Source organism: Mycoplana sp. BE70 (assembly GCF_031455855.1).
In the GTDB taxonomy this organism is placed as follows: Bacteria; Pseudomonadota; Alphaproteobacteria; order Rhizobiales; family Rhizobiaceae; genus Mycoplana.
Map to the genome: position 1 here is coordinate 280,438 of NZ_JAVDTM010000006.1, position 99,182 is coordinate 379,619.

A 99,182-nucleotide genomic window follows, 5' to 3' on the forward strand; every position below is an offset into this window, starting at 1 on the left:
GGAATTTGAGATCCGCACCGAATTCGACGCGCTGACGAAGGAGAAGGCGGAGATCGAGGCGCTCCTCGGTTCGGAGCCGAAGCAATGGCAGACGGTCGCCTGGCAGATCGGCGAGGTGAAGAAGAAGTTCGCCAAGGCGACCGAGATCGGCAAGCGTCGCACCCAGTTCGCCAATGCGCCAGAGGCGGATGTGGAGGCGATCCAGCAGGCGATGATCGAGAAGGAGCCTGTGACCGTCGTCATCTCGGAAAAGGGCTGGATCCGCGCCCTCAAGGGCCACCTCGCCGATGTCTCCGGCCTCCAGTTCAAGGAGGGCGACGCGCTCAAGGTGGCGTTCCCGGCCCAGACGACCGACAAGATCCTTGTGGTCACGACCGGCGGCAAGGTCTACACGCTCGGCGCCGACAAGCTGCCGGGTGGCCGCGGCCATGGCGAACCCCTGCGCATCATGGTTGACATGGAGAATGACCAGGACGTGCTGACGGCGTTTGTCCATGATTCCGGCCGCAAGGTCGTCGTCGCCTCGCAGGCCGGCAATGGTTTCGTGATCGCCGAGACGGAAATGGTTGCCAATACCCGCAAGGGCAAGCAGATCATGAACGTGACGATGCCGGACGAGGCGAAGCTCGTCGTGCCAGTGCGCGGCGACCACGTCGCCGTCGTCGGCGAGAACCGCAAGATGCTGGTCTTCCCGCTGGTCCAGCTTCCGGAGATGTCGCGCGGCAAGGGCGTGCGCCTGCAGCGCTACAAGGATGGCGGCGTTTCCGATGTGCGCTGCTTCGCGATCGATGAGGGCCTGTCGTGGGACGACAGCGCCGGGCGTAACTTCGTGCGCACCAAGGATGAACTGGCCGAATGGATGGCTGATCGCGCCAGTGCCGGCCGAACCGTGCCGAAGGGCTTCCCGCGGAGCGGCAAGTTCAGCGGGTGAGGGGCTCCGGCTCTTTAGCCGGAGTACGGGACAGTAAAGTCGCACAGTAAGCGCTGCTTATTCGCCCGCAAAGGCCCTATCCCGCCTCCGTCACCATGCCGCTCTTCAGCACCGCTGCCTTTGCCTTGCTGCGCATCTGCCAGAGCGAATGGAGCAGCAGGGCGGCGATCAGGATCGAGCCGCCGACCAGCGTCTGGTTCGAGGGGCGCTCCGTGAAGATAATCCACACCCAGATCGGTGCCAGCACGGTTTCCAGGAGGTAGAACATGCCGACCTCTGGCGCGGAGAGGAACCGCGGACCGGTGGCCAGGCACCAGAAGGCGAGCGGCGCCATCACCAACCCATCGAAGAGAATGAAGCCCGGCCGTTCGAGTTGCAGGACGCCGCCCGGAAGCATGAAAAGCGCGGCAAGGCCCGGAATGACTGCCGCCACCAGTGGCACGAAACCCATGTCCGCGCCGCTCTTGCGGCTGATGGTGATGGCCGTTGCCAGCAGGAAGGCCGAACAGGTCGCCATGGCATCGCCGAAGAAATTGCCGCTCTCGAGTCCGTCGTGGACGATGAGCGCCACGCCGCAGACCATTGCGGCCATCGTGATAAGCGTGGCATTCGTCGGACGCTCGCCGAGGAAGATCCAGGAGAGGAGGGCCGCGAACATCGATGTGAAGGCGAGGATGAAGACGACGTTGGCGGTCGTCGTGTTGAAGACCGACAGCATGAAGGTCAGCGAATTGATGCCGTAGAGGATACCGACCACGAGCCCGGCCCGGCCGGGGATCAGCGCCATCGGCCGCTTCAACAGGAATCGAATGAACGACCAGGCCGCGATCGCGACGAGGAACGTCGACAGGCTGCGCACGGCGAGCACCGACCAGACGTCGCCCTGCGAGGACCTGATCAGGGGAATGTCGAAGGAGAGGGCAAGGCCGCCGATCGCGGTAATGAGGAGCCCCTTGCGATGCAAGGAGAGGTCTTGGGCTTGTGACACTCGAAAATCCGATTCTCAGGCTGAACTTTCGCCATCATAGCGTTCCCAGCCCTGGGACAGCAGGTGCTCCTGCGGCAAAAACTTTACCTTGTAATCCATTTTTTGCGAGCCCTTGACCCAGTAACCGAGGTAGACGTGCGGCAGCCCCAGCGCCTTGGCCCGCCGGATGTGGTCGAGAATCATGTGGGTCCCGAGCGAGCGCGGCGCGCGTTCGGGATCATAGAAGGAATAGACCATCGACAGGCCGTCCCCCATCTTGTCGGTCAGGGCGACGGCGACGAGTTCACCGCGCGGGCGCTCATCGAGACCCGAGCCTTCCTGGCGCAACCGATACTCGATGATCTTGGTATGGACATGGGTGTCCTCGACCATCATCGCATAGTCCAGCACCGACATGTCCGACATGCCGCCTTTCTGGTGGCGGTTGTCGAGATAGTGGCGGAACAGCGAATACTGCTCGCTCGACGGCTCGGCGGGGTACTCATAGGCGACGAGATCGGCGTTGGCCGCGAGCACGCGCCGCATCGACCGCGACGGGCGGAATTCGTTGACGAGGATGCGAACGGAGATGCAGGCGCGGCAGGTTTCGCACGCCGGCCGGTAGGCGATGTTCTGCGACCGGCGGAAGCCGCCCTGGGTCAGGAGATCATTGAGTTCGGGCGCGCGCTCGCCGACGAGGTGCGTGAACACCTTTCGCTCCATCTCGTGCGGCAGGTAGGGACACGCCGCCGGAGCCGTCAGATAGAATTGCGGAGCAGGGGTTGTCTGGGTGTTCATTTTTCGGCGCGCGACTCCAACCGGGCCTCACAAACAGTATTAGCATGGCGCAACTGAGGAAAAGGTCAACTCCGGCAAACGGGAGGTTTACGACCTGACGAAGGTGGCGGTGGATATCCCGAAGGATAGCCCACAGGCGCGAACGTTCACAGCCTTGATGGTCGAACGACAACGGTGCCGAGCAACAGGTCGTGCAGCAGGCGGCTGCGATCGGTGAAGAGGCCGATCAGCAGAATGAAGGGCGTCAGGATCGCGTTGCCGATCCAGAACAGCACGAGATAGACGACGGAGGTCAGGAAATCCATCGGCCGCCCGTCGACCCGCATAACGGCAAGGTCCATGACATTCATGCCGACGCTCGCCTGGTTCGGCCCGCCGATCGTCAGCCCGAAGTAGAGCATGGCGACGATGACAAAGAGCACCGGATAGAGCATCCAGCCCAATCCCAGCGTGATGATGCCGAGGAAGAACACGACAACGGCCGCCGGCACCCACAGCAGCGCGACGATCGCGTAGTCGATCAGGAAGGCAAAGACCCGCCGCGACAGCACGCCGCGATAGGCACGCCAGTCCGTGCTCGGCAGACGAACCTCGTCATAGTTGCTCATGAAAAAACTCCTGTGCTCCCTTACCGCACTGATATGGGAAACGCCGGCGCAAATGCAATGCACGGCACGAAATCGCGCGATGGTGGCGCACAGGAGTTTTTTGCGATCCGTCAGCCCCTTTTCGACAAGGCCCGGGCGACCTCGACGGCGAAATAGGTGAGAATGCCGTCGCAGCCCGCACGCTTGAAGGCGAGCAGCGTCTCCATCATCACGCGGTCGCCGTCGATCCAGCCGTTCATCGCGGCCGCCTTGATCTGCGAATACTCGCCGGAAACCTGGTAGGCGAAGACCGGCAGGCCGAAGGCCTCCTTCATCCGCCAACAGATGTCGAGGTAGGGCAGGCCCGGTTTGACCATCAGCATGTCGGCGCCTTCCTCGACGTCGAGGGCTGCGTCGCGGATCGCCTCGGTGCCGTTGGCCGGGTCGATATAATAAGTCTTCTTGTCGCCCTTCAGCAGCCCGCCGGTGCCGATTGCGTCGCGATAGGGGCCGTAGAAGGCGGAGGCGAACTTCGTCGCATAGGACATGATGCCGACGTTCTGGTAGCCGGCATCATCGAGCGCCTGGCGGATTACGCCAATACGCCCGTCCATCATCTCGGACGGGGCGATGATGTCGGAACCGGCATCCGCCTGGATCACCGCCGCTTTCGCGGCTTGCTCGACGGTTTCGTCGTTGACGATCTCACCCTCGCGCAGGATGCCATCGTGGCCGTGGCTGGTGAACGGGTCGAGCGCCACGTCGGTGATGACGCCGATCGAGGGCACATGTCTTTTCAAAGCCCGCGTTGCCTCATTGATGAGGTTGTCGCCGGCCAGACAGTTCGAACCGGTCTCGTCGCGCAAGCTCATTTCGATGTTCGGAAAGGTGGCTAGTGCCGGAATCCCGAGGTCGGCGGCTTCCTTCGCAGCCTCCACCAGACGGTCGATGCTCATACGGTTGACACCGGGCATGGCGGCGATTGGTTCGACGACGTTCGTGCCGGGCACGACGAAGACGGGCCAGATGAGATCGTCCACAGTCAGGCGATTCTCCTGGACAAGCCTGCGCGTCCAATCCGCCTTGCGGTTGCGGCGCATGCGCCGGTGGCCGGTGATCTGGTCGACGATGTTAGTCATGAATTTGCCCTTGCCGTTGTTGCGGCGCTCATAGCACGCCTCGCGCGGCTTGCCAAAACCGAAGGCGTGGCGCGAATGCGGCACAAGGCCGCTTGCGAAAACAATGCGGCTTTATGCCCGGCGGGGGGCTGCTATTGTCGGCCGATGGTTTCTGATTCTCCGAACATGCCGCGGCGGACGCTCACGGATACGCTGTTCATGCTGTTCTTGCGGCTGATGGCGGTGGTGTGCCTGTGGTTCGCGCTGCAGTATTGGGCGATGGTCACCGGTTTCTCGCTCGGGGGCAGGGGACGCTTCGATCTTCTGCCGCCCGCCTGGAAGGCAGCTGCAACCGCGCTTGCCGTGATGTTTCCGGTCGCCTCCGTCGGACTATGGATGCTTGCGCCCTGGGGGGCGGTCGTCTGGGTGCTTGCCGCGGCCACCGAAATTGCCATGCACGAATTCTATCCGTCGATTTTCGGCATCAACCGTTTGCTCGTCTTGACCCATGTCGCCGTGGCCGCCGTGTACCTCGTGTTTCAGGTCGCGCTCTTCTTCCAGCGCCGCAAGCAGGCGCGACAGGTAAGGACTGATTTACCCTGAGCCACGGTTGCGAAAGGGTAAGGTACTGTTAAGGCTGCGGTTTAAGTAGAATTTTAGACGCATTCGATAGGGTCTCACTCAAGGCGGGAAAAAGACACCGCCACCAAAACAGTGAGGCAGAAAACATGAACACGAAGCTGAAGCCGCAGGTCTCCGCCGTCGATGCGCAGGAAGACGCGATCCGTAACCTCTACCTGGAATCCCTCCACCTCGTCGAGCGCCTGCACCGTCGCCTGCTCGATGTCATCAAGGACGAATTCGACCGCGCCGGCCGTTCGGACGTCAACGCCGTCCAGGCGCTGCTCCTGTTCAACATCGGCAATTCCGAGCTGACCGCCGGCGAGCTGCGCTCGCGTGGCTACTACCTCGGCTCGAACGTGTCCTACAACGTCAAGAAGCTGGTCGACCTCGGCTTCATCAACCACCAGCGTTCGCGCGTCGACCGCCGCTCGGTCCGCATCAGCCTCACCGAGGCCGGCCAGGAGGTCGCCGAGACGGTCGCCCAGCTCTATGACCGCCACATCGGCTCGATCCAGAAGGTCGGCGGCATTGGCGAGAACGAGTTCAACGAGATGAACCGCCTGCTGCAGCGCCTCGACCGTTTCTGGAACGACTCGATCCTCTACCGTCTCTGAGCCGCATGGCTGACGCGTGCCGGCGCGGCGCGCATGACGATCTCCAGCGTCAAAATCAAAACCGGATGCGACCCTGCGCGTCCGGTTTTCTGCGTTCAGGCTCCGGCTGAGCCATCGACACGACCTGTGCATACGCTGCCCCGCAACACGAATCGGCCATATTGCTGTGACAGCGGACAATGGCCGTAGGCATGCGCCAGCCGCATGACCGGTGTCCGTTTGTTAACCCTGTTCGTGGTAGGCATCGTCGGATATGGCCTTTGATGGCCGCAGGACCCGTACGGGCCTTGGCCGCAATTTGCGGCCGGCAGAGAATGGTAGGATAGATGTCTCGCAAAATCGGAACTGATGCTTTTTCGCGCCGCGCCTTCCTGCGCTCCGCCGCAACCTTCGGCGCCGCCGCCGTTGCAGGCTCCGCTGCAGCCCAGACCGCGATCGACGACATCCTGAACGCACCCCGGCGCGGCAACTGGGACGACCAGTTCGACGCCAAGGCCTCGCGCACGGCAACCGCCGTCGTGTCGAACAGTCCGATTTTCGGGCCTGATTCCACCGGTCACATCCAGCAGGCGATCTTCGACTACCAGAACATCGTTTCGGGCGGCGGCTGGCCGATGGTCAACGCCTCGCAACGGCTGGAGCTCGGCGTCAGCGATCCCGCCGTCCAGACGCTCCGCCAACGCCTGATCATCTCCGGCGACCTGCCGCGTTCGGCCGGCATTTCCAACGCCTACGATTCCTATGTTGACGGCGCGGTGAAGCGGTTCCAGGCGCGCCATGGCCTGCCGGCCGACGGCGTTCTCGGTGAATACACGCTCAAGGCGATGAACGTGCCGGCCGACGTCCGTCTGGGCCAGTTGCAGACGAACCTTGTCCGCATCCAGGCCATGTCCGGCGACCTCGGCTATCGCTTTGTGATGGTGAACATCCCGGCAGCCTACATCGAGGCGGTGGAGAACAACCGCGTGGCGCTGCGCCACACCGCGATCGTCGGCAAGTTCGACCGTCAATCGCCGATCCTCAATTCCAAGATCTACGAGGTGATCATCAACCCGTACTGGACCGCGCCGCGTTCGATCGTCCAGAAGGACATCGTGCCGCTGATGCGCAAGGATCCGACCTATCTGACGCGCAACAACATCCGCCTGATCGATGGCAGCGGCAAGGAGGTCTCTCCGGAAACGATCGACTGGTTCGCCGACAAGGCGCCGAACCTGATGTTCCGCCAGGATCCAGGCAAGATCAACGCGATGTCGTCGACGAAGATCAACTTCCACAACGAGCATGCCGTCTACATGCACGACACGCCGCAGCAGGGCCTGTTCAACAAGCTGATGCGGTTCGAATCGTCCGGCTGCGTGCGCGTGCAGAACGTGCGCGACCTCTCCACGTGGTTGCTGAAGGATACGCCCGGCTGGTCGCGCGCGCAGATGGAGGCAACGATCAAGACGGGCGTCAACACGCCGATCAAGCTCGCCCAGGAAGTGCCGGTGTTCTTCGTCTATATCACCGCGTGGTCGGCCAAGGACCGCGTCGTCCAGTTCCGCGACGACATTTATCAGCGCGACGGCGTAGCCGAACTGGCGCTGCAGACCAGCTTCGGACAGGAAGGTTCCGTCGAGCAGGACTCGCTGCCGCAGTAACCACTGCCTTGCCATTCCGATGGGCCGTGCAGCCGCAGGGTTGCGCGGCCCGTTGCGTTTCAGGCCCTTCGGCGCCCCTGCGTCGTTTTTATCTCACAAGCCGTTCCGAAATGGCGCATTCGGCACAGCGGATATTGCCCTTGCCATGCGAGGACGATAAACACCGAGCCACTTGACCTTAAGGAGCCCCCGAGGATGAGCCAGTCTTCCGTCACCGACGTTTTCTTCACGCGTTCTCTTGCCGATACCGATCCGGATATCTTCGGCGCGATCGAGAAGGAACTCGGTCGCCAGCGTCATGAGATCGAACTGATCGCGTCCGAAAACATCGTGTCGCGCGCCGTGCTCGAGGCCCAGGGCTCGATCATGACCAACAAGTACGCGGAAGGCTATCCGGGCAAGCGCTACTATGGCGGCTGCCAGTTCGTCGACATCGCGGAAGAACTCGCCATCGAGCGCGCGAAAAAGCTGTTCGGCGTCAATTTCGTCAACGTCCAGCCGAACTCTGGCTCGCAGATGAACCAGGCCGTGTTCCTGGCGCTGCTGCAGCCGGGCGATACCTTCATGGGGCTCGACCTGAATTCGGGCGGGCACCTGACTCATGGCTCGCCGGTCAACATGTCCGGCAAGTGGTTCAACGTCGTCTCCTACGGCGTGCGCGAGGGCGATCACCTGCTCGACATGGACGCCGTCGCCGAGAAGGCCCGCACGCACAAGCCGAAGCTGATCATCGCCGGCGGCACCGCCTATTCCCGCATCTGGGACTGGAAGCGCTTCCGCGAGATCGCCGACGAAGTCGGCGCCTACCTGATGGTCGACATGGCCCACATTGCCGGCCTCGTCGCCGGTGGCCAGCATCCCTCGCCGTTCCCGCATTGCCATGTCGCCACCACCACGACGCACAAGTCGCTGCGCGGTCCGCGCGGCGGCGTCATCCTGACGAACGACGAGGACATCGCCAAGAAGGTCAACTCGGCCGTGTTCCCGGGCCTCCAGGGCGGCCCGCTGATGCACATCATCGCGGCCAAGGCAGTGGCCTTCGGCGAGGCGCTGCAGCCGGAGTTCAAGGACTACGCGGCTCAGATCGTCAAGAACGCCAAGGCACTCGCCGAGACGCTGATCGCCGGCGGCCTCGACATCGTCTCGGGCGGCACCGACAACCACCTGATGCTCGTCGACCTTCGCAAGAAGAACGCGACCGGCAAGCGTGCGGAAGCCGCTCTCGGCCGCGCCTACGTCACCTGCAACAAGAACGGCATCCCGTTCGACCCCGAAAAGCCCTTCGTCACCTCGGGCGTCCGTCTCGGTACGCCGGCCGGCACCACCCGCGGCTTCAAGGAAGCCGAGTTCAAGGAAATCGGCAACCTGATCGTCGAGGTGCTCGACGGTCTGAAGGTCGCCAATTCCGACGAGGGCAATGCGGCCGTTGAAGCCGCCGTGCGCGAAAAGGTCGTCAAGCTGACCGACCGCTTCCCCATGTATCCCTACATGTAAGGATAAGGTATGCGCTGCCCCTATTGCGCTTCGGAGGATAGCCAGGTGAAGGATTCCCGTCCTGCAGAGGACGGGACGGCCATCCGCCGCCGCCGCATCTGCCCGGACTGCGGCGGTCGCTTCACCACCTTCGAGAGGGTGCAGCTTCGCGAACTGATGGTGCTCAAGAAGACGGGCCGCAAGGCCCCCTTCGACCGCGACAAGCTTATGAAGTCCTTCGAGATTGCGCTGCGCAAACGGCCGGTCGACCGGGACCGGATTGAGCGCGCGGTCTCCGGCATCGTCCGACGCCTGGAGAGTTCCGGCGAAACGGAAATCTCCTCGGAGGAAATCGGCCTGCAGGTGCTTGAAGCGCTCAAGGCGCTCGATGACGTGGCCTTCGTCCGCTACGCCTCTGTTTACCGCGACTTCTCGCATGTCGACGACTTCGAGAAGATCTTGTCCGAGGTCGCCGCCAAGATCGCCCGCGATCCGGGCGGCGAGGGCTGAACCATGGCGAGCGCGGCGGAAGATAAACGCTTCATGGCCGCCGCGATCCGGCTGAGCCTGCGCAACCTGGGGCGAACCGGCACCAATCCCTCCGTCGGCTGTCTTCTCGTCAAGGATGAAATCGTGCTTGGCGCCGGTGTCACGGACGTCGGTGGTCGGCCGCACGCCGAGCGCATCGCGCTGGCGGAGGCCGGCGAAGGCGCCCGCGGCGCCACGGCCTATGTGACGCTCGAACCCTGCTCGCACCATGGCAAGACGCCGCCTTGCGCTGAGGCTTTGATCGCCGCCGGCGTTGCCCGCGTGGTCATTTCTGTCGTCGACCCCGATGAGCGTGTCGCGGGCAGGGGGATCGCCGCGCTCGAGGCCGCAGGGATTGAGGTGGAGACCGGGGTCCTGGAAGCCGAAGGGCGTCACGCTCTCGCCGCGTACTTGATGCGTCAAGTGAGCAAACGCGCATATGTGACTCTGAAACTTGCTGTTTCTTCGGATGGGATGCTCGGCCGGCTGGGTGCGGGGCAGGTCGCGGTGACGGGTCCCATCGCACGCGGCCAGGTGCACGTGCTGCGCGCCCAAAGTGATGCGATCCTGGTCGGCATCGGCACCGCCAGGGCGGACGATCCCGTGTTGACCTGCCGTCTGCCCGGGCTTGAAGACAGATCGCCGATACGCATCGTGCTCGATCACGATTTACGGCTTCCGCTCTACAGCAAGCTCGCCCTGACGGCGCGCGCAGTGCCTGTGATCGACGTTGCGCAGGAACCGCCGGAATTTGACGATGAAACCGACAAGTCCATTCTCAGTCGTCGCGCGGCGTTGGATTCGACCGGCGTCGAAGTGCTCCAGTGCAACCCGAGCCAACTGGACAGCCTGCTTGCGGGGCTTGCCTCGCGTGGCATTTCCTCGCTGCTGGTCGAGGGCGGCGCCACCGTGGCGCGCAGCTTCCTGGATGCCGGCCTCGTCGACCGCATCCACCTTTACACCGGTCCCAATCCGATTGGCGAAAGCGGGGTCGCGTCCCCATGTGTGTCCGGCGCCATGCCGCCGGGCTTCTCGCTCCGGCGGACGATGCGCTTAGGGGCAGACCTTTTTGAAGAATACGAAAGAGACGAAGCATGTTCACCGGCATTGTAACTGACATCGGCACTATCGAGCGTGTGGAGCCCATGAATGAAGGCGTGCGGTTGCGGGTGGGCACGGCCTACGATCCGGCGACGATCGACATGGGCGCGTCCATCTCGCACGCCGGCACCTGCCTCACCGTGACGGCACTTGCCCAACCGGGTTCAAACGATCGCTGGTTCGAGGTCGAGGCCTGGGAGGAGGCTTTGCGGCTGACGACGATCGGCAGTTGGCAAGCCGGTACCCGGATCAATCTCGAGCGCTCGCTCAAGATCGGCGACGAACTCGGCGGCCACCTGGTCTCGGGCCATGTCGACGGCAAGGCGGAAATCCTCTCCGTCGGGGCAGAGGGCGACGCGACGCGTTTCGTGCTGCGGGCGCCGGCTGGGCTGGAGCGTTTCGTTGCGGCGAAGGGTTCGGTCGCGCTGGACGGCACCTCGCTGACGGTCAATGCCGTCAAGGGCGACGTCTTCGACGTGCTCCTGATCCGGCACACGCTCGAGGTGACCACATGGGGTGACCGCCAGGCCGGCGACTTCGTCAACTTCGAGGTCGACACCATGGCCAGATATGCCGCACGGCTGTCGGAGTTCCCGACCCCGAAGGCCGACTGAAGCGCGTCACAATCTTTCAGGATTCGCTCGTCGCGCTTTAGTCTCTGTGCCGATTGGCTTGCGAGGCAAATTCACCCCGGTGCTCTCGTCATCTCCGATGAAATGGCGCCATCGCTCCATCCGACGCCGCAATCCGGTTTGACCGCGAAAAAGCGCTCCGGTAAACAGGCTGGACATGCGACGGTGTCCTTGGCGGGGCCGGAGAGGAGCCCGATGAGATCGGGAAGGGGATCAAGGTCGGGGCTGTCGAGACGGGAATGCCCGCACTCTCGCATGATCAGGAGGCGAGGAGAGGGCAGATGAAGCAATCGGCGCAAGCCACCAAGGGCGGAGGACCGGCCCTCGTGCTCGGCTTGGGTTGCGAGCGCGGGACCTGCGCGACGGAGGTCATGGCGCTTGCCGAGCAGGCGCTGCGCTCCTCCGGTCTCGATTCCGCCGCTCTGGCGATGGTCGTCTCCCTCGATACACGCGCCGACGAGCCGGCGATCCAGGCGGTTGCCCGCCACTTTTCCGTTCCGTTCCGCACCTTCGATCCGGAAACGCTGGAAGCGGAGACATCGCGGCTGGCCAATCCGTCCGAGATCGTGTTTCGCCACACCGGCTGTCATGGTGTCGCCGAGGCGTCGGCACTCGCGGCCGTCGGACTCGATGGTCGGCTTGTGGTGCCAAAGATCAAGTCGGCGCACGCGACCGCCGCGATCGCGGAAGCCTTTCAACCGTTCTTAGCTGCGTCTTTGCAAGCTGAGTCGGGCGTTTCACGCGTCGAGTTCTCCATCGGGAGGGTCGGTTGATGGACGCGCTGTTTTCGTCCCTTCCGGTCTTGGAACCGGGCAGCGTATGGCTGGTGGGGGCCGGACCAGGAGACCCGGGGCTCCTGACGCTGCTTGCCGTGCAGGCGCTGCGGCAGGCCGACGTTATTGTCCACGATGCACTCGTCAACGCGGAATGCCTCAAACTGGCAAAGATGGGGGCCGTGCTGGAGTTCGCCGGCAAGCGAGGCGGCAAGCCGTCATCGAAACAGCGCGACATTTCGCTGCGACTCGTGGAGCTTGCCCGCGCCGGCAAGCGCGTCTTGCGGCTGAAGGGCGGCGATCCGTTCGTCTTCGGCCGTGGTGGTGAAGAGGCTCTCACGCTTCTCGAGCACAATATCCCCTTTCGGGTGGTTCCAGGGATCACCGCCGGCATCGGCGGGCTCGCCTATGCCGGCATTCCCGTCACCCATCGCGAGGTCAACCACGCCGTCACCTTCCTGACGGGCCATGACTCATCGGGCGTCGTTCCCGACCGCATCAATTGGAAGGGCATCGCGGCCGGGTCCCCGGTCATCGTCATGTACATGGCGATGAAGCACATCGGCCAGATTGCCGAAAACCTGATCGGCGCCGGTCGGTCGCCGGATGAGCCGGTTGCATTCGTCTGCAATGCTGCGACGCCGGATCAGTCGGTTCTGGAAACCACCCTGTCGCGGGCCGCGGTAGATGCGGCCGAGTCGGGTCTCGAGCCCCCCGCGATTGTTGTCGTCGGCGATGTGGTCCGGCTTCGTGGATCGCTCGACTGGCTCGGGGCATTGCGGGACGGCAAGGCCCTGGCGCCCGACCCCTTCGGCTCGCGTACGCTGAAAGATCCCGCATGAGCGGGCTGATGATCGCGGCTCCGGCCTCCGGATCCGGCAAGACGACCGTGACCCTCGGCCTGCTTCGGGCCTTTGCGGATCAAGGAATGGCGCTGGCGCCGGGAAAGGCCGGCCCCGATTACATCGATCCGGCCTTTCATGCCGCCGCCAGCCGCGCCGACTGCATGAACTATGATCCCTGGGCGATGCGTCCGGAGTTGCTGGCGGGCCTTGCAGACAGACAGCGCGGCGGCGATCGGCTGCTTCTTGTCGAGGCGATGATGGGCCTTTTCGATGGTGCGGCGGACGGCAGCGGCACGCCTGCGGATCTTGCCGCGATGCTCGGGCTTCCAGTCGTCCTCGTGGTCGATTGCAGCAAGCTGTCCCATTCGGTTGCAGCACTCGTGCGCGGCTATGTCGATTTCCGCGCCGACGTGCGCGTCTGCGGGGTCATCCTCAACAAGGTCGGGAGCGCCCGCCACGAGGCGATGCTGCGCGACGCGCTGGAAAGGGCCGATGTCACGGTGTTTGGTGCGGTCGCCAGAGACCCCGGGCTCGTCCTCCCGGAGCGACATCTGGGACTCGTGCAAGCGGGCGAGCACGCCGCGCTGGAGGACTTCGTCAGCCGGGCAGCGGACGTGATGCGCCGGTGCATCGCCCTTGATCGAGTGGCGGACGCCAGCGTCTGCAAGACCCGGCCGGTGTCGGCGAACGTTTCGCGCCTGGAGCCCCTCGGCCAGCGGATCGCGATTGCCCGTGATCAGGCGTTTGCGTTCCTCTATGCGCATCTTCTCCAGGGCTGGAGGGACAATGGCGCCGAAATTTCTTTCTTCTCTCCACTTGCCGATGAGGCGCCGGCGGCGGATTGCGACGCGGTGTTCCTCCCCGGCGGCTACCCGGAGCTTCATGGCGAGACCCTTGCCAATGCGTCGAGATTCCGGGAAGGCATGGTTGCCACCACCCGTCGTGGCGCCCGCATCTATGGTGAATGCGGAGGCTACATGACCCTGGGGGAGGGCCTGGTGTCAGCGGACGGTACCCGGCACCCAATGCTTGGCCTGCTTCCGCTTGTGACCAGCTTCGCCGAGCGCCGCCGCCAGCTCGGCTACCGGCGTCTGACACCACTCGATGCGTCGGGGTTTTCACAGCCGATGACAGCACACGAGTTTCATTATTCGACCATCGCCCACGAGGGCGACGCCGACCGGCTCTTTTCCGCAGCCGATGCAACGGGGGCGGACCTCGGCAAGACCGGCTTGCGGCGGGGCAATGTTTCAGGTTCCTACATGCATCTCATCGACATAGCGGGGCAGCCATGAGCGAGGCGCCGATCCAGCACGGTGGCGGCATCTCGGCCGCCGCGGCGCGTCATGGCGGTCGCCCGGAAGAGTGGCTCGACCTGTCGACCGGCATCAATCCTTGTCCGGTGCGACTGCCGCCGGTCGATGCGGCCGCATGGCACCGGCTGCCGGACCAGAGCCGGCTCAGCAAGGCGCGTCTGGCCGCCGCGACCTATTATCGAAGCGGGAATTGCCTGCCGTTGCCGGTGCCGGGAACGCAGGCGGTGATCCAGCTTCTGCCCAGGATCGTGCCGCCTGGCCGCCGCGCCGCAGTCGTCTCGCCGACCTATGGCGAGTATGGTCGTGTGCTTCGGAATGCTGGGCTCGCGGTGGATGCGATCGATAGCCTGGAGGGCGTGCGCGACGAACACGCGCTGGTGGTTGTCGTCAATCCCAACAATCCCGACGGGCGCCTCTATCCCTCCGAGGAACTTCTGCGGTTGTGGCGAAGCCTTTCGGAGGCCGGCGGGACGCTGGTCGTGGACGAAGCTTTTGCCGATATCGAGCCGTCAGCCACGCTGGCGCCCCTTGCCGGTGCCGGCAAGGGGCTGGTCGTCTTCCGCTCGTTCGGCAAGTTCTTCGGCTTGGCCGGCCTGAGGCTGGGGTACGTCCTCGGCGAGGAAGCGCTGCTCGCGGATATTGCGGAGTGGCTTGGACCCTGGGCGGTTTCCGGTCCTGCGCTGACGATCTCCGCCGGTCTGATGACCGGCGATTGCGAACCGATCCGCCAGGCGATTCGCGAGCGTAAGGCGGCCCTCGACGCCGTCTTGCAAGCTGCGGGTCTCAGGATTGCTGGCGGGACACCGCTGTTTTCGCTCGTTGAGCATGAACAAGCGCAGAATTTGCAGGAATGGCTCTGCAGCCGCCATGTTCTCGTGCGCGCATTCGACTATGATCGGCGCTGGTTGCGCTTCGGTCTCGCGCCGGACGCTGCCGCCGACATGCGCCTTGCAGAAGCACTTGCCAGTTTTGGCTCCGATCCATGACCGCCACGCTCATCGTCCTTGCCGCTGCCCTCGTTCTGGACCGTATCGTCGGCGACCCGCCGAAGCTATGGAACCGTGTGCCGCATCCGGTGGTCGTGTTCGGCTGGGCGATTTCTGCATTCGATCATTTCTTCAATAGCAAGCGCATGCATGCCGAGACCCGCAGGTTCAACGGGGCGGTTGCCATCGGCGCACTTCTTGCCGTCAGCCTCCTTGCCGGCTACCTCGTCCACAGCCTGTTGATGACGCTCGGCTGGTTCGGTTTGGCGGTCGAAGCGGTGATCGTCGCGCTTTTCCTCGCCCAGAAGAGCCTTGCCGACCATGTCGGCGCGGTTGCGACCGGCTTGAAGCGTGGCGGCTTGGAGGGCGGGCGACAGGCGGTTTCGATGATCGTCGGCCGCGACCCGGCAACGCTCGACGAGCCCGCCGTGTGCCGTGCTGCGATTGAGAGCCTTTCCGAGAATTTCTCCGACGGGGTGGTTGCGCCGGCTCTCTGGTATGCCCTGCTCGGACTGCCGGGCCTGCTTGCCTACAAGATGCTCAACACGGCGGATTCGATGATCGGCCACAAGAACGCGAAGTATCTTGAGTTTGGCTGGGCATCCGCGCGGTTGGACGATCTTGCCAACTGGCCGGCGGCGCGTCTGTCGATCCTGCTGTTGGCTGCCGGCGCGTGGATGGCAAAGGGCGGCCGCGCGGCGCGTGCTGCGCTCGACCTCGCCCTACGCGACAACGGCCTCCACCGTTCTCCCAATGCCGGTTGGCCGGAAGCGGCGATGGCAGGCGCGCTCGACATCGGCCTTGCGGGGCCGCGGATCTATGGCGGCGTGCGGGTGGAGGAGCCGATGATCAACGCGGCCGGCCGGCCGATCGCGACGGCCACCGACATCGGTTTGGCACTGATGATCTTTGATCGTGCCTGCGATGCGCTGGTGCTGGCGGCTGTCGCCGGCGCATTCATTGCGGCGATCTGAGGACGGCGAGTCCGTTGTTCAGTCGATGCCGGCAATCTGCTGCAGACGTTCGAGGTCAGGCACTGTCACGTGACGATTGTTCTCGATCTGGATGACACCCTCCTTGCGCAGCTTGGTGAACTGGCGGCTGACGGTCTCGATCGTCAGGCCAAGGAAGTCTGCAACATCGGCTCGAGATAGCGGCAGGTCGAACGACGTACCCTCGACCGTTTCCGGATCGTAGTGTGTCGCGATCAGGTGCAGGAAGCTTGCAACCTTTTCCTGGGCATTCTTCCGTCCAAGCGTCAGCATCCAGTCACGTGCTTCATCAAGCTCCTTGAGGGTCTGCTGATGAAGCCGATGCTCCAGATCCGGCGAGCGGGCGACGAGGCGTTCAAGCATCTGCCGCGGGAAGGTGCAGATTTCCGTCTCTGTTGCCGTTTCGGCGCTATGCGGGCTTTCGGTGGCAAACGGGCGGCCGAGGAAGTCTGGCGCAAACTGCAGGCCGACGATCTGCTGGCGGCCGTCCGGCATCATCCGTGTCAGTTTGACAACACCACGCATGATGTTGGAGCAACTGCAGGTCTCTTCGCCTTGACCGACCACTTCGGTGCCGGCGTCGAGACGCTTGCGCGTCGAGTGCTTGCTAAGCTCCAAAAGCTGCTCGGCGGACAGCGCTCCGCAGACACCACCGTGACGTGCTTCGCAGGAGCGGCACATGACCGGGGTGTCTGAGTTGTGAATATCTTTGCGCTGCATGTCCATTGGTGCCGCCTCTCTTCGATTTGACGCCCGCCACCCTTGGAGGAGATCGCAGACGCATACAATGCGACATGGTTGCCGCAGCCCCCTATCGCGGCAATTTATCGCGACAGTCGTTTGAAGCCAGCCAATCGAACGCACAAGGTCGGCTTGACCAGAATCAGATGCAGGGTTTTAGTTGGCCAGCATTTTGCAACATTGCAAAGCTCTGGGACTAGGCGCGGGAGGCTGTGGGCGGCTTCAACTGATTCAAGCAACAGAGCTGTTGCCAAAATGCTGCAGCGTGGGATCTGCCCATTGGCATTTCCGCCGCATTTACTTATAGGATCGCCCGACCATAGAAATCATGAGGTACTGGCGTGACAGCTACATTTGACAAGGTTGCCGACATCATCGCGGAAACCAGCGAGATCGATCGTGAAACGATCAAGCCGGAGAGCCACACGATCGACGATCTCGGCATAGACAGCCTCGATTTCCTCGACATCGTGTTTGCGATCGACAAGGAATTCGGCATCAAGATTCCGCTCGAGCAATGGACGCAGGACGTCAATGAAGGCAAGGTTGCGACCGAAGAGTACTTCGTCCTGCGGAACCTTTGCGCCAAGATCGACGACCTGCGGGCTGCCAAAGCCTGATTCGCCTTCGAATTGACAAGCGGCGCGCCAGGTGCCGCTCCTTACCGATAGCAGGCTGGATGGCCTGTTATGTCCGACAGTCCATTCGATTTCCGGGGTGCCCGGAGGTATGGGTTCTCGATGCTGCTTGAATATTTCCAGATGATCGATCGCGTGGTGTCGGTGGACGCCAAGCGCACGACGCTCAAGGCGCGTTCCGTCGTGCCTGCGAAGAGTCCGGTCTTTGAAGGCCATTTTCCCGGCATGCCGCTCGTTCCGGGCGTGCTTTTGATCGAGACGATGGCGCAGGCCTCAGGCTTTCTCGTGCTCGCCGCGACCGATTTTGCCGCCATGCCCTTTCTCATGTCGGTCGACGGCGCGAAGATGCGGACCTTTGTCGAGCCCGACGCCGTCCTTGATATCGAGGCCTTTCTCGAACATGACGGGTCCGGCTTTGCGGTAACGAAGGCCAAGATCACATCCGACGGCAAGAAGGTCTGTGACGCGCAACTCAAGCTGCGGACCATGCCGTTCAACGAAGTGCCTCTGGGCGATATAGTGCGCAAGCGGGCCGAGGAACTCGGGCTGTTTGAAGCGCTTGCCGCCAGCGGCGAAAGGAACTGACGCATGACGAAGGCTGCAAACGACGTCGTCATCACCGGAATCGGAATCGTTACCTGTCAAGGTGTCGGGGTCGAGCCGCACATCGCTCACCTGAATTCCGAGAGCCTGCCGGAACTGAGGATCGAAACGGATCGCTTTGCGCCCTATCCGGTGCACCCTCTGCCGGAGATCGACTGGTCGCAGCAGATCGCCAAGCGCGGCGATCAGCGGCAGATGGAAAACTGGCAGCGCCTTGGCGTCTTTTCCGCGGGTCTCGCGCTCGACGATGCCGGACTGAAGGACGATGTCGAGGCCTGCGGCACGATGGATATGATCGTTTCCTGCGGGGGCGGCGAGCGTGACATCAATGTCGACTCGCTGATCGTCGACGAGGGGCTGAAGCGCAATGACCGCGAGCGGCTGCTGAATGAGAAGCTGACCACCGAACTGCGCCCGACTCTGTTCCTTGCCCAGCTGTCCAACCTCATGGCGGGCAACATCTCGATCGTTCACAAGGTCACGGGATCGTCGCGGACCTTCATGGGCGAGGAGGGGGCGGGCATCAGCGCGATCGAGACCGCGTTTGCCCGGATCCAGGCAGGGCAGTCGACGCATACGCTGGTCGGCGGTGCGTTTGTCGCGGAGCGGGCGGATGTCATTTTGCTCTACGAGGCGCTCGGTGCCCATGCGACGGGGGCCTGGACACCGCTCTGGTCGCGCGATCCGAATGCCGGCGGCGGTATCATGATCGGATCGGTCGGGGCGTTCCTGGTGCTGGAATCACGTGCGCACGCCGAGGCGCGCGGTGCACGCATCTATGCCACCATCACGACGATCGGCGGTGACCGTGGCCTGCGCGACGACGGGCGTCTGGAGCGCCGGCTTGATCTGCTGGCAGATGGCGTCGCGGCAGACGCCGATTCAACGGTCATCTTTTCCGGCGCTTCCGGCCTGCGCGACGTAACCGGTCGCGAAAAGACCTGGCTCGCGCACCGCTTCGCCGACGTACCGGTGCGGGGTTACAGCGGACTGGTCGGCCACGCGCTGGAAACGCAATTCCCGCTGGGGCTGGCACTTGCCGCACTTGCGGTTTCGAGCGAGGCGAAGGTTCCGCCTTTCGATCCTGCGGCGGAACGGGCGATGAGTGGACCCGCCTCGACGGCGATCGTCACGACCGTCGGCCACACGCGTGGCGAGGGCCTCGCCGTGCTGAGAGCAGAGAAGTGAGAACGGGCGCATGAGCAAGGCAGCCTACAGGGACCATCTTGGACGTCCGATCGTCGCCGTCACCGGCATGGGGGTGATCACCTCGCTTGGCCAGGGGCTCAAGGACAATTGGGCCGCCCTTTCCGGGGGCGTGTCCGGAATCCACGGCATCACCCGGTTTCCGGTGGACGGGCTTAACACCCGCATCGCCGGCACGGTCGATTTCGTCAAATTGCCGGCGGAAAATCCGGTGGAACGCTCCTATTTCTACGCGCGCGAGACGACCGAGGAAGCGCTGGCTCAGGCGGGACTTTCCGGTGATTTCGGCGGGCCGCTGTTTCTGGCTGCACCGCCGATCGAGCCGGAATGGAGCCAGCGGTTTGCGCTGGCCGAACGCGCCCCGCCGATGCAGCAGCCGGGCGATGCCTATGACCGGTTCATGTCGGTTCTGCGTGAGAAGCCCGATCCGGCTCTGTACGAGACCTGGCTCTTCGGCGCGATCTCCGAGCGGCTCGCCGATCGCTTTGGCACGCGCGGCTTGCCGGTGACGCTTTCGACAGCCTGCGCGTCCGGCGCCACCGCGATCCAGCTCGGTGTGGAGGCAATTCGCCAGGGACGCACCGAACGCGCATTGACCGTCGGCACGGATGGATCTGTAACCGCCGAGGCCCTGATCCGTTTTGCCTTGCTGTCGGCTCTTTCGACACAGAACGATCCGCCGGAGAAGGCATCGAAACCCTTCACCAAGGATCGCGACGGCTTCGTGATCGCCGAAGGTGCGGCGACACTGGTGCTGGAGTCGCTGGAATCGGCTATCGCGCGCGGTGCCCGCGTGCTCGGCATCCTGAAGGGCTGCGGCGAAAAGGCCGATCACTTCCACCGCACCCGTTCCTCGCCGGATGGCGGACCTGCGATCGCCACCATCCGTGCAGCCCTCGAAGATGCGGGAATTGCCGAGGACGGGATCGGATACATCAATGCGCACGGCACCTCGACGCCCGAGAACGACAAGATGGAGTTTCTCTCCATGTCGACCGTGTTCGGGGAGGGATTGTCGAAGATCGCGGTTTCGTCGAACAAGTCGATGATCGGTCATACGCTGACGGCGGCGGGCGCGATCGAGGCGGTGTTCTCGATCCAGACCATGCTCACCGGCACGCTGCCGCCGACGATCAACTACCAGAACCCCGATCCGGGCATCGTGCTCGACGTGGTGCCGAACGTGAAGCGCGACAAGCAGGTTTCGGCCGTGCTTTCGAATTCCTTCGGCTTCGGCGGGCAGAATGCCAGCCTGGTCATGACGGCCGAGCCGGCCTGACGGCAACGCGGCCGGCGGGCAAGGAAGACGGGCAGGGGACCCCGACCATATTCGGGGTCCACACCACGCTGGCCCGCGCACGTGAATGTTCCTTGGCGCCACGGGATGCCGGGAACATTCTGAAATTGCGCAGGATCTTCTGCGAAAGCGGTTCCGGTTTTTCTGTCCATGCGCTAGAGCATCGGACCAGACGCAGCGCATCCTTCCTCTCGGGAAGCGATGCATCGGCGGTGTGCATCCCGATAACGGGTCGGCACGCCGCCTCCGACGAACACCATGCCGCCTTGGTGGCGAAGGACAAAAAACATGCGCGCACTGCAGCTTCTCGACGACCGCAAGCTCGAACTGACCGACATCCCCGAGCCGCCGCCCCCAGCGCCGGGCGAGGTAACGCTTCGCGTCAAGGCGGTTGCCCTCAACCACATCGACGTCTGGGGCTGGCGCGGCATGGCGTTTGCCAAGCGCAAGATGCCGCTTGTAATCGGGGCCGAGGCTGCCGGCGTCGTCGACCAGATCGGTCCGGGTGTCGGAAACGTCCTGCCCGGCCAACTCGTTTCGGTCTATGGCGCCCGCATCTGCGGTCTGTGCAAGCCCTGCCGCGAGGGACGTGACAACCTCTGCGAACACGTCGGCGGTGTCCACGGCTTCCACCTGGACGGGTTCGCGCAGGAGAAGATCAACATTCCGGCACGCCAGCTGGTGCCGGCACCGCCCGGCATCGATGCGGTGGCTGCAGCGCTCGCGCCCGTCACCTTCGGCACGGTCGAGCACATGCTGTTCGACAATGCCAAGCTCGAATCCGGCGAAACGATCCTTGTCCACGCCGGCGGATCGGGCATCGGCACGGCGGCGATCCAGCTCGCCAAGAAGATCGGCTGCACCGTGATCACCACCGTGGGCTCGAACGACAAGATCGAGAAGGCGAAGGCGCTGGGCGCCGATCACGTCATCAACTACCGCGAGGACCGCTTCGAAGGCGTGGTGCGCAAGCTGACCAAGAAGAAGGGCGTCGACGTCGTTTTCGAGCATGTCGGCAAGGATACCTGGGCTGGCTCGATGCTCTGCCTCAAGCGCGGCGGACGACTTGTCACCTGCGGCTCGACCTCGGGCGTGTCGACGGACATGAACCTGATGATGCTGTTCCAGCAGCAGCTGAAGCTGCTCGGCTCGTTCGGTTGCCGGATGGAGAACATGGCGAACGCCATGCAGAAGATGGCCCGCGGCATCGTTCATCCGGTCATAGACACTGAAATCACTTTTGATGGCATCGCCACCGCGCTGGAACGCATGGAATCACGCCAGATCTTCGGCAAGATCGTGCTGCGGCTGGACTGACCCCGTGCGTAAAGTCATCACCCGCATTGTGCTGGCGCTGCGCAATTTCGAGCAGTGGCTGGTCGCCCAATTCGTCTTCGGCCTCCTGAGCCTCATGAAGCTTTTTCCGGCCGACGGGGCGATGAATTTCGCCGACCGTATCGTGCGCTGGATCGGGCCGAAGACGCGCCGTCACGTGCTGATGATGACGAACTTGCGCAACGCGTTTCCGGAGAAATCCGAGGCCGAACTCGATGCGATCGCACTGGATAGCTGGGGAAACATGGGCCGCATGGCCGCCGAGTACGTCTTTCTCGACCGGCTCTTCGATTTCGACCCCTACAATCTGGAGGTCGGCCGCGTCGAGGTGTCAGGCATCCCGCTCTTCGTCGACCTGCGCTACAATCCGCGCCCCTTCATCGTGTTCACCGGCCACACCGGCAATTTCGAGATGCTGCCGGTCGCGGGCGCGGCCTTCGGGCTGGACGTAACGGTGCTGTTCCGGCCGCCGAACAATCCCTATGTCGCCGACAAGGTGTTCGAGTTCCGCAGGGCGCGCATGGGCAATCTGGTGCCGTCGCATGCGGGTTCTTCGTTCACGCTGGCGCGTAAGCTCGACAGTGGCAATCCGGTGGGCGTCCTCGTCGATCAGAAGTACAGGAAAGGGGTTCCCACGACCTTTTTCGGTCGCCCGGTCCACACCAATCCGCTACTGCCCAAACTGGTGCGCCAGTTTGGTTGCGAGGTCTTTCCGGCCCGCTGCATCCGATTGCCGGGCAACCGGTTCCGCCTCGAACTGGAGCCGGCCATGGAAATCCCGCGCCGTCCCGACGGCGCGGTGGACGTTGAGGCGACGGCGCAGAAATTGAACGACAAGGTCGAAGAGTGGGTGCGCGAGTACCCCGGTCAATGGTTGTGGTATCACGACCGCTGGGAAATCAAGCACGACTTGAAAAACGTCAAGGCGTGACGGGGAAGGTCCCGTCACGGTCTCAAGAGTGCCACAACCGGCCCAACAGGTGTTCGCGCTCGAATGCGATGTGGCGGCGAATCGTTTCAAAGAAGCCGCGCAGCATGTAGCCGGCCGCTTCGGCGTTGACGTCGTCGGCGCCGCTGCCAAGTTTCAGCAGCGTATCGATCAGTTCCTCCGCGAAGCACTCGTCCTCGCAATGCTCGAACTTCAGCCGGTTCAACGTCGCCTCGAGCGCCCCGGTGTGTCCGGCCTGCGCGACCAGGTGCGGGAAAATCACCTGTTCTTCGTAGCGATGCAGGTTGTGGATCAACGGACCGAGAACCTTCGCCGCATAGATGCATTTCTGCCGGTTGACGTTGGCAGGGAGGCTATCGGCGATCTCTTCGAGTGCGTCACACAGCAACAGCTGTTCCCTGTGAGCTCCTGCCAGCCAGTCGAGCGATATGGTGTTGCGCGGCATGGTGGAGAGAAGGTTATCCACTCTGTCTTGTTCCAGTTGTGCCAGCGTCATGGCGTCTGCTCCCCTTCCCAAATGTAACCAGACTGACTCTTGCTCCGGGAAAGGGCACCCGGCCTTGATCTGTATCAAGGCTGCCTCGTCGTGTATCTGCCAGCAGTGCTGTGATGCCGTAAAGGGATTCGGGTGAAGCCCGCACGGTGCGTAACGACGTTGAGTTGGGGATGCCAACGATGAAATATGGTTTTGAAACCGCGCTTTTGGCCGTGGGCACGTTCTTGGCGTTGCTCGGTACGGCTTTCGCGCATGACAATCTGTTCCAGGCCCACATGTGGGTGCTTTTCGCGGTGCTTCTGGGCGGCACCATCATCATGGTCCGGCGGGTTTCCTTCGCGCCCTACCACGTGCCCGGAAACGGCGCGAAGCAGGGTGAAGGTCCCTACTTCGATGAAGTGATCAAGTATGGCGTCATTGCCACCGTCCTCTGGGGTGTCGTCGGCTTCCTGGTCGGTGTCCTCATTGCTGCGCAGCTCGCCTTCCCGGACCTCAATCTGGAGCCCTGGCTCAATTTTGGCCGCCTGCGCCCGCTGCACACCTCGGCGGTGATTTTCGCCTTCGGCGGCAACGCGCTGATCGCGACCTCGTTCTACGTCGTCCAGCGCACGTCGCGCGCTCGCCTGTTCGGCGGCAATCTCGGCTGGTTCGTGTTCTGGGGCTATCAGCTTTTCATCGTCATGGCCGCAACCGGCTATCTGCTGGGCATCACCCAGAGCCGTGAGTATGCGGAGCCGGAGTGGTACGTCGACCTGTGGTTGACCATCGTCTGGGTCGCCTATCTCATCGTCTTCCTGGGCACGGTGATCAGGCGCAAGGAGCCGCATATCTATGTGGCGAACTGGTTCTACCTCTCCTTCATCGTCACCATTGCCATGTTGCACATCATCAACAACCTGGCGATTCCGGTGTCGTTCCTCGGCGTGAAGAGCTATTCCGCCTTCGCAGGCGTGCAGGACGCGGTGACGCAGTGGTGGTACGGTCACAATGCCGTCGCCTTCTTCCTCACCATCCCCTTCCTGGCGATGATGTACTATTTCGTGCCGAAGCAGGCAGAGCGGCCGGTCTATTCCTACCGCCTGTCCATCGTGCACTTCTGGTCGATCATCTTCCTCTACATCTGGGCCGGCCCGCACCACCTGCACTACACGGCAGTACCCGACTGGGCGCAGACGCTCGGCATGGTGTTCTCGATCGTCCTGTGGATGCCTTCCTGGGGCGGCATGATCAACGGCCTGATGACCCTTTCGGGCGCATGGGACAAGGTCCGCACCGATCCGATCATCCGCATGATGGTCGCGGCCATCGCCTTCTACGGCATGGCGACCTTCGAGGGTCCGATGCTGTCGATCAAGGCCGTCAACTCGCTGTCGCACTATACCGACTGGACCATCGGTCACGTCCATGCGGGCGCGCTCGGCTGGAACGGCATGATCTCGTTCGCTGCCGTCTACTATCTGGCGCCGAAGCTGTGGAACCGCGAGCGGCTCTATTCGGTCAACATGGTCAGCTGGCACTTCTGGCTCGCCACGCTCGGCATCGTGCTCTACGCCGCCGCGATGTGGGTTGCCGGCATCCAGCAGGGTCTGATGTGGCGCGAATATGATGACCAGGGATTCCTCGTTTACTCCTTCGCGGAAACCGTGCTCGCAATGTTCCCCTACTATGTCATCCGGACACTTGGCGGCGTGCTCTACCTGGCCGGTGGCTTGGTGATGGCCTGGAACGTTTACCAGACCATTCGTGGGCGCCTGCGCAACGAAGCCCCCGCGGGCACCCGGCCGGCTGCGGCCCTGCAACCTGCCGAATAAGGAGCGTGTGATCTATGTCTGTATTGAACCACCACTCCAAACTGGAGAGAAACGCAACGCTGCTGCTGGTCGCATCGCTCGCCGTGGTCACGGTCGGCGGCATCGTTGAAATCGCACCGCTCTTCTATCTCGACAACACGATCGAGAAGGTTGAGGGCATGCGCCCTTACTCGCCGCTGGAACTCGCTGGCCGTGACATCTATGTCCGGGAGGGCTGCTATGTCTGCCACAGCCAGATGATCCGGCCGTTCCGCGACGAAGTCGAGCGCTACGGGCACTACTCGCTCGCAGCCGAGAGCATGTACGACCATTCCTTTCAGTGGGGGTCGAAGCGCACCGGGCCGGACCTGGCCCGCGTCGGCGACCGCTACTCCAACGAATGGCACGTGCAGCATCTGATCGAGCCGCGTTCAGTGGTGCCGGAATCGGTTATGCCGAGCTACGCCTTCCTCAAGGAGACGCCGCTGAAGATCACCGATGTCACCATGAACCTGAAGGCCAACCGCGCCGTCGGTGTTCCCTACGATGATGTGATGCTCGAGAACGCGGTGGCCGACCTCAAGGCGCAGGCGGATCCGAACGCGGATACGTCCGGTCTCCTGGAGCGCTATCCGAAGGCCAAGATCGGCGACTTCGACGGTGACCCGCAGAAGCTCACCGAGATGGACGCGCTGGTCGCCTACCTGCAGATGCTCGGCACGCTGGTGGACTTCTCCACCTATGACGATGCCAGCGGCTACCGGTAAGGGAGACGAACCATGGAAACCTACACGGCCATGCGGCACTTCGCCGACGTCTGGGGTCTGCTCGCCATGACGATCTTCTTCGTCGGCGTCATCCTGTTCACCTTCCGGCCCAGCGGACGCAAGGCCGCAGAGAATGCCGCGCAAATCCCTCTCAAGGAGGACTGACACCATGGCTGACAAGCATGGGGCTGAAAAGCACATCGACGACATCACGGGCGTCGAGACCACCGGCCATGAATGGGACGGCATACGCGAACTGAACAACCCGATGCCGCGCTGGTGGATCTGGACATTCTACGCGACCATCGTCTGGGGGGTCGGCTACATGATCGCCTATCCCGCCTGGCCGATGCTGACGGAGGCGACGCGTGGCGTGCTCGGCTATTCCAGCCGCGCCGAGGTGGCGAAGGAGTTGCAGGCGGCCAAGGCTGCGCAGACGGTATTCGTGGATCGGATCGCTGCGACCCCGCTCGACGACATTGTCACCGATCCGGAGTTGTCCCAGTTCGCGATTGCCGGCGGTGCTGCGGCGTTCAAGGTCAACTGCGTGCAGTGCCACGGGTCCGGCGCTGCCGGTTCGGCCGGCTTCCCCAACCTGAACGACGATGACTGGATCTGGGGCGGCAGCCCCGACGAGATCTACAAGACGATCGCCCATGGCATCCGTTTTGAAGGCGACGCCGACACGCATGTTTCCGAAATGCCCGCATTTGGCGACATGCTGCAGACGGGCGAGATCAAGCAGGTGGCTGCCTATGTGGTCAGCCTCACCGGAACTCCGGCTGATACCGGCATGGTCGAGCCTGGCAAGCAGCTCTTTGCCGACAATTGCGCTTCCTGCCATGGCGAGGATGCAAAGGGCATTCGCGAGATGGGCGCGCCCAACCTTGCCGATGCCATCTGGCTGAAGGGGGAGGGCGAAGAGGCGATCGCCAACCAGATCCGCGCACCAAAGCACGGCGTGATGCCGGGCTGGGTGGCACGTCTCGGCGAGCCCACCGTCAAGCAGCTGGCCGTCTATGTGCACTCGCTGGGTGGAGGGGAATAACCTGCTGTCCGGTTACAAATGCTGGATTTCGATCCCGGCCGGGGCGCGAATGCCCCGGTCATTGCTGAGGAAGGCATCGCATCCCGCGACGATTGCGGTTGCGACATGGATCGCATCGGGAAGCTTCAACTTGAGTTCCGCGGCTATCTCCGCGGCCTGAACAATGACGTCATGCGGCGCGATCGTGCACTCCGCGATCGTGAGTTCTGATGCGATGAGCTTGGCTTCCTCGACCTCAGCCATCGGTTCCTGGCTGGTTCGTTACCCATTGAAATGGCTGGACAACACGCGAGATAAACTCCTCGACCGAGGCGGTCGCCAAGAACTCGCGGAATGGTTCGGCCAGTTCTTCGCGACCCGCCAAAAAGCTCTTGATCGCCATAGCGTCGGCGGTCGATATCGCATCGGTGGGCGCGCGTCGAATGTCTTCCCATGCTTCGATACCGTGCCTCGATGAGCCAGGTCCTCGCCGCGTTCCAGGCCGGCGCCGGATGTCGTCAAATAGCGAAACCTGATGACGGATTCCGGATTGCGAGAGCAATGCTGCCAGAAGTTACCAATCGCAGCGGTGGCGCTGCTCGCCCGCAAGGTCAGATTTCCAGAGCCGGACGTATCTTTCACCTGTTCGACAAGGGCGCCAGTGCCATCGATACGGTCCAGATCTTCCGCGCCTTCGAGAACGAGAATCTCATTGTCGGTCAATTCGAGCCATGTCTCGATGCTGTGCAATATCTGATAGGAGTAGCCCCGCATTGGCCCGACGGCTTCCCGGGCCGGGTTGTTTACAAGCGGGTTGAGACTAGCATCATTTTGCATTCGCTGATCTAGGATCAGGGTTCGGTCCATCAGCCCAGCTGTGCTCATGAGAGGTTTATCGCGATAGCTTCGTAAATCTTGCGATGTCGATGCCGAATTGGGACAGCGTTACAAAGTCTCCCCGATGACTTGCGGCCCTGATGTAGCTCCTCTTGGCGCCACAAACTCCGTATTTGGCCGCATCAAGTCGGCAATTGCCTGCAGGGATCTCTTAATATCGACCGCGTTGTCCCGGCGAAGCAGCGTGGTATCGTTAGGCATGCTGACCAGATTGTTGTGATTTCTGACATAGCTTTGAAGATGCATGAGGCTGGTCCGAAGGGCGTTGATTTCCGTCAGTCGTTCCTCGACCAGCAACTTTCGTTGCAAGGCATAGACGTTAATTGATGCCTTTCCTTTCTGGCTGGGCCCATCTTTCAGCATGGCAGGGTGAACGAGCCCTTGCTCGTCGAACGTCAATTGCTCCTCAGGGTCATCGATGCAAGGATGAAGCAGGAGGCGGACCTCTTCCTCAAGCGCAACGTCGTCATCGTGGCTGCGGACACGCTTGCTTTCGTCCGCCAGGGGAAACTGGGTGCCTTTCCCCACAGAGCCCCCTTTCGCTTGGCCAGGTTCCCGGTGCGCCCGGGGCGCGTTGCAATCGCGACACGAGACCAAAAGGTTCTTCCAATCTCCGGCAAGCCAGTAGTAGCCTGGGCGAGACACCAGGAAGAGCGCGCCTCAAGCGTCCGACGATTTGCATCTGCCATGCCGGGTGCAGATGGGCGTCGAGTTCGACGATCAGCACGATGCCTTTGGCGTTCTCAAACGACTTGTCGGTCGGCGTTCTTGATCAAGCAGTAACAAAGCTCGGCAACGTTTGTACGATCATCTGCAAATTCATTGGCAGTGCCGTCACAGCAGACCACTAGGTTCTTTGGCATCCAAACTCCAATTCATGGAAAGAACATTGTGTATAGGAGGTCAGAGCTCCATGATGGTATCGTGATAAAGCTCAGCTTTCAGGGCCTGCGTGGAGAAGAGGGTGCTCTCGCGATTGAGCGCCTGGACCAGTGGTTGGCGAGGAACCTCGGTTTTTCGATCCTCTGAACCGTGCTTGTGTGCCATGGTCGACATCAATGTTTGGAGCCTACCTTGGCTGGTGGCATCTTTCGACTTGTTTTCGAACAGGCTCCAAAGCGACTTTGGGGTCGCATTCATGCTGCCATGATGGCCTACCTTGTAAAGATCGACAGCTTTCAGTTTCTCACGGATGTCTTCCTGATTAAGAGCATACGACCAGTTTTCAATTTGGGCGTCTCCCGGGAAAAGTAGGCTCTTAGAGCCGGTTTTAAAGAGCAGGATCAGGCTCGTATTATTTAGGGCCTCGTCCAGAATGCGTACGATCTGAAGCATCTGGTCTGTCCGCAGCCGTTTTGCCTGGTTAATCAGCCATCTTGCATCGATTGGGAATTGGTCGCGACTTTTCTGGGCGAGATATGTTGGAAACAGCGGTTTGACTTTGCCACCTCTGGGCCGTCCCAAAGCTTTTTCTGCATGCGCCAAGAGGTGCCAGAACTCATCCTCATCCCGGCTACGCTGCTTTGTGATTGTGTTGGACTGATTTACCGTTGGTGGACCAAGCACGTCCACTGTTACGCCGGGAAGGAGTTCCTGCAGCGCCGTTGGCTGCTGGGCATGTGCGTACTCCCGCTTCTTTCCCATCGTCATTAGGTTCTTGATCGCGTCAAGATTCGCGAGGTTGTTTTCTCCCATGAACGACAATTCGTTCCGCAGATCTGTGGAGAGATAGCGGACGCGCCTAACTTCCGAAAGAACTTGAGCCGCTGCAAGTTGCATCTCGGCAAGGGAAGAGACGTGATGCGCAGCCAGAGACGGTTCGCGGCGTCGCGGCCCTGTCGCCTCAGGCGACAGATCGGGATCTTCGGTCCATGGTTGGAGCACGAGTTCAGGGGTGAGGCCAGCGATGATACTTCCTGAAGATGTCTTCTTGTTCCTCGTGGCGAAGCCAGAGATATGATCCCTATGTCGATGGGTCGCCACAACCGCAGTCAGCTTACCGTTTGAACGCTCAGCAATATCCTTTGCTATGAGATCAAGTTGGTTTTTCGGCACGCCCTCAGGCAATCCAGTGGAGCCGAAGTCGATTAATACATGACGCTCCTCCGCGTCATATTGGAAACTAAGGAGGAAGTAGTCGCCAAAGCCGACCTGATAGGAGCGGATAGTGACTCGGCTGGGGGTCATCGCACAGTCTCCTTCACACCGCTTCGTGAAAGATGAAGTGCAGCGAAACTGCCGGTGCGGTCGTGCTTGTCGAAGAACCCCTGTTCCCATAGATACTTCAGTCGTCGGCCCTGACGGGTGACATCTGCTTCGTTATTGAGAAGATGGTTGGCTATTTGATACTTGAGCTGTCCGTATTCGTTGAAGATCAGCGTGCCGCCGCCGAGAATTCGTACCGAACGCCAACCTTCCATCTCATCCGAAAGGGATACATTGAAGTCCTCTTCGAGTTCTTCTACTCTTAGCGTTAGAATCTGGACATGTTCGGCAATCGTCTCCCGTAAAACGAAACCATCCGGCGCGATGCGAACGCTGGGGCGTACCGACTGCACTTCAATGTAGCCAATGTCCCCAATTTCCAACGATCTGCGATTTTCCCAAACAAAACGGAAAACCTCCTCGCTGTCTCGGAGCATCGAGTCGAAATGCGTCCGGCTGTAAATCATTTCCTTGTTACAGCGGAGCCAGCTGCCATCCGCGTCAGCGTGAGTGCTTGGCCTAATCCCGAAATCCCCAAAATTGGCCAGCAGCGCGCTTCGATAGCCGTATTTGTCGTCGGGAACGACCTCGCGGTCCACAGTGAGAAGCGCGGACAAATAGTCCGAAAAAAGTAGATCTACGGGCGGGCAATAGTCGATTGCGCGGATTGCCATCGTCAACAAGTGATCTGCTGCCCGAGCGCCTTCCTCCACGACAAGCGAACGATCTTTCTTACCGTCAGCAATGGTTCCGATGCGGTTCAATCTACTAACCCAGATGTCTAGGAAGGACTTGAGCATCGCTGCAAGGAGAAGCTCGCCCCGGGCATGGACCTCCAAGTATTCCGGATCATCCATATAGTTTGTCCCAGGCTTGAGCTCGATCGAATGTCGAAGGGATTTTCCGCGAACCCCACTTAGCTCCTGCCCCATTTCCTTGGCCAGGCCGAATAGGACTGACTGAAATAGCCGCGCTTTGGTGAGAAGTTTCTGATCGATAAGCTGATGCTTTGGCTTGCCGTCAAGCACAGCCGCAACAACATCCGGAAGGGAGAAAACCGAAAGCAGGGCAATCACATCCGAGAAGCCCTCATGAAACGCACCTTGATCAGGCGAAGAGGGTTCGAGATACCGGGCACGCAGGCCGTCTAAGATTGCATGGGTCGTTTCGTGCGCAACGACATCGTGAGATAGGCTGGAGTAAATGGTTCTGGTCGCACCATTTTTGTCGGGCCGGCTTTCGAAATATCCAAAGAAGAGGGATCGATCTTCACGTGAATAGAAAGCGTTCGGTTCCGCGAAGGCATGCGGTAGAATATTGAGCTGATGCCCTTCGCAGCCCCATTTGATGCGCCTGCCGAGTGCAAACTCGAAGCGCGCAAGAATTCGCATCGCAATCGCATACGCGTTTTGAGCATGAAATCTTGGATCTGAAAGAAGCTTCGAATCCGGCGCTTTGTCGAACGGGTCGAGGTAATCGCCTTCCAGGCCGGACGGCAACTCCGCCGGCGCATAAAGTGCGTTCGCAGTAACGTCGTAGTCGACAACGGCGACACGGTAGCCGCGAGGACCGGGAAGAAGTTCTTCGGCGGGCAAATCGACTGATGCTCTGACGATCTTACCTTCGGCAGTAACAGACGGATCTTGGGCGATAATAGAAAGCTTTCGTGTGCTCCGAAGGCTGTGCCGAGTTCCTCTACGTTACGCATCAAATGGTCCCCCTGGTTATGTCAGTACTATGTTTGGAAACAGCAAGAATGCAACGATACGTGGAGAACGGGGCAGTATTTGTCGCTGACGTCTAAATTTGATCCGCTCAGGGTTCGGCCGGAAGGACGAGAAGCAGCCTTCCCAAAATCAGGCGCGGTCGCGATGTGAAAAAATCGGAATGGCGCCAGCCCGCGGACCCTATTGGCTGGCTTTGGGGATGGAAAATTGAATTTCGTTATGACTTATCGGGGGCGGAGAGGTGGTCTGAGCTCCGGCTAGCGGAAGCCAAAGTCGGGCCGGAACCGCGTTGCACTCGAGCATTTTGCCTTGCTGGCCGTGGACGATATCGTCTGAGCGCCACCGACCAGTCACCTGGTAACCGTTATCGTCGCTGCGAAAGATAGTCCCGACCGAGCGCCGCTATCGCCGTACTTTTGCAAGATGCCGCGGTTCGACTATGCTTGATGACCGAGCAACTTGAAGGCAATGCTCAACCAGGGGGAGCCTGTGGTAAGCCGATCCAGGCGAGGTAGCGGCCGACCGACGCTTGCGGATGTCGCAAGCCGTGCCGGCGTGGGCACGATCACGGTGTCCCGCGCATTGCGCGAGCCGGAGCGCGTCTCCAGCGCGCTGCGCGAGCGGATCGACGCCGCGATCGACGCCCTCGGCTACGTTCTCAATCCGAATGCGCGCGCCCTTGCCTCCGCTGGCGCCGACGTCATCGGTGTCCTCATTCCCTCGCTCACCAACAGCGTCTTTGCCGAGGTGCTGCGCGGTATCCATGACGGACTGGGCGACAGCACCATGCAGATCCAGTTCGGCAACACACACTATTCGGCGGACGAAGAGGAACGGCTGCTGAAGGTTTTTATCGGGCAACACCCCTCCGCCCTCATCGTTTCCGGCATCGACCAGTCGCCCGCCGCCCGACGCCTTCTCGAAACCGCAGGCTGCCCTATCGTTCAGATCATGGAAACCGGCCCCAACCCGATCGATATGATGGTCGGCTTTTCGCACTTCGAAGGCGGCCGCGCAGTGACGGACCACCTGCTTGGGGCCGGATGCCGACGCATCGGCTTTCTTGGCGCGCGCATGGATCCGCGTACGAAACGGCGCCTGGCGGGCTATCGGGCGCTGTTACAGGCAAATGGTGTATACGACGAGGCGCTCGTGACGATCACACCCTCGCCGTCGAGCGTGTCGATGGGTGCTTATCTGTTTTGCCAGGCGTTGAGCAAGACGCCAGACCTGGATGCGATCGTTTGCAATAACGATGACCTGGCGCTCGGCGTGTTGTTTGAGTGCCACCGGACAAAAATACCCGTACCCGAACGCATGTGCATCGCCGGATTCAATGATCTTGAGATGATGGCCATTGCCTATCCGTCGATCACCAGCGTTCGTACGCCACGTTATGAAATCGGACGGCGGGCGATCGCCATGGTCCGCGCAGCCCTTGACGGCGAGCGTCCCGAGCCTTCCGTTGTCGACCTTGGATTCGAACTGAAAATCCGCGAAAGCACCACCCGGGCACGAGCGACGAAGTGACCGGAGGCGACGCATCACGCCCGCTTTACAACTCAAATTGGTAGCGCTACCATCATTTGGTGGCGTCGAGGGAGGAGCTCCGAGCGCCACCGGAATAGCGCATCGCGATGAACTGTCGGGATGGTTCTGGAAGCAGGCCATTGACTGCTGAGCACGCTCGATCTTCTCCGGTTTGTCCATTTCGATTCCGCATCCCGCACCGCAACTACTGGGAGGGAATTCGATGCAAAAGTCTTTCCTCGGTGGCCTTCTCGCCACTGCTGCGATTGTCCTCGCTTCCACGACCGCACTCGCCGATCCGGAAGTCGTCAGCGGCCCCGCTGCCGAACCGGAGTGCTTCGCGCCATGGACTGCGGAGACGAAGTTCTTCAAATTCCCGAAAAAGGAAGGTCCTTATCGGATCGCGCTTGCGAACGGCTTCATCGCCAACACCTGGCGCATCCAGATGGTCCAGACGGCGAAGGCCTATGCGGCACAGCCTGACGTCGCCGCCAAGCTCAAGGAATTCAAGGTCGTCTCAACCGGCGAAGATGTCCCGGCGCAAATATCCGCCATCAACAACTTCATCGATTCCGGCTTTGACGCGATCGTTGTCAACGCACAAAACCCCACAGCCTTCGGCCCGGTGATCAAGCGCGCCAAGGAGGCCGGCGTCGTGCTCGTCGCCTTCGACAACATTCTCAACACCGAGGACGCCATCAACGTCAACGTCGACCAGAAGGGTCTCGGCATCCTCTGGGCCAACTGGCTGGCAAAGCACCTGCCGGATGGCGGCAAGCTCCTCGAGGTCCGCGGCGTCGCTGGCACATCTGTCGACACCGACCGTCACAACGGCCTTCATGAAACGCTTGATGCCACCGGCAAGAAATGGGACGTCGTCGAAGCCGTCGGCAAGTGGGACGACCCGACGGCACAGAAGGCAACGGCCGATGCGATTGCCGTGCACAAGAAGTTCGACGGCATCACCGCGCAGGGCGGCGACACCGGCGTCGTGCAGGCGATGATCGACGCGGGCCATCCCTTCGTGCCCTTCGGCGGTGAGACGGAAAACGGCTTCCGCAAGTTCTGCGCCAAGTATGCGGGCGAAGGCCTGAAATGCTCATCCGCCGGCACCGGCCCCGCCCAGGTGGCGGTCGCGATCAAGACGGCGATTGCAGCCCTTGAGGGCCAGGTGGTGCCGCAATCGATCAAGCTGCCGCTCGCCATTGTCGAGGACCCGAACTTCAAGGCAGGCCAGGACTTCTATCCCGACCAGTCCGATAACTTCTTCGTCGGCAATTCCTTCCCCTCGTGCGGGATCAACTTCAACGCGCAGGAAATCATGGGGCAGACGAAGGAAAACCAGTAAGGCGGTCCATGCTCTCCCTGGGCGATGTCGCGGCCAGTGCCCGCGGCATCCCGAAAAGCACGGCGCCGGGACCGTGAGTGGAGCGGTATCGGCCACGGTCCTCGAAACACTCCCGCGTGAAGCTGCCGGCTTGGCGGCGAGAGCGCGGATCGAGGGATACATGACGGCAACGCAGTTACAGGCCGCGAGTCCGCTTTTCCGGATGGAGGGCATCTGCAAGCGCTACGGCGGGGTCCGCGCCCTGGAGGACGCATCGCTTGCGGTCGAGGCCGGTCGCATTCACGCGATCCTCGGCGAAAATGGGGCGGGAAAGTCGACACTGATCAAGATCATGGCCGGCGTCGTCGCTCCGGACGAAGGCCGCATGCTTCTTGAGGATCGCGAGGTGGCGTTTCGGTCGCCCGCCCAGGCGGCCGGCGCCGGGATCGCCTGCGTGTTCCAGGAACTGTCGCTGATCCCCGACCTCAGCGTCGCCGACAACATCTCGATTTCCAACCCGCCGCATCGGTTTGGACTGATCGACCGCGCCGCGCAAAGGCGGCTGGCGGAAGAGGCGCTTGCGCGGGCCGGCGCCGAAGACATTCACCCCCGCGCGCTCGTGCGCGACCTGCCTTTGTCGCGCCGCCAGATGGTGGAGATCGCCAAGGCGCTCGCCTGGAAGCCGCGCATATTGATCCTCGACGAGGCCACGTCGGCGCTGACGGCCGGCGACGTGGCCAAGGTGTTCGCCGTGCTCAGGCGCCTGTGTTCCGAGGGGCTGGCGCTGCTCTACATCTCCCATCGCATGCACGAGATCACCGAGATTGCCGACGATTGCACCGTGTTTCGCAACGGCCGCAACGTCGCAAGCTTTGCTGCCGGAACCCGCTCTGGCAACGAGGTGGTTGAAATGATGATCGGCCGCGAGGTCAGCAGCGTTTTTCCGCCCAAGCCGCAACGGCGCCGCGAGGCCCGCCCGGTGCTCGCCTGCAACATGTTCAGTTGGTCCGACCGGTTGCATGACATCACCCTCGAGGTCTGCCCAGGTGAGGTCGTCGGGCTCGGCGGGCTGGACGGCCAGGGTCAGCGCGAATTGCTGCTCGGACTGTTCGGCGTCCTCAGGGGCACGACGGGCACAGTCAGCATCGATGGCGTGGCGGCATCGATCGCAGGTCCCGGGACCGCGCGCGCGGGCAGGATCGGGATGGCCTTGATCCCGGAGGATCGCAAAACAGAGGGGCTCATGCAGCCGATGACGGTGCGCGAGAATCTCTCCTTCGCGGCGCTCGACCGGCTGTCGGCGCGCGGCGTCATCAATCGCGACAAGGAGGAGCGTGACATTGACGAGATGGTCCGGCTGCTGGCCATCAAGACCGCTGGCCTCGACATCCCCGTCGGCTCGCTGTCCGGCGGCAACCAGCAGAAGGTCGTCATCGCCAAGTGGCTGATGCGCCGGCCGCGGATCATCCTGCTGAACGACCCGACGCGCGGCATCGACGTCGGCACTAAGCAGGAGATGTATCAGTTGCTGCGCCGGCTCGCTGACGCGGAAGCGGCCATCCTCTTCTATTCGACCGACTATGACGAGTTGGTCGGCTGTTGCAACCGGGTTCTGGTTCTCTATGACGGACGCATCGTGCGCGAACTCGAAGGCGCAGGCATCACCGAGCACGCCCTTGTCGCAAGTGCGCTCCACGTCGACGCGCAGCCGGAGGCCGTGGCATGAGCGAATGGCGCTATTGGCTGAACGAGCAGCGTGGCACTTTGATGGGCCTCGCCATCTTTCTCCTGATGTTCTGCGTCTACATCACCAACCACCCGGCGGGCCTGACCGTCAATGTCGCGCAGACGGCCGCCAACAAGGGCGTCTTGCTCGCCTTTATCGCCATGGCCCAGGCCATGGTGGTGATCACAGCCGGCATCGACCTGTCCGTCGGCATGATCTTCGTGCTGACGAACTGCATCGCCTCGTGGATCGTCGTCGGCACGCCGATGCAGACGGCGCTCGGCGTTGCAGGCGTGCTGCTCGCCGGAACGATTTGCGGCGCGATCAATGGCCTGCTCGTCGTCTACGGCCGGCTGCAGCCGATCGTGGCGACGATCGCGACTGGCGCGATCTATTTCGGCCTGGCGCTGCTGCTGCGGCCTTTTCCCGGCGGCTCGGTGAACGAGGACCTCGCCGACGCGCTGACCGGGCGGCTGTTCGGCACAATCCCCTCCAGCCTCGTTGCGCTCCTTGGCGTCGTCCTTCTTGTCTGGCTGCCCTTCCGGCGTTCCGAGATTGGGCGTGCCGCCTATGCCGCGGGCTCTTCCGAGGCGGCCGCATTCATGTCGGGCGTCCCCATTCGGCGCGCGAAGCTTGTCGCCTACACGCTCGCCGGCCTGCTTGCAGGCATGGGCGGGCTGTTCCTGACCTTTTTCACCTACACGGGAGAAGCGGCCTATGCGAGCGGCAGCGGCTACACGCTCTGGTCGATCGCTGCCGTCGTTCTGGGCGGCGTCTCGCTCTATGGTGGGCGCGGCAGCGCGGTCGGCGCGATCTTCGGCGCGTTTGCGGCGCGCACCACCGGCGACATGCTGTTCGTCTTCGACGTCGACCCGCTCTGGCAACCGCTCTTGCAGGGGATGGTGCTGCTGATCGCGATCAGCATCGGTGCCCTTGGGCTTCTGCGCGTACGCAACCGACTGGACTGGTTCCAATGACAGATGCAACGGAAAACAGAATGTCCTTCCGCACCCGGCTTACCGCCCCGTTCCGCCATGTCGATCGGCCGGTACTCACCGCCTTCGGCTGCATCCTGCTCCTGCTCCTTCTCGGCAGCCTCTATTCGAGCAATTTCCTCTCCCTTGAATACCTGCTGCAGCAATTGAAGGTCGCCTCATTCCTCGGCGTTATCGCAGCCGGTATGATGCTGGTAATCCTGCTCGGCCAGATCGACCTTTCTGTACCTTGGGTGATGACCATGGGTGCAATGATGGCCTGTGCGGCCGCAGGGTTCGGCACCAGCGGCACGATCCTCGCCATTCCCTTCGGAATTTTCTGCGGGACGGTCTTCGGCCTGCTCAACGGCTTCGGCGTCGCCTACATGCGCATCCCCTCGATGATCGTCACGCTCGCGACAAACGTCGTCGCCCAGGGGCTGATGGTCCTCTACACCGGCGGCTTCTCGCCTCAGGACTCGGCGCCGACGGCAATGCGCTGGCTCGCAACCGGCTTCATCATTCCGGGTGTGCCGAACGCCATCCTCGTCTGGGCGGCGGTCAGTGCCGCGATGGTGTTCCTGCTGACGCGCACGACCTTCGGACGCTCCGTCTACGGCATCGGCAATAGCGAGCGGGCCGCCTACCTCTCCGGGATCGATACCCGCCGCGTCATCATGATCGCCTTTGCGGTTTCCGGCGCACTGAGCGCATTCGGCGGCGTTCTCTTGGCGGGTTACGCCTCCAAGGCCGCACAGGCCATGGGCGATGCCTACCTGCTGCCCTCGATCGCAGCCGTGGTGCTCGGCGGCACCTCGATCCTGGGTGGCCGGGGCTCCTACCTCGGCACCGTAGCCGGCGTAATCCTGATCACGTTGCTGCAATCGATCCTGTCCGTGATGCAGATGCCAGAAGCCGGGCGCCAAATCGTCTATGGCATCGTCATCGTCGCCATGCTGCTGCTCTATGGCCGCGGTCCGGCAAACCAGTGATAGGTCGTAGCATCGGTGCCCATTAATCGATATTGCCCACTGACGCCGCCCGGGGAGGTTGAACAGAATCCCTGATGGTGACCGCGGAGAACAAGACCATGTCGCCGGCGGCGTTCCCGCCCCGCCGATGAAGCGGCTGACGGCGTTCGATCGCTTCAAGGCATGAATTTTTGGCTAGCTAAATGCATCCGATGAATGGCTGATCATCGGCGACTGTGCAAGGTCGCGGGCCGACGATCATTGCCGTTCATTAGATTGACCGCAACTTGAATGATTCCTCTCGTGAGACTATATTCAGCCTCACATGGATGGGAGATTGTCATGCTCGCGTTTTCAAATGTTGCCAATGTCCTCGGCCTTTCTGCCAAGGTAGCGCAGCAGTCGCCGATCGGCCTTGTAATGCAGATTGAGCATGGTTTGCCGGTAGGTGCGGTCGAGCGGATCGCTAGGCTTGTTGCGCCGAATGATACCCAGTTCAAGTACAGGCTGGTACCGAAAGCAACTTACGAGCGCAGAAAAAGCACGAAGACCCTGTCTCCTGAAGAGGGGACGCGGCTGGCGCGGCTGGCCCGCATCTGGAGCCTGGCCTTAGAGGTTTGGAAGGACGAGGAGGAAGCCCGGTCGTTCCTGTTCCGTGCGCATCCGATGATCGAGGACAAGCGGCCAGTCGACGTCATCATCCAGAGCGAGTTCGGTGCGGAAATGGTCGTGGACATCCTGAACAGCTTGAAATACGGCAGCGCCGCGTGACGGCACAAGTTCTGGACCGGACGCTCACCTGTTACCGGATCGGCGATCCGGCAGGCACATATCCGATTTTCGATGCGACCGGCTCGACGATTGCTCCTGGTCGGTGGAACACGCCCGCAAGCCCGGTCATCTATAGCTCGGAGCACTATTCGACAGCGCTGCTGGAAAAACTGGTGCATGGCAGTGGGCGATTGCCGCCGAACCAGCACTTTGTGGAGATTACTGTGCCACGGGGGACAAGCTACGAGGTGTTTTCGCAGCCGGCATTGCCCGGTTGGGACTCGATGCCGGCGGCGGTCAGCAAGGCCTTCGGGGAAGCCTGGTGCCTCGAGCGGCGTAGTGCCATCCTGCTGGTGCCCAGCGTCGTCGCCAGGCTGGACAACAATATTCTCATCAATCCTGCTCACCCCGAGTTCTCCGACATTGCACAGAGCCTGCACCAGCTGGTGTTCTGGGACCGCCGGCTGTTCGGGATCTGACGCGGACGCAAGCCGGCGAGAGGCGAGGGGGCTACAGCCCCGCCGCCTTGGTGAGGTTGACGCGGAAGCGATCGCGGCGGCGCTGGTAGCCGCGGGTCATCTCCGCCGAGGCATGGCCGAGCTGCTTCTGGACGTGGCGCTCGTCGACCTCCGCCGCGGAGGCGAGGCCGGCGCGCAGCAATGGCCGGCCAATTTCTGGCTGCGTTCCGCCTCGGACAGCTCGCCGCGGACGCCGGCGGCCAGCGCCGTCTTCTTGACGAGGCGGGCCACCTCCTGGTCATGCAAACGGTCGGGGCCGACATTTTTGCCCTGGCCCGTGACACGACGGAACAGCCACTGGCGAGCCTGGCGAAGCGGATCCGCCGTCTTGTGGAACGCCTGCGTCCCGATGAACTTGCATGCCTGATCTCCTGAGAGCTGCCAATTCGCGACGATCGCCGCCAGATCGATACTGTCGCCTTCGTAACTATTGAAATCTAGGTCGTGTCGCGACCTGTGGATGCGACCGTAGAGCCATCCGGATGCTCTGATCTTATGCAGGTGGTGACAATAATCTTGTGAAAGATCCCGTAGTAAGGCACAATTTGTGCATGCACCCTGAAGTGCGGAACTATCGCTAATTCGGCCATCTCGCGCCGAATGGCAGTTCGCGTGGGAGGGCGGCGTCGATGGACCAGGGGTTCTTCCTTCTGTTCGCTGCGGTGGCCGTGATCACGGCCCTGACGGTTGTTCTGGCGCGCAATCCGGTCCATAGCGCACTCGCGCTGATGGCGTGTTTTCTGCAGGTCTCCGCAATCTTCGTGCTGCTCGAGGCGCCGCTGCTCGCGGTCATCCAGATCTTCGTCTATGTCGGCGCGATTATGGTCCTGTTCCTGTTCGTGATCATGATGGTCGACGTGCGCGAGGCGGTGTTGCAGCGGTTCCTGCCGGGCGGCAACTTGCCGGCGCTGGTGGTTCTCGTGCTGCTCGGCGTCGAAATGGTCGTGCTGGTGTTCTGGAGCGAGCGCTTTTCGGTCGCCGAACCCGTAGTCGCGAGTGGCGGCGACCAGATCAGACAGCTCAGCACTACGCTTTTCGCCGACTACCTGCTGCCGTTCGAAGCGGCCTCCGTCATCCTGCTGGTGGCGTTGGTCGGTGCCATCGTGCTGGCGCGGAAGGAACCGGGATGATGGTTCCGCTCTCCTGGTATGTTCTGCTCGGGGTGGTCCTGTTTGTGATCGGGGCGGCCGGGGTCTTGCTCAGGCGCAATGTCCTGGTCGTGCTGATGTCGCTGGAGCTCCTGCTCAACTCCGTCAACATCAACTTCATCGCCTTCGGGCGTCAATATGACGATTTCCGCGGGCAGATCTTTGCGATCTTCGTCATCGCCATCACCGCCGCGGAAGTCGCCGTCGCCCTCGGCATCCTGGTCGCCCTCGTGAGGAACAAGCACACCCTCAAGGTCGACGACGTGACCATCATGAAAGGATAGCGGCTTGGACCCGGCGATCTCGATCCGGCCGCTGCTTGCCGTCGCCGTTCCCGGTCTGGCGGCGCTTGCCGTCCTCCTTCTGCACGACCGCGAGCGGCTGCGCGATCTCATCTCGCCGCTCGCCGCCGTCGTTCTGTTCGCGATCGTTGCCTCGATGGCCCCGACGGTGCTTTCCGGCGGCACCGTCGAGTTGCGCCTGTTCGAGATCCTGCCGGGGATCGACTTCGCCTTCCGAGCCGATGCGCTCGGCATGGTGTTCGCCACCGTTTCTTCGCTGCTGTGGATCCTCGCGGCGATCTATTCGATCGGCTACATGCGGCACCTCAACGAACACGCGCAGACCCGGTTCTTCGCCTGCTTCGCCACCAGCCTCGCGGCTGCCGTCGGCGGTGCCTTTTCCGCCAACCTGTTCACGCTGGTGATCTTCTACGAGGTGCTCAGCCTCGTGACCTACCCACTCGTCTATCACCATGAAGACGAGGAGGCGTGGAGGGGCAGCCGCAAGTACCTCGTCTATCTGATGGGCGCCTCGAAGAGCGCGCTCCTCGCCGCGCTGGCATTGACCTACCAGATCGCGGGATCGCTCGACTTCGTGCCGGGCGGGCTTCTGGCCAACGCCAATGCCGCGCCGGCGCTGCTGACGGTCGTTTATTTCTGCTACCTGTTCGGCTTCGCCAAGGCGGCGGTGATGCCGATGCACGCCTGGCTGCCGGCTGCCATGGTGGCGCCGACGCCGGTCAGCGCGCTGCTGCATGCGGTGGCCGTCGTCAAGATGGGCGTGTTCTGCGTCCTGCGGATGGTGTTCGACGTCTTCGGCGTCGCGCTGGTGGCGAAACTTGGACTGGGCATCGCCACGGCCTATCTGGTTTCGTTCACGATCCTGATGGCGTCGGTCTATGCGCTGACGCGGGACGACCTGAAGGCTAGGCTCGCCTATTCGACGGTCAGCCAGCTCTCCTACATCGTGCTCGGCGCGGTGCTGCTGTCGCCGGTCGCCATGGTCGGCGGGATCATCCACATCGCCGCGCACGCCTTCTCCAAGATCACGCTCTTCTTCTGCGCCGGCTCGATCTACTGCGCCTCGGGAAAACGCAACATCAGCGACATGGCCGGCATCGGCCGCAGGCTGCCCTGGACGATGGGCGCCTTTTTCGTCGCTTCGCTGAGCATGATCGGGATCCCGCCGACCGCGGGCTTCGTCAGCAAGTGGTACCTGGTGCAGGGCTCGGCGGAGGCGGGACAGATCGCATTCCTGGCCGTGCTGCTGGTGAGCTCGGTCCTGAACGCCGCCTATTTCCTGCCGGTCAGCTATACCGCCTTCTTCGTACCGGCGGCCGACGATGGCCAAGCGCCGGTCCGCGAGATCCCACTGGTCGCGGTCCCGCTGGTCGCGACCGCCGCCCTGTCGGTGCTGATGGGCATCTTCCCCGGCTATTTCCTTACCCTGGCGGACGGAGTGGTGCGATGATCCGGCGCGTCGTCGATTTCTTCGGGGACGAGACCTATGCCAGGCAGCGCCGGACGCTGCTCTACCTGGTGCTCGTGCTGATCGTCCTCGCCGACTTCGTGGTTCCCCGCGAACACGCCGAATACCTGTGGGAGCGGCTGCCGGGCTGGTCGGCCGCCTACGGCTTTTTTTCCTGCGTGGCTCTGATCTTCGTTTCCAAGTTTCTCGGCCATCGGGCCGGGCTGATGCGGCGCGAGGACTATTATGACTGACTTCGTCCATCCGGGCCTGCTCCTCATCCTCGGCGCCCTGCCGATCCCGTTCCTGAAGGGGGCGATCCGCAAGGCCTACCTGCTGCTGGTCCCGGCGCTGGCGATCGTCGCCGTGTTGGCCATGCAGCCGGGCAGCTACGGCGCGGCGAACATCCTCGGGCAGGACATCCTGATCGCCAAGATCGACAAGCTGAGCATCGTCTTCGCCACCGTCTTCACCCTCATGGCGCTGATCGGCATGGTCTATGCGCTGCACGTGACGGAGGCCGGCCAGCACGTGGCGGCGTTCGTCTATGTCGGCTGCGCGCTCGGCGTGGTGTTCGCCGGCGACTACCTGACCCTCTATCTGTTCTGGGAGGGCATGGCATTCGCCTCCGCTTACCTGGTCTTCGCGCAGGGCGGCGGGCCGGCGATCCGCGCCGGGTTCCGCTACCTGATGGTCCATGTCACCGGCGGGCTCGTGCTGTTCGGCGGCATCATCCTGCACGGGCTCGGCACCGGATCGATGCTGTTCGGCCCGATCGAGGCGCCGATGGGTGCCGGTGCCTACCTGATCCTGGCCGGCTTCCTGCTCAACGCGGCCGTGCCGCCGCTCAACGCCTGGCTGACCGACGCTTACCCCGAGGCGACCGTCACAGGCGCCGTTTTCATGAGCGCGTTTACCACCAAGACCGCCGTCTACGTGCTGGCGCGGGCGTATCCGGGCACCGAACTGCTGGTCTGGCTCGGTACGGTGATGGCGATCTATGGCGTCATCTATGCGGTGCTGGAAAACGACTGCCGGCGGCTGCTCGCCTACCACATCGTCAGCCAGGTGGGCTACATGGTGGCGGGCATCGGCATCGGCACCGAGCTGGCGGTGAACGGGGCCGCCAGCCACGCCTTTGCGCACATCCTCTACAAGGCGCTGCTGTTCATGGGGGCGGGGGCGGTGATCTACGTCACCGGCCGTCGCAAGCTCACAGAGCTCGGCGGGCTCTACAAGGCCATGCCGCTGACGGTGGCGCTCTACATGGTCGGCGCGCTTGCGATCTCGGCCTTTCCGTTCTTCTCCGGCTTCGTCACCAAGTCGATGGTGATCGCCGCCGCCGGGGCCGATCACCGGGCGCTGGTGATGCTGGCGCTGACGATGGCCTCGTCGGGGACGTTCCTGCACACCGGCCTCAAGCTTCCCTACTACATGTTCTTCGGCACCGACCGGAAAATTCAGGCGCGTGAGCCGCCGCGCAACATGCTGGTGGCGATGGGCATGGCGGCAGCGCTCTGCATCGCCATCGGCGTGTTCCCGCAGCCGCTCTATGCGCTTCTGCCCTATCCGGTCGACTTCCAGCCCTATACCGGCCAGCACGTCACCGAGAGTCTCGGCCTGCTGATGTTCACCGCGCTCGGGTTCGTGCTGTTCCTCAAGGCGCTCGACCCCGAGAACACCATCAGCCTCGACACCGACTGGTTCTACCGCAAGGGTGCCCGCGCCTTCATGTGGCTCGCCGAGCGGCCGCTGGCGCGCTACGAGCAGGCGGTGAGCAACGTCTCCGAGACCGTGGTGTTGCCCCTCATGCACGGGGCTGCACGCACCGGGCTGCGGATCGATCTGGCCGGCGTGGACGGCGTCGTCAACGGCGTCGCCCGCTCGATCCTGCGTAGCGGCGGGGCGCTGCGGCGGCTGCAGACCGGCGTCGTCACCCACTACGCGCTGGCGATGATCGCCGGCGTCATCACTGCCGTCGTCGTCTTCGCCGTGGTGTGGCGGTAGGGGGCGCGATGGGAGTCCCGCTGCTCAGCCTCATCGTCCTAACCCCCGCCGTCGGGGCGTTTCTCCTGATGTTCCTGCGCAGCGACGATGCGGTGCGATGGACGGCACTCGCTGTCACGGTCCTCGATCTCGCACTCTGCATCGCCATGCTCGCCGGCTTCGACACCACCACGCCCGCGATGCAGTTCGTCGAACGGCACCCCTGGGTGCCGGCGCTCGGGATCACCTTTTCGCTCGGCATCGACGGCATCAGCGCGCTCTTCGTGTTTTTGACGGCGCTGCTGGGCACGGTCTGTGTGCTCGCCTCCTGGGCCGCGATCGACCGCAGGGTGAAGGCGTTCATGATCAGCCTGCTCCTCATGCAGGCGCTGATGCTGGGGGTGTTCTGCGCGCTCGACCTGTTTTTGTTCTACGTCTGCTGGGAGGCGATGCTGATCCCGATGTACCTGATCATCGGCGTCTGGGGCGGCGAGGGCCGCGTCTATGCGGCCTTCAAGTTCTTCCTCTACACGCTGGCGGGCAGTCTCGTGTTCCTGGTCGGTGTCATCGTCCTCTATCTCCAGGGCGGCAAGACCTTCGACATCCTCGCCCTGACGGCGCAGCACCTGCCGTTCGCGGTGCAGTCCTGGCTGTTCTTCGCCTTCCTGATCGCCTTTGCCGTCAAGGTGCCGATGGTGCCGGTGCATACCTGGCTGCCGGACGCCCATGTGCAGGCGCCGACGGCCGGCAGCATCATCCTCGCCGGCGTGCTCCTGAAGATGGGCGCCTATGGGTTCCTGCGGTTCTCGCTGCCGATGCTGCCGGAGGCGTCGCTGCATTATCAGACGCTGATGCTGGCGCTGTCGGCGCTCGCGATCGTCTATGGCGGCTTGCTGGCGCTGGCGCAGGACGACCTGAAGAAGCTGGTGGCCTATTCCAGCATCAGCCACATGGGCTTCGTGACACTGGGGATCTTCGCGCTGAATCTTCGCGGGCTGCAGGGCGGCATACTGCAGATGTTCAATCATGGCATGACGACGGGCGCGCTGTTCCTGTTCGTCGGCCTGATCTACGAGCGGACGCATACGCGCAGCATCGCCGACTATGGCGGGCTGATGAAGCTGGCGCCGATCTATACTACGTTCCTCGCGCTGTTCACCCTATCGTCGATGGCGCTGCCGGGGACGAACTCGTTTATCGGCGAACTGCTGGTGCTGTCGGGCGGGTTTGCGGCCAACCTGGCGCTTGGCGCCGTGGCCGTCTTGGGGGCACTGCTGGGGGCTGCCTACCTGCTTGGCATGTATGGCAGGGTCGCGCTTGGCCCGGCGACCGCCCGCGCCGGGTACAAGATTTACGACGTGAACGCCCGCGAGATCGCGGCGATCCTGCCGCTGGCCGTCTTCGTGTTGTGGGTCGGGCTCTATCCGAAACCCTTTCTCGCCATCATCGATGCCTCGGTGAGGCACCTGCTGGTGCAGGTGCATGGTGAAGGGGGCGGCCAATGAACGCCGCGGCGCTGTACCAGTCGGCGCTCGCGAGCCTCCCGGAGATCGTCGTGGTAACCGGGGCCTGCATCCTCTTGATCCTCGGACAGCTGGTGCGAAAGGGCCGGGAGGATTTCCTGCTCTGGGCCTCCGTCGCGGTGGTGGCGATTGCCGCCCTTCTGACACTGATACCGGCGGGCGAGGTCCGGTCGGCCTATGCCGGCATGTTCGTTGCCGACCGCTTCTCGGTCTTCTTCAAGCTCATCTTCTACCTGGCCACCGTCCTGACGTTCCTGCTGTCGCGCAAATACGCCGACATCGAAGGGATCGGCAGCAGCGAATACTATGTCCTGCTGCTCTTCACCCTTTCGGGGATGATGATCATGGCCTCCGCGACCGACCTGCTGTCGATCTATGTGGGCCTCGAACTGACGGTGCTCTGTACCTATGTCCTGACCGGCTTCCTGCGGCGGGAGCGGCGCTCGAACGAGGCGGCACTGAAATATGTGATCCTCGGCGCCGTCTCGACCGGCATTTTCCTCTACGGCGTCTCGCTGGTCTACGGGCTCACCGGCACCACGCAACTGGATGCGATGGCTGCGGCAGCGACCGGCGAGCCGCTCGATCCCGGCCTGCTGCTGGCGGTGGTCTTCATCGTCGCCGGCCTGGTCTTCAAGGTCGGCGCGGTGCCGTTCCATATGTGGCTGCCGGATGTCTATGAAGGCGCGCCGACGACGATCACTGCCTTCATGTCTGTAGGACCGAAGGCCGCCGGCTTCGCGGTGATCCTGCGGGTGTTCCTCAACCCGCTGGTCGCGACCTCGAACGCCTGGATCGTCGTCGCCGTCATTGCCGTGGTGACGATGGCGCTCGGCAGTTTCGTGGCGCTGGTACAGGACAACTTCAAGCGCCTGCTGGCCTATTCCAGCATCGCCCATGCCGGCTTCGCCCTGTTCGGCGTCGTCGCCGGCGGCGCGGAGGGGATCGCCAGCGTCATGCTCTACCTCCTGATCTACGCCTTCATGAATCTCGGCATTTTCGGCGCTGTCATCATGATGCGCAGCGGCGATTTCTCGGGCGAGGTCATCGAGGACTATGCCGGCTTCTCCAGGCCGCATCCGGTGCTGGCGCTGCTGATGCTGCTCTACCTCTTTTCGCTGGCCGGCATTCCGCCGACGGCCGGGTTCTTCGCCAAGTTCTACGTGCTGGTGGCGCTTGTCGAGCGGGGCTTCGTCGTGCTGGCGGTGATCGCCGTGCTGCTCAGCGCCGTCGCCGCCTACTTCTACATCCGCATCGTCATGCTGATCTACATGCGCGAGCCGAAGCGGGCGTTCGAGCCGGCGCTGACGCCGATGGTCAGCGCCACGCTCGCGATCACCGCCGCCGGCACGTTCGGTATCGGCCTGTTTCCGGCCTGGTTCCTGCGGTTAGCTCAACAATCGGTGTTCGGCGGTTGATTTGCAATGATTCGCTCGACGGAATAGACTGCCAGTTCAAAGGATTACCCAAGTCGCTCCCCGGGGGCGACGGCGTTATGGCCCCGGTGGCGTTCGGCTTGAGCAAGCCCCTTTCGAGGGTGGCCGATATGACTGCGATGGAGTTCCTGCCGGTTCTTTTCATGGTTGCCGGAATCGTGCTGGTGGCCGCGGCGACGATGTTCGTCTCCTCGCTGCTGCGCCCGTCCAATCCCTACCGAGAAAAGAACGCGCCCTATGAATGCGGCATGGATGCCGCGGGCGAGGCCGCCGGCGGCCGCTTCCGGGTGCCGTTCTTCATCCTCGCGATCCTGCTGGTGGTGTTCGACGTCGAGGCGATGTTCCTCTTTCCCTGGGCCGTCGTCCTGAAGGAGATCGGGCCGGTCGGCTATGTCGAGATGTTCGTCTTCATGCTGCTGCTGCTCGTGGGCTTCGCCTACGCCTGGCTGAAGGGAGCGCTGGAATGGGAGGAGTAGGCAACACCATCCGCGACAGCGTCCTGTTCACCACGGCCGACAACGTCATCAACTGGAGCCGGAGTTCGGCCTTGTGGCCGGAAACCTTCGGCATTGCCTGCTGCGCCATCGAGATGATCTCGGCCGGTTGCGCGCGCTACGATCTCGACCGGTTCGGCGTGGTGTTCCGCCCGTCGCCGCGACAGTCCGATGTGATGATCATCGCCGGCACGGTGACGCGGAAATTCGCCCCCGTCGTGCGCCGGCTCTACGACCAGATGCCCGAGCCGCGCTGGGTGATCGCAATGGGCACCTGCGCGATTTCCGGCGGCGTCTACAACACCTACGCCGTGGTGCAGGGGTCGGAGACCTTCGTGCCCGTCGACGTGCATGTGCCCGGCTGCCCGCCGCGGCCAGAGGCGCTGATGCACGGCTTCCTGCTGCTTCAAGAGAAGATCAAGAGGTCCCGCGCACTGGCCGGGACGCCTCTGGATCGGATCGTCGCATCATGAGAGGGGGCCCGCCGCTTGACCGCACCCCGATCATGGAGCGCTTCGGTGCAGCGATCGAGGATCTCGGCGCCGCGCACGGCATCGATGTCTTTGCCGTTCCACCCGAAACGATCGTCGGGTTCTGCCGGTTCCTGAAGGAGCATCCGGCGTTGCGGTTCAATTTCCTCTCGGACATCTGCGGGGTCGATCACTATCCCGAAACGCCGCGGTTCGAGGCGGTCTACCACCTCTATTCGCTGCCGAACAAGTGGCGGGTCCGCATCAAGTGCCGGCTCGGCGATCCGCCGCAGGTTCCCTCGGTCACCGGGGTCTGGCGGACCGCCAACTGGCACGAGCGCGAGGCCTGGGACATGTACGGGATCTGCTTCGAGGGCCACCCAGACCTGCGCCGCATCTACATGTGGGAGGGCTTCGAAGGATTTCCGCAGCGCAAGGATTTTCCGTTGCGCGGCTACAGGGACAAGCTGAACCCCTTTGGCGCCGAGGGGCCGCCGCCGACGCAGCCCGACCTCGCCACCAGAGAGATTCCTGAAGGGAGCCAGTTGACGCCGGAGCGAGGAAAATGACCGAAGTCACCGAGTTCGAAAGGCCTGAAGGCGAAGCGCTCAATACCAGGGAAGTGCTTCTCAATCTCGGCCCGCAGCACCCCAGCACCCATGGGGTCCTCCGGCTCGTGCTCGAACTGGACGGCGAGTTTGTCGAGCGCGTCGACCCGCATATCGGCTACCTTCACCGCGGCACCGAGAAACTGGCGGAGAGTTTCACCTATACCCAGATCTTCCCGCTGACGGACCGGCTCGACTATCTCTGCCCGCCCTCGAACAACCTGGCGTTTGCGCTGGCGGTGGAAAAACTCCTCGGCATTGAGGCGCCGATCCGGGCGCAGTATATCCGCGTGCTGATGGCCGAGCTGGCGCGGATTTCCGGCCATCTGCTGATCACCGGCGCGCTGCCGATGGACCTCGGCGCCATGACCGCGCTGCTCTATGTCATGCGCGAGCGCGAGATGATCATGGACCTCCTGGAAATGATCACCGGCGCGCGCATGCACACCTCCTTCTGCAGGGTCGGCGGGGTGCGCGAGGACCTGCCCGACGGCTTCCTGCCCAAGATCCGGGAGTTCTGCGAGATCTTCCCGAACCGGATCCGCGACTATGAGCAATTGCTCGAAACCAACCGGGTGTTCCTGAAGCGCACGCGAGGCGTAGGCATCATCTCCGGCGAGGACGCCATCGACCTCGGCTTGAGCGGCCCGAACCTGCGTGCCTCCGGCGTCGACTGGGACATCCGCCGCGACGAGCCCTACGAAATCTACGACCGGCTCGATTTCAAGGTCATCACCCGCGACGAGGGCGATTGCTATGCGCGCTGGCGGTGCCGGGTCGACGAGATGCGCGAAAGCATCCGCATCATCGAGCAGTGCCTCTACCAGATGCCCGAAGGGCCTTTCCAGATCGACATGCCGACGATCGCGTTCCCGGTGGACAAGGAACGCGTGCACTGCTCGATGGAGGCGCTGATCCAGCACTTCGACCTGTCGGCCTACGGCTTCGACGTTCCCAAGGGCGAGGTCTATTCTGCGATCGAGGCGCCGAAGGGCGAACTGGGGTTCTACATCATCAGCGACGGCTCGCCGAAGCCGTTCCGCATGAAGGTGCGGGCCCCGTCCTTCGTGAATCTGCAGGGGCTGTTCGGGGTGAGCAATGCCCGCTACCTGGCCGACATGATCGCCGTGCTCGGCAGCCTCGACCCGGTGATGGCGGAGGTGGACAAGTAGAGGAGGCTTGGACGCGATGGGCATGCGCGAACAGATCGAGACGGCTGCGGCCCGGTATCCCGACCGGCGCTCGGCGATCATGCCGGCGCTGCTGATCGCGCAGAAGGAGCATGGCCATCTGCCCGGCCCGGTGCTGGAAGAGGTCGCCGACATCCTCGGCGTCGAGCGGATCTGGGTCTACGAACTGGCGACCTTCTACACGCTCTTCCATACCGAGCCGGTCGGCCGGTTCCACCTGCAACTCTGTGACAACATTTCGTGCATGCTGTGCGGCGCCGAGCGCCTGCTGCAGCACATGGAAACGGTGCTGGGGATCAGCAAGGGCGAGACCACCCCGGACGGGCTGTTCACGCTCTCGACCGTCGAATGCCTCGGGGCCTGCGAGATGGCGCCGGTGATGCAGGTCGGCGACGACTACCACGGCAACCTCGATGTCGCGCGGCTGGACGCGCTGCTGGACAGCCTTCGGGCTTCGGCGCGGCGGGTCGAGGCTGTCGCGCACGCCGCTGCGCCGTCGCCGGGAGAATAGCGCCATGTTCGAGCCGGTTCTCCTCAAGAACATCGACCTGCCGGACGGTCATCGGCTGTCGACCTACGAGGCCGGCGGCGGCTACCGGGCGCTGGCGAAGGTTTTGCGCGAATATACGCCCGACGCGGTCGTCGAGCTCGTCAAGCAATCCAACCTGCGCGGCCGCGGCGGCGCCGGCTTCCCGACCGGCATGAAGTGGAGCTTCGTGCCGAAGCGGGCCGACAAGGAAAAATACCTGTGCTGCAACGCCGACGAGGGCGAGCCCGGCACCTTCAAGGACCGGATCATCATGGAGCGCGACCCGCACCAGCTCGTCGAGGGGCTGGCGGTCAGCGCCTATGCGATCGGGGCGAGGACCGCCTATGTCTATGTCCGCGGCGAATATGTCACCGCGATCCGCCGCCTCGAGCAGGCGATCGCCGAGGCGCACGCGAAGGGCTATCTCGGAACAGGCATTCTCGGCACGGACTTCGATTTCACGATCCACATCCATTGCGGCGCCGGCGCCTATATCTGCGGCGAGGAGACGGCGATGCTGGAGTCGCTCGAGGGCAGACGGGCGCAGCCGCGGCTGAAGCCGCCGTTCCCGGCCGTCGCCGGCCTCTATGCCAGTCCGACGGTGATCAACAATGTCGAGACGCTCGCTTGCGTGCCGCATATCGTGATGCGGGGGGCGGAGTGGTTCCGCGACATCGGCCCGGACAAGAGCCCCGGCCCGAAGCTCTATTGTGTCAGCGGGCAGGTGCGCAGGCCCGGCCTGTATGAACTGCCGATGGGCATACCCTTGCGCGAGCTGGTGGAGGAGCACGCCGGCGGCGCGCTACCGGGGCGCAGAATCAAGGCGGTGATCCCGGGCGGGGTCTCGGCGCCGGTGATCCCGGCGAGCGGGCTGGAGGTCGGGATGGATTTCGACTCTCTGGTTGCCGTCGGCTCCATGCTCGGCTCGGCCGGCGTCGTCGTGATCGATGACACGACCTGCATGGTCAAGGTCGCCACCCGCATCGTCGAGTTCTTCCACCACGAGTCCTGCGGCAAGTGCACGCCGTGCCGGGAGGGCCTGAACTGGGCCGTGAAGGTGATGCGCCGGATCGAGGCCGGGGAGGGGGCGCCCGGCGATCTGGAGCAGCTGGAGATGCTCTGCAAGGGCATTTTCGGCAATACGTTCTGTGCCCTTGGCGACGGGGCGGCGATGGGTTTGCGGGCGGCGCTGAAGCATTTTCGCGAGGAATTCGTCGCCCATATCGAAGAACGGCGGTGCCCGTTCCACTGAAGGCGTGCTGATGCATGTCTCCCGAAAGTGTGCAGCGGTTTCGGGACAAAGACATGCACAAAAAATTGAAGCAGAAGACTGCGAGGAACCATGGCTAGCATCACGATCGATGGGCAGACGCTGGATGTCGAGGCCGGCTCCACGGTGCTGCAGGCCGCCGAGCGCCTGGGCATCGCGATTCCGACCTTCTGCTACATGAAGCGGCTGCCGGCGCTGGCCTCGTGCCGCATGTGCCTGGTGGAGATCGAGGGGCAGCGGCGGCTGCAGCCGGCCTGTGCGACGGTCGTCACGGACGGCATGGCGGTGCGGACCAACACGTCGCTGATCGAGGAGACGCGCTCGTCGATGCTCGACATGCTGCTCGCCAACCACCCGCTCGACTGCCCGATCTGCGACAAGGGCGGCGAGTGCGAGCTTCAGGACATGGTGATGGCCTACGGGCCGCGCGAAAGCCGCTTCCGCGACGCCAAGCGCGTGTTCCACTCGAAGGACATCCGCCTCAGCCCGGTCATCATCATGAACGTCAACCGCTGCATCCAGTGCCAGCGCTGCGTGCGGATGTGCGAGGAGGTTGTTGGCGCGGTTGCTCTTGGCACCGTCGAAAAGGGCATGGATACCGCCGTCACCGGCTTCGAAGGCAGCCTCGCCAGTTGCGACCAGTGCGGCAACTGCGTCGAGGTCTGCCCGGTCGGCGCGCTGATGAGCTTCCCCTATCGCTACAAGGCACGGCCCTGGGACCTCGCCGAGACCGACACGGTTTGCCCGCATTGCGGCACCGGCTGCCAGCTGACCGTCGGCGCGCGCAAGGGCGAGTTCATGCGGGTCCGCTCCAAGCAGGAGCACGGCGTCAACCGCGAAACGCTTTGCGTGCGCGGCCGCTTCGGCCTCGACTTCATCGAGAGTTCGGATCGCATCAAGCGGCCGATGATCCGCCGTGACGGTACACTGGTCCCGGTCTCCTGGGAGGAAGCCGGCGACTACCTTCGGCAGCGGCTCTCCGCGGTCGCGAGCAAGACCGCCGGCGGGCTGGCCTCGCCGCGCCTGCCCAACGAGGTGCTCTATCAGTTCCAGAAGCTGATGCGGACGGTGTTTTCCACCAACAGCATCGACTGCTCGTCGCGCTGGTCGACGCCGGTCGACGTTGTGGCTCCGCTGCTGGCCGGCACCTACACCCGCGCGCCGCTCGAAGAGGTGCTCGCCAACGACTGCGTACTGGTCGTCGGCAGCAACGTCACCGAGGAGAACCCGGTCACCGAATACCTGCTGCGCGACGCCGCGCGACGGCGAGGCACCCGGTTGCTGATGCTCTCGGCGCGGCCATCCCGCCTGGATGCCGACGCCGGCGCGGTCGTTCGCGCATCCCCCGGCGGCGAGGCGGCGAGCGTCGGCGCGGTGGTGGCCAGTCTCGTCGCGACGGCCGGTCAGGCATTGCCGGGCGACGTCCTCGCAGCCGTCGGCACGACTGCAGGCGGGCTGGCGGCCGCCGGCAGTGACGACACAGACCGCCTGGCCACGGCGCTAATGAAAAGCCAGAGCGTCACCCTACTCGTCAGCGTCGATCTGCTGAGATCGCCCGAAGCGCGCGTGACGCTGCAACAACTCAACAACCTGCTGCAGGTTCTCCGCCGGCTCGACAAGGCGCCGGCAATGCAGTTCCTCTTCGACCGCGCAAACCAGCTGGGCTCTTGGGACATGGGGGTTCTGCCGGCGGCGCTGCCGGGGCTGCGGCCGGTCGAGGATGCTGCGCCGCGCGCAGCCTTCGGCGTGGCCTGGGGCGCCGAGATCCCGTCCGAACCGGGTGCCGATTTCGGTGCGATGCTGGACCTTTGCGACAAAAGGCAAATGGGCACGTTCTACATCGTCGGCAGCGACCCGCTGATGTCCTATCCAGAACGAACTTTCGTGCAGCGGGCGCTCGGGTCCGCGGATTTGCTGATCGTGCAGGACGCCTTCCTCACGGAGACGGCCGGCCTGGCCGATGTCGTCCTGCCGGCGGCAGGTTACGGCGAGGAGGCCGGCACATTCACCAACAACGAGGGCCGGATCCAGACGGTGCGCAAGTTCCGCGAACTGCCCTTCGCGGCGCGGGACAATCTGGCGATCTTCGACTTCGTCGCGGCGGTCCGCGGTCAGGCGCTGCAACCCTCAGAGACCGGCGGAATCCTCGACGAGATTGCCCGGCTGGTGCCCGCCTACCAGGGGCTCGCACAGGACCAGCTTAACCCCGACGGCGCGTTTACCCGAGCGACCTCAACGCCGCCGCTCGGCACATTCTACCCCCCTCCGCCTGCGGCCGCGGCAACCGACCGGCTCATGCTGATCACCGGCAACGGCCTGTTCCACAACGGCTATCTTACCGAGCACTCGGAAATCCTGAACACGGTTGCCGACGATCCCTATGTCGAGATGGCTGTGCAAGACGTCGCGCACCGGCGCCTTTCGGAGGGCGACCAGGTGGTTGTGCGCTCCGCCCAGGGCGAACTGGCGGCGAAGCTCAAGGTCAACCGGCACTTCCCAAATGGCCTCGTGTTCATTCCTGAAAACTACCGGGCGCTGCGGCTGAACAGCCTGATGCGGCGAGGCGAGTATCCATGCCCGGTGGAGGTCGAAAGGGCTGCGTCCCTCGCCGTGGGGACTGCCCCGACCGCAGGCATCGGAGGGGATTCCGACAATTTCGGCCAGGGCACTGCCGCCGGCTCGCCTTGAAAGGTGCGCGCTCGTCAGTGGTAGTGGGTGCCGGAAATGTAATCGTGCAGGTCCTGCTCGGTGCGCGTGGCTTCCTCGAGCCTGTGCTTGACCACGTCGCCGACGCTGACAATGCCGGCAAGGGCGTCACCATCCATGACAAGCACGTGACGCGTGCGCCGCTCGGTCATGATGGCCATCGCTACCGGCAGCACATCATGTGCCGAACAGGTCGGTACGCTGAGGTTCATGATGTCGGCAATCCGCATCAAGGGCGCCTCGGTTCCGTATTTCGCGACGGCGTTGCAGCAGTCACGTTCCGATACCGTTCCCAAGCATTCTCCCGGGGAGCGGCCGACGATCACGAAGCCGATGTTGTTGTCCCGAAACAGCCGCAGGACCTCCAGCATCGTATGATCCGGCGTGACCGAGATGACCTCGGGCGACTTGCCCTTCAAGATCTGGTAGACCAGCATCTGAGCCTCCTGTCTGCGCGACGGCCCCGCGGCCGCGCTGTCATGTCCGTCTGATATTCCGCCACCAGTTGTAGCCGCGTGGCTCGCTCGCCTCGACCCGGACCTCCTGCTCAGTGTTCAGGCGTGCGGCGACCACGCCGCCGCCGGTCTCCGCCTTACCCGGCTTGGCGAGCAGGTCGTCGCGCCCGATGACGAGGTCACGGGAGGAGAAGCTGGAGAATTCGTACTGCTGGCCGAGCGCGATTGCGTCCGCCGGGCAGGCATCCTCGCAAAGCCCGCAGAACAGGCAGCGGGCCGTGTCGATCTCGAATTTTGCCGGATGACGCTTGCCGTTCTCGTCCTCGTAGGGGACGACCTCGATGCAGTCGCAGGGACAGATCTTCGCGCAGAGTTCGCAAGCCACGCACTTGATCTCGCCTTCTTCGTCCCGCTTCAGAAAGTGATGACCGCGATAGCGCGAATAGGGCAGCCATTTCTCCTTGTCCGGATACTGCATGGTCACCGGTTTTGAGAACATGTAGCCGAAGGTCAGGGCTAGGCCGCCCGCCAAGTCGGCGAAGAACGCCCAGCCGATCCAAGATCCAGCTCTGTCCAGTGCACGCGACATCGCCGCCCCGCTGTGGAGCCGCTGCGGCTCCTATGAGATGACAACACCTGTGATAATTATGTTCGCCAACGACAGGGGAAGCAAGACTTTCCAGCCGATCGCCATCAACTGGTCGTAGCGGTAGCGGGGGAAGGTGAAGCGAAACAACATGAACAGGTAGACGAAGAACGCAACTTTCAGCATGAACCACAGGAGTGGCGGCAACGGGATCAGCACGCCGTTCCAGCCGCCGAAGAACAGGATCACCACCAGGACCGATACCAGCACCATTATGACGTATTCGCTGACCATGAAGAAGGCAAAACGGATGCCGCTGTATTCGGTATGGAACCCCGCCCCCAGATCGCCTTCGGCCTCCGCCAGGTCGAAGGGGATGCGTTGCGCCTCGGCCAGCCCCGCCACGAAGAACACCAGGAAGCCGACCGGCTGGTAGACGATGTTCCAGACGCCGGCCTGCGCCCGCACGATCTCGAGCAGGCTCATCGACTGCGCCATCATCACCACACCGATGACCGCGAACCCCATCGGGATCTCGTAGCTGATCATCTGCGCGCAGGTCCTGAGGCTGCCGAGGACGGCATATTTGCTGTTGGCGGCCCAGCCGCCGAAGATCACGCCGTAGACCTCGATGCCGATCACCGCGAAGACGAAGAGCAGCGCCACGTTCATGTTCGAGGCGTAGAGCGAGATATCGTGGCCGAGCACAGAGATGTCTTCGCCGAACGGGATGGCAACGAACACCACGAAGGGCGGGGCGAGCGCCAGGATCGGCGCGAGCTTGAACAGGAAGCGGTCCGCCTCGGCCGGGATGTGGTCCTCCTTGGTCAGGAGCTTTATGCCGTCTGCCACCGGCTGTAGCAGCCCGTGCCAGCCCACCCGCATCGGCCCCATCCGCTGCTGGATATGCCCGGCGATCTTGCGTTCCAGCCAGGTCAGCGGCAACGGCAGCAGCAAAAGGATCGCGATCAGCAGCGCGACCTTGAAGGCGATCAGGCCAAGGGCGAGGGCAAGGTCCATGATCCCGGCTACTCGTGCAACGGGTTGAAACGTGAGACCTATCAGTACTGCACGGTACAACGGCGGTGCAGCACATGCAAATGCCATCACAACCATGTCTCGCTCGATGGGGCCTGCTGCAGCCACGTTCCTTCGAGCCTTGTCGGCTTCAGGACCTATCTTTCGCGCTCTCGGCGATGCAGAATCTGAGCGCGGAAACCGAGGTAGAGACCGCTTCCTCTGCATCAAGAGAATAGTCCTCGTTTTCGATCGAGATGACATCGTCGTAACCGACAGCGCGCAGCGCTCGAACGATTTCAAGCCAGGCCCTGACGGGAGTGCCGTGACCGAGCGAAACGTAGTTCCAGAAACGGACGCGGACAGGGATGACAGGCTTGGTGTCCAGCAATCCGTTGATGCGTGACTGTGGCTCTACCCGCGTATCCTTGCCGTGCACGTGGTAGATGCTGGATCCCAATTCACGGATGGCGGAAACCGGATCACCACCCATCCAGATGAGGTGCGACGGGTCGAAGTTCACGCCGATTGTGGGGCCGACGTCCTCGCGCAGTCGAAAGAAACTCTCTGAATTGTAGACGGCCTGCCGCCCATGTTGCTCGACGCAGATGCGTAGACCCTTTTTCGCGGCCGCGGGTGCAAATGCCCGCCACCATGGCAGGATTCGCTCCTTCCATTGCCATTCCAGGATCTCCATGGCCTCAGGCGGCCATGATGATGTGATCCAGTTGGGATGGTTGTCGCCGGGACCAGCAGGAAGGCCCGACATCATCACCACGCGCCCGACGCCGAGCAGTGCCGCAAGTTCCACCGTGTCGTAGGCCAGTTGGCTGTCGCTCGAGCCGGTTTCTCCGGGATGCAACTGGTTTCCCGAACAGTTCAACGCCGAGATTTCGAGGCCACGATCCCTCACCTTGCCGAGTAGTTGATCGCGCGCTGCAGCACTGGCGAGCAGTTCGGCGATGTTGACGTGTGGCGCGCTCGACCATCCGCCCATGCCGAACTCGACATTCGTGATGCCAAGCTCGGCGGTCTGGTCGAGGCATTCTTCGGTCAGAATGTGTCCGAAACCATCGGTATTGAAGCCGATTTTCATCTCGTTCCTCCCCTGTGGAAGCTGCTCAGGCTGGCGCGTGCTCGACGCGCGTCGCAGCACGCGTGTCGGCTGACCGCTGGATCGCGTCCAGAATTTCCGCCACGCGCACCCCATCGAGCAGCGTGCCGCTTGCGATCGGCTTTCCTTCCGCGATCGCGGTCAGAAAGTCGTGGATCATGAAACCGAAGATTTCGGCGTATCCGACACCGACGCCGTCAAAGGGGACGGGAAGCATGCGTCTGAGATTCGGTGAGGACGGCCGGTTCGCGACGATAGCGAATGGCGTCTGCCCCGAGCCGTCGAAGCGTGCGATTTCATACTGGTTGAGGAATTTCGTCGAGAATTTCGCGCTTGCCTTCGTCCCGAAGACTTCGAACGACAGCGTGTTGCCCATGCCGATCGCCACGCGGCTCGAGGAAAACAGACCCTGCGCGCCGCTGCGAAAGCGCAGAAGGGCGGACATCACATCGTCGTTGTCGACGGTCTTTTTCTCGGTACTCAGTTCCACTCTGTCATGCCCGACCGTCGGGCCGGCGGCGACGAAGCGCTCCTTGATCGAGATGTTCGAGATCGCGCCGACGATTTCGTCGACTTCGCCGCAGAGGTAGCGTGCCGTGTCGATCGCGTGGGTTCCGATGTCCACCAGTGCGCCCGATCCAGCCCGATCCCTTTCGTAGCGCCAGGAATGCGGCAGGTGTGGATCGGCGGCATATTCACACTGGAACTGCACGAGAATGCCGACTATCTCGCCCATCTCTCCGGCGACAATCCTGTTGCGGATCTCGGTCACGGCGGGAATGCGGCGATAATTGAAGACCGTTGCCGCGCAGACATCTGTTCCCTTTGCCGCCTCATAAAGACGACGCGCGTCGGCGGCATTCAAAGCCAGCGGCTTTTCGCAAAGAACGTGTTTTTCGGCCTGCAGCGCGGCTGCCATTGCGTCGACGTGAAGGAAGTTCGGAAGGGCTATGCTGACGATGCCGATGTCGGGGTTGTCCATGACCGCTTTCCAGTCGGTGGCGGTAGCCTCAAACCCGTAGGTTGCTGCGAGTGTCAGGGCAAGTTCCTCATTGGGGTCCGCCACGACGGCAAGACGTAGTCCCTGCAGCCGATCCGCGAACCGAGGACAATGAGTGCGGTAGCCGAAGGCGTGCGCTGCGCCGATCATGCCCGCACCAGCGATCCCGATTCCGTGCCGCTTCATGAAACCCTCCCATAAGCCGCTCGCGCACTCGCAGACTGAAGCCGGCGCTGTGCTGCGATGCTGCGCAGCTTGCGATATTACGCCATCTTTTGGGTTCGACCTCCCTGATCGTCACAGAGGCTCGATCAGAGGGCGCGCTGAGGACGTTGAGGGGCTCTTCGCTGCCGCCAGGCGATCCTTTTCTCGGCGACAAACGAAATTGGGTCGTCGCGGTGAGCGTCGTTTTCGATGGAGTTTCTTTTGAATGGAGCGCCGTCCACCGTCTATCCAAACTAATACAACCACTCTGTATAACCCTCCCGTTGTGGTAAGATTACTTTTACGAGCTAGGCCGGATCGAGGAGATGCCGGAAAACGTTTCGACTTGTCGCAGATTGGGTCGCATCGGTGTCGAGGTGGCGCCTCCGCCATGCCGGATAGGGTAAGGCCCTCTACGAAAAGGCCATTGGACAACAGCTCGGAACGGGAGGTGTGCAATGGTTCGCAGACTGCTTCTCACCTTGGCCATAACGGCATCCGCCATGGCAATCGGCGGCACGGCGTGGGCGGACATCACAATCCTCGTGCCGTCGGGCAGCGAGGGCGACGGGCTTAGAGCTGCCGCCACCGACTACTCGAAGATGAAGGGCTCGAAGGTCGAAATCGTACAGGCGCCCTACGCCAACGTTTTCGAGAAGGCAGCGAATGCCGGCCAGACAAAATCGGGAGCGTTCGACATCGTGCTGATGGACGATCCGTGGATCCCGTTCTTCGCCGAAAACGGCCATCTCGAGGACCTCAGTCCATATTTCGCCAAGCTCGGTGTGCCTGGTCCCGACAACGATTTCCTGGCGAAGTCGCTGGCGGTCTGCCGCAACCCGTACAACACTGGGCCATTCGTGTGCATTCCCTATGTCGGCAATGCACAGATGTTCTTCTATGACGGCGCCAAGTTCGCCGAGGCCGGCGTCTCCGGCGCGCCCGCAACGTGGGACGATGTCTACAAGGCAGCCAAGGCGATCACCGACGCCGGCGGAGGACGGTTCTACGGCTACGTGTTCCGCGGCGGGCAGGGCAACAATGTGGTCGCCGATTTCATGCCGATCCTTTGGTCGTACGGCGCCAATCTCTTCAATGCCGACCGTAGCAAGGTGACGCTTGACACCAAGGAAGCCAAGGACGCGATGACGATGTTCATGACACTCAAGGGGATCTCCCCGAAGGGCGTCGAGAGCTTCGGCCCCGAGGACGTCGGTCGCGCCATGACGTCGGGCATTGCTGCTTCATCGATCAACTGGCCAAACTGGGTTGCCACGTTCGAAGACCCAAGCCAGAGCCAGGTGGTCGGCAAGGTCTCCTACGCGCCGATGCCGGCCGGCACGCATGCCGGCTCATCGGAGATTGGCCACTGGACGATGGGCGTGATGTCGGCTTCGAAGAACAAGCAGGAAGCCTTCGATTTCATGGTCTGGGCGACATCGCCGGAGCAGATCAAGATTTCCGCCACGCGCGGCAATCCGCCGGTCCGCTTCTCCGTGTTCACCGATCCTGAACTCACGTCGCAGCCGCAGTTCCGGCACTATCCGACGCTGATGCAGGCGATCAACTTCTCGACACCGCGGCCGCGCCATCCCAAGTGGCCCGAGATCGAGAACGCTCTCGGCATCGAACTTTCCAAGGCGGTCGCCGGGACAGAGAGCCCGGACCAGGCGCTCGCCAACGCCCAGACAGCGATTCAGAAGATCACCGGCATCGGCCAATAGAGCGCTGTCAGGTTCCCGATCAACCGGGAAGCGGGTTGCTCCCGCTTCCCCGCTGATGGCGACGCGTCGAGGCGTCGCTGTGCTCACAGAGGGTATGGCCCGACATGCGAGACGGGAGGAATGATCTGAGGATGACCAGAACGCCCAGCGTTGGTGCGGCCCTTGAGCGCTGGCGCGAGCGACACTTGCGCATTCTCATGCTGGCGCCGACGCTCTTGATCCTCGCCGGGCTGACGCTCTTTCCGACCATCTACATGTTTACCGCAGCGGTGCAGAAGGTCAGTCCGGATCCGGATGTGCCGCGCGAGTTCATCGGGCTTGGCAATTTCACGCGCATGCTCTCCGACCCGGAACTCCACCTGGCGATCAAGAACACGGTGGTCTTCACCAGCGTGGCGGTGACGCTGGAATTCTTGCTGGGCCTTGGCCTGGCGTTGCTTTTCGACAAGTATATCCACCGGCTGACCTTCCTCAAGACGGTCCTGCTAGTGCCTATGATGATCCCGCCGATCGCCGTCGCGCTGACGTGGAAGCTCATCTACCAGCCGCAGTTTGGCGTCCTCAACGAATTGATGTTTCGCCTCGGATTGCCTTCCCAGGCCTGGGCGGGCGATGTCAGCCTCGCCATGGCAACCATCATCGCGGCAGACGTTTGGGAGTGGACACCATTCATCTTTCTGCTGATGTTGGCCGGCCTGGCAAGCCTGCCAAGCGAACCCTATGAGGCGGCACAGGTCGATGGCGCATCCGCCTGGCGGCAGTTCTGGGACCTCACCATTCCCTTCCTGAAGCCGGTCATCGCCATCGCGTTGCTTCTACGCATCATGGATGCGCTCCGGCTGTTCGATCTGGTGTTCATTCTCACCGTCGGCGGGCCGGCGGGGGCGACCGAAACACTCAGCCTCTACATCTTCAAGATCGCCTTCACATTCGTCGACATTGGCTATGCCGCAGCAGTGTCGCTGGTGGTGCTGTTCGTGACGGTCGGATTCAGCACTTGGTTCATAAAGCGCCTACGACTGGTCGATTGAGGAGACGCTGGATGGAAACGCGACCACGGTATCGCACCATTGGCGGGATACTCCCGATGCTGGCCTATTTGGCAATGGCCTTGGCGCTGTTCATCACCGTCTTCCCCGTCTATTGGCTTGCCCAGAACTCGATCAAGCTCGACATCGACATTTTCGCCGTGCCGCCGGTGTGGTTCAATTTTTCACCGACCCTCAAGCACTATGAGGCGGCCTTCATAGGGCAGCCATTTCTGATTTACGCATTCAACAGCCTGATCATCGCGATGGCGACGACGATCGTCTCGCTGATCTTCGGCACCATGGCCGGCTACGCCCTGGCTCGCTTCCAGTATCCTGGGCGCTGGCGCTACCAGATCTCGTTCTGGATGCTGTCGACACGCATGATGCCGCCGATCGTGACGATCATCCCGCTGTTCATCTTCTTCAATTTTTTCAACTTATTGAACACCAAGTTCGCCGTCGTCGTGGCCTACACTGCCTTCAACCTTCCTTTCGTGACCTGGATGATGAAGAGCTATTTTCAGGATCTTCCACCGGAACTGGAGGAGGCCGCGATGGTCGATGGAGACACGCGCTGGGGCGCCTTTCTTCGGATTGCCCTTCCGCTGGCGCGGCCGGGCATAGCTGCGACGGCGATCTTCAGCCTGATCCTTTCCTGGAACGAGTTCCTGCTTGCGCTGATCCTGACCCAGACGGAGCGATCGATGACGCTGCCGGTCGGCATTTCCGGCCGGGTGACCCAATACACCACGCATTGGGGCGAGATCAGCGCCGCCGGCTTCCTCGCCAGCGTCCCGATCATCGTCTTTGCGCTGCTCGTCCAGAAGCATCTCGTGCGGGGGCTGTCCCTCGGCGCGGTGAAGGGGTGACATCATGGCGTCCGTCACCTTCAAGAACGTCTACAAGAAATTCGGTGAATTCGTCGCGGTGGCTGACTTCAACGTCGAGATCAGGGACAAGGAGTTTCTCGTTCTGCTCGGACCTTCCGGTTGCGGCAAGACGACGACGATGCGGATGATCGCCGGTCTCGAGGAAGCCACCTCGGGCGACATCTACATCGGTACGGATCGCGTCAACGGCCTCCTGCCCAAGTATCGCGACGTCGCGATGGTCTTCCAGTCCTATGCCTTGTATCCGCACCTGACCGTAGAGGACAACATCGGCTACCCGCTCAAGATCCGCAAAATACCACTGGCTGAGCGCAAGCGACGCATAGCCGAGGTCGCACGGCGGGTGGAACTCGATTCGATGTTGTCCCGCCTGCCGAAGGAGCTCTCCGGCGGCCAGCGCCAGCGCGTGGCGCTGGCCCGCGCCATCGTCCGCACCCCGCGCGTGTTTCTCATGGACGAGCCGCTGTCCAACCTCGATGCCAAGCTCCGCACCCAGATGCGCGCGGAACTGAAGCACCTTCAACATGAACTGCAGGTCACGACGATCTATGTCACCCATGACCAGATCGAGGCGATGACGCTGGCCCACCGCGTGGCCGTGATGAACAAGGGAATGATCGAGCAACTGGGAACGCCGAGGGAAATCTACAACAATCCGCGTACGCTTTTCGTTGCTGGCTTCATCGGCTCGCCGCCGATGAACCTCATACCGGGGGAGGTGAGGGACGGGGTGTTCTCCAGTGGCGGCTTGCAAGTGGCGGGTGTCGGGCGCGCAAACATCTCCCCCGCCGTGCTCGGGGTCCGTCCGGAGGATGCCCATGCGGTCGAGGTCGACGAAGCCGACGTCAATCTGGTTGCGCCGATCTTTGCGGTCGAACTCACCGGCGAGAACACGCTTGTCAGCGTGCGGTTGGGCGGCCAACTCATGACCTTGCGCGCCGACAAGAACTTCGCCGGCCAGATCGACCAACAGATCGGGGTCAAGATCGCGACCGATCGCGTATTTCTGTTCGATGGAGAGACGCAGGATCGTGCTGACTTTTGACAAGTGGACGGCAGTGATGGTGGTCATGGTCGGCTTCGGCGCGACAGCTGCCGATGTCGGCCCGATTGCCGGCAATCCGTTGATCGAAATTCCGGCCGGTGCATTTGTCTTTGGACGTAACGATGGTCTTGAAAACGAACACCCGCGCCAACGGATCGAAGGGCAGGGGTTTGCAATCAACCGCACCGAGATCACCAATGGGCAATACCGACGCTTCGTCGGTGCGACGGGCCGCCGCCCGGCCTTCTACGCAAGCCACCCGCTCCTGGGGCTTGATAACCGCCCGGTCGTCGGTGTGAGTTGGGCGGATGCGAACGCCTTCTGCCGCTACTATGGTTTGGCGCTGCCGTCGGAGCAGCAATATGAGAGGGCCGCGCGGGGAACGGCAGGTGCCGCATTCCCGTGGGGCGCGGCCGCACCGGACGCTACGAAGGCAAACGCCGGCGCGAAAATCTGCTGCTCCGGCGACGAAAGCGACGGCTATTCGATGACGGCGCCGGCAGAGTCCTTTGCCGAGGGCGCAAGCGAGGAGGGGGTGCTCAATCTTGTCGGCAATGTCTGGGAATGGACCAGCGGTGTCTATGCGCCATATGGGTCGGCGGCAACAGCGACCAGCGCCGGGACATATCGCGTGCTGCGCGGCGGCTCCTGGAACAGCGATCCGAAACACCTGACGACGACCTATCGCCTGGCCTATGATCCAGAATTCCGTTTTTCCGCCAATGGTGGCTTCCGATGCGTCCGCTCCGCGCCCTGACAATCGTCACGGGATTTTTGCTTCTGGTCGCTGGCGCCGGCGCCGAGCCGAAAGTTGCTCCCGGCTATCGGTTCGAGACGGTCAGCGTGCCAGGCGCCGTCTTCGGCGGCTTGTCGCGCGACGGCGATGCGCTGCTCTTGACCGATCTCGCCAGCGGCCGGCTCTACCGACGCGGCCCGGACGGCGGGCTTGAGGCATTCGGACCTGTTCTTCCCCACGGCCTCGACGTGATCGGCGACCCGACCGGTCCCTATAGGGTTGTGCGCGCCGGCCGTTCTCTCATCGTTGCCCAGGGGTGGACGCCGGTCAATTCCGGCGAGAGCCCGCTTGACCATGCACTCATCGCGATCGACGCAGCGGATCAAGCCCGTGTCGTCAGTAGCGATTTCTGGAATCCGTTCGACCTCGTGGTCTCCGGTGAATCCTACTACGTGATCGACTCCGCAAAAAACAGCGTCGAACGCGTGTCGGCGGATGGCCGGAAAGAAACGCTCTTATCGTTCCGACGCATGGAAGCGGCGGCTACGACGCTGCGCAGCCTTTCACCGACCGAGTTTTCCAAGGACGAGAGCTATGAAGTCGACGCCGTTCCGACCGGAATTGCCCTTCGCGACGGCCGCCTATATGTGACACTGTTCGGCGGCTTTCCATTCCTTGCGGGCGCCGGGAAGGTCGTGTCGACACCCGAGGCCGGCGGGACGTCAAAGCCGCAGCTTGCAGTCGAAGGGCTCAATGCACCCGTGAGTATTGCTTTCGATAGTGATGGAGGGATGCTTGTTCTCGAACACGGGATCTATGACCAGAAAGAGGGATTCCAGAAGGGTAGCGGGCGATTGCTCAAGCTCGGTAAGACGCCGCTCCCCCGGGAGGTCATCCTCGACGGTCTGACGCGACCGGTGTCCGTCCTCGCCTGGGACGCGCGGCGGCTTGTGATTTCCGAGCTCGGCGGCAACCTTTACTTTCTGACACGTCTATTGGCTCGCTGATGCACTGACGCTGCGGCCGTTCAACGGTCCATTGGAATCTTGATCTTCCAAGAAATCATCATCCTGATGTCGTGGATCCTTACGATTTGCAATCGCTTTAGCGATTTATGGCGGGCCGGGAAGAGCCTTTTAAGCGGTAACCGATGCCACGCCCTCCAGTTCCATGGCATGAGTTATAGCGGTCCTTCCTATCGCTCGCCCTAGCCACCTTTCGTGAGCAATAAAAAACAATTCTATCGATCAGAAGCCTGGAGGTGTGCGGGTAGGACGCGAGCCGGTACTCTGTCGGTGTCGAAGCATTAAGACGAAGCGGGCGATTGGCCGGCACGTCGAGCGCAGACCGAGTCCACGCCTGCCTGCACCACAAGATAGACCGTAAAGCCGGTACGCCGGGCAAACTCCGTCATGCCGGGCCGAATTAACTGGGACTGCAGTTCCAGCCGCTCCTGCCGATCCTGCCGCTTGGCCAGCAGGGTCCCTACGGTATCTGCCGGCATCCGACCTCTAGCCCCGGGACTTGGGCGCCGGATGCCCTCTGGTGCCCTTCACGATGCGGCCAATGCGGGAGCGTTCTTCTGATGGCCATGATGTTCGTGCCTTCCAAGGGCGCGTCAGCCACAATTCTGTTGAAGACCCCGACAGTGCGGATCTGGCTCTGGGCGCTGAAGCGCTGGCTGAGGTCGTCGCCAGCTTGAAATCGAAAAGTCATCGGAGTCTTACGCGGCGAACCTGATGTCACCGGGATAACCCTTCTGGGTTTTCCGGACTGCTGATTGGCGTTCGCACGATCGTCGTCATGACTGTCGGGCAACCCGTCATGAAACTCAGGACACCGTCTCTAACGATCTGCTCGAGATCGGTGGGCGTCGGCGTTGCGTAGATGAAACGGCGGATCGCAAGGTAGAATATGCGGCCATGCAGGCCCCAGAAGAGCTCTGTTTCACGTTCTGACAAAGAGACTTCATCGCAGGACGGCAGACCAAGTTCGTGCCGCAGTTCCCGGCAGGCCGGTTCGACGATCTGCAGCCGGACGATGTCCAGGTAGCGGGTTGTGATGTCGAACGTCTTCAGGCCGGAGAAGACGAAGATCCGGACCCAGTCATAGTGAAAAACCCGTTCAACATATTGCAGGTAGAATTCCGTCAGCCGCGCCTCAAGTGATCGACTGCGGTCTGAGATGAGCCCTGCCCAGTTCGCGTCCCAGCGGCTGAGGTAGATATGTTCGTAGACACGCTCAATCAGGGCTTCCTTGCTGGGGAAATGGCGATAGATCGCCGAATGGGTGATGCCCATGCGCTTGGCGAGCTCCCGGGTCTGGCCCTCGAAGCCATGTTCAGCGAAGAAGCGGACAGCCTCTTCCAGAATGACCTGCTCACGCTCGTTCGCACGCATGTAGTGCTTGGGTCTGTTGGCCCCCGACTTCCTGCCGTCTTTTCCAGATGTCTGCTGTTTCGTCATCTGACCTGCCCAAAAACGTGCCGACCTACGAATGCAACCGCACGACTCTTTCTAACCCGGGCAATGTTCAACTGCAATTGAGACCATCTGGTAATTTTTCTTGACGCCTCAATGCGACGTGTGGTTATTGTAACCAACTGGTCACAAATTAGCGTGGTCATCGTGGGGGGGAAATTGAAGGCGAGGGCATTCGACTATGTGCGACCGCAATCCGTCGGGGATGCCATGAAGGCGTTCGCCGCGGCAGACGGTGATGCCGTGTTTGTCGCTGGCGGGCAAAGCCTTGTACCCGCGCTGGCTCTGCGCTTGCAGGGGCCGGCACTTCTTGTCGATATCGGTCGGCTCAAGGAGTTGGAGGGGCTCTCGCTTGAGCAGGGCTTTTTGCGTATCGGTGCGGCAACGAGGCATTGTGAAATCCTGACGTCTGACCTTGTGCGGACGCATGCGCCGCTGCTCGCGGAGGCTGCCCCTCACGTCGCCCATCCGGCTATCCGCAACAGGGGGACTTTTGGCGGCAGTCTGGCGCTCGCTGACCCTGCAGCGGAGTTTCCAGCAATGGTGCTTGCACTTGATGCGCTCATCGAGATCGCGTCACCTGAGGGCGTGCGCCGCGTGGCTGCGGAGAATTTCTTCATCGACCTCTATGAAACCGCCCTTCAGCCGGGTGAGGTGATCGTCGCGGTTCATATTCCGGTGTCGAGCGGCGACACGCGTGCAGTCTTCGACGAACTGGCGAGGCGCAGGGGCGACTATGCCATCGTCGGCGCCGGCGTGAACGCGCGCTTCGATGGCTCGACGGTCGAGCATATGCGTATCGCCTTCCTTGCAGTCGGCTCCACCCCGATACGCGCGCGTTCGGCGGAGCAGGCCTTGCTCGGCCGCTCCATTGATGCCGACACTATTTGCAAGGCTCAGGATGCCCTCGAGAGCGACCTGGATCCAGCCGACGACGACCAGATTCCGGCGTCGATGCGCCGGCATCTGGCGCGCGTGTTGCTCGGGCGCCTCCTGGATCGGTTGGAGGCAATCGGATGAAAGTTCCGGTCTCTCTCGAAATAAATGGGGAAACGGTCGAGCGCCTCGTCGCTCCGAGGATGACGCTTGCCGACTTCCTTCGGCAGGAGATCGAACTGACTGGTACCCATGCCGGTTGCGAAATGGGGGTTTGCGGCGCTTGCCTCGTCCTGCTGGACGATGTGCCGGTGCACGCCTGCCTGATGTTCGCCGTTCAGGCGGATGGAAGTGCGGTCGAGACGATCGAGGGGCTTACGACGCGCCAAGCGATCGCCGATCTCCAGGGGAATTTTCACGAACGAAACGCCCTCCAATGCGGCTTCTGCACGCCCGGAATGCTCATGAGCGCCTATGGACTTTTGTCAGCCGGAGGGGTGCCTAGCCGGGACGAGATTCGCGATGCCCTGTCCGGAAACTATTGTCGTTGCACCGGGTACGAGGCGATCGTCGATGCCATTGAGACGACGGCCAAGCAGCGATGCGCAACGCCGGCGGAGGAACGGTCATGAGCGCCCCCTTCTCCCTCGATCGGCCCAACTCCTATATTGGCCGATCCGTCTCGCGGCCCAACGCCAAGCGCCTGCTCGAAGGCAAGGGCCGCTATGTCACGGACTTGTCTCTTCCGCGCATGCTGCATGCGGCGTTTGTCCGCAGCCCCTACGCCCACGGACGTATCCTGTCGCTCGATACGGCGGAAGCGGCAACACTGGCAGGGGTCCGCGCCGTGCTGACGGGCGCAGACCTCGCGAAGATCTGTACCCCCTGGGTCGGTACGCTCGAGCACTTCAAGAATATGAAGTCGCTTCCCCAGCTTCCGCTCGCGGTTGAAAAGGTTCTCTGGTCGGGGCATCCCGTCGTCATCATCGTCGCAGATAGCCGCGCCATTGCCGAAGACGCAGCCGAACTGGTGATGATGGAAGTCGAGGAGTTGCCGGCGGTCTCCGATCCATTCGAGGCGCTTTCGAAATGCGCCGAACTGATTTCCCCGGAGCTCGGCGACAATCTTTGCTTCAGCAGCCAGATCGACAGCGGCGGCGTGGATGACGCGTTTGAAGCCGCGGCAGTTGAAGTCGGGCAGGACTTCATCTTTGGAAGGCATACGGCCGTCACGCTCGAACCGCGCGCGATCGTCGCCGACTACGACTCAAGCGAGAACAGGCTGACCGCCCATCATGCTACCCAGACGCCTTACCAGTTCCAGGACGTCTACGCCCGGCATTACGGCATTCCGGACGGCAACGTCCGTGTCATCGCCCCTGACATCGGCGGATCCTTCGGGATGAAGCTGCATGTTTATCACGAGGAAATGGCCGTCGTCGGAGCGTCCGTTCTGCTTGGTCGACCAGTGAAGTACGTCGCCGATCGGATGGAGGCCTTTACGTCGGACATCCATGCCCGCGACCATCGCGTGCATGCCCGGCTCGCCGTCGCCGCCGACGGGAAAATCACCGCCATGGACGTCGACGACATCACCGCCGTCGGCGCCTTTTCAAGCTATCCGCGCACCAGTGTCGTGGAGGGCAACCAGGTGGTCCGCCTCATGGGCGCCCCTTATGATTTTTCTTCCTACCGTGCTCAACTGTCCGTGGTCTTCCAGAACAAGGTGCAAACCAGTCAATACAGGGCCGTCGGCCATCCGATTGCCTGCGCGGTCACCGAGTGTCTTGTGGATTCGGCTGCGCGCCGGCTGGGACTGGATCCTTTCGACATTCGGGCGCGCAATCTCATTCCGGACGACAGCTATCCGCGTCAGTCGCCGACGGGCTACCAGTTCGAGCAGCTCTCGCACGAGGTCTGCCTGTCACGGCTGAAGACGCTCATGGACTACGACGAACTTCGCCGCGCCCAGGCGAAGCTGCGGGAACGGGGTGTTCTGCGCGGCATCGGGATTGCGCTCTTTGTCGAGATCACGAATCCGGGGCCGGCCTTCTATGGAGTGGGCGGTGCCAGAATCTCGGCGCAGGACGGCGCGATCATCAAGCTGACGCCTTCCGGTGACGTACATTGTGCGATCTCCGTGACGGAGCAAGGGCAGGGAACGGAAACGATCATCGGCCAGATCGTTGCCGATCAGCTCGGCGTTGCGCGGGAAACGGTGCGGGTGATGACCGGCGATACCGACACGACGCCGCATGGCGGCGCCACCTGGGCCTGTCGGGGAGCGGGCATTGGCGGTGAAACCGCGCTGCAAGCCGCACGCAGGCTCAAGGCCAATCTGCTTTCCATCGCAGCCATCATATTGCAGGGCAACGCTTTGAGCCTCGATATTCGCGACGGCTGGATCGTCAATGCGGACGACGGCCAACAACGGTTCAGCCTCCCGGAACTCGCGCGCATTGCTTTTTTCCGCTCCGATACATTGCCGGCTGGAACGCAGGCGCAGCTTTCCGTAGCGCATCATTTTGCACCGCAAGGCTATCCATTCGCCTTCACGAACGGTGCGCAGGGTTGCCTCGTGGAGGTGGATGCCGAGACCGGCTTCGTGAAGGTTCTCAAGCATTGGGTCGTCGAGGACTGTGGACGCATCATCAACCCCCTCCTCGTGGACGAACAGATCCGCGGTGGCGTGGTGCAGGGGCTCGGCGCGGCCTTCTTCGAGGAGTGTCTCTACAACCAGGACGGACAGCTGACCAATGGCTCGCTGGCCGACTATCTCGTGCCGATGGCCTGTGAAATGCCGGATATCGTGATTGCCCATGTGGAAACACCCACCAGAGACACGGAACTGGGCGCCAAGGGCTGTGGCGAGGCAGGCACCGCCGCCGCATCCGCAGCGGCCATGAATGCCGTTAACGACGCACTCGCGGGCCGCGGGGCAGAGATTGCGCAGATACCGATGACACCGGCGCGGGTTCTGAGGGCGCTTGGTGCAATCTGAATGAAATCCGAAGTCAGGGAGGAGAATAGGATGACGAAGGGTATTGAAAGGCTGGGGGCGTTGCCACTCACCCGCCGGGCGGCACTCGTTGGACTGGCAGGTGGTGTCAGCGCGCTTTCCATGCCATGGATAGCGCGGGCGCAGGAAGAGGCAATCCGTATCGGATTTCCCACGCCGCTCACCGGGCCATTCGCAGCGGAAGCTAACGATCAGGTTCGCAGCGCCGAGCTGGCGGTCAAGCTTGCCAACGAGAAGGGTGGCATTGCCGGCCGGAAGGTCGAGCTGCTCGTGCGCGACGACAAGCTCAACGCCGGCGAAGCCGCTACGCGCACGCTGGAGCTGATCGAGAAGGACAAGGTGCATGCGATCGTCGGTGCCTTGTCCAGCGCCGTGCAACTCGCGGTAAACGAGGTGACCCGCGCCCGCAACATGCTCTATATCTCGATTAGCCAGTCCGACACGATCAACGAGGTGAAGGACTTCAGTCCGTACACCTTCCATGAGGCGCTGAACCCGCACATGACGACCGCCGTCGTGGCAAAGCACACTTTCCAGAAAGGCTCCAAGGTCGCCTATCTGGTTGCGGACTACGCCTATGGACATGAGATGCTGCGTGGCTTCAAGCGTGCGGCAGAAGCCATCGGCGCTGAAACGGTCGGTGAAATCCTGCATCCGTTCGGCGCCCCCGACTACTCCACCTTCATTCCAAGCATCCTGTCGATGCGCCCGGACATCCTCTGCATCTGCAACTTCGGCCGCGACCAGGCGAACTCGCTCAAGCAGGCGGTTGATTTCGGCGTGAAGGATCAGATGAAGATCGTCGTGCCTGTCCTGCTGCACAATCAGCGGATTGCGGTCGACGCTGAGGTGTTCGAGGGCGTCGTCGGCGGTGCGAACTATTACTGGGGCCAGGAAGAGACCGTTCCGTCGGCGAAGGCTTTCAACGACGCGTTCCGAAACGCCTATGACGGAGCCGTGCCGACCGACTATGGCGCCTATGGCTACACAAGCGTCGCCTCGCTGTTGATGGCGATCGAGGCGGCGGGCGGGACCGACACCCAAAAGGTGATCGCCGCGTTGGAAGCGCTGAAATACGACGTTGCCAAGGGCGAGCAATACTATCGCCAGTGCGATCACCAGTCGGTCCAGTCGGTCCTCGTCCTCGAAGCCAAGGCCAAAGCCGACATGATGAGCGACGTTGACCTCTTCAAAATCGTGGCCAACGAGCCGGCTGCCGAGAGCATCCTTCGGAGCTGTTCCGAGCTCGGTTTTTCAAACTGACATCGAGAGGCGGATGAGGACATGACAGTCGAACTGATCGCCATGCAGCTGTTTTCGGGCCTTGCCCTTGGCGCGATCCTTATCATGGTTGCGCTGGGGCTCTCGATCATCTTCGGCATGCTGGGTATCGTGAACTTCGCGCACGGTGCCCTCTTCATGGTGGGGGCCTATGCCGGGCTCTATGTGGCGGGCCTGTCGGGGAGCTTCTGGTGGGGGCTCTTGATCGCACCCATTCTGATTGGCGCTTTCGGCATGCTCATCGAGCGCTTCCTCATCCGCCCGCTTTACGGCCGTTCGCCCGACGATCCACTGCTGTTGACCTTCGGGCTCGGCTACGTGCTGGTGGAGGCCGTGCGCATCTTCTTCGGCACGGACGGTATCCCGTTCTCGACGCCCGCCCAGCTTCGCGGCGTCGTGGATCTCGGCATCGGCTTTTTCCCGGTCTATCGCCTCTTCGTCGTTGGCGTCGTCGTGCTCGTGCTATTGCTGCTCTGGCTCGGTCTCGAAAAGACGAAATTCGGCCTGATCGTGCGTGCGGGCTCCGCCGATCCATTGATCATGCGTGTGCTGGGCGTCGATATCGGCAGGTTATGGCTGATCGTTTTCGGCATTGGCGTCGGCATCACCGCGTTAGGCGGGGTGCTTGCCGCGCCGATGCGCAACGTCAGCCCGGAAATGGGATCGCTCGTGCTGGCGGAAGCCTTCGTGGTGACGGTCATCGGGGGAATGGGATCGCTTGCGGGCGCCGTCATTGCGGGCCTCGTCGTCGGGGTTGCCGTCAGCATGACATCACTCTTCGCACCGGAAATGGCGACCATCGTGATGTTCGCGCTGATGGCGCTGGTCCTGCTCGTCAAGCCGAATGGCCTCTACGGCCGCGCCGCGCCCGGCCTTTGAGGAGAAATCGACATGACCGTCGCACAAAACACCACACCCGCATCCGATGGGACCGCGCGTCCCTCGATACAGACCTCGAACTTTTCTCGCTGGCGCGTGCCGCTTTCCATCCTGGCGTTATGCGTCCTGCCCTGGATCCTGCCGTCGCAAGCGCTGGCGGTCAACGTCCTCATCTATGGCCTCGTGGCCGTCGGTTATAACCTGCTCTTCGGCTATACCGGGCTTCTCTCTTTTGGCCATGCCGCCTTCTTCGGCGTCGGAGCCTACGTTACGGGCATCGCCATCGGCGCGTTCGGCATGCATTGGTTCGTCGCGATGGTGACGGGCGTTCTTGCCGCGGGCGTTCTCGCCATCGTGATGGGCGCGCTGGCAATCCGGACCCGGGGGATCTATTTCTCCATGGTAACGCTCGCTCTTTCGCAGCTCGTCTACTACACCGCGTTGCAGGCGTCTTCCTGGACGGGCGGAGAGAACGGATTGCGCGGCTTTACCGTCAGCACCCTGAATTTCGCCGGTCTCTCGGTCGATTTCCTCAATCCGATCACCAAGTACTATGCAATCATGGTCGTCGTGGCGCTGGCACTTTGGTTCGTGTCACGTGTGCTGAATTCCCCCTTCGGCGCCGTGATCGAGGCGATCCGCGAGAACGAGACGCGGGCGCGCGCCTGCGGCTACAACGTCGAGCGGGCAAAGCTTCTCTCCTTCGTCCTATCCGGACTGCTTTGCGGTCTCGCCGGTACACTGTCGGCCATGCACCTATCGATCGTGCCACTCGATTCGCTGCACTATCACACCTCTGGTCTGATCGTGATGATGACGCTGCTCGGCGGCGCCGGAAGCTTCTTCGGGCCCTTCGTCGGTGCCCTAGCCTTCCTGTCCATGGAAGATATCTTTTCCCTTTGGACCTCCCATTGGCAGATCATCGTCGGCATCATCTTTATCCTCTTCGTCCTCTATCTGCCGAAAGGCATCTGGGGAACCTTCGTCTCCTGGAGGGCAGGCCGATGACCACACCAATCATGAGCGTGACAGATATCGGCAAACACTTCGGGGGCCTGGTGGCACTCAAGGGTATAACGGCCGACTTCCGCGAAGGTCAGATCACCGCGATTATCGGTCCGAACGGTGCCGGCAAGAGTACCTTCTTCAACATACTCTCCGGTGCCCTGAAGCCGTCGACCGGAACGCTCAAGTTCCGTGGAACCGATATGGCTGGCGTTGCCCAGCATGACTATGTCCATCGCGGCATTGCGCGATCCTACCAGATCACCAACATTTTCCCGAACCTTTCCGTTCTGGAGAACGTTCGTGTTGCAGCACAGGCGTTCCGGTCGCGCTTCAACATCTGGACCGATCGCGGCACACTCCACGACGTCGAAGAAAGGGCGCAGAGGACGCTCGTGTCCGTCGGACTTTCTGCCAAGTCCGACACGCTCGCCAAGTTTCTTGCGCATGGGCAGCAGAGGGCGCTGGAGATCGCGATATCGCTGGTTGCCGAGCCAGCGCTTCTCCTCCTCGATGAGCCGACGGCTGGTATGGGACCGGAAGAAACCCGAGAGATGGTGACGCTAATCGAGAAGCTCGCCGCCGAACGGACAATCCTTCTCGTCGAGCACAAGATGAAGATGATCCTCGGTCTCAGCGACCGCGTGCTCGTGCTGCATCACGGCCAGCTGTTGGCCGACGGAACACCGAAGGAAATCCAGGCGAACGCCGAAGTTCGCCGCGTATACCTGGGACAGAACGATGGCTATGCTTGAACTCGACGGCCTCAACGGCTGGTATGGCGCAAGCCATGTACTCCACAACGTTTCGTTTTCGGTAGAGCAGGGCGAAATCGTCGCGCTTGTCGGGCGCAACGGCGCCGGAAAGACGAGCATCATACGGTCGATCATGGGATTGATGCCGCGTACGACCGGTACGGTGCGGTTTGATGGTAAGAATATCGAGGCGATGAAGGCGCACCAGCGCTATGCGATGGGTCTCGCCTATGTACCGGAGGAGCGTCGCATCGTCCGCGGCCTCACCGTTCTCGAGAATCTCCAGCTCGGCCTCGTCGCCGATCGCAAGGTGATCGACGAGGCGAGGGCGATCGAGGAGATCGCGCAAAGTTTCCCCCGCCTGCAGGAACGCCTCAACCAGGAGGGCGTCACGATGTCTGGTGGTGAACAGCAGATGCTGGCGATTGCGCGTGCGATGATCGCGCGGCCGAAGATGATCCTACTCGATGAACCCTCGGAAGGCATCATGCCCGTTCTCGTCGAGGAGATGGGTGCGTTGTTCCGCCGGTTGCGCGAACAGGGAACGACCCTGTTGCTGGTGGAGCAGAACGTTGAATGGGCGCTCAACCTGGCGGATCGAGCGGTGATCGTTGACCAAGGCGAAGTCGTCTACCGGAGCGATGCGGCGACGCTGCTGGCCGACAAGGATATTCAGGAGCGGTACTGCGCGGTCTAGCCGGAGCATTTTCGCTCCGGTCTCAATACGAAATGAAACAGTTTGCAAGCCCGCCGGTTTTCACCGTAACGGGCGGGAGGAAGCTATGGAAATTGCTGGCCAATATCATCTGGGTGCACCTCGTGCGCAGATCTGGGAAAGACTGTTCGATCCGGAGGTCCTTCGCGTGTGCATACCCGGTTGCAAAGAACTGACGCAAGCCGGGGAGAATAGCTTCGATGCGAAGGTGCAGCTGAAGATCGGCCCCGTATCGGCAACCTTTGCGGCGACCGTCGAGATCGTCGATATCGACGCCCCGATGAGCTGCCGGATCGTCGGCAAGGGAAATGGCGGCATTGCAGGGTTTGCCAAGGGCGACTGCGTCGTCAACCTCGAAGAGGTGGGCGCGGCCACTGTTCTTACCTATAAAGCCAACGCGGAGATCGGCGGCAAGCTTGCCGCGCTCGGTGGCCGACTGATCCAGGCAACCTCCCGCAAGCTTGCTGACCAGTTCTTCGAAACGTTTTCCAACGGTATCGTAGAGTTGTGAGCGCGCGCCGAGATCCCTGCTGATACGGCGCCCCCGCGGTCAAGGCTGATGCCGCGGGCGCGCGCCGCCCTCGGCAAACGGACGTCGATTGTCCATGCCAAGCCTTCCTTGGGGGTATCACACGCTGACGCTGTCATGAACCTGCCGAAAGGGGATATCTCAAAATCTGCATTGGGTAGATGCACGCAAGACCTCGTTCATTCAGATCTGCTACGTGGCTGGTGGTGTTGGTCCGGCGCTTATGTGACGTTGATTGATGCCAGATTAACTGGATCTGTTGGCTGGTAATCGGCAGTCATGATTCGACTGCAGTTAGTTGCAAGCGCCACCGCTCGAATGCAGGCACGTGCGCCAGTCATAAGCGCAGGCAGTTTGGCATCGCCTTCAATAATATTTGAGAATTGGCGATCTTGTTGCTGTCATGAACTCATGCTGGCAGGCTTCGTACAAGTGCAGAACGGCCGGATTGTCTTGCATGAAGTTTGCCATCCCGAAATATACTTGCACCGATGCCAGATCGTCGAGGTCAATGCTGCGGGCGCGGGTGTCTCCGGGGTGCACGCTCCATGCAGGGAGGATGCCGAAACCGAACTCCTCTTCGATGCAGCGCTTCACGCTCGTGCTGCTGGAAACCGAAATGGGTGAGGCAATATCTATGCCTTTGAGCTTGAGAAAATCAAGGGCAAGGTTACGTAGGGTCTGCCCGGGCTCATGCGTTACGAAAGGGCGCCCCCTGATCCATTCGACGACATCTTCCCGCGATGCTGGAGCACCCCAAGACGCCGGGTAAACCAAGCTGAGCTTGTAGCTGCCGAGAAGCCGCTGAGACAGGATGGGATCGCCGAAGTACCGCTCGGAGATGAGCACGTCGACATCGCCGTTTCTGACGAGGTCGGAGAGGGCGGTATCACGCTCGTAAAACGCCAGTTCGTAGTCCGGGTATTTTGTCCGGAACTGCGAAATTATGTTCGGAAACATATGGAGGAAGAACCCTTGGGGTACACCGATCCGGATGACTGCGCGTTGCTTGTCGATCAAGGTCTTGATCCGCTCGAGCATGACATCGAGCTCCGGATTTAGTATATTAAATAATATAGTTCCCTTCGGCGTTAGTGTAATTCGCTTCGCGCCTTGTTCGGAAACAATAAGCTTACTTTTAAGTATTTGTTCAAGCCTGCGGATATGGTTTGCTACCGACTGGTAGCTCAGGTTCAGTTCGCGCGAAGCCGCCGAGAAAGAACCGTGTTTCGCGAGATGATAGAAGGTCTGGACCAGTGTCAGGCTTGGCTTAGCCATTTTGCTCCTATCCGCATATGTACTGGGCCACCTGCACGGTTACTGGATGCCGCGCCGGTGCAACCGAAGAGCTGCCTGCCTGAGGATGGATACTCGCTTACCGCCTCTGCAGACTACAAAATTTCGCAGAAGCGTGTTCCAGTTTCTTGTATCGACATGCCCGCGACGCCTATGCCAGCTTTAACCTCACTGTGCAATCGCGGATACGGGTTTTGAAATGAATGGTGCGGCAGCCCTCGTAAAAATGCTCTCTGACTATGGCGTCGAGGTTATTTTCGGCGTTCCCGGAGATACGAACGTCGCCCTCTACGGCGCGCTCAAGTCCGTGGAAGGCGCGCCGCGCCATGTGCTGTGCCGCGACGAGCGCTCGGCCCTTTTCATGGCCGATTGCTATGCGCGGATTTCGGGCAAGCCGGCTGTCGCGGAAGTACCGAGCGGTGCTGGGGCCATGTATGCGCTGCCTGGCGTGGCGGAGGCCAACAAGTCGTCCGTACCGGTGATCCTGCTGGTCAACGACATTCCCCGCGCCGGCGTGGGGAGGGGCACCCTGACGGAACTGCCGATCGCGGAGCTCTTCCGTCCCGTCGCCAAGCATGTCGAGACCCTCCCGTCCGTCGCCAAGCTGCCCGAAATCGTCCGGCGCGCTTTCCGTCACGCCACCGCGGGCTGCCCTGGTGCAGCCGTGCTCGCCTTGCCCGAGGACATACTCTACGAGGAGATGCCGGAGGCGAACGTTTCCCTGCATGTCGAACCTCAGTGCCGCGTTGCACCTTCCTATCGCGTTCAGCCGCAGCCCGACGCCATGGCGGCAGCGATGACCGCGCTGCTGGGCGCGCGCAAGCCGCTGATCGTTGCCGGCGGGGGCCTGAACCGCTCCGGCGCCTCCCTCGCGCTGACAGCCTTTGCCGAACGCATGCATATTCCGGTCGTTACAACGATCACAGGTCAAGGTGCCGTTCGCGACGACCACGACCTCAGCATCGGCATTATCGGCGACAACGGGTTCCACCCGCACGCCTTGTGGGCGCTGGAGAATGCCGATCTCGTCGTCTACGTTGGCTGCCGCATGGGCTCCGTCGCCACCATGAACTGGCAGCGCCCGGCCCAGGATACCCGATGCAAAATTGTACAGATCGATTTGGCCTCCGAAACCATTGCCAACACCTATGAGGTCGACTTCCCCATCTCCGGCGATGCCCGCGCGGTGCTCGAGGCCATGCTCAATGCGGTTGGTCCGCAATATCGTCCGCAACTGTCCTCCTGGGTTGATGACATCAACGAGCGCCGCAAGGAGTTCTGGGATCACGTCGCCTCGATGGTCGCGCAAGAGAGTGTACCCATCCGGCCGGAATTTGTCATAGAGACGCTCAACCGGCATCTGCCGACGCCCTGCAACGTCATTTCCGATGCCGGCACGCCCACACCCTATTCCACCCGCTTCCTGAAGTTCCGGGACAACCAGTCGCGGCTCGTCATCCCCCGCTTCTTCGGCGGACTGGGCTATGCGATTCCGGCTGTGATCGGTGCCTACTACGCTGCGCCGGAAGTTCGCCCCGTCGGCCTGTTTGGCGACGGCTCGCTCGGGATGTCGGCCGGCGAACTGGAGACCCTGTCCCGGCTGAACATTCCGGCGGTGTTGGTTCACTTCAACAATGCCTGCTTCGGCTGGATCAAGGCGCTGCAGCGTGTGACGGGCACGGGGCAAGCGAATGACGGCACATTCAGCGTCGATTTCAATGCCTACAGTATGGACAAGCTTGCCGCGGTCTATGGCATCCGTTCGTTCAGGGTCGAGACCCCCGAGGAGTTCGAAAGCGCTGTGGTCGAAGCCTTCAGCCATGACGGCCCATGCTTCATCGATGTTGTTGTCGAATCCATCGCGAATCGCCTACCCCCCGTCTATTCATGGCTGAAGAAAACAGGTGTGAACCCCGTCGCACTTGAAGAAATGGCCTCGGTATAGCCGGCGCAACAGCGGATCGAACAATATGTATGCTTGGGATTTCCAGTTCCTCTGGAGCTATCGATATCTGCTTGCCGAAGGCATCGGCGTCACGATCGGTTTTACGATCGCTGTCGTCATCCTAGGTATCATCGCCGGCCTGGTCATGGGGCTGATGATGCTGTCGCGGTTCGCGGTGCTCCGGTTCATTGCAGCCACCTATGTGGAACTGTTCCGCTGCACACCGTTGCTGGTCCAACTGATCTGGATCTACTACGCGCTGCCGATCCTGTCGGGGATTGAACTGTCCGGCATATCCGCCGGATTGCTTGCCCTCTCTCTATACGGCGGCGCGTTCTACGCCGAGATCATCCGCGGTGGCGTGGTATCGATCGATGTCGGCCAGAGCGAGGCCGGCATGGCCTTGGGTATGACGCCCTTCCAGATCATGAAGAAGGTGGTCCTGCCGCAGGCGCTCAAGCGTATGGCGCCGCCGATGCTGAACCAGTCGATTATCCAGCTCAAGAACACGTCCCTGATCTCGATCATCGCCGTGCCGGACTTGCTCTATCAGGGTCAGATCATCGCCCATGACAGTTACAAGCCGCTTGAAGTGTACACCGCCGTTGCGCTCGCATATCTGGCGATCCTCTTCCCTTTGACGGCGTTGGCGCGCTACGGCGAAAAAAAGCTTTCAGTGAGGGATTGAGCCATGGCCAGCGAACCAAAGATCGAAGTCAGCGGCCTGCGCAAGAGTTTCGGTCCCCTTCATGTCCTGCGTGACATCAACCTTACGGTTGAGTCCGGCGGCGTGGTCGCCCTGATCGGCCCGTCGGGGTCGGGCAAGTCGACGCTGCTGCGTTGCCTCAACCTGCTGGTGACGCCCGACCAGGGCAGCATCCGCATCGGCCAGAACCGTTTTTCGTTCAGTCCGGGCACGGCCCAGCCCTCCAAGTACAAGCTGGCAGGTTTCCGTGCCAATACCGGGATGGTGTTCCAGCACTTCAATCTGTTTCCGCATCTGACCGTTCTCGGAAACGTCGTCGAAGCCCCGATGACTGTGCGTAAGATGCCTAGGGCGGAGGCGGACGCCCTCGGCATGGAGCTGCTGTCGAAGGTGGGATTGCCGGACAAGGCGAAGGAGTTCCCCAGCCGGCTCTCCGGAGGCCAGAAGCAGCGCGTTGCGATCGCCCGCGCCCTGGCTATGCAGCCGGAGGTCATGCTCTTCGACGAGGCGACCTCCGCACTCGACCCCGAACTCGTCGGCGAGGTGCTGTCGGTGATGCGCTCGCTGGCGCGCGATGGCATGACCATGGTGATCGTTACCCATGAGATGGCCTTCGCCCGGGAAGTTGCGGACAAGGTCATCTTCATGCGTGACGGCGTGATCGTGGAGGAAGGCCCGGCGAACCTCGTCATCGACCAGCCGCAGAACCCCGCGACGCGCGCCTTCCTGGCCCATTTCCATCGAAAGGAAGTTGGATAGTCTGGTGCATCACAGAATGCAGGACTGCCCGCTGGGAGTGGGGTCGTCTGCATGCGGCCTGCCGGCCGCACAACCATCCGAAACAATAAAGTGGGAGCAAGTAGGAGCATGACTATGACCAATCGACGTGACCTGTTGACGGCAGGGCTTGCCTTGTCGGCGATCGCGATTCCGGCGCCCGCCGCCTCTGCCCAGGATACGGGCAGGGAGGCTGTCATGGATCGCATCGCCCGGACGAAGGAGCTTCGCCTGGGCGCCGTGGCCGGCGGTGCGCCGTTCACCTACAAGAACCTTTCCAGCGGGGAGTGGAGGGGCTTCTGCGTCGACTTCGCCAAGGACATCGCCGCGACCTTCGACGCGCAGCTGAAAATCGTGGAGACGACCTGGGGCAATGCCGTCCTGGACCTGGAGGCCGACAAAATCGACCTTTTCTTCGGCATGTCGCCGACGCCAAAGCGCGCGATCGTGGTGGACTTCTGCAGTTCGCTATTCATGAGCGCCTTCGCCATGATCCGCAAGAAGGGTTTCGAAGGAACAAACTGGGCCGAGCTAAACAATGCCTCAGTGACGATCGCCGTCGATGTCGGTTCGTCCCATGACCAGATCGTCACCCGCCTCTGCCCGAATGCCAATGTCATGCGTTTCAAGTCGGTCGACGAGGGCGTCGCTGCTGTCCAGGCAGGCCGTGCTGACTGCCAGATCGTGGACGTATTCCTTGCGCTGACGATGGTGCAGAAGAACCCGCAGCTTGGCCCGCTCACCGTTCCGCAACCCGCCTATGGCGCGTCCACCAACGGCGGCTTCCGCCGTGAAGACAGAGCAACCTGGCGAGACTTCGTCAATGTCTGGATCAACTACCAGAAGAACATCGGTGGGATCCGCGAGATGGTCATCAAGAATATGGAAGCGATCGGCGTGTCCGCCTCGACCATTCCGGAAGGCCTCGACCTCTAGTCGGTCAATGTCGGCGGCCGCATCCTTGCGGCCGTCGATGCGTTCGCAACGTAGGAACCCTTGGCATGATCGAGCGTCATAGGCCGGCAGAACTGCCCCCGCATGTCACCGATGAAGAGAAGACCGAGCTCGTACGAGGCCGCCGGCTCTTGGAAGTGATGATCGACCTCGTCAAGACGGCGCGTCCCGTCGCGCAGGATGTGCCGTCGGGGGAGGACACCCATTATGAATGACATCGGCACTCTAACGATTCCGGAGCTGAGAGGCGCCATATCAGGTGGTCGCCTTTCGGCCGTTGATGCGACTCGGCACTACCTTGATCGGATCGAAGCGAGCCAGGCGACCCTGTCCGCCTATACATCCATCGATACAGACGGCGCACTCGCCCAAGCCCGTGCCATCGACGACAAGGTCAACAAGGGCGAATTGCTGGGCCCGCTCGCGGGGGTACCTTTGTCGGTCAAGGATATCATAGACGTCAGGGGAATTGCGACGACGAGCGGTTCGCATTCCGCTCTCGGAAAAGTGCCGGCACAAGACGCCGACGTTGTCGCCCATCTACGCGCTTCCGATGCCATTGTCGTCGGGAAGGCCAACTGCCACGAATTCGCGTTCGGCGGCCCTTCCTTCGACCTTCCCTTTCCGCCAGCCCGGAACCCCTGGAATCCAGAATACTTTCCCGGCGGGTCGTCCAGCGGTTCAGGTGTGTCAGTTGCTGCGGGTCTCTGCTTGGCCTCGATCGGCACCGACACTGCAGGGTCTATCCGCTTGCCCAGCGGTCACTGCGGCGTCGTCGGATTGAAGCCCGGTTATGACGCCATTTCCAAGCGCGGCGTTCGTCCACTGAGCATAACCATGGATCACGTCGGACCGATGGCCCGAAATGCGCAGGACTGCCGCGCGGTCTATGAATGCGTTGCCGAGCAGACCTTTGATGCCACAGGTGCCAGCGCCAGATACAGAAGAGGCGACATCGGCGGGGTCCGCCTTGGGATGGCCGTAGCCGAATGGGGCTTGGAAGGCCGTATCAACGCCGAGGTGAGTGCGGCTTACGACGGTGTCGGCGCGCTGGTCGAGGGCGGCGGCGGTCGCGTTGAACAGGTCCGCCTCCCTTCGCTGGAGCTCGTCCATGCCGCCGCGTCCGTCGCCATGATGGCCGAGGTTGCCGCGAACCACTCAGAAGCCGTTCGTGAGCGCTACCAAGACTATGGCACCGTTTTCCGCACCAGGACGCTGGCCGGGGAAGCCGTCCGGGTGGATGACTACTTGGCAGCCATCTCCCTGCGCGATGAGCTTTACCACGCAACGACAAAACTCTTCGACCGGGTCGAGTTCGTGGCGTTGCCCGTTTCCCTGAACCCGCCGGGCAAGCTGGCCGCAGTCGACCGCTTTTATTTCATGGGAGACCTGAACATCAACATTCTGGCCAATTTCCTGCATCTTCCTTCGGTGACGCTGCCGTGCGGCCTTTCGAAGGAAGGCCTGCCGATCGGGTTGCAGATCCTCGGCCGCAGGGGAAGCGAAGCCGCTCTGCTCGATATCGCAGAGGGACTCGAACGGCATATCGGTTTTGAACTGCTGCCCTGCGCTTCGATGAGGCCGGGCAGCGTATCTGCAGCAACCGCCTAGAGCACATCTTTAGCAAGTCTACCAACCCCGCACATCCAGCTTCGTGCGGGTAGCGGATTTGCGCGCATTTTTTGGAGAAGCCAGTGAAGGCTTACATACAAAGAATGAGGCCCTTCTTCTACATGCCCCACCATGTGCTGACCGAGGATGTGCTGGAGGAGAAGATCCCCAACCGTAACGGCCATGTCGTCGTGCCGGACGGGCTGGGCTAGGCATTCGGGTGAGTGAATGCACGATACGGCAGACTGCCCGTGTCCTCTCAGAATTGTAATTCGCGGAATGATGATGACCAAACATATAGCAGTTATTGGCAGCGGAATCGTTGGGACCTGTGTTGCCGCGGCGCTGGCAGCCGAGAAGCATCGCGTCACCCTGATCGAGCCCGGGCCTGTTGGCGGTGAGCAAGCGGCAAGTTTCGGAAATGGTGCGTGGATAAGTCCGGGTTCTGTGATTCCCATGTCGGTGCCCGGTACCTGGAAGAAGGTGCCCGGCTACCTTCTCGATTCGAACGGCCCGTTGACGATCCGGTGGCGTCATTTTCCGGCCATGCTGCCATGGTTGCTTCGCTTCATCTGGGCCGGATTCACCGAAGCCAAGGTTGAGCGCACCGCAAGGATATTGGCATCGCTGCTAACGGATGCACCGTCGCGACATAGCCGCCTTGCCGAAGAGATCGGTCGACCGGAGATGATCGTGTCAAGCGGGCTGCTTTATGCTTATCCGGACCGTCATGCGTTTGGGCGTGATGAGCTTTCTTGGCGCCTGAGGAAACAAAATGGTGTGCAGTGGACGGAACTCGAGGGGGCCGCGCTGCATGAACTCGAGCCGTCGCTCGGCGCCCAGTATGGTTTCGGTGCCTTTGTTTCCAGTGGTGCGCATTGCATTGACCCTGGCGTATATGTTGAGGCGATCAAGGATCATATGCTCGCGATGGGCGGGCAACTTGTGCCTGCAGTCGCGACCGGCTTCACTGTTTTGGGAGGACGGCTGAAGGCAATAGAAACCGATGCCGGTCCAATCGCGTGTGATGCAGCGGTGGTCTGTGCCGGCATCCATTCACGCATGCTGGCACGTGCTTGCGGGGATAATGTCCCATTGCGCAGCGAGCGGGGCTATCATGTCGTCGCGCAGTCCTTGCGTGCAGGTCCCTCCATCCCAGTCATGACGAGCGACAGCAAGTCCGCCAACACGCCAACTCGCGCAGGCTTGCGGATCGCGGGCCAGGTGGAGATCGCCACGGTCGAAGCGTCACCCAACTGGCGTCGCGCCGACGTGTTGCTGGAACAGGCGGCCGCGACCTATCCGTCGGTGCGCGACAATCTCAAGGATCGCACGGTGTCACGGTGGATGGGGCATCGTCCCTCGACCCCGGACGGCTTGCCCGTAATAGACCTGTCTTCTCTGTCGGCGGACATTGTCTATGCCTTCGGCCACGGGCATATAGGCTTGGCATCCGCACCGATGACAGCGTGTCTCGTGGCCGACCTCGTGGCTGGGCGTAGTCCAATCGTAAGCCTTGCACCTTTTGCCCTAGGCCGCTTTGCCAGATGGCGGTAGCCACAAACGAGCATGCGCCTACAGCAAGTTGCAATGGCTGCGCTCGGGCTCGATGCTTCATTTCCACCGCCGGTCGGTAGCGGTGAACGTGATGATCTGTGGCGATTTGCATCAGTCCGGTCGGCGCCGCGAGGACAACCGATAACGATGGCGAGTTCCATAAGATAGATGTTGAAATGCGTCACTGTCGCCGCAAAGTTAGATTGTCCTAGATCTGCAAAGTAAGAATGTCACACTCTCCGCGTTTGATGACGTGGGAGATTGCGGATGGGATTGATAGCGATGAGCGAGCGTGATCTGCAGCGGATCGAGGTTTTGTCGAAGGTGATCGCCGGCCGGATGACGCTGGCGACGGCAGCGCATGTTCTCAACCTGAGCACGGGCCAGGTCCGGCGGCAATTGGAGCGGATCAGCATTGGCGGTGCGGCGTGGATTCGGCACAAGGCGGTCGGTCGGCCGTCGAACAACCGGATCAGTGACTGTGTTCGGCATTACGCCGTGGCGCTGGTGCGCGAACGGTATGCGGATTTCGGTCCGACGCTGGCGGCCGAGAAGCTTGCTGCGCGCGATGGATTGCATGTGTCGCGCGAGACATCGCGCAGCTGGATGTCCGGGGGCCGGCCTTTGGCTGTCGCGCCAGCAGCGGCGGACGCTCCATCAACCGCGGCTGCGCCGTGAGGCCTGTGGCGAGTTGGTGCAGATCGATGTGTCGGCAAGACGCGGCTGTTGAAGTCGATCGTGGATGGCCTACACTCTAACCATCCATCGATATCTGCGACCGCACTTCTTGCCCGCGTTTAGGCCCTCGCGCGTTCTGGTGTTTTAGTCAGTTCCGACCGACCCGTTCCCGCGCTCCATTGGCTCGTGGCACGGTATCGATTACGAGTACTTCGCCGGAGGCGCGGGCGACGCCATGCGTATGAATTTGTCGATCCACGTCGAACGGCTCTGATCGTGATCGATATGGTCCCGTTTTTCGTTGAGGAAAGCGGCTATTGGAGAGGGATACTGCCCAACATCATTCGTCTTGCAGGCGCTCTTCGGTTGTTCCCGGCTCCGATCAACCTCATCCAGACCCTCATACGGGAATTCTTTGGCAATGAGGTAGCGGAAGTATTTCGGACGTCAGGCGGGGCTGGCCCGATAATCGGAGAGAGTGTGGGCTGGCCTATCTCCGCAGACACAGGAACTGTATTTCGAGAAGTCCACCTACAGCGCGTTTTTTCCTGGCTCTTCGCACCTGCCTGCGCCGATGTCAGTCAAAGCGTGGCCGGATCACGGCCACAGAGGTGCTCCAGCCCGCTCCCGGCTTCGGCAGGGCAGGGACAAAGACGAGTATTGACCTGAAAAGGCGTAGGCAAGCGCCATATTCGAGCTTGTGGGCTTCGACGAAGCTGGCAGTGCCCCATGGAGCCTGCTGCCGATAATCGACCGATCAGGGTAGATATCTAAAGACTAGATCCAAATCCAGCGTCACCCCCCCCATTCGGCCTTGGCCCTCTCGACCACGTCCCCCGCGACAATATTTGTAACGGGGATGGACAAAAAGCAGTTGCACGCAGCAGGGCCGCCGAGAAATAGTCAGGCACCACTCCATCATTCGTGCATTTTCGACGAAAAATGCGAGATATAAGTCAAGGCCATTGACAAATCCTCGTAGGGAACCCTACCATTAGGTAAGCGCTGACCTTGGAATGGAAGCTGAGTTTGAGCGGCATGCTTCTTGCCGCAAGCAGCAAACAGGAGCGCCGCCCAAACGAATGCGAGAAACGGCCGACTATGTTGGACGCAAACAGGGGGGTATTAGTGCTATGAATCCGATTTCACGTCGATTTTTCCTTGGTGTTTCATCTGCAGCTTTGGCGGCAACGGCGGCCGGTTTCTCGCCGGCGCTCGCTGCGGCACCCGCGGGTGAGGCCCCAATGTTGAAGGCGCTGGTTGACGCTGGCAAGCTGCCGCCATTGGCCGAGCGGCTGCCCGAAAACCCAATGGTCGTGACCCCGCTGACCGAAATCGGCAAGTATGGCGGCACTTGGCGAAGCGCTATTGTCGGCGGTGGTTCGCTCTCGATGCTTTTCCGATACCAGGCCTATGAACCATTGGTGCGTTACAATCCGGAATGGAGCGGTATCGTCCCGAACGTCGCTGAAGCCTACGAAGCTAATGAGGCTGGGACCGAGTTCACCTTCACACTGCGCAAGGGCATGAAGTGGTCGGATGGCCATCCTTTTACCACTGAGGACGTCATGTTCTGGTATGAGGACGTATTCATGAATCCGGATATCGAAGTAACCAACCAGGATCACCTGATCGTTGGCGACGACAAAGCCATTTTCAGCAAGATCGACGACCAGAGGTTCAAGGTCTCTTTCAAAAGCCCGAATGGGCTGTTTCTGCTATTGCTGGCTTGGGCCGACAGCGATCAGACCGCCCGGTTTCCCAAGCACTATCTCAGCCAATTTCTGCCCAAGTATAATCCTGATGCCGACAAGCTCGCAGCCGCCCAGGGAATGTCTGGCTGGGTGCAGTTGTTCCAGAAGAAGTCCGGCGCGGCGCTTGAAGATGACTTCTTCCTCAACAGCGAGATTCCGGTCGTCCACCCATGGAAGATGAAGGTTGCACCAGGCGAGAGCACGGAGAACGCGGTTGCCGAGCGAAATCCATTCTATTTCAAGGTCGACACCGCCGGTAACCAGCTGCCGTACCTCGATGCGATCAATTACGCGCTCGTCGCCGATGCCCAGGTGCTACTCCTGAAGGCGCTCCAAGGCGATATCGATATGATAGATCAGTACATCGGCACGACAACCAACAAGTCGGTGTTGTACGATGGGCAGGCCAAGGGTGACTACAATTTCTACACGATGATCCCGACCGAACCGAACGACATGGTGATCTGCCTCAACATGACCCACCCTGATAAGGTCAAGGCAGAGCTCTATTCGAACAAGGACTTCCGGACCGGATTGTCTATGGCGATCGACCGCCAAGCGTTGATCGAATCCGTGTTCGTCGGCATCGGCGTCCCATCACACGCGGCGATCCGCAAGGGCGATCCGCTCTACAATGAGAGGCTGGCGACGCAATTTACTGAGTTCGATCTTGCCAAGGCCAACGAGGCGCTCGATAAGGTCGTGCCTAAGAAAGACAGCGAAGGCTATCGCCTCGATGCGTCCGGTCGTCGCGTGACGATCGTGTTCGAGACCGACCAGAATCGCCAAGCGATCGTCGACATGCTTCAGCTCGCCATGCCGATGCTGAAGGCGGCCGGCATTGACGGCCAGTTGCGCCTGATGGATCGCTCGCTGTGGGAAGTCCGCATCCGCCAGAACATGGACTACGACGCTACCACGAACCGCTTCGGCGGCGGCGGTGGCCTCGCTGCCCTCCTCGATCCGCGCTATTTCGTGCCATTCAACGACAACGCCTTCTACGCTCCGGGCTGGCAGATTTGGTACGGCGACAAGAATGCGGCCAATGCGGTCGAGCCACCACAGCAGGTGCAGGACGCGCTGAAGCTCTATGACGCGATGAAGAGCACGGTCGACGATGCCGAGCGAGTGGAGCTTTTCAAACAGATACTCGAAATCGCAGCAGACCAGTTCTATTCGATCGGCATCAAGACTCCCAACGAGGGGTTTGGAATCCGCAAGAACAACATGCGGAACATCCCGGACAAGATTCTAAACTCCTTCGGCTACCCCGCGCCCGCGCCGACCAATCCGGAGCAGTATTTCAAGGCATAATCGCAAGCAGGCTGCCATTCGCATCAAACGGCTGACAGCCTTCTCACCGCGACCCCGCCCGCATGGGAGAGGCATGTCCACGATGCCGAGAACAGGTCCGCAACTTCCGGCAGTAGCTCAATTCTTTGATCTGGAACCGCAGATGAACGAGACATTCAGGGCAACGGGCGGTTTGCGCTCGTCCACATGGTACGAGACGGCGACGCGCTGGACGCAGCTGACACTGGTCGAGGATGACCCGCAGACCTACGATCTCGAATTCTGGCTCAGGATTTTCGACGAGACCCAATCCAATTCTGCCTGCCTCTCCGCCGGAGGCTATGTCGCTTACTATCCCAGCAAGATTCCGCTGCATCACGTCAGTCGTTTCATCGGCGGCCGCGATCCCTTCGGAGAGTTGGTGGCGGGCGCCAGGGCGCGGAACATGCATGTCGTAGCCCGCGTCGATCCGCATGCGGTACATGCCGATGTGGCGGCAGCGCATCCGGAATGGATTTCGGTTACCGCCGAGGGCGCGCTCAGGAAACACTGGTCATTTCCCGGCGCCTATATCACCTGCGCCTGGGGTGACTACAATCGCAGCTTCATGAGCCAAGTGATCCGGGAGGTCGCGGCGAATTACGATATTGACGCGGTGTTCGCCAACCGCTGGGCGGGACATGGCGTTTGCTACTGCGCCCATTGCAGCAGCGATTTCAAAGCCAAGACTGGCTACGAATTGCCGCGTGAACGCGACCCGCACGATCCTGTTTGGCAGGCCTGGCTCGGCTGGTCGCGCCGAACGCTTACCGACCTTATCAACCACTGGAATGGCGTCGTCGCCAGCGAGCGGCCCCATGGGCGCTTCATCCCCAATATCGGCAATTCGTCGATGCTGGATTTCGACCTTGACGAGGTCGAAAGTTACTGTCCGATCCTGTTTGTTGACCATCAAGGACGAAGGGGCGTCATCCCGATCTGGTCGGCGGGGCGTGATGGCAAACGCATGCGTGGTGCTATGGGCGACCGACCGATTGGTCTGATTACCTCGACCTCAGTCGAGGAAAAATGGCGCTGGAAGGATTCCGTGCAATCGCCGGAAGAGATCCGGATGTGGATGATTGACGGGATGGCGCATGGGTTGCGACCCTGGTTCACCAAGTTCAACGGCAAGGTGCCGGACAGCCGCTGGGTGGCGCCGATTGCCGAAAGCTTTCGGTTGCACGCCAAGCTCGAGAAGGATCTAGGCTCGCTGCATCCAACGGCCGAAATCGCTATGCTCGATCCGAGTACGACACTGCGAAGCTGGCATCCCGACGATCGCGAGGACGCGGAGGGACACGAGCTTGGCCTATATCATGCATTGATCGAGGCGCGGCTTCCGTTCGACCTTCATTCCGACCTTGACCTCAGCGATGCGGCTCTTGATCGCTACAAGCTTATCGTGGTGGCTAATGCATGCTTCCTGTCGTTGGAGCAGTGCGAGAGCCTGACGCGTTACGTGCAGCGAGGCGGAAGCCTGGTCGCTAGCTTCGAGACCTCGCTCTATGACGAGTGGGGAACGCGACGGTCGGATTTCGGGCTGGCAGAACTGTTCGGGGCGAGCGTAGTCGGCGAGACCCTTGGACCGCTTAAGAACACCTATATGGCGCTCAGCGGCGAGGAGCATGCACTGCAGCGGGGTTTTGGTGACGCGCAACGCATCATGGCAGGCACACGGCAGATCGCGGTGCAACTCCATGATGGGGCTGGCGCAAAGGTTCCGTTCCGGTTCATCCCTGCGTTCCCGGATTTACCGATGGAAGAAATCTATCCGCGCGAGGCGGCCTCGGACCCGGCCGTGATCACGCGGCAGTTTGAGGGTGGCGGGCGGGTCGTGTATTTTCCCTGGAACCTCGGCGAGATATTTTGGGACGTGCTCAACCTCGACCATTCGATCCTGTTCAAGAATTCGGTGCGCTGGGCGCTCGGCAGGCAACCACGCGTCGAGATCGAAGGTCAGGGCGTGCTCGACATAGCTACGCTCGAGGGCGATGGGAAGCTTTGTCTTCACCTTGTCAACCTCACCAACCCGATGATGATGAAGGGACCGGTCCGGGAAATCATCGCGGTCGGCAGGCAGCTGGTTTCCGTAGCATTGGCGGACGGGGTGGGAGCCGCATCGGTGCGGCTCCTGGTTTCGGAAGCCGTGCCAACTACGCGCATTGAAGGCGGTCGACTCGAAATCGAGGTGCCGGGGATTGCTGCGAGCGAAGTCGTTCTGATTGATTTTGGCAGCTGACCGAATGTTGAAATTTATCCTCAAACGGCTGCTTTACATGATCCCGACCCTGATCGGGATGTCGATGATCTCGTTCTTCATCATCCAGCTGCCACCGGGGGATTTTCTGACATCGTTGATATCGGCCATGGCCGATTCAGGGCAGGGACCGGACCCGGCGACGATTGCGAAGCTAACGGCTACTTATGGGCTCGATCAACCATTCATCGTCCAATACTGGAAATGGGTATCGGGCATTCTGTTGCGCGGCGATTTCGGCTGGTCCTTCGACTGGGGGCAGCCGGTGAGCAAGCTAATCTGGGAGCGGCTTGGCACCACGCTGCTGGTTTCGCTGCTCAGCCTGATCTTGATCTGGGCGATCGCGCTACCGATCGGCATCTATTCCGCGGTCCGCCGCTATTCGATCGGCGACCATCTGTTCACGCTGCTGGGTTTTGTTGGGCTCGCTATCCCGACTTTCATTATGGCGCTTGTCCTGATGTACGTCTCCTACCAGTATCTCGGCCAGAATGTCGGCGGGCTGTTTTCCGAAGAGTATCAGGGCGCGCCATGGAGCTGGGGCAAGTTTTGGGACCTCTGCCTACATCTCTGGATACCCGTAGTCGTCATCGCCACGAACAGCACTGCGGCGTTGATCCGGGTGATGCGGGCCAATCTGTCCGATGAGCTGAACAAGCCATATGTCGTGACGGCGCGCGCTAAGGGTCTCAGCGAGTTTACGCTTATCATGCGCTATCCTGTGCGGCTTGCGCTGAACCCCTTTATCTCGACGATCGGGTGGGTTCTGCCGGCACTGATCTCGGGTGTGACCATTACGGCGATTGTCCTCAACCTGCCGATGGCCGGGCCGCTGCTGCTGCGTGCCCTTGTGAGCCAGGACATGTATCTCGCAGGTGCATTCATTCTTCTAATGAGCGTCCTCACGCTCGTCGGCATGCTGATCTCCGACGTCCTTCTTGCCGTACTCGACCCGCGGATACGACTGCAATGACCGCTCATCCCGATCACGAGGAACTGCAAATGCTGGGCGACGGTACACTTGTGGAACCCGTAGAATCCGAAACGCAGTTAGTCATGGCTGCTGGCGTGAAGTCGGCCGTGGCTGGCCAATGGACGCTGCTGCTTTGGAGATTCCGGCGCCAAAGAGTGGCGATGGCGTCAATGATCGTCATCGTACTGTTCTACCTGGTCGCGATTTTTGCCGAGTTCCTTGCGCCATATGGCCCGGACATGACTAGGCCGCAATACACCTACGCGCCGCCGCAGGGCATCAATATGTTCGTTGTCGACGCAAGCGGTTCCTGGCAATTCAAGTTGCATGCGGCCGGCTACAAGATCACGGTGGACGAGCAGGCGATGCGGCGCACATTCGAAGTCGACCCGGAGAAGATCATCCCTCTTGGTTTTTTGGTCGCTGGCGAGACCTATCGACTCTGGGGCCTGTTCGAGACCAATGTGCATTTCCTTGGACCGACCGATCCGACCCAGACAGTGTATTTCCTGGGCAGCGACCGAATCGGGCGGGATCTTTTCAGTCGCCTGATCTACGGCACGCGCATCTCGCTTTCGATCGGACTGGTTGGGGTGGTCATCAGCCTCGTGCTGGGTATCTTTCTCGGCGGCGTCTCCGGCTATTACGGCGGCGCAATCGACACAGTTATCCAGAGAGTGGTCGAAATCGTCAGCGCCATGCCAACCATACCGTTGTGGATGGGACTGGCTGCTGCCATACCGCTGTCGTGGTCGCCGGCGCTCGTCTATTTCACCGTCACGGCTATCGTGTCCCTGCTCGGTTGGACGTCGTTGGCGCGCGAAGTGCGCGGGCGATTCTTCGCGCTTCGGGAAGAGGATTTCGTCACTGCGGCGCGCCTGGATGGCTCAAGTGAGATGCGGTTGATCTTTCGGCACATGTTGCCGTCGATCACCTCGCATTTGCTCGCGATGGTGACCCTTGCGATACCGGCGATGATCATCGCGGAAACTTCGCTCTCCTTCCTGGGTATAGGATTGAAACCGCCTGTGGTGAGTTGGGGCGTGCTCTTGCAGGATGCGCAGAACATTCGCGCCATCGCCAATGCGCCTTGGCTGCTGATCTGGCCGGCTCTGGCGGTGATGGTTTCCGTTCTATCGTTCAACTTCCTCGGCGATGGCCTGCGTGACGCGGCGGACCCCTATGGCAACTGACTCCACACCTGTCACAAACGCTTCGATCCTCGATGTGCGCAACCTCACTGTCGAGTTCGCGGTACGCGCAGGCATTTTCACCGCCGTGCGCGATGTGAGTTTTACGCTGCAAAGGGGCAGGACGCTTTGCCTTGTCGGCGAAAGCGGTTCCGGCAAGAGCGTTACTGCACGCGCCATGATGCAATTAATCGATGCGCCGGGCCGCATTGTTTCCGGTGGCATTCACCTCAATGGCGTTGCGGGCTCCGCCGATATCGCCAAGCTCAATCCACGCGGTGAAGCAATTCGCGCCATTCGCGGTCGCCGCATCGGCATGATCTTCCAGGAGCCGATGAGTTCGCTGTCGCCGGTCCACACCATCGGTGCGCAAATCGTAGAGGTACTGCAACTGCACCTCGAAATGGGGCGACAGGAAGCCAGGAACCGAACAATCGAGTTGCTAAGGCAGGTTGAAATTCCAGATCCGGAGCACAACATCGACCGCTACACGTTCGAGTTCTCCGGCGGCATGCGGCAACGAGCCATGATCGCAATGGCGCTTGCCTGTAATCCGGAAGTACTGATCGCGGATGAACCAACGACCGCGCTCGACGTCACGACGCAGGCCGAAGTGCTGGATCTGATCTCCCGCATGCAGCGGGAACTTGGCATGGCGACGTTGTTGATTACCCACGATATGGGCGTTGTCGCGGAGGTCGCAGACGACGTGGCCGTGATGCATCGCGGACGGATCGCCGAGGCCGGGACAGTCGACGAAGTGTTCCACGGTGCGCAGCATCCCTACACCAAGCGGCTCCTGAGTTCGGTGCTCAAACTCGAGCGGACGTCGCAGCTGAAAACGGTACCGACTGTCGGTACGTCTATCCCGATCCTTTCCGTGCGCAATCTTAGCAAGACGTATCAACCCCGTCAGGGACTGTTCCACAGCCGAATGACGGGTGAAGTCAAGGCAGTCGACGATGTCAGCTTCGATCTGATGTCCGGAGAAAGCCTGGGCATCGTCGGAGAGAGCGGTTCTGGCAAGACGACGCTGGGGCGTTTGATACTTAGGGTGACGGAGCCCACCTCCGGCGCCGTGACTTATCAACCGAAGTCAGGCGAATGCATCGATGTTCGAGGCCTTGATAAGCGGGCCCTTCGCCGCGTGCACCAGGACATAAGGTTGATCTTTCAGGACCCGTTCGCCTCACTCAATCCGCGTATGACCGTGAAGCAGATCGTCGGGGACCCATTGGTGGTCAACAAGATAGCTTCCGGTGAAGCCATGGAAGCGCGGGTCGCGGAAATGCTGGCGATGGTGGGGCTCGATCCGCTGGCGATGGAACGCTATCCACATGCGTTCTCTGGCGGTCAGCGTCAGCGCGTCGGAATCGCGCGGGCGCTGGCCCTAAACCCGCGCATCGTGATCGCTGACGAAGCTACCTCGGCTCTGGACGTGTCGATCCGAAGCCAGATACTCGACCTGCTACTCGAATTGCAGCAGAGGCTTGGACTAAGCTTCCTGTTCATCAGCCACGACATCAGCGTCGTGCGCTATTTTTGCGACCGGGTGGCCGTCATGCGCCGCGGCCAGATCGTCGAGATTGGCACTGCGGAGACAATATGCACGACGCCCTCGCATCCTTACACCCAGGCATTGATTTCAGCTGTTCCGCATCCTGATCCTCGACATAAGCGGATGAGTGCTCGGATACGCTTCGACGCCCCACACAACTGACGAAAGGATTTGGACGATGGCGAAAGCAGCATTTCTTGGCCTCGGCGTGATGGGTTATCCCATGGCGAGGCATCTCCGCGCCAATGGACATGAGGTGACCGTCTATAATCGGACCACGACCAAGGCGGAAAAATGGGTGGCAGAACATGGTGGCAAGTTCGCCATGACGCCTGCGGAAGCTGCTGCGGGCCAGGATGTGGTGTTCGCCTGTGTCGGCAACGACAATGATCTCCGCGCGGTTACCCTGGGCGAACAGGGGGCGTTCAAGAGCGTTCGAAAGGGGGCGATCTTTGTCGACCACACCACGGCCTCGGCCGAGATAGCGCGCGAACTTGCCGCCGCCGCCAAAGCTGCGGATTTTGGGTTTCTTGACGCGCCGGTCTCCGGCGGGCAGGCGGGCGCCGAAAATGGCCAACTCACGGTCATGGTTGGTGGCGAGCGGGCGGTCTTCGATGCTGCGCAGCCTGTGATCATGAGCTTCGCCAAAGCGGCCCGACTGCTTGGTCCATCCGGAGCGGGTCAATTGGCGAAGATGATGAACCAGATCTGCATTGCGGGTGTCGTACAGGGACTGGCGGAGGCCGTGCATTTCGGTAAGAAGGCTGGCATGGATATCGAAGCCGTCATCGAAGTGATCTCGAAAGGTGCGGCGCAGTCGTGGCAGATGGAGAACCGTTACAAGACCATGAATGCTGGCAGATTCGATTTTGGATTTGCGGTCGACTGGATGCGCAAGGATCTCGCCATTGTGCTGGAGGAAGCTCGTGCAAATGGTTCGAGGCTGCCTTTGACTGCGCTCGTCGATCAATTGTACGCCGAGGTTCAGGCGATGGGCGGGAGTCGCTGGGATACGTCGAGCCTGCTGGCCCGCCTGGAGCGCTAGCTCCGTCAGTTGCCGGTGCGGAAGATGATGGCTGATTTCAACTCATGACAAAAACACAGATCCCACCTGTAGCAAGGCAGCTTTCTGTCCGTTCGATCATGGAAGCGATCATGCGCGAGGGCGCCACCTCGCGCGCGAATATGGCCAAGCTAACCGGTCTGTCCCGGCAGACGACCACGCAAGTCGTTCTGGAGCTAGAGCGCGAAGGTTGGTTGCAGGTGTGCGGCAAGATGCAGGGGCCGGTGGGCCGCAGCGCGCCGACCTATGAAATCAATCCGAATGCCGCCTTCGTGCTTGGCATTCGCCTCGGCGGCACACGTGTACAGATGGCGCTCGCCAATCTCGGCGGCCATGTGGTTGCCGAGGTTGCCGAGGCGACGGATGGCCGTGGCGGGCATCAGGTGGTGCTTCAAGTCGGCCGACTGTTCCGATCGCTTCTGACCTCCTCCAATATAGATCGGTCGCGGATCCGTCTTGGCGTGATGGGCAGCCCAGGTGTTGTCGATCCGAAGTCCGGCATCATCGAAATCGCGTCGAGCATCCAGCATCTCAACGACATCAATGTGGTCGATGAGCTTCAACGTGAGCTGGAACTTGAACTCACGATCGACAATGGCGTGAATCTCGGAGCGCGGGGCGAGTACTGGCAGGGGGTAGCGCGGGGCGTTCGGCACTTTGCTTACATTGCATTGGGCACCGGTGTCGGCATGGGTATCATGGCGGACGGCCAATTGCTGCGCGGAGCGCGTGGCGCCGCCGGCGAAATAGCCTACCTGCCGCTTGGAGGCGACCCTTTCGATCCCGCCGGCTTCGAGAATGGGACTTTCGAGACTGCGGTCAGCAGTATAGCTATCATTCGGCGCTACAGGGGCTACGGCGGGGACAAAAGTGCCAGCGTGCCACAGATTTTCGCTTCCCTCACCTCAGGCGACAAGGCTGCTGAGGCGGCAATCGAAGAAACGGCGAGGCTCCTGGTACTTGCCATCAGCGCCGTTCAGGCGGTGACGGACCCCGAAATGATCGTGCTTGGCGGCAGTATCGGCATGCGGGTCGAATTGGTCGAGCGTGTGCGTGCGCTTCTACCGCGATCGGTGCCGCGTCACGTGCCTGTGGAGGCCAGCGTCCTTGGCAATCGCGCGACGCTGGTCGGAGCCTTGGGGGAGGGGCTCAATCAGTTGCACGGGGACCTGTTTGGTGTCAGCTCCATTCGGAGCGAATTCTCGCTGATCGATCTCGCCGTTGACGTGCCAAGTGCTTGAGGGAAAATGCCTGAAACGACCTGGGCTCATAGGCCGATGTCATCGCTTCTTGTCATAGCTTCGGCCCGTTTGCCGCGCCATTTCGCATAGCCGTATTGTCTGCAATTGACCTCGCCCCGGCTGTGCGGGGTGCAACTGCCTAGCATCACCTCGCCCGCCAACTTCCCGTCTGCCAACATGCCCGCGAAGCGATAAACGATAATCGTTGCCTCATACTCGGCCTCGAAAACAAGGTGAATTGTTGCTCCCCGAACTTCGCCCTTTACCGGTCCACTGAATGCCTCAGAGTCTTGGTAACCGGTAATTCCAGCTGTGCTCGACACCAGCGAGACGCGGTGGGTCCTCGAATGGGTGGCAAACTGCACCTCGAATTCCCAACTACCAGACAGGTCATCTGGCAATTGCGCTTCGTAACATTCGATGACGGGCTTCAACAAGGCTGTGGCTATGGCGGTTCCGACGATTTCACCCTCTCCAGGTTGAAGGTTGACCATTTCCAGCCTGATTCTCCCCGGCCCAGCCGAGACATCGTCCAGCATGATGCGTGGCTGGCCGTCGAGCAATCTGCGCCGAAGTTCCAGACCGTGCAGCGCCCCAGCCCAGGTCAGTTGCAGCAGCGGGGCGTCCTCGCCTTCGTCAGGCGCGATCTGTTGCAGCGTTGCTCCCGGCACGGACGCGATCGCCGCCGCGATTGCCTCGAAGCTGCTTTGCCAGAGGTTTCGTTCGGCGGCCTCGTCACGGGTGAACCAGGCTTCGAGTGCAGCGACCAGGCCAACGATCTCTTCCTTGCCAACCTTCATCGGCCTGCCGAAGGCACGGTGTGGCGGCGAATTGGCCCAAGCGGCGTCAATCAGCTGCTTGCGGCCCAGTAGCAGGCCGCTCGTCTGCGGACCTCGCAGCAGTTTGCCGCCGCTGTAAACGACAAGGTCAGCGCCACGCGCCAACCATGCGTCGGGTCGGCGGATCGGCAGCGAAGCCGCATCCACCAGCAGCGGTATCCTGTGGCGATGTCCGAACTCGACGAGTTGCTCCAACGACACCGTGGCTGTGCTGTAGCGGGACGCCAAGAAGGCAATCATGGCGATCTTCGATGTGTCGATTGCCGCCAGGTCGGCAACGGAATCGATCTCGACGATTTCGGCTCGTGTCATGCGTATCGCCTGATCGTAGGGAAACCTGTGACCCTTAAGCATCATTACTTGCGATCGGCGTGGCAGTTCGTGCGGAAGGCGCAGCATTCTCACTGGATCATTGCCGGCTAGCGCGGCGGCGGTGGCGATGGCGATCGCTGCGGCGCTGCCTGCCGTAACTAGTCCATCCTCAGCGCCTGTAAGTGACGCTATGCGCAGCCTGGCTCGTTCCATTAACTCGTCGATGTTGACGAACTGGCGCGATGCTGCCTCCATCGCTGCGCGAACCTGCGGCAAAATCAGGCTTCCGCCATGTACCGAGCGCGTGCCGCAACAATTGATGAAAGGCTTTACGCCTAGCAGTCGATAAGGGTCTGTCATCATATGTCCGAAACATCTGAATAACTTGGGTGCACTGTCTCGCAGATCGGTCGAGAAATAAACACGGAGTTTCCCATGACGGACACGTTTATTGCGGGAAAGCCGGACGCTCCTGTCAGCATGACCAACGAGCGCAAAGAGCGGGATTATCTCCACAGAATTACCCCCCAAACGCTCAACCATTGAACATAGTGCACTCAGCTGATGCACATGGCGGTTTCCCATTGCCGCCACAACAGCTGTTCCCCTCTCGAGGATGGGCAGCGCCATGGCGTAGCCGGCTTGAGGGTTGGTCGCGGGCGGCCGACGGTTCAAATGCAAAAGTTGGAATTGATAGCCGGCCTAGTGAGAGACCTAGCGATAACAGATCTAGTGATAATTCAATCGGTTCTGCGAAATCAACTCGAGACCTGATTGATTAATTGATGGAGAAGCATCGTGGCTGAAGACCGCATAATGTATAGAAAGACTATCTCAGTTCGAGTGCGATTTTCGCGGTGCGCCTTACATAATCTACAAGAGGGGCATCACTAATGTATTAACTGGTTTCCTAAGTGATAGAGTAAGTACTGCGGATCTGGAGGCGTGGGAGGATGCTATAAAATTGCGAGAAGATATTTATCATGATCCAGGCGACGCGGAATGTATATTTAGTGTAATTGAAGCATTAGCTAGTTCCGACCTGAATGTTCCAATTACAATATCCTCTGTTCGTAATTTGCTCGATGCGCCCTAAACGATTGGCAGGTTTGGACTGCAGCGTCGACTTTTGCCGCAATGATGCGCGCCGGATGTCATTGGGCGCGCATGCGCGATTATGCGGTTGCGATCGTGCGCGAACGTTATGCGGATTTTGGACCGACCTTGGCGGCCGAGAAGCTGGCCGAACATGATGGGCTGACG

95 protein-coding genes and 2 pseudogenes (1 of these 97 running past the window's edge) are annotated in these 99,182 nt (G+C 61.6%); 76 read left to right on the forward strand and 21 right to left on the reverse strand.

Annotated elements, in window-relative coordinates:
- Window positions 1-931, forward strand: partial view of a DNA topoisomerase IV subunit A gene (parC, locus tag J2Y48_RS13450; protein ID WP_310418575.1) — the end only. 1,346 nt of this gene lie to the left of the window's left edge; 931 of the gene's 2,277 nt are visible here — the last part of the coding sequence; its start codon lies beyond the left edge, outside the window; it ends in the stop codon at window positions 929-931.
- 76 nt (window positions 932-1,007) lie between these two features.
- Here parC and J2Y48_RS13455 read toward each other — a convergent pair whose 3' ends face one another.
- From J2Y48_RS13455 to hemB, 4 genes are all read right to left on the reverse strand, one after another.
- On the reverse strand, window positions 1,008-1,919 hold the full coding sequence (locus J2Y48_RS13455; RefSeq protein ID WP_310418578.1) for a DMT family transporter: 912 nt from the start codon (window positions 1,917-1,919) through the stop codon (window positions 1,008-1,010).
- 15 nt (window positions 1,920-1,934) lie between these two features.
- Entirely contained in the window at window positions 1,935-2,696 is a 762-nt protein-coding gene (locus tag J2Y48_RS13460) for an arginyltransferase (RefSeq protein ID WP_310418581.1), read from the reverse strand.
- A 146-nt stretch (window positions 2,697-2,842) separates the two neighbouring features.
- Entirely contained in the window at window positions 2,843-3,304 is a 462-nt protein-coding gene (locus tag J2Y48_RS13465) for an RDD family protein (protein WP_310418584.1), read from the reverse strand.
- Window positions 3,305-3,414: 110 nt separating this feature from the next.
- Window positions 3,415-4,422, reverse strand: coding sequence for a porphobilinogen synthase (hemB, locus tag J2Y48_RS13470; RefSeq protein WP_310418588.1), 1,008 nt, complete (start codon window positions 4,420-4,422; stop codon window positions 3,415-3,417).
- A 144-nt stretch (window positions 4,423-4,566) separates the two neighbouring features.
- Here hemB and J2Y48_RS13475 point away from each other — a divergent pair, with 144 nt between their 5' ends.
- The 12 genes from J2Y48_RS13475 to cbiB all read left to right on the forward strand — a co-directional run bounded on the left by J2Y48_RS13475 (window position 4,567) and on the right by cbiB (window position 15,910).
- A complete protein-coding gene (locus tag J2Y48_RS13475; RefSeq protein ID WP_310418591.1) occupies window positions 4,567-5,004 on the forward strand; it encodes a DUF6163 family protein in 438 nt (145 codons plus the stop codon).
- A gap of 125 nt (window positions 5,005-5,129) precedes the next feature.
- On the forward strand, window positions 5,130-5,639 hold the full coding sequence (gene ldtR, locus J2Y48_RS13480) for a transcriptional regulator LdtR (protein ID WP_310418594.1): 510 nt from the start codon (window positions 5,130-5,132) through the stop codon (window positions 5,637-5,639).
- A gap of 326 nt (window positions 5,640-5,965) precedes the next feature.
- Window positions 5,966-7,282: a L,D-transpeptidase family protein gene (locus J2Y48_RS13485; protein WP_310418597.1), complete on the forward strand. Its 1,317-nt coding sequence runs from the start codon at window positions 5,966-5,968 to the stop codon at window positions 7,280-7,282.
- A gap of 195 nt (window positions 7,283-7,477) precedes the next feature.
- Window positions 7,478-8,776: a serine hydroxymethyltransferase gene (glyA, locus tag J2Y48_RS13490; protein ID WP_310418600.1), complete on the forward strand. Its 1,299-nt coding sequence runs from the start codon at window positions 7,478-7,480 to the stop codon at window positions 8,774-8,776.
- A 9-nt stretch (window positions 8,777-8,785) separates the two neighbouring features.
- Window positions 8,786-9,265, forward strand: a complete 480-nt coding sequence (gene nrdR / locus J2Y48_RS13495) for a transcriptional regulator NrdR (RefSeq protein ID WP_310418603.1) — start codon at window positions 8,786-8,788, stop codon at window positions 9,263-9,265.
- Between the two features lie 3 nt (window positions 9,266-9,268).
- On the forward strand, window positions 9,269-10,396 hold the full coding sequence (ribD, locus tag J2Y48_RS13500) for a bifunctional diaminohydroxyphosphoribosylaminopyrimidine deaminase/5-amino-6-(5-phosphoribosylamino)uracil reductase RibD (RefSeq protein ID WP_310418607.1): 1,128 nt from the start codon (window positions 9,269-9,271) through the stop codon (window positions 10,394-10,396).
- Window positions 10,378-10,998, forward strand: coding sequence for a riboflavin synthase (locus tag J2Y48_RS13505; RefSeq protein WP_310418610.1), 621 nt, complete (start codon window positions 10,378-10,380; stop codon window positions 10,996-10,998). Before ribD ends, J2Y48_RS13505 begins: the two co-directional genes overlap by 19 nt.
- 299 nt (window positions 10,999-11,297) lie before the next feature.
- Window positions 11,298-11,789 carry a cobalamin biosynthesis protein gene (locus J2Y48_RS13510; protein ID WP_310418613.1) on the forward strand — a complete coding sequence of 164 codons (492 nt, stop codon included), beginning with the start codon at window positions 11,298-11,300 and terminating at the stop codon, window positions 11,787-11,789.
- Entirely contained in the window at window positions 11,789-12,631 is an 843-nt protein-coding gene (gene cobA, locus J2Y48_RS13515) for a uroporphyrinogen-III C-methyltransferase (protein WP_310418616.1), read from the forward strand. Before J2Y48_RS13510 ends, cobA begins: the two co-directional genes overlap by 1 nt.
- Window positions 12,628-13,929, forward strand: coding sequence for a cobyrinate a,c-diamide synthase (locus J2Y48_RS13520; RefSeq protein WP_310418619.1), 1,302 nt, complete (start codon window positions 12,628-12,630; stop codon window positions 13,927-13,929). Before cobA ends, J2Y48_RS13520 begins: the two co-directional genes overlap by 4 nt.
- The gene (gene cobD, locus J2Y48_RS13525; protein WP_310418622.1) at window positions 13,926-14,936 is read left to right on the forward strand and encodes a threonine-phosphate decarboxylase CobD; all 1,011 of its coding nucleotides are present in this window, start codon (window positions 13,926-13,928) and stop codon (window positions 14,934-14,936) included. Before J2Y48_RS13520 ends, cobD begins: the two co-directional genes overlap by 4 nt.
- Window positions 14,933-15,910: an adenosylcobinamide-phosphate synthase CbiB gene (gene cbiB / locus J2Y48_RS13530; RefSeq protein ID WP_310418625.1), complete on the forward strand. Its 978-nt coding sequence runs from the start codon at window positions 14,933-14,935 to the stop codon at window positions 15,908-15,910. The genes cobD and cbiB overlap by 4 nt, the downstream gene beginning before the upstream one ends.
- An 18-nt stretch (window positions 15,911-15,928) precedes the next feature.
- Here cbiB and J2Y48_RS13535 read toward each other — a convergent pair whose 3' ends face one another.
- On the reverse strand, window positions 15,929-16,654 hold the full coding sequence (locus J2Y48_RS13535) for a Crp/Fnr family transcriptional regulator (RefSeq protein WP_310418628.1): 726 nt from the start codon (window positions 16,652-16,654) through the stop codon (window positions 15,929-15,931).
- A gap of 356 nt (window positions 16,655-17,010) precedes the next feature.
- Between J2Y48_RS13535 and J2Y48_RS13540 the strand changes: the two genes are divergently transcribed.
- The 6 genes from J2Y48_RS13540 (at window position 17,011) to J2Y48_RS13565 (ending at window position 22,679) form a co-directional block, all read left to right on the forward strand.
- Complete coding sequence (locus J2Y48_RS13540) at window positions 17,011-17,289, forward strand: acyl carrier protein (RefSeq protein ID WP_310418631.1); 279 nt, start codon at window positions 17,011-17,013, stop codon at window positions 17,287-17,289.
- Between the two features lie 120 nt (window positions 17,290-17,409).
- On the forward strand, window positions 17,410-17,892 hold the full coding sequence (locus tag J2Y48_RS13545; RefSeq protein WP_310418635.1) for a 3-hydroxyacyl-ACP dehydratase FabZ family protein: 483 nt from the start codon (window positions 17,410-17,412) through the stop codon (window positions 17,890-17,892).
- A 3-nt stretch (window positions 17,893-17,895) separates the two neighbouring features.
- Entirely contained in the window at window positions 17,896-19,098 is a 1,203-nt protein-coding gene (locus tag J2Y48_RS13550; RefSeq protein WP_310418638.1) for a beta-ketoacyl-ACP synthase, read from the forward strand.
- A 10-nt stretch (window positions 19,099-19,108) separates the two neighbouring features.
- On the forward strand, window positions 19,109-20,395 hold the full coding sequence (locus J2Y48_RS13555) for a beta-ketoacyl-ACP synthase (RefSeq protein ID WP_310418640.1): 1,287 nt from the start codon (window positions 19,109-19,111) through the stop codon (window positions 20,393-20,395).
- A gap of 306 nt (window positions 20,396-20,701) precedes the next feature.
- Entirely contained in the window at window positions 20,702-21,730 is a 1,029-nt protein-coding gene (locus tag J2Y48_RS13560) for a zinc-binding dehydrogenase (RefSeq protein ID WP_310418643.1), read from the forward strand.
- A 4-nt stretch (window positions 21,731-21,734) separates the two neighbouring features.
- Window positions 21,735-22,679: a lipid A biosynthesis lauroyl acyltransferase gene (locus J2Y48_RS13565; RefSeq protein ID WP_310418647.1), complete on the forward strand. Its 945-nt coding sequence runs from the start codon at window positions 21,735-21,737 to the stop codon at window positions 22,677-22,679.
- A 22-nt stretch (window positions 22,680-22,701) separates the two neighbouring features.
- On the opposite strand, the gene J2Y48_RS13570 is transcribed toward J2Y48_RS13565, so the two are convergent.
- Window positions 22,702-23,271, reverse strand: coding sequence for a hemerythrin domain-containing protein (locus tag J2Y48_RS13570; protein WP_310418650.1), 570 nt, complete (start codon window positions 23,269-23,271; stop codon window positions 22,702-22,704).
- A 101-nt stretch (window positions 23,272-23,372) separates the two neighbouring features.
- On the opposite strand from J2Y48_RS13570, the gene ccoN reads away from it, so the two are divergent.
- Genes ccoN through ccoP form a run of 4 tightly spaced genes read left to right on the forward strand, consistent with a single transcriptional unit; the run spans window position 23,373 to window position 26,798 of the window.
- Window positions 23,373-25,004, forward strand: coding sequence for a cytochrome-c oxidase, cbb3-type subunit I (ccoN, locus tag J2Y48_RS13575; protein ID WP_310418653.1), 1,632 nt, complete (start codon window positions 23,373-23,375; stop codon window positions 25,002-25,004).
- Window positions 25,005-25,018: 14 nt separating this feature from the next.
- On the forward strand, window positions 25,019-25,750 hold the full coding sequence (gene ccoO / locus J2Y48_RS13580; protein WP_310418655.1) for a cytochrome-c oxidase, cbb3-type subunit II: 732 nt from the start codon (window positions 25,019-25,021) through the stop codon (window positions 25,748-25,750).
- A gap of 12 nt (window positions 25,751-25,762) precedes the next feature.
- Entirely contained in the window at window positions 25,763-25,915 is a 153-nt protein-coding gene (locus tag J2Y48_RS13585) for a cbb3-type cytochrome c oxidase subunit 3 (protein WP_263813342.1), read from the forward strand.
- A gap of 4 nt (window positions 25,916-25,919) precedes the next feature.
- Window positions 25,920-26,798, forward strand: coding sequence for a cytochrome-c oxidase, cbb3-type subunit III (ccoP, locus tag J2Y48_RS13590; protein ID WP_310418659.1), 879 nt, complete (start codon window positions 25,920-25,922; stop codon window positions 26,796-26,798).
- A 12-nt stretch (window positions 26,799-26,810) separates the two neighbouring features.
- On the opposite strand, the gene J2Y48_RS13595 is transcribed toward ccoP, so the two are convergent.
- Window positions 26,811-27,041: a PIN domain-containing protein gene (locus J2Y48_RS13595; protein ID WP_310418661.1), complete on the reverse strand. Its 231-nt coding sequence runs from the start codon at window positions 27,039-27,041 to the stop codon at window positions 26,811-26,813.
- Window positions 27,034-27,180 (reverse strand): hypothetical protein, encoded by a 147-nt coding sequence (locus tag J2Y48_RS13600; protein WP_310418664.1) that lies wholly within the window; start codon window positions 27,178-27,180, stop codon window positions 27,034-27,036. Before J2Y48_RS13600 ends, J2Y48_RS13595 begins: the two co-directional genes overlap by 8 nt.
- Window positions 27,181-27,251: 71 nt before the next feature.
- On the opposite strand from J2Y48_RS13600, the gene J2Y48_RS13605 reads away from it, so the two are divergent.
- On the forward strand, window positions 27,252-27,626 hold the full coding sequence (locus tag J2Y48_RS13605; RefSeq protein ID WP_310418668.1) for a hypothetical protein: 375 nt from the start codon (window positions 27,252-27,254) through the stop codon (window positions 27,624-27,626).
- Between the two features lie 96 nt (window positions 27,627-27,722).
- Here the strand turns inward: J2Y48_RS13605 and J2Y48_RS13610 are convergent, their stop codons facing one another.
- The 4 genes from J2Y48_RS13610 to J2Y48_RS13620 all read right to left on the reverse strand — a co-directional run bounded on the left by J2Y48_RS13610 (window position 27,723) and on the right by J2Y48_RS13620 (window position 31,474).
- Complete coding sequence (locus J2Y48_RS13610) at window positions 27,723-28,202, reverse strand: hypothetical protein (RefSeq protein ID WP_310418671.1); 480 nt, start codon at window positions 28,200-28,202, stop codon at window positions 27,723-27,725.
- A 215-nt stretch (window positions 28,203-28,417) separates the two neighbouring features.
- Complete coding sequence (locus J2Y48_RS25385) at window positions 28,418-28,537, reverse strand: phospholipase effector Tle1 domain-containing protein (protein ID WP_405030226.1); 120 nt, start codon at window positions 28,535-28,537, stop codon at window positions 28,418-28,420.
- A 40-nt stretch (window positions 28,538-28,577) separates the two neighbouring features.
- Window positions 28,578-29,861 carry a hypothetical protein gene (locus J2Y48_RS13615; RefSeq protein WP_310418674.1) on the reverse strand — a complete coding sequence of 428 codons (1,284 nt, stop codon included), beginning with the start codon at window positions 29,859-29,861 and terminating at the stop codon, window positions 28,578-28,580.
- Entirely contained in the window at window positions 29,858-31,474 is a 1,617-nt protein-coding gene (locus J2Y48_RS13620) for a hypothetical protein (RefSeq protein WP_310418677.1), read from the reverse strand. The genes J2Y48_RS13615 and J2Y48_RS13620 overlap by 4 nt, the downstream gene beginning before the upstream one ends.
- 621 nt (window positions 31,475-32,095) lie before the next feature.
- On the opposite strand from J2Y48_RS13620, the gene J2Y48_RS13625 reads away from it, so the two are divergent.
- The 7 genes from J2Y48_RS13625 to J2Y48_RS13655 all read left to right on the forward strand — a co-directional run bounded on the left by J2Y48_RS13625 (window position 32,096) and on the right by J2Y48_RS13655 (window position 39,384).
- Window positions 32,096-33,136, forward strand: coding sequence for a LacI family DNA-binding transcriptional regulator (locus tag J2Y48_RS13625; protein ID WP_310418680.1), 1,041 nt, complete (start codon window positions 32,096-32,098; stop codon window positions 33,134-33,136).
- A gap of 223 nt (window positions 33,137-33,359) precedes the next feature.
- Window positions 33,360-34,484 (forward strand): sugar ABC transporter substrate-binding protein, encoded by a 1,125-nt coding sequence (locus J2Y48_RS13630; protein ID WP_310418683.1) that lies wholly within the window; start codon window positions 33,360-33,362, stop codon window positions 34,482-34,484.
- A gap of 160 nt (window positions 34,485-34,644) precedes the next feature.
- The gene (locus tag J2Y48_RS13635; protein WP_310418687.1) at window positions 34,645-36,189 is read left to right on the forward strand and encodes a sugar ABC transporter ATP-binding protein; all 1,545 of its coding nucleotides are present in this window, start codon (window positions 34,645-34,647) and stop codon (window positions 36,187-36,189) included.
- Complete coding sequence (locus J2Y48_RS13640) at window positions 36,186-37,166, forward strand: ABC transporter permease (protein ID WP_310418690.1); 981 nt, start codon at window positions 36,186-36,188, stop codon at window positions 37,164-37,166. The genes J2Y48_RS13635 and J2Y48_RS13640 overlap by 4 nt, the downstream gene beginning before the upstream one ends.
- 20 nt (window positions 37,167-37,186) lie before the next feature.
- Entirely contained in the window at window positions 37,187-38,155 is a 969-nt protein-coding gene (locus tag J2Y48_RS13645) for an ABC transporter permease (RefSeq protein WP_310418692.1), read from the forward strand.
- A gap of 321 nt (window positions 38,156-38,476) precedes the next feature.
- Window positions 38,477-38,905, forward strand: a complete 429-nt coding sequence (locus J2Y48_RS13650; protein WP_310418695.1) for an antitoxin Xre-like helix-turn-helix domain-containing protein — start codon at window positions 38,477-38,479, stop codon at window positions 38,903-38,905.
- Window positions 38,902-39,384 (forward strand): RES family NAD+ phosphorylase, encoded by a 483-nt coding sequence (locus J2Y48_RS13655; RefSeq protein ID WP_310418700.1) that lies wholly within the window; start codon window positions 38,902-38,904, stop codon window positions 39,382-39,384. Before J2Y48_RS13650 ends, J2Y48_RS13655 begins: the two co-directional genes overlap by 4 nt.
- Window positions 39,385-39,415: 31 nt before the next feature.
- On the opposite strand, the pseudogene J2Y48_RS13660 reads toward J2Y48_RS13655, so the two are convergent.
- Window positions 39,416-39,723: pseudogene (locus J2Y48_RS13660) on the reverse strand (tyrosine-type recombinase/integrase); the annotation flags it as partial.
- Between the two features lie 329 nt (window positions 39,724-40,052).
- On the opposite strand from J2Y48_RS13660, the gene J2Y48_RS13665 reads away from it, so the two are divergent.
- From J2Y48_RS13665 to nuoG, 14 genes are all read left to right on the forward strand, one after another.
- Window positions 40,053-40,553, forward strand: coding sequence for an NADH-quinone oxidoreductase subunit J (locus J2Y48_RS13665; protein WP_310418704.1), 501 nt, complete (start codon window positions 40,053-40,055; stop codon window positions 40,551-40,553).
- The gene (gene nuoK, locus J2Y48_RS13670) at window positions 40,553-40,855 is read left to right on the forward strand and encodes an NADH-quinone oxidoreductase subunit NuoK (protein WP_310418887.1); all 303 of its coding nucleotides are present in this window, start codon (window positions 40,553-40,555) and stop codon (window positions 40,853-40,855) included. Before J2Y48_RS13665 ends, nuoK begins: the two co-directional genes overlap by 1 nt.
- Before the next feature lie 4 nt (window positions 40,856-40,859).
- Window positions 40,860-42,323, forward strand: a complete 1,464-nt coding sequence (locus J2Y48_RS13675; protein WP_310418708.1) for a monovalent cation/H+ antiporter subunit D family protein — start codon at window positions 40,860-40,862, stop codon at window positions 42,321-42,323.
- A complete protein-coding gene (locus J2Y48_RS13680) occupies window positions 42,320-42,574 on the forward strand; it encodes a hypothetical protein (RefSeq protein WP_310418711.1) in 255 nt (84 codons plus the stop codon). Before J2Y48_RS13675 ends, J2Y48_RS13680 begins: the two co-directional genes overlap by 4 nt.
- Window positions 42,567-44,327, forward strand: coding sequence for a Na(+)/H(+) antiporter subunit D (locus tag J2Y48_RS13685; protein WP_310418714.1), 1,761 nt, complete (start codon window positions 42,567-42,569; stop codon window positions 44,325-44,327). Before J2Y48_RS13680 ends, J2Y48_RS13685 begins: the two co-directional genes overlap by 8 nt.
- A gap of 8 nt (window positions 44,328-44,335) precedes the next feature.
- The gene (locus J2Y48_RS13690) at window positions 44,336-45,811 is read left to right on the forward strand and encodes an NADH-quinone oxidoreductase subunit M (protein ID WP_310418717.1); all 1,476 of its coding nucleotides are present in this window, start codon (window positions 44,336-44,338) and stop codon (window positions 45,809-45,811) included.
- The gene (locus J2Y48_RS13695) at window positions 45,808-47,247 is read left to right on the forward strand and encodes an NADH-quinone oxidoreductase subunit N (protein WP_310418720.1); all 1,440 of its coding nucleotides are present in this window, start codon (window positions 45,808-45,810) and stop codon (window positions 47,245-47,247) included. The genes J2Y48_RS13690 and J2Y48_RS13695 overlap by 4 nt, the downstream gene beginning before the upstream one ends.
- 128 nt (window positions 47,248-47,375) lie before the next feature.
- On the forward strand, window positions 47,376-47,741 hold the full coding sequence (locus J2Y48_RS13700; protein ID WP_310418890.1) for an NADH-quinone oxidoreductase subunit A: 366 nt from the start codon (window positions 47,376-47,378) through the stop codon (window positions 47,739-47,741).
- Window positions 47,729-48,232 (forward strand): NADH-quinone oxidoreductase subunit B family protein, encoded by a 504-nt coding sequence (locus J2Y48_RS13705; RefSeq protein WP_310418723.1) that lies wholly within the window; start codon window positions 47,729-47,731, stop codon window positions 48,230-48,232. The genes J2Y48_RS13700 and J2Y48_RS13705 overlap by 13 nt, the downstream gene beginning before the upstream one ends.
- Window positions 48,229-48,798, forward strand: a complete 570-nt coding sequence (locus J2Y48_RS13710; protein WP_310418727.1) for an NADH-quinone oxidoreductase subunit C — start codon at window positions 48,229-48,231, stop codon at window positions 48,796-48,798. Before J2Y48_RS13705 ends, J2Y48_RS13710 begins: the two co-directional genes overlap by 4 nt.
- Window positions 48,795-50,009 (forward strand): NADH dehydrogenase (quinone) subunit D, encoded by a 1,215-nt coding sequence (nuoD, locus tag J2Y48_RS13715; protein ID WP_310418730.1) that lies wholly within the window; start codon window positions 48,795-48,797, stop codon window positions 50,007-50,009. The genes J2Y48_RS13710 and nuoD overlap by 4 nt, the downstream gene beginning before the upstream one ends.
- A gap of 16 nt (window positions 50,010-50,025) precedes the next feature.
- A complete protein-coding gene (gene nuoE / locus J2Y48_RS13720; protein ID WP_310418733.1) occupies window positions 50,026-50,538 on the forward strand; it encodes an NADH-quinone oxidoreductase subunit NuoE in 513 nt (170 codons plus the stop codon).
- Window positions 50,539-50,542: 4 nt separating this feature from the next.
- Complete coding sequence (nuoF, locus tag J2Y48_RS13725; protein ID WP_310418736.1) at window positions 50,543-51,808, forward strand: NADH-quinone oxidoreductase subunit NuoF; 1,266 nt, start codon at window positions 50,543-50,545, stop codon at window positions 51,806-51,808.
- Window positions 51,809-51,898: 90 nt separating this feature from the next.
- Window positions 51,899-54,514, forward strand: a complete 2,616-nt coding sequence (gene nuoG, locus J2Y48_RS13730) for an NADH-quinone oxidoreductase subunit NuoG (RefSeq protein WP_310418738.1) — start codon at window positions 51,899-51,901, stop codon at window positions 54,512-54,514.
- Window positions 54,515-54,528: 14 nt separating this feature from the next.
- Here nuoG and J2Y48_RS13735 read toward each other — a convergent pair whose 3' ends face one another.
- The 5 genes from J2Y48_RS13735 to J2Y48_RS13755 form a co-directional block, all read right to left on the reverse strand.
- Window positions 54,529-54,969 (reverse strand): CBS domain-containing protein, encoded by a 441-nt coding sequence (locus J2Y48_RS13735; protein ID WP_310418741.1) that lies wholly within the window; start codon window positions 54,967-54,969, stop codon window positions 54,529-54,531.
- A gap of 40 nt (window positions 54,970-55,009) precedes the next feature.
- Window positions 55,010-55,576: an NADH-quinone oxidoreductase subunit I gene (locus tag J2Y48_RS13740; protein WP_310418744.1), complete on the reverse strand. Its 567-nt coding sequence runs from the start codon at window positions 55,574-55,576 to the stop codon at window positions 55,010-55,012.
- Window positions 55,577-55,606: 30 nt separating this feature from the next.
- Entirely contained in the window at window positions 55,607-56,593 is a 987-nt protein-coding gene (nuoH, locus tag J2Y48_RS13745; protein ID WP_310418746.1) for an NADH-quinone oxidoreductase subunit NuoH, read from the reverse strand.
- A 148-nt stretch (window positions 56,594-56,741) separates the two neighbouring features.
- A complete protein-coding gene (locus J2Y48_RS13750) occupies window positions 56,742-57,686 on the reverse strand; it encodes a sugar phosphate isomerase/epimerase (protein ID WP_310418749.1) in 945 nt (314 codons plus the stop codon).
- A 25-nt stretch (window positions 57,687-57,711) separates the two neighbouring features.
- A complete protein-coding gene (locus J2Y48_RS13755) occupies window positions 57,712-58,890 on the reverse strand; it encodes a Gfo/Idh/MocA family oxidoreductase (RefSeq protein WP_310418751.1) in 1,179 nt (392 codons plus the stop codon).
- Window positions 58,891-59,366: 476 nt separating this feature from the next.
- Between J2Y48_RS13755 and J2Y48_RS13760 the strand changes: the two genes are divergently transcribed.
- From J2Y48_RS13760 to J2Y48_RS13785, 6 genes are all read left to right on the forward strand, one after another.
- Window positions 59,367-60,632, forward strand: a complete 1,266-nt coding sequence (locus tag J2Y48_RS13760; RefSeq protein ID WP_310418755.1) for an ABC transporter substrate-binding protein — start codon at window positions 59,367-59,369, stop codon at window positions 60,630-60,632.
- A gap of 131 nt (window positions 60,633-60,763) precedes the next feature.
- Window positions 60,764-61,663 carry a sugar ABC transporter permease gene (locus J2Y48_RS13765; RefSeq protein WP_310418759.1) on the forward strand — a complete coding sequence of 300 codons (900 nt, stop codon included), beginning with the start codon at window positions 60,764-60,766 and terminating at the stop codon, window positions 61,661-61,663.
- 11 nt (window positions 61,664-61,674) lie between these two features.
- A complete protein-coding gene (locus J2Y48_RS13770) occupies window positions 61,675-62,532 on the forward strand; it encodes a carbohydrate ABC transporter permease (protein WP_310418763.1) in 858 nt (285 codons plus the stop codon).
- Window positions 62,533-62,536: 4 nt separating this feature from the next.
- Entirely contained in the window at window positions 62,537-63,598 is a 1,062-nt protein-coding gene (locus J2Y48_RS13775) for a sn-glycerol-3-phosphate ABC transporter ATP-binding protein UgpC (protein ID WP_310418766.1), read from the forward strand.
- A gap of 16 nt (window positions 63,599-63,614) precedes the next feature.
- Window positions 63,615-64,355 carry a formylglycine-generating enzyme family protein gene (locus J2Y48_RS13780; RefSeq protein ID WP_310418893.1) on the forward strand — a complete coding sequence of 247 codons (741 nt, stop codon included), beginning with the start codon at window positions 63,615-63,617 and terminating at the stop codon, window positions 64,353-64,355.
- The gene (locus J2Y48_RS13785; RefSeq protein ID WP_310418768.1) at window positions 64,334-65,341 is read left to right on the forward strand and encodes a ScyD/ScyE family protein; all 1,008 of its coding nucleotides are present in this window, start codon (window positions 64,334-64,336) and stop codon (window positions 65,339-65,341) included. The genes J2Y48_RS13780 and J2Y48_RS13785 overlap by 22 nt, the downstream gene beginning before the upstream one ends.
- Window positions 65,342-66,076: 735 nt before the next feature.
- On the opposite strand, the gene J2Y48_RS13790 is transcribed toward J2Y48_RS13785, so the two are convergent.
- A complete protein-coding gene (locus J2Y48_RS13790) occupies window positions 66,077-66,733 on the reverse strand; it encodes a TetR/AcrR family transcriptional regulator (RefSeq protein ID WP_310418896.1) in 657 nt (218 codons plus the stop codon).
- Window positions 66,734-66,973: 240 nt separating this feature from the next.
- Here J2Y48_RS13790 and J2Y48_RS13795 point away from each other — a divergent pair, with 240 nt between their 5' ends.
- The 9 genes from J2Y48_RS13795 to J2Y48_RS13835 all read left to right on the forward strand — a co-directional run bounded on the left by J2Y48_RS13795 (window position 66,974) and on the right by J2Y48_RS13835 (window position 75,855).
- Entirely contained in the window at window positions 66,974-67,834 is an 861-nt protein-coding gene (locus tag J2Y48_RS13795) for a xanthine dehydrogenase family protein subunit M (protein ID WP_310418771.1), read from the forward strand.
- Complete coding sequence (locus J2Y48_RS13800) at window positions 67,831-68,322, forward strand: 2Fe-2S iron-sulfur cluster-binding protein (protein ID WP_310418774.1); 492 nt, start codon at window positions 67,831-67,833, stop codon at window positions 68,320-68,322. The genes J2Y48_RS13795 and J2Y48_RS13800 overlap by 4 nt, the downstream gene beginning before the upstream one ends.
- Window positions 68,319-70,691, forward strand: coding sequence for a xanthine dehydrogenase family protein molybdopterin-binding subunit (locus J2Y48_RS13805; protein WP_310418777.1), 2,373 nt, complete (start codon window positions 68,319-68,321; stop codon window positions 70,689-70,691). Before J2Y48_RS13800 ends, J2Y48_RS13805 begins: the two co-directional genes overlap by 4 nt.
- Window positions 70,692-70,721: 30 nt before the next feature.
- Entirely contained in the window at window positions 70,722-71,972 is a 1,251-nt protein-coding gene (locus tag J2Y48_RS13810; protein WP_310418780.1) for an ABC transporter substrate-binding protein, read from the forward strand.
- A 21-nt stretch (window positions 71,973-71,993) separates the two neighbouring features.
- Window positions 71,994-72,869, forward strand: coding sequence for a branched-chain amino acid ABC transporter permease (locus J2Y48_RS13815; protein ID WP_310418783.1), 876 nt, complete (start codon window positions 71,994-71,996; stop codon window positions 72,867-72,869).
- Window positions 72,870-72,881: 12 nt separating this feature from the next.
- The gene (locus J2Y48_RS13820; protein ID WP_310418786.1) at window positions 72,882-73,877 is read left to right on the forward strand and encodes a branched-chain amino acid ABC transporter permease; all 996 of its coding nucleotides are present in this window, start codon (window positions 72,882-72,884) and stop codon (window positions 73,875-73,877) included.
- A complete protein-coding gene (locus tag J2Y48_RS13825) occupies window positions 73,874-74,629 on the forward strand; it encodes an ABC transporter ATP-binding protein (protein ID WP_310418789.1) in 756 nt (251 codons plus the stop codon). The genes J2Y48_RS13820 and J2Y48_RS13825 overlap by 4 nt, the downstream gene beginning before the upstream one ends.
- Window positions 74,622-75,326, forward strand: a complete 705-nt coding sequence (locus J2Y48_RS13830; protein WP_310418899.1) for an ABC transporter ATP-binding protein — start codon at window positions 74,622-74,624, stop codon at window positions 75,324-75,326. The genes J2Y48_RS13825 and J2Y48_RS13830 overlap by 8 nt, the downstream gene beginning before the upstream one ends.
- Before the next feature lie 85 nt (window positions 75,327-75,411).
- Entirely contained in the window at window positions 75,412-75,855 is a 444-nt protein-coding gene (locus J2Y48_RS13835; protein WP_310418791.1) for a carbon monoxide dehydrogenase subunit G, read from the forward strand.
- 384 nt (window positions 75,856-76,239) lie between these two features.
- Here J2Y48_RS13835 and J2Y48_RS13840 read toward each other — a convergent pair whose 3' ends face one another.
- Complete coding sequence (locus tag J2Y48_RS13840; protein WP_310418794.1) at window positions 76,240-77,151, reverse strand: LysR family transcriptional regulator; 912 nt, start codon at window positions 77,149-77,151, stop codon at window positions 76,240-76,242.
- Between the two features lie 217 nt (window positions 77,152-77,368).
- Here J2Y48_RS13840 and J2Y48_RS13845 point away from each other — a divergent pair, with 217 nt between their 5' ends.
- From J2Y48_RS13845 to J2Y48_RS13920, 16 genes and pseudogenes are all read left to right on the forward strand, one after another.
- The gene (locus J2Y48_RS13845) at window positions 77,369-79,114 is read left to right on the forward strand and encodes a thiamine pyrophosphate-binding protein (RefSeq protein ID WP_310418797.1); all 1,746 of its coding nucleotides are present in this window, start codon (window positions 77,369-77,371) and stop codon (window positions 79,112-79,114) included.
- Between the two features lie 25 nt (window positions 79,115-79,139).
- Window positions 79,140-79,802, forward strand: a complete 663-nt coding sequence (locus tag J2Y48_RS13850) for an amino acid ABC transporter permease (protein WP_310418800.1) — start codon at window positions 79,140-79,142, stop codon at window positions 79,800-79,802.
- Window positions 79,803-79,805: 3 nt separating this feature from the next.
- Window positions 79,806-80,579, forward strand: coding sequence for an amino acid ABC transporter ATP-binding protein (locus tag J2Y48_RS13855; RefSeq protein WP_310418803.1), 774 nt, complete (start codon window positions 79,806-79,808; stop codon window positions 80,577-80,579).
- 114 nt (window positions 80,580-80,693) lie between these two features.
- A complete protein-coding gene (locus J2Y48_RS13860) occupies window positions 80,694-81,533 on the forward strand; it encodes a transporter substrate-binding domain-containing protein (protein WP_310418805.1) in 840 nt (279 codons plus the stop codon).
- Window positions 81,534-81,598: 65 nt separating this feature from the next.
- Window positions 81,599-81,766, forward strand: a complete 168-nt coding sequence (locus tag J2Y48_RS13865) for a hypothetical protein (RefSeq protein ID WP_310418809.1) — start codon at window positions 81,599-81,601, stop codon at window positions 81,764-81,766.
- Window positions 81,759-83,162, forward strand: a complete 1,404-nt coding sequence (locus tag J2Y48_RS13870) for an amidase (RefSeq protein WP_310418812.1) — start codon at window positions 81,759-81,761, stop codon at window positions 83,160-83,162. Before J2Y48_RS13865 ends, J2Y48_RS13870 begins: the two co-directional genes overlap by 8 nt.
- An 83-nt stretch (window positions 83,163-83,245) precedes the next feature.
- Window positions 83,246-83,374, forward strand: a complete 129-nt coding sequence (locus J2Y48_RS13875; RefSeq protein WP_310418815.1) for a hypothetical protein — start codon at window positions 83,246-83,248, stop codon at window positions 83,372-83,374.
- 67 nt (window positions 83,375-83,441) lie between these two features.
- On the forward strand, window positions 83,442-84,719 hold the full coding sequence (locus tag J2Y48_RS13880) for an FAD-binding oxidoreductase (protein WP_310418817.1): 1,278 nt from the start codon (window positions 83,442-83,444) through the stop codon (window positions 84,717-84,719).
- A 267-nt stretch (window positions 84,720-84,986) separates the two neighbouring features.
- A pseudogene (locus J2Y48_RS13885) lies at window positions 84,987-85,440 on the forward strand (helix-turn-helix domain-containing protein); the annotation flags it as partial.
- A gap of 1,090 nt (window positions 85,441-86,530) precedes the next feature.
- Window positions 86,531-88,465 (forward strand): ABC transporter substrate-binding protein, encoded by a 1,935-nt coding sequence (locus J2Y48_RS13890; protein ID WP_310418903.1) that lies wholly within the window; start codon window positions 86,531-86,533, stop codon window positions 88,463-88,465.
- A 142-nt stretch (window positions 88,466-88,607) separates the two neighbouring features.
- Entirely contained in the window at window positions 88,608-90,725 is a 2,118-nt protein-coding gene (locus J2Y48_RS13895) for a hypothetical protein (RefSeq protein ID WP_310418820.1), read from the forward strand.
- A gap of 4 nt (window positions 90,726-90,729) precedes the next feature.
- A complete protein-coding gene (locus J2Y48_RS13900; protein ID WP_310418823.1) occupies window positions 90,730-91,716 on the forward strand; it encodes an ABC transporter permease in 987 nt (328 codons plus the stop codon).
- Between the two features lie 83 nt (window positions 91,717-91,799).
- Entirely contained in the window at window positions 91,800-92,909 is a 1,110-nt protein-coding gene (locus J2Y48_RS13905) for an ABC transporter permease (protein WP_310418906.1), read from the forward strand.
- Window positions 92,899-94,626 carry an ABC transporter ATP-binding protein gene (locus J2Y48_RS13910; protein ID WP_310418825.1) on the forward strand — a complete coding sequence of 576 codons (1,728 nt, stop codon included), beginning with the start codon at window positions 92,899-92,901 and terminating at the stop codon, window positions 94,624-94,626. Before J2Y48_RS13905 ends, J2Y48_RS13910 begins: the two co-directional genes overlap by 11 nt.
- A gap of 16 nt (window positions 94,627-94,642) precedes the next feature.
- Window positions 94,643-95,509, forward strand: coding sequence for an NAD(P)-dependent oxidoreductase (locus tag J2Y48_RS13915; RefSeq protein ID WP_310418828.1), 867 nt, complete (start codon window positions 94,643-94,645; stop codon window positions 95,507-95,509).
- A 44-nt stretch (window positions 95,510-95,553) separates the two neighbouring features.
- Entirely contained in the window at window positions 95,554-96,768 is a 1,215-nt protein-coding gene (locus J2Y48_RS13920; protein WP_310418831.1) for an ROK family transcriptional regulator, read from the forward strand.
- A gap of 26 nt (window positions 96,769-96,794) precedes the next feature.
- Here the strand turns inward: J2Y48_RS13920 and J2Y48_RS13925 are convergent, their stop codons facing one another.
- On the reverse strand, window positions 96,795-98,279 hold the full coding sequence (locus tag J2Y48_RS13925; RefSeq protein ID WP_310418836.1) for a hypothetical protein: 1,485 nt from the start codon (window positions 98,277-98,279) through the stop codon (window positions 96,795-96,797).
- Between the last annotated feature and the right edge of the window lie 903 nt (window positions 98,280-99,182).

Coding starts and splice junctions, on each gene's coding strand:
- hemB (WP_310418588.1), bottom strand. CDS start 4,422: ATGACTAACATCGTCGACCAGATCACCGGCCACCGGCGCATGCGCCGC.
- J2Y48_RS13740 (WP_310418744.1), bottom strand. CDS start 55,576: ATGTCGCGTGCACTGGACAGAGCTGGATCTTGGATCGGCTGGGCGTTC.
- nuoG (WP_310418738.1), top strand. CDS start 51,899: ATGGCTAGCATCACGATCGATGGGCAGACGCTGGATGTCGAGGCCGGC.
- J2Y48_RS13830 (WP_310418899.1), top strand. CDS start 74,622: ATGCTTGAACTCGACGGCCTCAACGGCTGGTATGGCGCAAGCCATGTA.
- J2Y48_RS13780 (WP_310418893.1), top strand. CDS start 63,615: ATGGTGGTCATGGTCGGCTTCGGCGCGACAGCTGCCGATGTCGGCCCG.
- J2Y48_RS13855 (WP_310418803.1), top strand. CDS start 79,806: ATGGCCAGCGAACCAAAGATCGAAGTCAGCGGCCTGCGCAAGAGTTTC.
- J2Y48_RS13840 (WP_310418794.1), bottom strand. CDS start 77,151: ATGGCTAAGCCAAGCCTGACACTGGTCCAGACCTTCTATCATCTCGCG.
- J2Y48_RS13665 (WP_310418704.1), top strand. CDS start 40,053: ATGGACCAGGGGTTCTTCCTTCTGTTCGCTGCGGTGGCCGTGATCACG.
- J2Y48_RS13770 (WP_310418763.1), top strand. CDS start 61,675: ATGGAAACGCGACCACGGTATCGCACCATTGGCGGGATACTCCCGATG.
- J2Y48_RS13630 (WP_310418683.1), top strand. CDS start 33,360: ATGCAAAAGTCTTTCCTCGGTGGCCTTCTCGCCACTGCTGCGATTGTC.
- J2Y48_RS13485 (WP_310418597.1), top strand. CDS start 5,966: ATGTCTCGCAAAATCGGAACTGATGCTTTTTCGCGCCGCGCCTTCCTG.
- ccoP (WP_310418659.1), top strand. CDS start 25,920: ATGGCTGACAAGCATGGGGCTGAAAAGCACATCGACGACATCACGGGC.
- J2Y48_RS13825 (WP_310418789.1), top strand. CDS start 73,874: ATGACCACACCAATCATGAGCGTGACAGATATCGGCAAACACTTCGGG.
- J2Y48_RS13845 (WP_310418797.1), top strand. CDS start 77,369: ATGAATGGTGCGGCAGCCCTCGTAAAAATGCTCTCTGACTATGGCGTC.
- J2Y48_RS13880 (WP_310418817.1), top strand. CDS start 83,442: ATGATGATGACCAAACATATAGCAGTTATTGGCAGCGGAATCGTTGGG.
- nuoD (WP_310418730.1), top strand. CDS start 48,795: ATGACCGAAGTCACCGAGTTCGAAAGGCCTGAAGGCGAAGCGCTCAAT.
- J2Y48_RS13900 (WP_310418823.1), top strand. CDS start 90,730: ATGTTGAAATTTATCCTCAAACGGCTGCTTTACATGATCCCGACCCTG.
- J2Y48_RS13705 (WP_310418723.1), top strand. CDS start 47,729: ATGGGAGGAGTAGGCAACACCATCCGCGACAGCGTCCTGTTCACCACG.
- J2Y48_RS13690 (WP_310418717.1), top strand. CDS start 44,336: ATGGGAGTCCCGCTGCTCAGCCTCATCGTCCTAACCCCCGCCGTCGGG.
- J2Y48_RS13640 (WP_310418690.1), top strand. CDS start 36,186: ATGAGCGAATGGCGCTATTGGCTGAACGAGCAGCGTGGCACTTTGATG.
- J2Y48_RS13735 (WP_310418741.1), bottom strand. CDS start 54,969: ATGCTGGTCTACCAGATCTTGAAGGGCAAGTCGCCCGAGGTCATCTCG.
- nuoE (WP_310418733.1), top strand. CDS start 50,026: ATGGGCATGCGCGAACAGATCGAGACGGCTGCGGCCCGGTATCCCGAC.
- J2Y48_RS13800 (WP_310418774.1), top strand. CDS start 67,831: ATGAAAGTTCCGGTCTCTCTCGAAATAAATGGGGAAACGGTCGAGCGC.
- J2Y48_RS13605 (WP_310418668.1), top strand. CDS start 27,252: ATGAGCCAGGTCCTCGCCGCGTTCCAGGCCGGCGCCGGATGTCGTCAA.
- J2Y48_RS13750 (WP_310418749.1), bottom strand. CDS start 57,686: ATGAAAATCGGCTTCAATACCGATGGTTTCGGACACATTCTGACCGAA.
- J2Y48_RS13600 (WP_310418664.1), bottom strand. CDS start 27,180: ATGGCGATCAAGAGCTTTTTGGCGGGTCGCGAAGAACTGGCCGAACCA.
- ldtR (WP_310418594.1), top strand. CDS start 5,130: ATGAACACGAAGCTGAAGCCGCAGGTCTCCGCCGTCGATGCGCAGGAA.
- J2Y48_RS13915 (WP_310418828.1), top strand. CDS start 94,643: ATGGCGAAAGCAGCATTTCTTGGCCTCGGCGTGATGGGTTATCCCATG.
- J2Y48_RS13760 (WP_310418755.1), top strand. CDS start 59,367: ATGGTTCGCAGACTGCTTCTCACCTTGGCCATAACGGCATCCGCCATG.
- J2Y48_RS13700 (WP_310418890.1), top strand. CDS start 47,376: ATGACTGCGATGGAGTTCCTGCCGGTTCTTTTCATGGTTGCCGGAATC.
- J2Y48_RS13805 (WP_310418777.1), top strand. CDS start 68,319: ATGAGCGCCCCCTTCTCCCTCGATCGGCCCAACTCCTATATTGGCCGA.
- J2Y48_RS13815 (WP_310418783.1), top strand. CDS start 71,994: ATGACAGTCGAACTGATCGCCATGCAGCTGTTTTCGGGCCTTGCCCTT.
- cobD (WP_310418622.1), top strand. CDS start 13,926: ATGAGCGAGGCGCCGATCCAGCACGGTGGCGGCATCTCGGCCGCCGCG.
- J2Y48_RS13710 (WP_310418727.1), top strand. CDS start 48,229: ATGAGAGGGGGCCCGCCGCTTGACCGCACCCCGATCATGGAGCGCTTC.
- J2Y48_RS13685 (WP_310418714.1), top strand. CDS start 42,567: ATGACTGACTTCGTCCATCCGGGCCTGCTCCTCATCCTCGGCGCCCTG.
- cobA (WP_310418616.1), top strand. CDS start 11,789: ATGGACGCGCTGTTTTCGTCCCTTCCGGTCTTGGAACCGGGCAGCGTA.
- J2Y48_RS13585 (WP_263813342.1), top strand. CDS start 25,763: ATGGAAACCTACACGGCCATGCGGCACTTCGCCGACGTCTGGGGTCTG.
- J2Y48_RS13870 (WP_310418812.1), top strand. CDS start 81,759: ATGAATGACATCGGCACTCTAACGATTCCGGAGCTGAGAGGCGCCATA.
- J2Y48_RS13650 (WP_310418695.1), top strand. CDS start 38,477: ATGCTCGCGTTTTCAAATGTTGCCAATGTCCTCGGCCTTTCTGCCAAG.
- J2Y48_RS13560 (WP_310418643.1), top strand. CDS start 20,702: ATGCGCGCACTGCAGCTTCTCGACGACCGCAAGCTCGAACTGACCGAC.
- nuoH (WP_310418746.1), bottom strand. CDS start 56,593: ATGGACCTTGCCCTCGCCCTTGGCCTGATCGCCTTCAAGGTCGCGCTG.
- J2Y48_RS25385 (WP_405030226.1), bottom strand. CDS start 28,537: ATGCCAAAGAACCTAGTGGTCTGCTGTGACGGCACTGCCAATGAATTT.
- J2Y48_RS13545 (WP_310418635.1), top strand. CDS start 17,410: ATGCTGCTTGAATATTTCCAGATGATCGATCGCGTGGTGTCGGTGGAC.
- glyA (WP_310418600.1), top strand. CDS start 7,478: ATGAGCCAGTCTTCCGTCACCGACGTTTTCTTCACGCGTTCTCTTGCC.
- ccoN (WP_310418653.1), top strand. CDS start 23,373: ATGAAATATGGTTTTGAAACCGCGCTTTTGGCCGTGGGCACGTTCTTG.
- J2Y48_RS13680 (WP_310418711.1), top strand. CDS start 42,320: ATGATCCGGCGCGTCGTCGATTTCTTCGGGGACGAGACCTATGCCAGG.
- J2Y48_RS13810 (WP_310418780.1), top strand. CDS start 70,722: ATGACGAAGGGTATTGAAAGGCTGGGGGCGTTGCCACTCACCCGCCGG.
- J2Y48_RS13520 (WP_310418619.1), top strand. CDS start 12,628: ATGAGCGGGCTGATGATCGCGGCTCCGGCCTCCGGATCCGGCAAGACG.
- J2Y48_RS13635 (WP_310418687.1), top strand. CDS start 34,645: ATGACGGCAACGCAGTTACAGGCCGCGAGTCCGCTTTTCCGGATGGAG.
- J2Y48_RS13920 (WP_310418831.1), top strand. CDS start 95,554: ATGACAAAAACACAGATCCCACCTGTAGCAAGGCAGCTTTCTGTCCGT.
- J2Y48_RS13860 (WP_310418805.1), top strand. CDS start 80,694: ATGACCAATCGACGTGACCTGTTGACGGCAGGGCTTGCCTTGTCGGCG.
- J2Y48_RS13615 (WP_310418674.1), bottom strand. CDS start 29,861: ATGACCCCCAGCCGAGTCACTATCCGCTCCTATCAGGTCGGCTTTGGC.
- cbiB (WP_310418625.1), top strand. CDS start 14,933: ATGACCGCCACGCTCATCGTCCTTGCCGCTGCCCTCGTTCTGGACCGT.
- J2Y48_RS13555 (WP_310418640.1), top strand. CDS start 19,109: ATGAGCAAGGCAGCCTACAGGGACCATCTTGGACGTCCGATCGTCGCC.
- J2Y48_RS13510 (WP_310418613.1), top strand. CDS start 11,298: ATGAAGCAATCGGCGCAAGCCACCAAGGGCGGAGGACCGGCCCTCGTG.
- J2Y48_RS13785 (WP_310418768.1), top strand. CDS start 64,334: ATGCGTCCGCTCCGCGCCCTGACAATCGTCACGGGATTTTTGCTTCTG.
- J2Y48_RS13535 (WP_310418628.1), bottom strand. CDS start 16,654: ATGGACATGCAGCGCAAAGATATTCACAACTCAGACACCCCGGTCATG.
- J2Y48_RS13905 (WP_310418906.1), top strand. CDS start 91,800: ATGGCTGCTGGCGTGAAGTCGGCCGTGGCTGGCCAATGGACGCTGCTG.
- J2Y48_RS13465 (WP_310418584.1), bottom strand. CDS start 3,304: ATGAGCAACTATGACGAGGTTCGTCTGCCGAGCACGGACTGGCGTGCC.
- J2Y48_RS13755 (WP_310418751.1), bottom strand. CDS start 58,890: ATGAAGCGGCACGGAATCGGGATCGCTGGTGCGGGCATGATCGGCGCA.
- J2Y48_RS13890 (WP_310418903.1), top strand. CDS start 86,531: ATGAATCCGATTTCACGTCGATTTTTCCTTGGTGTTTCATCTGCAGCT.
- J2Y48_RS13550 (WP_310418638.1), top strand. CDS start 17,896: ATGACGAAGGCTGCAAACGACGTCGTCATCACCGGAATCGGAATCGTT.
- J2Y48_RS13790 (WP_310418896.1), bottom strand. CDS start 66,733: ATGCGTGCGAACGAGCGTGAGCAGGTCATTCTGGAAGAGGCTGTCCGC.
- nrdR (WP_310418603.1), top strand. CDS start 8,786: ATGCGCTGCCCCTATTGCGCTTCGGAGGATAGCCAGGTGAAGGATTCC.
- J2Y48_RS13595 (WP_310418661.1), bottom strand. CDS start 27,041: ATGGCTGAGGTCGAGGAAGCCAAGCTCATCGCATCAGAACTCACGATC.
- J2Y48_RS13925 (WP_310418836.1), bottom strand. CDS start 98,279: ATGACAGACCCTTATCGACTGCTAGGCGTAAAGCCTTTCATCAATTGT.
- J2Y48_RS13850 (WP_310418800.1), top strand. CDS start 79,140: ATGTATGCTTGGGATTTCCAGTTCCTCTGGAGCTATCGATATCTGCTT.
- J2Y48_RS13475 (WP_310418591.1), top strand. CDS start 4,567: ATGGTTTCTGATTCTCCGAACATGCCGCGGCGGACGCTCACGGATACG.
- J2Y48_RS13820 (WP_310418786.1), top strand. CDS start 72,882: ATGACCGTCGCACAAAACACCACACCCGCATCCGATGGGACCGCGCGT.
- ribD (WP_310418607.1), top strand. CDS start 9,269: ATGGCGAGCGCGGCGGAAGATAAACGCTTCATGGCCGCCGCGATCCGG.
- nuoK (WP_310418887.1), top strand. CDS start 40,553: ATGGTTCCGCTCTCCTGGTATGTTCTGCTCGGGGTGGTCCTGTTTGTG.
- J2Y48_RS13460 (WP_310418581.1), bottom strand. CDS start 2,696: ATGAACACCCAGACAACCCCTGCTCCGCAATTCTATCTGACGGCTCCG.
- J2Y48_RS13765 (WP_310418759.1), top strand. CDS start 60,764: ATGACCAGAACGCCCAGCGTTGGTGCGGCCCTTGAGCGCTGGCGCGAG.
- J2Y48_RS13910 (WP_310418825.1), top strand. CDS start 92,899: ATGGCAACTGACTCCACACCTGTCACAAACGCTTCGATCCTCGATGTG.
- J2Y48_RS13505 (WP_310418610.1), top strand. CDS start 10,378: ATGTTCACCGGCATTGTAACTGACATCGGCACTATCGAGCGTGTGGAG.
- J2Y48_RS13895 (WP_310418820.1), top strand. CDS start 88,608: ATGAACGAGACATTCAGGGCAACGGGCGGTTTGCGCTCGTCCACATGG.
- nuoF (WP_310418736.1), top strand. CDS start 50,543: ATGTTCGAGCCGGTTCTCCTCAAGAACATCGACCTGCCGGACGGTCAT.
- J2Y48_RS13835 (WP_310418791.1), top strand. CDS start 75,412: ATGGAAATTGCTGGCCAATATCATCTGGGTGCACCTCGTGCGCAGATC.
- J2Y48_RS13645 (WP_310418692.1), top strand. CDS start 37,187: ATGTCCTTCCGCACCCGGCTTACCGCCCCGTTCCGCCATGTCGATCGG.
- ccoO (WP_310418655.1), top strand. CDS start 25,019: ATGTCTGTATTGAACCACCACTCCAAACTGGAGAGAAACGCAACGCTG.
- J2Y48_RS13695 (WP_310418720.1), top strand. CDS start 45,808: ATGAACGCCGCGGCGCTGTACCAGTCGGCGCTCGCGAGCCTCCCGGAG.
- J2Y48_RS13865 (WP_310418809.1), top strand. CDS start 81,599: ATGATCGAGCGTCATAGGCCGGCAGAACTGCCCCCGCATGTCACCGAT.
- J2Y48_RS13775 (WP_310418766.1), top strand. CDS start 62,537: ATGGCGTCCGTCACCTTCAAGAACGTCTACAAGAAATTCGGTGAATTC.